A 112,508-nucleotide genomic window follows, 5' to 3' on the forward strand; every position below is an offset into this window, starting at 1 on the left:
CTGGACGCGGCGAAGGCGGCGCGGAACGACCCGGACGCGTCGGCGGTCGAGAAGAAGTCCCTGGAGACCCTGCTCGCCGCCAAGGAGTCGAACCGTCAGGAGGCGGCGGCGCAGATGCGGAAGCTGGCGCAGTCGTACGCACTGTCGGCCTCGCAGTTGGACTCCCTGGAGAAGCCGGCGTTCCCGCCTCCGCCGGGGGCGATTGTGCCGCCTGAGGAGGGCACGAGGTACGGGAGTGCCGGGCGTGAGTTCGGGGCCCCGCCTGTGGGTGGCGGAGCGCCGACGTATGCGACGGCAACTGGGCCGGGCGGACGTACGGTGGAGGTTGCAGCCGCACCGCCGGGACACACCGGTTCCGCGCCCATTCATCCGGAGAGTGCCTCTGTGCCAGAGGCTGTCGAAATGGAAATCGCCGGAGCCACTGCGTTGCCAGATGCTCCGTCGAACCCCTCGGCGATTCCTCCCAGCGCGAGTAGCGGTAGGAGTGAAGTCGGTCTGCCGTCGACAGCGCACGTCGTAGCGCCCGGCCTGGGTGGAGGCCGCTTCGCCGTCTCACCGGTGACAGGTGGTGGCAGGCCAGTTGGAAGCACACGTCCGCCTGTTCCGACCTCCAGTTGGGGAAATTCTGGCGTCGGAGGGAGTAATCGGCCTCCACGTGACAGCGGAATCGTAGGCGGCCGCCCTGCCGTGCAGGCCCCCGTCCGAGACGGTCTCCCTCGTGGCACCGTGGTCGGTGGAGAAGGGGCGCATGCCGGTCGCGCGCCGATGGGGCAGGGCGCAGGAACGGGAGGTGCCGGAGGCGCACGGGGTGGCAACGTCGGGGGCCGCCGCCTCACAGGCGAGTCCGGTGGAGTGGTGGGCGGTCGTCCCCAGCAGACGGGGCGCGCATCCGGTCGCCCTTTCACCTCAGGGGGCACCGGCTTGGTGCGCGGCGCGGCGCCTGCAGAAGGTGTTCGGGCTGGCCAGGCAGGACGTGGGGGCGCCATTACCCCTCAGAGGCCGGGACAGCCGCGTCGCGATGAGGGCGAACGGCCGGACTATCTCGTTGAGGATGAGGAAACGTGGCTCCGGGGCCGTCCGCGGGGTGTTCCGCCAATCATCGACTGAGCTGCAGGAAACGGCAAAGGAATCGGATGCTTACTAGCATTAGTGATGTGGGAGTTACCCGGCGAGTCATTGTCCCTGCGGTGATGGGGATTCTGCTGACCGGGGGGATCGCGACACCCGCGCATTCTGATTCGGCCCGTTCCGAGCAGTGGCACCTGGATGCGATGAAGGCCGAGAAGATGTGGGAAACGAGTGCTGGCGCAGGTGTCACCGTTGCCGTTATCGACACAGGCGTGGATGCAACGAATCCTGACCTTGACGGACAGGTGCTCAAGGGGCTGAATCTGGAGCACGATGCGCCTGGAAGCGAGCTTGAGGATTACAGCGGTCACGGGACGGGGATCGCTGGCATTATCGCTGGAACAGGAAAGGCCGGAGGGGGTTATGGGGCTTTCGGGTTGGCGCCCGAGGCGAAAATTCTCCCCATCCGCATTCCTGACGCCACCAGGGCTGCGAATCAAGATTCCGCCGACGAGCGGTTCCATGCGAATATCCCAAAAGCTATTCGATATGCCGTTGACCACGGCGCCAAGGTTGTCAACATTTCACTGGGAGTGACGACCAATTCGCGGCAGTTGGAAGATGCTGTCAGCTATGCCCTGGGTGCGGGTGCGCTCGTTTTTGCGGCTGTTGGAAATAGTGGTGATGCTGCGAACGTGACCGAATACCCGGCTGGCACGCCTGGCGTAGTGGGGGTGGGTGCCATTGGGCGGGACCTTAAGAGGACAGAGGAATCTCAGTACGGTCCGCAGGTAGATCTCACGGCACCTGGCGAGGAAATGATTCATGCCTGTGGCGGACCATCAGGATTCTGCGAGTCGCACGGGACCAGTGATGCGTCCGCCCTGGCTTCCGCCTCCGCCGCGCTTATCTGGTCCAAGTACCCGGACTGGACCAACAACCAGGTCCTTCGGGTACTGCTCAATACGGCCGGTGGCCCCACGACCGGTGAGGAGCGTGCGGATGACATCGGTTACGGCATCGTCCGCCCCCGGATTGCGCTGAAGACCCCTGGCGACCCGGGCCCCGCAGATGAGTACCCGCTCCCGGATCTCGCTGCGGCCGAGTCCCCGACGCCCTCCGCAGAGCCGTCCCAGGCCGCTGGTGGTCCCGAGGATTCCGAAGAGAGCGGCAAGCCGGCGGCTGCACCCGCGCCCGACGACAGCAGTAGCAACACCGCCCTCTGGGTCGGCCTGGGCATCGGTGCGGCCGCCCTCATCGGCGCTGCAGTGGCAGTCATGGTCGTCCGCTCCCGCCGTCGAAGCGCCACCCGCACTGTCTCGCACCCGTACCAGCCGCCGCACGGCTATCAGCAGCAACCGCAGCCCCCGTACCCGTCGTACGGGCCCCCTCCCGGTGCTTCCGGACCCGGCGCACCGTACGGCGGCCCTCCAGGCCAAGGTCCCACCGTCTGAATCCGCAAGGGCGACAGCCCTTCAGGCTTTGTACCCGGGAAGCCTGAGGCCGCGACTGTCGGCGACGCGGAGGGCATCGGTCAAGCACTCCGCGAGCCGCTGACTTACGTAGAACAGCTCATCCGCCGTGGGGCGTTCGAGCCTTCGGATCATGGTGCGGGAGAGACGGAGGACCTCCCTTCCCGTGTCGAGTTGCGTAGTTTCGATGCTGTCGGCCAGGCGTGAAAGGTGGCTATGCGCGGCAGGAGGGCCGGTTGTCCGTCCGCCCCGCACCAGGGCAGCAGTCGCGGGCGACTGGTCTGGGTCACGTCATAGCTCCTCAGTAGGTGGATGCCATGTCCCCGGGCCGTCACGCCCTTGGCGCAGGTAAATGCCGACGGCGACATTGACACGGGGGATGCTCGAAGGGCAGTGAGGATCGGATCCGGGGCGCAGGGGATCCTGGATCAGGCCCGCGCGGACCAGATCGAGGCGACGAACCTCAAGACCCACGAGGATTACGAGAAAGCGGCAGAAAAGCGTGCTGGATGGATGGAGTTCGGTAGCACCGCGGCCCTCGGCGCCGGAGTGGCGACAGCTGCATTCTTCCTGCCCGCCGCCCCGGTCATCGGCGCTGGCGCACTCCTGGTACCCATTTTCACCGACACGGCAACTGGAGCCGTCGAGCAGGTCATGGGAGATGTGCTGGGGGGCATGGGCGAGAAAGTGATCGACGAGAACAAAGAGAAGATGGACGATCTCAACGACACAGAAAAATATGCCGTGTACACCGCTGGAGAGGTCTACACGGAGACGCCGGTCGAAGATTTCGTGTCGCGTCACAAAGAAGAGATCGACAAGTTGGAAGCCAGGACGAAGGGCTCGTTGGTCGAGGACCTGCATGTATCCAGGCTCGTCGGATATCAAGACGGGAACCTTCGTGCGCGGGCCCAAGGCGCCGGGCCCGAGGCCTGATCTGTGCGTACGGCCCCGTCGGGGGCAACGGATGGTGGTGAGCGGACGGATGGGGATGAACCGAACTCGAGACAAGAGAAGTGAGTGCGAGAGGGTCCGGCGATTGCTGACAGCCGTGGGAGCGGTCTTGGCGTTGGGGGCTGGAGGCGTGGCATGCGGCTCCGGCGAGGAGGAGCACCCGCAGTTCGTCGGGGCCGATGAGGTGTGCGGCGGTCTGTTCGCCGGCCCACTGGCGGAGATGCTCGAAAAGGTGACGGGGAAGACGGTCTTCGCCTGGGCGAACGGAAAGGGCATGGAGAAGGTCGTGGCGGCCCTCAAGGAGGGTTATGCGTCCGGACGTTCGTGGGCTGGCGGAGCACACCTGTGTGAACCCGATCCGAAGGGAGGGGGCCTGGGTGATGAAGCGGGCATCTTGTTCTCCATGTACGCCCCGCAGGATGTGGAGGACGAGCGTCTTCCGGCCGGTGGCGAGCTGTACACCATGGGTTTGCAGTCTTCGGTGAGGCGGGGGGGGGTGCATCGCTTTACTTCGAATGCGTAAGCCCTCAGTTGGACGGGTCGGACAAGACGCCGTTGCGGATCCAGGGCGGTTTCGGGCGGGGGAAGAGCGATGCGCCCGATACGCGTGAGTACCGCAATATGAACATGCAGATTCTGCATGCGATGACGCTCAAGCTGGTGAAGGAACTCGACTGCGAGAACAACGGCGGGCTGCCGGAGATCCCCGTACTCACGCCGAAATAGCGTCCTGGGTACAAGGGAACGGCCGCCCCCGCGCCATGGGGTGGCCGTACCCTTTCGGGTCCTCCGCTGGAGGCCGTGACCGGATTCGAACCGGTGTAACTCGAGTTGCAGTCGAGCCCCTGAACCACTCGGGCACACGGCCGTGCGTTTCTTGATCTGCTGTCGACCGTACGGGGCAGCTGCGACCCGGCTCAAGGGCCGCGCGCGCGGCGCAATACGACTGCCATACCGCGTTCACGTTCACCGTCCGGGCGAGCCGTGGTCCTACGACCAAGGGACCGGCCCGATACCGCCCACCGACAGGGGTCACCCGCTGCGACGACCCTTACGCTGGGGCTCATGACTGCCCTGGAACCCCATGACGCCGAGGTCACCGCCGCCCTCGTCGAGACCACTGCCGTCGAACCGGCGGAAGGCGTTCTCGGGCGGACCCACCGGGCGCTCAGCATCGGCATCGTCTCCGTCGTCCTGCTCATCGCCTTCGAGGCCACCGCCGTCGGCACCGCGATGCCGGTCGCGGCCAGGGAACTGCACGGCATCCCGCTCTACGCGTTCGCCTTCTCCGCGTACTTCACCACCAGCCTCTTCGCCATGGTGCTGTCCGGGCAGTGGGCCGACCGGCGCGGGCCGCTCGCTCCGCTCGCGACGGGGATCGGGGCGTTCGGGGTGGGGCTGCTGCTCTCCGGGACCGCAGGGAACATGTGGACGTTCATCCTGGGGCGGGCCGTCCAGGGCGTCGGCGGCGGGCTCGTGATCGTGGCGCTGTACGTGGTCATCGGGCGGGCCTACCCGGAGCGGATCCGGCCGAGCATCATGGCGGCGTTCTCGGCGGCCTGGATCGTCCCGTCCGTCGTCGGGCCACTCGCCTCGGGGACTGTGACGGAACACCTCGGGTGGCGCTGGGTCTTCGTCGGCATCCCGGTCCTCATCCTCCTGCCGCTGGGCCTCGCGCTGCCCGCGATCCGGCGGATGGCGGGCGGGCCGGCGGACGCGCGGGCGGCGGCGGAGCCGTTCGACGGGCGCCGCATCCGGCTCGCGCTCGGGATCTCGGCGGGTGCCGGGCTGCTCCAGTACGCCGGGCAGGAGCTGCGGTGGCTCTCGCTGGTCCCGGCGCTGGCCGGTGCCGCGCTGCTCGTCCCCGCCGTGCGCGGACTGCTGCCCCCCGGGACCGTACGGGCCGCGCGGGGGCTGCCCGCGGTGATCCTGCTGCGGGGGATATCGGCCGGCTCCTTCATCGTCGCCGAGTCCTTCGTCCCCCTGATGCTCGTGACCCAGCGCGGTCTGTCCCCGACGATGGCCGGCCTGTCCCTGGCCGCCGGCGGGCTGACCTGGGCGCTCGGATCGTACGTACTGGCCCGGCCCCGGCTGGAGCCGCACCGGGGTGCGCTGATGACGGCGGGCATGGTGCTGGTGACCCTGTCGATCGTCGCCGCCCCGAGCGTGCTGATCGAGGCGGTACCGGTGTGGACCCTGGCCGTGGTCTGGGGGGTCGGCTGCTTCGGCATGGGCATGGTGATCGCCTCGACGAGCGTGCTGCTGCTGAAGCTGTCGGCACCGGAGGAGGCGGGGGCGAACTCGGCCGCGCTCCAGATCTCGGACGGGCTGTCCAACGCGCTGCTGCTCGCCGCGGGTGGTGCGGCGTTCGCCGCGCTCGGCGGCGGCGCGGTGGGCGCGGCGGCCCACGGGGCTGTGGGCGGCGGCGCGGTTGCAGCACATCCGGGGGCCTTCACCGTGGTCTTCCTGCCGATGGCGGCGGTCGCGCTGGTGGGCGTGTGGGTGGCCACGCGGGTACGGACGGACGTGTAGCACCGCGTGGGCGGTGTGCCAAGGTGCGCTGGACATGACCAAGATCGCGGAGCGGTTGCCCGGGTTCGCGAAGTAACTGCCTCCTGTGAAGCGGGTCTCAGCAGTGCCGAGGCACGGCGGATTCGTACGGGGTTCCGTCCCGCCCGCCGGTAGGGTGGCCCGGTTGTCGTATCGCGTACGGACTGCTTCCAGCCCGTACGGACAGGCCCCACGTACCCGAGTGCCCCGAACCGGAGACCGTGACTACTACCGCCTCCCACCACCTCTCACCCGCCTTTCCCGGCCGCGCCCCCTGGGGGACCGCCGGGAAGCTGCGCGCCTGGCAGCAGGGTGCGATGGAGAGATACATCCAGGACCAGCCGCGCGACTTCCTCGCGGTCGCGACGCCCGGCGCCGGGAAGACCACCTTCGCGCTGACCCTCGCCTCATGGCTGCTGCACCACCACGTGGTGCAGCAGATCACCGTCGTGGCGCCCACCGAGCACCTCAAGAAGCAGTGGGCGGAGGCCGCCGCCCGCATAGGCATCAAGCTCGACCCCGAGTACAGCGCCGGACCGGTGAGCAAGGAGTACCACGGGGTCGCGATCACGTACGCCGGTGTCGGCGTGCGCCCGATGCTGCACCGCAACCGGTGCGAGCAGCGCAAGACCCTCGTGATCCTCGACGAGATCCACCACGCCGGCGACTCGAAGTCCTGGGGCGAGGCATGCCAGGAGGCGTTCGACCCGGCGACGCGGCGGCTCGCGCTCACCGGTACGCCGTTCCGGTCCGACACCAACCCGATCCCGTTCGTGGCGTACGAGGAGGGCAACGACGGCATCCGCCGTTCCTCGGCCGACTACACCTACGGCTACGGCAACGCGCTCGCCGACGGGGTCGTCCGGCCCGTGATCTTCCTCAGCTACAGCGGCAACATGCGCTGGCGCACCAAGGCCGGGGACGAGATCGCGGCCCGGCTCGGGGAGCCGATGACGAAGGACGCCATCGGCCAGGCCTGGCGCACCGCGCTGTCGCCCACGGGCGACTGGATCCCCAACGTGCTGTCCGCCGCCGACAAGCGGCTGACCGAGGTCCGTAAGGGCATTCCGGACGCGGGTGGGCTCGTCATCGCGACGGACCAGGAGTCGGCGCGCGCGTACGCCAAGATCCTCAAGTCGGTCACCGGTGAGAAGCCGACGGTGGTCCTCTCCGACGAGAAGGCCGCGTCCAAGAACATCGACAAGTTCAGCCAGGACGGTTCGCGCTGGATGGTCGCGGTCCGGATGGTCTCGGAGGGCGTCGACGTACCCCGGCTCGCGGTCGGCGTGTACGCGACGACCATCTCGACGCCGCTCTTCTTCGCCCAGGCCGTCGGCCGTTTCGTACGGTCGAGGCGCCGGGGTGAGACGGCCTCCGTCTTCGTGCCGACCATCCCGATGCTGCTCGACTTCGCGAACGAGATGGAGGTCGAGCGCGACCACGTTCTCGACAAGCCGAAGAAGGGCAGCGACGAGGAGAACCCCTTCGCCGAGGAGGACCAGCTCCTCGCCGACGCGGAGAAGCTCGAGGACGAGGAGACCGAGGACCAGCTGCCCTTCGAGGCACTGGAGTCCGACGCGGTCTTCGACCGGGTGCTCTACGACGGTGCCGAATTCGGTATGCAGGCACACCCGGGGAGCGAGGAGGAGCAGGACTACCTGGGCATCCCGGGCCTCCTGGAGCCCGACCAGGTGCAGCTGCTGCTCCAGAAGCGGCAGACCCGGCAGATCGCGCACAGCCGCCAGAAGCCGGCCGCGGAGGCCGACCTACTGGAGAAGGCCGCGGAGGAGCGGCCGGTCGTCACGCACAAGAAGCTGCTGGAGCTGCGCAAGCAGCTCAACACGATGGTGTCGGCGTACACGCACCAGAGCGGCAAGCCGCACGGGGTGATCCACACCGAACTGCGGAGGGTGTGCGGCGGCCCGCCGAGTGCGGAGGCCACGGCCGGGCAGATCCAGGACCGGATCAAGAAGGTCCAGGAGTGGGCCACGCGGATGCGCTGAGCCGGGCGCCCTGGAGGCCCTGGTGCGCGGACGGCGCGATCCGTCCGTGCACCGGGGCCTCGCTGTCATCCAGTCAGGGCGTCCGGAACCTCGGAGGGCAGCTTCGCCTGCGTGGCGCAGCCGAGCTCCTCGGCCATGGCGCGAGACACGGCAGTGAGCACGGCGATTTGGTCCTTGTCCGTACTGTCAGGCGCGACCTGGCCCTTTGTCACGGTGAGTCTTGCCCTTACATACGGAGTGCTTCCCTCTCCGTCTCCCTTCGTGGAGCAGGAGAAGACCAGAGTGGCACCGCCGCCTCGATGAGTGACCGCGAATCGGCCCAGGGGATAGACCGACAGATCGTCCGTGGACACCTTCGTCGGATCTGAATGGCTGTCCCTCGCCTCGAAGTCGATGGTGAGCACCGGGAAGTCCCTGTCGACCTTGTACGGCTGGCACTGGTTGCGGTCACTCAGGTCGTCATGGAGACGCTTTGCGGCGAGTGGCAGGGAGAATGCATTCGGATCGCCGTTCCCGTTGGAGCCGTCGAGTTCCGTGAAACGGTCCGTCCCGCTGATGCGTTCCAGCGCGGGTGCACCCACGGGCCCCAGGGCCCCGTCGCAGATCTGGGACGGGGAGAGCCCCTTCGGCTGCTCAGGTCCGGCGTTGCTGCATCCGGAGACCACGATGACGACCAGTGCTCCGGTCAGAGCCAGGCGAGCCGTCGACCCCATCGAGTCGGACTCCTTCACCTTCATGACCCTTCGTCGCATGATCAGCCCTTGTACGGGGCACGCCCGCGGTAGTCGTTCTGACTTGATCCCAGGTCGTAGCCGTTCTCGATGTCCTGTGTCCAGTCCCGGAAATCTGTCGAATCTCCCAGCTTGGGATTCTCCTTCAGGTATGCCTCGTAGGTGCTGCCGAGTTGCTCGGTCCCCTTGTTGTAGAACTCCTGGCTTGTCATCTGCGACTTCTCGGTGGCGTCCTGCTCCGCGTCGTCGATGCTTTTGTCGACCTCGTGGCCGATGAACGTGTTCACCATGTCGCCGACAGTGTCGGCTGCCATGGGGGCGACCACGAGTGCGGCGGCAGTGGAACCGGGCAGGGGGATGGCTGCGATTCCGCCTCCGACGACCACTCCGGCGCCCAGCTTGACCCAGTCCCCGGAGCGCCCGAGAGACTTGTTGGCCTGTTCGGCGTCATCCTTGTACGTCGTTTCGGCCTGCTGCACGCGCGAGTGGTCCAGGATCCCCCGTGCCTCGGCACCCGTTGTCATGGCGTCGTGAGCGTTGTCGATGTTCGCTTCGCTGGTTGCCGGGAACGCGTCCAGCGCGCTGAGGGTGTAAAGGTGCTGCGCCGCTGAGACGACTCCGTGGGACGTCTCGTTCTGGCCCAGCACGCTGAGGAAGTTGACGGCACCCTCATTACCGAAGTTCGCCCGCCCCGCGTACTTCGCGGGGAAGGCGCCGTCGTCCTTGGCATGGTCTCCGATCCCCGACAGGCTGTAGTCGATGTCGTCGATGTACGCCGCGCCCATCTTGCCCAGGCTGTCCGCGAGCTCCGACTGCTTGTGCAGCATCTCGGGGCCCTTCTCGCTCCCGTACAGGTACGCCACCTGCTCCATGACCCCTGCCGTCGCCGCCGTGCGGTGGTCCCCGCTGCCGGGGTGCAGGGGGTCCTTGCCGGTCATCGGGTCGGAGTCGTACGCGTAACCGGTGGTGGCGGACTCCAGCGCGTGGCCCAGCGAGTCCTTGCCGGCGTTGATCTTGCTGTTGCCGTCGAGCGTCGGGTCCGCGAGCCAGATGCGGTCCTGGGTGAGGTACTTGAGGTGCTCGTTGATCTCACCGTCCTTGTCGACCGCTTTCCCTGCGCCCTCGGGCTGTGCGAAGAACTGGGTGGAGGCGTCAGGGTTGTGGCCCAGGGCCTCCATGAAGCCCGTCATCGGGTCGCGGCCACGATCGTGCTTGCCGTAGAAGTTGAGGTCGCCGCTGTTCCAGTTGTTGACCCAGGGGCTCATGTCCTCGACGTTGCGTTCCTTGTCGTACGCGATGAGCTTGTCGCCGTAGGAGTTGAGGAACTGGTCGTCGTAGTCGCCGAATCGCATGAGGTTGCTCATGACTCCGAAGCCCGTGGGGTCGCCGGCGTCGTCGATGCCGAGCCTGCCCGGGCCCAGCTTCACCATCTTCTCCTCCCAGCCCTGCATCTTGGCGCTGTCGGAGAGCGTGGCCGTGCCCAGCGTGATGCCGAGGTTCTTCTGGAGCTTCTTCGCCTGTTCGTGGAACTTGGGGTCCCTCCCCATGCCCTGGTACGGGTCGGCAACTCCTGCGTAGAACTCGAGGAGTTTCTTCGGTTCCACCTGAGTGGCGAAGCGCTCGGCGAAGAGCGGGTCGTTCTTGTAGGCGGCCAGGGTGGTGTTGACGCTGTTCAGCTCGGTCAGCGTGACGTCGTGCGGATCCTTCTTGAGGATCTCGGCGATCTCCTCCGCCTCCGCCACAGCCTTGGCCGCCGAGTCCCGGTCCGCGTAGCTGGCGTCGGAGAAGCCGTGCTTGGCCTGGTCAACCAGGAGCGTGAGCACCTTTGCCGCCGAGGTGTCGCTCTCCGTGGCCTTTTTCATGATGTTCTGGATTTCGTTCCGGAACACATCGACGTCCTGCTGGGTGGGCTCGGGTGCCGTGCCGGCCTTTGCCGCCGAATCAGGGCGGGCACTTACGGTGAAGGAGCCCTCGCCCGTGTCACGCACGATGAGGCTGTTCTTCAGACCGCGTTCGATGGCCGTGTTCAGCTGGGTGCGATAGGCGACCAGTTCGCCACGGGTGTCCGAGACGATTTTCTTGATCGTTTCAGCCTGGGTGTGGGCATCGGCGAACTCGCCTGCTGTCTTGTCCACGAAAGCGCGGGTGACTGTTGCGTTTTCGCCGGCCCAGTCCGCTTTGCCGGCCTTGACTGCGAGGTCGTCCTTCGCGTCGCCCTGGAGAACCTTGAGCCTGGCGGCCATCTGTTCCCAGTCAGTGATCGCGGCGTCCAGGTCGGAGAAGTTCGCGAAGCGCAAGGAGTCGAGATCCATCAGCTGCCGGACCTTTCGTCGAAGCCCTTGTCCAGGGTGTCGATGTTGCTGACCACCGTGGCGATGTAGACCTCGTCGCCGGCGTGGGCGCCCTTGGTGTAGTCGAGGTGGTTGGAGATGTGGGCGCAGGCATCCATCAAGGATCGGACCTGGTCGATCCAGCGAGAGGCCACGTGGTCAAGGGCCCCACCCAGGGCGAACGTCTGCGTCTTCAGGGTTCCTGCGGCCTTCTGAGTTGAGGCGCGGGCGTGGTCGCCGGCCTTCTCCAGATCGCCGTACAGCCTGTACGCGGAATTGCCGATGGCGGCCAGGTCCTGCTGGTTGACCTTCAGGTCACCTTGAGGCTGTGGCCCTCCGCCCGCTTCAGGTGGCAGCTGGTTCAACTGCATCTGTGCGGGACCCCTCCCCGCCGCCTCGGATTTCAGCTGTTCCCATTCGTCCCACGCCATTTGTGGTGATCCTCCCCGTGGTTGTCCACCATTCCCCATGCCCTCGTGTTGCGGGCAACTGGCAACCCAACCTACCTATTGGGTCCGGCAGTTGCCGTGGGAGTTGACCACGGACCGGAATGATCAATCGAAGGTGGTGCATGGAAGAACTGCAGCGCCGGTGATGGAAGCGGGTGAGAGCGCGAAGCCCCGAGAGGGCTTCCGTCACGGCGAGTGACGCCCGACTGTCGTGCGTCGGCCCTGGCTCCCCTCTTCTGCCCCGGGCTGCGCCCGACTCCGGTCAGGTGGGGGCGCGCGCAGGCGTGGCGGGCGCCGGGGAGGGGTGAACTTTCGGCACTTTATTTTACGGTGAGTTAACAATCGTTCACGTCTCATGCACAGAGCGTCGTTGCCGCGTCACCCGACCTGGACGCGCGTAGATGTTCGCGTTCCGGACGGTCCGCCTCTGACCGGCGGTTATGCCGGGCCGTCCTGGAGGGCGACCGGATTCTGGACGAGGTCTTCCGCTGAGCGGACCCGCTCGCTAATCTCCCGGAAACAATGAACGCCCCGTGGCAGTGTGGCCGCGGAGCGCAGCCGGTGCCATGGCCAGTCGGCGGCCTCTCGGTGCGTCGCCGCGGGACCGGCGTCGGTATCCCGGAGACAACCGCCCCGCTCACCACGAGGGAGAGGGCGTCGTGACCGCGGAGACTTCGCAGACGCTCGACCGGGGACTGCGCGTCCTCAAACTGCTCGCCGATACCGATCACGGCCTGACCGTCACCGAGTTGTCGAACAAACTCGGCGTCAACCGCACCGTGGTCTACCGACTGCTCGCCACCCTGGAACAGCACGCGCTCGTCCGGCGTGACCTGGGGGGCCGGGCCAGGGTGGGGCTGGGCGTACTGCGTCTGGGTCGCCAGGTGCACCCGCTCGTCAGGGAGGCGGCACTGCCCGCGCTGCGGTCCCTGGCCGAGGACATAGGGGCCACCGCCCACCTCACGCTCGTCGACGGTTCGGACGCGCTCGCGGTGGCCGTGGTGGAGCCGACCTGGACCGATTACCACGTGGCTTACCGGGCCGGCTTCCGCCACTCCCTGGACAGGGGCGCGGCGGGCCGGGCGATCCTCACCGCCCGGCAGAAGACGGTCGACCATCCCGGCTACACCCTCACCCAGGGTGAGCTCGAAGCCGGTGCCTGCGGGGCTGCGGCACCGCTGGTCGGCGTGTCCGGTGTGGAGGGCAGTGTGGGCGTGGTGATGCTCGCGGACGCCGTACCGGAGCGGGTCGGTCCGCGGGTCCTCGACGCAGCCCGTGAGGTCGCCGACGCGCTGCGTTAGGCCCGGCCGCACCGGTGACCCCGTGGTGCCGGGGCGGTCGGATCCGGCGCCTGGTGGCGGATAGATTGGGTGGGTGGCCATTCGTCTCTCCCGTCCCCGCGCTCTCGCCCTCTGCGCGCTGCCCGTCCTCGCGCTGTTCGGCACGGCGGCCTTCGCGCCGCTGCCGTTCACCGTGGCGCAGCCCGGCACCACCGCCGACGTCCTGGGGGACAGCCAGGGGAAGCAGGTCATCACCATCAAGGGCACGCCCACCCGCACCACCGACGGTGAGCTGCGGATGACGACGATCCTCGCGACCGCGCCCACGGCCGACGTCGGCCTTGGCGACGTGGTGGACAGCTGGTTCAGGACGGACCGAGCGGTCATGCCGCGCGACTCCGTCTATCCGACCGGCGGCTCGGAGAAGGAGATCGAACAGCACAACCTCCAGGACATGGAGAAGTCGCAGAACGTAGCCGTCGACGCTGCCCTGAACTACCTCGACAAGAAGCCCGGTTCGGTGGACATCACCCTCCACCTCGCCGACGTCGGCGGTCCCAGCGCGGGCCTCTTCTTCTCGCTCGGCATCATCGACAAACTGGCCGGCAACGGCTCCGGCGGCGATCTGACCGGTGGCCGCACCGTCGCCGGTACAGGGACGATCGAGGCCGACGGCGCCGTCGGCGCCGTCGGAGGGGTCTCCCTCAAGACACAGGCCGCCCGGCGCGACGGTGCCACCGTCTTCCTCGTCCCGAAGGCCGAGTGCAACCAGGCGCAGGCCGAGCGGCCCGACGGCCTGCGGCTGATCCCCGTCACGACGCTGACGAGCGCTGTGTCCTCGCTGCGGGCCCTGGACCAGGGTGGCAAGATCCCGAGCTGCTGACCCGCGGCTCCGGTCCCTCCATCCCGCGCCACGCGGGGAAGACCAGTGGACTCAGCGTGGCCAGGAAGTACACGCCGCCCATCGCCAGCAGTGCCCCCGTCGCGCCCATGCCCTCGACCAGCAGGCCTGCGGCCAGCCCGCCCACGGGCATGGCGAGCTCGCAGCCCGCGGTGAGCGCCCCCGACACCCTGCTGCGCAGTTCCTCGGGGACGCGTTCGTACGTCACCGTCGTCAGGATCGGGTTGAGCATGCCGCCGGCGATTCCGCCCAGCACCATCGTGACCGCGAGCGGCAGCGTCGTGCCGGTCAGTGCGGCGACCACGAATCTCGGCGCGCCGCACAGCACCACACACACCGCGAACACCGTCCGACGTGAGAAGCGGTGGCCCACGGAGCCGTACAGCAGTGCGCCCGTCAGCCCGCCCGCGCCGAACAGCGCGGTGAGGAGGCCGAGATCGGTGGAACCGCCAAGCTCCCCCTCGGCGTGCACGGGCAGCAGGACCGCGTTCCAGCCCTGGTCCGTGCCGTTCATGAACATCACCATGACGACGACGGCGAGCAGTAGCCGGTTGCCCAGCAAGTAGGCGTAGCCCTCCTTGAGTTCGGCGCGGTAGGTGCGCAGTGAGACCGGGGCCGCGGTCTTGCGGGGCTCGGCCGCGCGGACCCCGCGTACGCCTGCCGCCACCAGCAGGGCGGAGAGTGCGAAGGTGGCGGCGTCCAGCAGGAGCACGGTCTCGGCGCCCGCCACGGCGATCAGTACGCCCGCCAGCGCGGCGCCGACCATGCGGGCGCCGCGTGACACCGCGTCGAACAGGCTGGCGGCACGGGCGAGGGTGGTGCCCGCGTGCTCGGCGAGGTCGGGCACCAGGACGTAGCGCGCGGTGTTGCCGGGGGTGTGAGCCAGGCCGTTCAGCGCCATCAGCGCGCACAGCATCCAGAACTCGAGTGCGCCCGCGTACTGCAGCAGGGGAACGGCGGCGACGGTCGCGCCGCAGACCGCGTCCGAGGCGACGGCGACGCGCCGCCGCCCCAGCCGGTCGATGACGGGTCCGCCGACCAGGGCGGCGACGACGATGGGCAGGGTCGCGCAGAAAGCGACCACACCGGCCCGCCCCGCGCTCCCCGTGGTCTCCAGGACGAACCACGGTACGCCGATGAGGGTCAGTGAAGTGCCTGCGGTTGAGATCGAGTTGGCCGTCAGAACGGCCGCGAGCGGTGTGCGCCGCGCCGGCGGTCTCCCTTCGTCCACCGTCAGGCCGTTCGCGCAGCGCCGGTGGGGGTCGGCCCGGTCTGCGCGAGCCGCAGGCCCAGCTCGATCATCGTCCAGCCTGCGCGTCGGCGGAGGTCGGTCGCCGTCCAGCCCGTGCGGCGGCGCGGTGCGGTGCGGGCGAGGGCGAACTCCGCAGCTTCACGGCGGAGTTCGGCGGCGCGGCAGGCGTGGAGCAGGTGATGGTTGTCGCTGTGCACGAGGTGATCCCCTCTAGTCGGTGGGGCGCGGGAAGATGTGCAGATGGGTGCGGACGACCGCCGAACCCTCGGTGTCGTCGGGGACGCGGCCCCGGTAGCTGTTCACCAGGTCGTGGATCTTCTCCGCGAGCTCCAGGGAGAGCTCGGGGGTGAGGCGCACCTTGAAATCGCTGACGTCCCAGCTGCGCAGCCACTCCTCGGGCCATTCGCGCATCGTCCCGAGCCAGGTGTTCAGCTCCTGGGCGTGCGTGGTCGCGAGTTCGTGGAGGACGACCCCGATGGCGCCGCGCACCTCGGGATCCGCGTGCTGCATGAAGCCCGTCATGTCGTCCCCGAAGGCCGTGCCCGAGTGGCGCGCCTTCCACCACCGCTCGCGCCCTTTGCCGCGTTCCGGGTCGTCCTCGACGAAGCCGAACGCCGCGAGCTGGCGCAGGTGGTAGCTGGTCGCTCCGCTGGACTCACCGAGCCGGTCGGCGAGCCCGGAGGCGGTGGCGGGGCCGAACTCCCGCAGGGCGTTCAGGAGCCGCATGCGCAAGGGGTGTGCGAGTCCGCGGAGGCTGCGGGCGTCGATGTGGCGGATCCGCGGGTCGTCCGCGTAGGGAGTGGGCCGGTCCTCGGGCTCGTTCGGTGACATGCCCCGACTGTAAAGTTGCAAAGACTGCTTTGCAACATGTTCTTTGCATAAATTTCTTTGTACACAAGGGGGGCATGTGGCGGCGGTCAGGCCGCACACGCCGACGCCTGGGCCTCTGCCGCGACTCGCGGCAGAGGCCCAGGCGTCGGATGGGTTGCGGTGCTCCCGCTCAGCCCTCCTTGATGAATCCTTCCTCCACCAGCCAGTCCTTCGCCACCTCGTGCGGGTCCTGGCCGTCGACGTCCACCTTGGAATTCAGCTCCTGCGCGAGCTGCGTCGTCAGCTTCTCGGTGACCGGGGCCAGCAGTTCGGCGATCTCGGGATACTTGTCGAGGGTCGCCGTGTGGACGGCGGGTGCCGCGTTGTAGTTGGGGAAGAACTGCTTGTCGTCCTCCATGACGTCCAGGTTCATGGCCTTGATCCGGCCGTCGGTGGTGTACACCTCACCCAGCAGGCAGGAGTTGGAATCCGAGACCTGGGTGTAGATGATTCCGGCGTCCATCTTCTGGATGTTCGAGGCAGGCAGATTCATCCCGTACTTCTTCTGCATGCCCGGCAGTCCGTCGTCGCGCGAGGCGAACTCGTTCTCCACGCAGACCGTGACGGCCTTGGGGTCCTTCTTGGCGAGCGCCGCCACGTCCGAGAGCGTCTTCAGGTTGTACTTGGCGTTGTTCTTCTTGCTGATCGCCAGGGCGTACGTGTTGTCGAGGGTGGCCGGCGGAAGCCAGGTCACCCCGTTGCCCAGGTCCTCGTCGCGGACCGCCTTCCACTGCTTCTGCGGGTCGACGATCGGTTCGGCGTGGCCGAGGTAGGTGATCCAGGCCGTGCCGGTGTAGTCGTACAGCGCGTCGGCCTCGCCCTGGGCGACCGCTTCGCGGGCGCTGATCGACCCCGGCAGGTTCGTGCGGTCCAGGACCTCGGCGCCGGCCGCCTTGAACACCAGGCCCATCACATGGCCGAGGATGATGTTCTCGCTGAAGTTCTTCGAGGTCACCGTCAGGGAAGCGCCCTTGAGCGGCTGCCCCTGTCCGATCGATCCCGGTTCCACCTCGTCCACCAGCGGCGATCCGCTCTTCAGCCCGCACCCCGTGAGCAGGAGGGCGAGCGCGGCCGCCGATGCCAGGCCCGTACGTACCCTCACGCTTCCTCCAGTCCGCGCGGCGTCAGCCACAGTTCGACCAGCGAGGCCAGCCAGTCCACGAGCAGTGCCAGCACCACGGTCAGTACGGATCCGAGGATCAGCACGGGCATGCGCTGCGTCTGGATCCCCGAGGTGATCAGGTCGCCGAGTCCGCCGCCGCCCCCGAAGGTGGCGAGGGTCGCCGTGCCGACGTTGAGTACCAGTGCCGTGCGCACACCCGCCAGGATCAGCGGGACCGCGAGCGGCAGTTCCACCTTGGTGAGGGTGCCCATCGCCGACATGCCGATGCCCCGTGAGGCCTCGACGAGGGTCGGCTCGATGGCGTTCAGCCCCGCCACCGTGTTGGAGAACACCGGCAGCACCGCGTAGATCACCATTCCGATGATCGCGGTCGACGGCCCGATGCCCAGCCAGATCACCAGCAGGGCCAGCAGCCCGATGGCGGGTGTGGCCTGCCCGATGTTCGCGAGGGCCGTCACCCCGGGTGCGGCCCTCTTCAGCCCGCGCCGGGTCATCGCGATGCCGAGCGGGATCGCGATGATCAGCACCCAGAAGGTGGAGATCGCGGTCAGCCTCACGTGCTGCCACCAGCGGACTTCGACGATGTCCCCGGCCAGCGAGTTCTTCGCGATCGAGTCGAGTTCGACGTTGGAGATCCACAGATAGGTCGCGACCAGGACGACCGCGAGGACGGCCGGCACCAGGACGAGCTTCTGCCAGGTGATCCGCCGCGCCGGACCCGACGGCGATACCGAGGGCTCCGCCTCCTCGTCACGGAAGGCGTGCCCGCCGACGTCGTGCTCTCCGGGCGGTCGTGCTCCCTTGGGGGGAGCCTGATGACTGGGGGTCATAGCCCGCTGCCACCGCCCTCCTGCTCCTGCTCCGTCCGGTGGACGCGCAGCTCCTCCAGGTCGTGCTCGTGCTCCATGGCGGCGAGGCGGTCGGCCTCCAGGAGCTCCTGGACGGAGTTCATCAGGGTGTGCATGTCGACGACGCCGATGAACTCACCGCGCCGCCCCGTCACGGCGACCCGCCCGCCGCTGTCCGTGAGCACCGCCTCCAGCGCGTCGTGCAGCGTCGCGTCTCGGGTCACGGTGTCGTGCACCAGCTGTCCGGCCCTGGCGAGCGAACCCTTGGCCCGCATCAGGTCGCCGCGGCGCAGCCACTTGTAGGGGCGGTTGCGGCGGTCCAGCATCAGCAGCTCGTTGTGCCGGCCGTCCCGCAGCTTGTCGAAGATCGACTGGAGCGGGTCCTCGACGGTCACCGTGGGGAAGTCGGCGATCCCCACGTCCCGCACACGGGTCAGGTTGAGCCGCTTCAGCGCGGCGCCCGCGCCCACGAAGCCTGAGACGAAGTCGTCCGTCGGGTTGGTGAGGATGGCCTCGGGGGTGTCGAACTGCGCGATGTGCGAACGCTCCCGGAGCACCGCGATCCGGTCGCCCAGCTTGATGGCCTCGTCGAAGTCGTGGGTGACGAAGACGATCGTCTTGTGCAGCTCGTGCTGGAGCCGGATCAGCTCGTCCTGGAGGTGGTCGCGCGTGATCGGGTCGACCGCCCCGAACGGCTCGTCCATCAGCAGTACCGGCGGGTCCGCGGCCAGGGCCCGCGCCACCCCCACGCGCTGCTGCTGGCCGCCGGACAGCTGGCGCGGATACCGCCCGTGGAACTCCCGGGGGTCCAGCCCGACGAGGTCGAGCATCTCCTCGACCCGGTCCTTCACCCCGGACTTCGACCAGCCCGTCATCTTCGGTACGAGGGCGATGTTCTCCGCGACCGTCATGTGCGGGAAGAGACCGGAGGACTGGATGGCGTAACCGATCTTGCGGCGCAGCTTCACCGGGTCCATGTCGGTGACGTCCTCGTCGTTGATCCTGATCCGCCCGGACGTCGGCTCGATCAGGCGGTTGATCATCTTGAGGGTGGTGGACTTCCCGCAGCCCGAGGGGCCCACGAGGATCACCGTCTCGCCGGCCTTGATGTCCATGGACACCTCGTCCACGGCCGGGGTGGGGCTGCCGGGGTAGGACTTGCTGAGGTTCTCCAGCTGGATGGTGGCACCGGAGGTGCTCGCGGGGCGGGGCGGGGCCGACTCCGTCGACCCGGTGACGGTCTCAGGCACGGATCCCCCTAGGGATGGTGAGCCGTCCGAGAAGCACGTAGGCGGCGTCGAAGAGCAGAGCGAGGATGACGATGCCGATCGTGCCGGCGAGGACCTTGTTGATGGCGTTTGCGCTTCCCAGTGAGGCGAGGCCACCGAAGATCTCGTTGCCGAGTCCGGGGCCCGAGGCGTAGGCGGCGATGGCGGCGATGCCCATCAGCATCTGGGTGGAGACCCGGATGCCGGTGAGGATGGGCGGCCATGCGAGGGGCAGTTCGACCTTGAGGAGCCGTCGTGTCCGCGACATCCCGATGCCCTTGGCGGCGTCGACGAGCGACGGGTCGACCCCGCGCAGCCCGACGATGCAGTTACGGACGACGGGCAGCAGCCCGTACAGCGTCAGGATGATCACGGTGGGCGGGACTCCCAGGCCGACCAGGGGGATCAGCAGACCGATCGCGGCGAGCGAAGGGATGGTGAGGATCGCCGAGGTGGACGTGATGGCCAGGGAGCCGCCCCAACTGCTCCGATAGCTGACGACACCGATCAGTACGCCGAGGAGCGTGGCGATGACCATGCACTGGAAGACGGCGCTGGCGTGCTGATACGTGTCGGTGAGAAGTTGCTGGTGGCGGGTGCCCACATACTCCCAGAAGTTCACATGTTGCTCCGTAGGCTCAGTCGGTGTCCTCTGCAGCCTGCTCAACCAGCGGGATAATACGCAGCGGCACCGGGTTTTCCATGACGATCGCCGTGGAGGCCCGGACGATGCCATCAAAGCCGACCACGCGGTCGATCACCCGCTGGAGGTCGGCGTTCGAGCGGGCGACGAGCCGGCAGAACATGTCCCCGTGCCCGGTCGTCGTGTGCAGCTCCAGGACTTCCGGTACGCCACTCAAGTGGGCCCGCACGTCGGCGCCTTGCCCCTGCTTGATCTCCAGCGTCGCGAACGCGGTGACGGGATAGCCCAGGGCGGCGGGGTCCACGTCCGGGCCGAACCCCCGGATGACGCCATTCGACTGAAGCCGGTCCAGCCGGGCCTGCACGGTCCCGCGCGCCACTCCGAGCCGCCGCGACGCCTCGAGTACGCCGATGCGGGGCTCGCGGGCCAGCAGCAGGATGAGCCGGCCGTCCAGATGATCGATCGCCATGATCCGTCTCCCGGTGGTCAGGCTGTACAGATAGCCCGCCCATCCTTGCCGCAGGCTGCACAGATTGCCCAGTGGATACGCGAACTGTTGCGCACCTTGCGAAGCGTCGGGAACCTTCGGACATGACTGAGACTGTGCACACCACCCCCGACACCGCCCGGCAGGCCGATCCCTTCCCGGTCAAGGGAATGGACGCGGTGGTCTTCGCGGTGGGCAACGCCAAGCAGGCGGCGCACTACTACTCGACCGCCTTCGGCATGAAGCTCGTCGCCTACTCCGGACCGGAGAACGGCAGCCGCGAGACCGCGAGTTACGTCCTGACCAACGGCTCGGCCCGCTTCGTCCTCACCTCCGTCATCAAGGCGTCCACCGAGTGGGGCACCTTCCTCGCCGACCACGTGCACGCCCACGGCGACGGTGTGGTCGACCTCGCCATCGAGGTCCCCGACGCCCGCGCGGCGTACGCCTACGCCGTCGAGCACGGCGCTACGGGCATCACGGAGCCCTACGAGGTCAAGGACGAGCACGGCACGGTCGTCCTCGCCGCCATCGCCACGTACGGGAAGACCCGGCACACCCTGGTCGAGCGCTCCGGCTACGACGGCCCCTACCTCCCCGGATACGTGGCCGCGGACCCGATCGTGGAGCCGGCCGCCAAGAGGACCTTCCAGGCCATCGACCACTGCGTGGGCAACGTCGAGCTCGGCCGGATGAACGAGTGGGTGACCTTCTACAACAAGGTCATGGGCTTCACCAACATGAAGGAGTTCGTCGGCGACGACATCGCCACCGAGTACTCCGCCCTCATGTCGAAGGTCGTCGCGGACGGCACGCTGAAGGTGAAGTTCCCCATCAACGAGCCGGCGATCGCGAAGAAGAAGTCGCAGATCGACGAGTACCTGGAGTTCTACGGCGGCGCCGGCGTCCAGCACATCGCGCTCGCCACGAACGACATCGTCGCCTCCGTGAAGGCGATGCGTGCGGCCGGCGTGCGGTTCCTGGACACCCCGGACTCGTACTACGACACCCTGGGGGAGTGGGCGGGCGAGACCCGCGTGCCCGTGGAGACGCTGCGCGAGCTGAAGATCCTCGTCGACCGTGACGAGGACGGCTACCTGCTGCAGATCTTCACCAAGCCGGTCCAGGACCGCCCGACGGTCTTCTTCGAGATGATCGAGCGGCACGGCTCGATGGGCTTCGGCAAGGGCAACTTCAAGGCCCTGTTCGAGGCGATCGAGCGGGAGCAGGAGAAGCGCGGCAACCTGTAGCCACCACGACGAAGGGGTCCTTCTCCCGGGTGGGAGAAGGACCCCTTCAGCGTGCGGTCACGGAGTGGGGGTGGCGCTCGGCCTCGCCTGCGGCGACGGGGCCGCCGACTGCCCGGACCGGAGCTCCCCGGGTGCCTGCGAGGGTGTCCGTGAGGGCTGCTGCGCGGGCTCCGGCGAGGCGTCCGCCCCGGAATCCCGCGACGGCGACGGCGAAGGTTCCGGCTCGGTGGAGGGCTCCGGAGCCGGCGGCTGCATGAACTCCGGGCCGCCCGCCGCCGGCTCACCCAGGGCGTCCAGGGCCTCCTGGGCCGACGGAGCGGCGAGCGGCGAGAAGTCCGGGTTCGTCCGGAGGGCCTCCTCCAGATGGCCGCGGGCCGGACCGTCCTGGCCGAGAGAGCTCTCGATCATTCCCAGGTGATAGGCGTACGAGGCGTTCCGCACGCCGGACTCCACGGCCTTCTCCGCGTACTGCATGCCCTCCTCGCTCCGGCCCGCCCGGTGCAGTGACCAGGCCAGCGTGTCCGCCACCGCAGAGCTGCGGCGCTGCGCCTGCCACTCGGTGCGCATCAGCTCCACCGCCGCCTCCGGGTCGCCGTGGTCGGCCTCGAAGCGGGCCTCGGTCAGCGACTCGTTGACCCCGGAGGTCCCGGCCCGCGTCAGGAGGTCGCGGAGCTTCGCGTACTGGGTGCGGGAGTCGCCGTCCAGGTCCAGCGACTCGTACAGCTCGCCCAGTTCGAGCACGTACTCGGGGCGTGGCAGCTTCGTCGTCACCGTCCGGTAGTCCGCCAGCGCCTCGTCCGTGCGGCCGAGGGCCGCCAGCGCGCGGGCCCGGCCCCCCAGGGAGGCGAGGTGACCGCGGTCGGTACGCAGGGCCGCGTCGTACTGTGCGAGAGCCTCCGCCGGCTCGCCGCGCTCCGCGGCGAGTTCCCCCAGACGGTGCAGGGACGCCGCCTTCTCGGCCGGCGTGGCGGCGCGGTCCGCCGCCTCCTGGGCGGTGGCCAGGGCGTCCTCACGCCAGCCCTGGTTGCGGTACATGTCCGACGTCCTGGCCAGGCCGGGGGCGCCCTTGCGCAGAGCGCCGAACTTCTCCGTCGCCCTGGCCGCCGCCGCGTACTCGCCGAGGCCGTTGTAGGCGTCGATCAGCACCGGGTACGCGGTCCAGTTCTTCGGCTGCCGCGTCCGCACGGTCTCGCCCCACTTCTTGGCGGCGAGGAAGTCGTTCCGGGCGTTGGCGAGAGACCCGAGGCCCACCCACGCCGCCGTGTTCCCGCGCTCACCCGGCTGCGCCGCCAGCGAGCGCTGGAGGGCCTGTTCGGCCCGGGTGAAGTAGGCGGCGTCCGCGGAACGGCGCCCCCACTCCACGTACGCCGAGCCGAGCACCGCCCAGGACGGGGCGTCGGCGGGATGCGTCTCCACCCATTTCTGCCGGTCACCGATGAGGGCCGTCAGATCGGACAGCGACGCCGGGGAGCCCGCGGCGGCCGCGGCCTCGGCCCGTGCCACGGGCCCCTGCGGGCGGTCCGCGCCGTCCCCGGAGTCGTCCGGGACGGCGATCACCGCACCGGCCACGAGCACGGCACCGGCCACCGCGCCGAACGCCGCCCTGCGCAGCGTCGTGCGCATCGGCGCGGGAGGCGGTGGGACGGACGTCGCACCCTGGGGCGGCAGGGTGGAGGGGAGCGGCTCCGGGTTCTGCTGCGGCTTGGCATCCATGGTCATCACTCTGCGTCAGTACGAAGATCACATCGCGCTCCGTGAAGGCTGACGCAGACGGGTTCACACCATTGGCCCCGGGTGTCACGCTCGGATCATGGACGCACTCCTCGAACGACTGCGCGCGGGTCTTCCGGCCGAGGCACTGATCACGGACCCGGACATCACTGCCTCGTACGCCCACGACATGGCGAGCTTCTGCGACGCCGGCACTCCCGCCGTCGTGGTGCTCCCGCGCACGGTCGAGGAGGTCCAGCACGTCATGCGGACCGCCACCGCCCTGCGGGTCCCCGTCGTCCCCCAGGGTGCGAGGACCGGGCTCTCGGGCGCGGCCAACGCCTCCGACGGCTGCATCGTGCTCTCCCTGGTGAAGATGGACCGGATCCTGGAGATCAGCCCGGTCGACCGGATCGCGGTCGTCGAACCGGGAGTCGTCAACGCCACGCTGTCCCGCGCCGTCAACGAACACGGCCTGTACTACCCGCCGGACCCGTCGAGCTGGGAGATGTGCACGATCGGCGGCAACATCGGGACCGCGTCCGGCGGGCTGTGCTGCGTCAAGTACGGCGTCACCGCCGAGTACGTCCTCGGCCTGGAGGTCGTCCTGGCCGACGGCAGGCTGCTGAACACCGGGCGGCGTACCGCGAAGGGCGTCGCCGGATACGACCTCACCCGGCTCTTCGTCGGCTCGGAGGGCAGCCTCGGTATCGTCGTCAGGGCCGTCCTCGCGCTGCGGCCCATGCCACCGCGGCAGCTCGTGCTCGCCGCCGAATTCCCCTCCGCGGCCGCGGCCTGCGACGCGGTGTGCCGGATCATGGAGCGAGGGCACACACCGTCACTCCTCGAACTGATGGACCGGACGACCGTGCGTGCCGTCAACGCGATGGCCTCCATGGGCCTCCCCGAATCCACCGAGGCCCTCCTGCTCTGTGCCTTCGACACGCCCGACCCGACGGCCGACCTCACCGCCGTCGGGGAACTCTGCAAGGCGTCCGGGGCCACCGAGGTCGTGCCCGCCGACGACGTCGCCGAGTCCGAACTCCTGCTGCAGGCACGCCGGACGGCCCTCCCAGCCCTGGAGACCGTCAAGTCGGCCACGATGATCGACGACGTGTGCGTGCCGCGCTCCCGGCTGGGCGCGATGATCGAGGGAACCGCCGCGATCGCCGAGAAGTTCGGGCTGACCATCGGTGTCTGCGCCCACGCGGGCGACGGCAACACCCACCCCGTCGTCTGCTTCGACCACACGGACGCCGACGAGTCCCGCAGGGCTCGCGAGTCCTTCGACGAGATCATGGCGCTGGGCCTCGAACTGGGCGGCACCATCACCGGCGAACACGGCGTCGGCGTACTGAAGAAGGAATGGCTGGCCCGCGAACTCGGCGAGGTGGGCCTTGAGTTGCAGCGCGGGATCAAGGCAGCCTTCGACCCGCTCGGGCTGCTCAACCCCGGCAAGCTGTTCTGACGCCCGCGCACCGCCGCTCAGGCCTCGCCGTCCTGCGGCTCGTCCTGCGACCAGGGATCGCTCAGCCACAGGTCGTCGGCGGGCAGCGGGGTGAGCAGTTCGGCGAGGGCCCCGTCGAGTCCCAGCAGCCCGCTCTCGGTCCCCGGAGGCACCACCCGCAGGGTGCGCTCCACCCAGGCGGAGACGGCGGCGGACGGCACCTCCAGGAGGGCGTTGCCATCGGGTGAGGTGAGCGCGACACAGACGACACCCCGGTCCGCGACCTTCGTCGGCCAGATCCGTACGTCCCCGTGTCCGCAGGGCCGGAACACCCCCTCCACCAGCAGCTCACGGGCGAACGTCCAGTGCACGGGCGACTCGGAGCCGACGTGGAAGGTGATGTGCACGGCGTACGGGTCGTCGGTGAAGTAGGACAGCCGCGCGGGCACGGGGACCGACCGCTCGGGCGACAGGACCAGCTTCACTTCCAGTTCGCGTTCCACGGCGTTCTGCATGAGGTGTACGACCTTCCGATGCTCGTAGGGGCCGGTTCCGTGACCGGTCCGCACAAGGAGAGACCGCCCTCCCCGACGTCTATGACGCGACTTCCCAGAAAAACTTCCCCCGACCCTGAAAGTGGTCCAAACACCAGGACAGGCACGGGGGTGCTCGGAGGTCTGATAGATGTGGACCCTTGTATTGAGGCCTCGAAGAGATACGGGACCACGGTGATGAGCGCCCCAACCCCGGCACCCGGTGACGAAAGCCCCCGCGAGGGGTACTACCCAGACCCGTCCATTCCCGGATACGTCCGGTACTGGAACGGCGCTTCATGGGTCCCCGGCACCAGCCGGCCCGCACCGCCGGGCGGGACGGCGTCCGCGCCGGCTCCCGCCCCCACGGCCGACGCCGCCCCGCGGCCTCCGGCCCAGGTGGACGAGACCGGGCCGATGTACCTCGACGAGGTCGAGGGTGCGGCCCCTGCCGGAGGAGACGGCGGGGCGGACGCCGACGCGGCCCCCGGCCGGCCCCTGCCGGCGTCCGCCTGGCAGGCCGACACCTCCCGGCAGTCCGGCTTCGGCGGCGAACGCGACCACCGGGTCTCGTGGGGCGGCCCCGACCCGCGTACGCCGGGGGCGGACGGCACCGATCCGCGAACTCCCGGGGCAGGCACTCCCGGTCCGCGAACCCCCGGCGCGGGCACGCCCGAAGCCGCGACGCCGCACTCCACGCCACCCACCGCTGCCACCCCCACGGACGGCGAGTCCGCCGGCCCCCGGCGGCCCGGTACCCCCGACCCGACGCGTGGCCCCGTGCCCGGCATGCGGGACGGCGGTGACGCGGTGTCCGAGGGCACCGTCACCCTCCGCGCCGACCGGCCCGGCAGGAGTGCCGGCACCGGCACCGGCAGCCGCCCGCCGACAGACGGCACGGTCACCATCCGCGCGGTGGGCCCCGGCACCGCCGCCCGCCCCTCGCGTCCGCGCGACGACGCCCAGGCCGAGGGCACGATGACGATCCGCGCGGTGCCGCCCGGCGGCACCCCGCGGCCCCCGGCCCCCGCTCCGTCGCCCACCCCGCCGCAGGCAGCGGCCCCGGGGCTGAACGCGCCCCTGACACAGGGCCCCGATGGCGGGTCCGCGTCCTGGCCGCAGCAGGCCCACCAGTTCGCCCGGCCCGAGCAGACGGCACGCCCGCAGCAGCCCGCGCCCCAGCCGCTGAGCCCGATGCCCGCGCAGGGTGTCGGTCCCGATCAGCAGCAGCCCGTCGTGCCCTGGAAGCCCCCGGTGGACGACCCCTTCCAGCAGCTCGTCCGGTCCCAGGCCTCCGTCAGGCCCGCCGCCCTCGGCAAGCGGCTGGCCGCCCGGATCCTCGACACCGTCGTCCTCGGTGTGCTGGCCGGGGCGGCCGGATTCCCCCTGGTCACCCGGGCGATGGACCACATCGACCGGAAGATCGAAGCGGCGAAGATGTCCGGCGAGACGGTCACGGTCTGGCTCCTGGACTCCACCACGGCCGGACTGTTCGGTGGGGTCCTCGCCGCCTTCCTCGTCCTCGGCTGCGTCCTGGAGGCCGTACCCACCGCCAAGTGGGGCCGCACGCTGGGCAAGAAGCTGTGCGGTCTCGAGGTACGGGACATCGAGTCCCACGACGCGCCGGGCCTGGGCGCCGCGCTGCGCCGCTGGCTGGTGTACGGGGTGCTGGGCCTGGTCGCCGTCGGCGTGCTCAACGTGCTCTGGTGCCTGATCGACCGCCCGTGGCGCCAGTGCTGGCACGACAAGGCGGCCCGTACCTTCGTCGCCGGCCGGTAGGGGCCCCGTACGCCCGTGTGCTGACGCCCCGTCCCCCGAAGGGACCTCAGCCGTTGCGGGCCTTCACTGGCCGGGGTGCACTGCCCCCATGAGCAACGAACCACCGCCTCCGCCGCCCGACGACGACCCCTTCTCGAAGAGGCCGCCGCAGGGGCCCCCGACCCCGCCGGGCGGTTCGCCCTACGGCGGCGGGCCGCCCCCGCCTCCGCCGCCCCAGGACCCGTACGGCGGCGGTGGCCCCTACGGCGGTGCGGATCCGCTGGCCGGCATGCCGCCGCTCGCGGAACCGGGCAAGCGGATCCTCGCGCGGCTGATCGACCTGCTCATCATCTCGATCCCGCTGTACCTGATCTCGCTGCCCTTCGGCGGGGCGGTCGACGTCACGTCGGACGACGGCAACGACGACTTCGGCAACGCGGTGGGCAACGCCTATTCGGGTCATCAGCTGGTGTGGTCGCTGATCGGCCTGGTGGTCTACGTCGCCTACGACACGTACTTCACCCACAAGGACGGCCGGACCCTCGGCAAGCGGCTGCTCAAGATGCGCGTCGCGATGCTCAACGACGGCTCGGTGCCCGACACGAACTCCTCGCTGATGCGGGCCGTCGTGCTCTGGCTCCCGGCGCTGCTGTGCTGCCCCTGCCTGTGGTGGCTCATCAACATCGTGCTGATGTTCACGGACAAGCCCTACCGGCAGGGCCTTCAGGACAAGGCGGGCAAGACCGTGGTCGTCACCGTCCCCTGAGCCGGGAGGGGTCAGTGGCGCAGTGAGTGCTCGCCGACGTGCTCCCGCCGCGCCGTGGCGATCTCGATGTCCTCGATCGTGCGGTGCGTACGGGTGGCGGTGGGCGCCGCCGTCACCTTCCGGACCGTCGTCGTGCGGGCGGGCAGGGCCATCGCCACCAGGAGGCCCAGGGCCAGCGCCGCGGTGCCGACGAGGGCGACACCGATGCCCGATTCCGTACGGAAGAGCAGCAGCATGGCGAGGGCGGAGAAGACGACGGTGGCCGAACCGTAGGAGAACTGTGCGGCTGTCGGACGCGGCATGGCGGTATCCGTCCTCGGGGCGTCGGATAGGGGCAGTCTCTCGACACGTTCGCACTGTCAATCGACTCTACGACGGTGGATGCCCGTGAAGAACGGGTAGTAAGCGTGACCTAACCCACGGTGCCGGTGCACAGGGGGCGCACGGAGTCACACCGCCGTCGGCGGGAGCCGACGGCGCGCCGGTCGGGTCGAGCGGCAGGGACCGGTGTACCTCCGATGTACGTCCGGATAACGGAAGAGGTCTCCCGCATAGTGCACTTGGTATGTCCAAGTCAAGATCTGTCTTTTCTCTCATAACTCCGATCGAATGTCGTCACTTGTGACGCGTTGAACGCGCGCGGCCCGTTTTCAACCCCCTGGCCGCGGCTGCGAACGCCGGGGAGGACTGCATCAAGTGACCACTCAGAGACGAGCGCTGCGCGCCACCGCCACCGCCGTGGCCGTGTGCCTGGCCGCCACCGCTGCGACGGCGTCCGCCTTCGCCACGGCGCAGGCGGACGACAAGGTGTCGGATTCCGGCGCCTCCATCGTGGACCGGCGCGATCCCGCGCCGGCCAAGGCGCACGAGCACGACCTGGAAGGGCCCTTCAGCAAGGAGCAGGACGCACAGCGTCAGGCCGCGCTGGAGCAGGTCCTGTCCGGTGACAAGAAGGTGACCGCCAAGGGCGGCTCCAAGGTCGTCAAGCTCGGCAAGAGCAAGTACGTCGAGCTCGGCCGGGAGAAGACCGACAAGATCTTCACCATCCTCGTGGAGTTCGGCGACAAGGTCGACGACACCACGATGTTCGACCCCGACGGCGACGGCCCGAAGCCGCCCGTCAAGAAGTACGGCGGCACGCCGGGCCCGCTGCACAACGAGATATCCGAGCCGGACCCGGCGAAGGACAACAGCACCGCCTGGCAGGCCGACTACGACCAGTCCCACTTCCAGGACCTCTACTTCGGTGAGGGCAAGGGGAAGGACAAGGGCAAGGAATCGCTGAAGACGTACTACGAGAAGACGTCCTCCGGGCGCTACTCGGTCGACGGCGAGGTCTCGGACTGGGTCAAGGTCCCGTACAACGAGGCCCGTTACGGCTCGAACTACTGCGGCTCCACCAACTGCGCCAACGTCTGGGACACGGTCCGCGACGGCGTCAACGCCTGGGTCACCGACCAGAAGGCCAAGGGCCGCACCCTGGACGAGATCAAGGCGGACCTCGCGCAGTACGACGAGTGGGACCGTTACGACTTCGACGGTGACGGCGACTTCAACGAGCCCGACGGATACATCGACCACTTCCAGCTGGTCCACGCCGGCGAGGACGAGTCCGCGGGCGGCGGGGCGCAGGGCACCGACGCCCTCTGGGCGCACCGCTGGTACGCCTACGGCACCAACGCCGGTGCGACGGGTCCCGCGGGCAACAAGGCCGGTGGCGCCGAGATCGGCGACACGGGCATCTGGGTCGGCGACTACACCGCGCAGCCCGAGAACGGCGGACTGGGCGTCTTCGCCCACGAGTACGCCCACGACCTCGGCCTGCCGGACCTGTACGACACCTCCGGCGGCGGCGAGAACTCGGTCGGCTTCTGGTCCCTGATGTCGGCGGGCTCCTGGCTCGGCACCGGTGACGGCGAGATCGGCAACCTGCCCGGCGACATGACCGCCTGGGACAAGCTCCAGCTCGGCTGGCTCGACTACGACACGGCCAAGGCCGCCACGAAGTCGACGCACAAGCTCGGTGTGGCGGAGTACAACACCAAGGACAAGCAGGCGCTCGTCGTCGAGCTGCCCGAGAAGGAAGTCACCACCACCGTCACGAAGCCCGCCGAGGGCTCGAAGCAGTGGTGGAGCGACATGGGCGACGACCTGTCGAACACCCTGACCCGCTCGGTCGACCTCACCGGCAAGACGTCCGCCTCGCTGGATCTGTCCGGCTGGTACGACATCGAGGCCGACTACGACTACCTCTACACCGAGGTCTCCGACAACGGCGGCACCAGCTGGACCGCGCTCGACGGCACGGCGGACGGCAAGGCCATCCCGCGTGACGCCAGCGACAAGCCGGCCCTGACCGACGTGTCGGGCGCCGTCAAGAAGCTCTCGTACCCGCTGGACGCCTACGCCGGCAAGAAGATCGACCTGCGCTTCCGCTACCAGACGGACGGCGGCGCGGGCGGCAAGGGCTTCACGGCCGACGCCATCACGGTCACAGCCGACGGCGCCGCGCTCTTCACGGACAACGCCGAGGGCGACGACAACGGCTGGACCGCCAAGGGCTTCTCGCGGATCGGTGAGTCGTTCACCAACGACTACCCGCAGTACTACATCGCCGAGAACCGCCAGTACGTCTCGTACGACAAGACCCTCGAGGTCGGCCCGTACAACTTCGGCTTCTCCACCACCCGCCCGGACTGGGTCGAGCACTACGCCTACCAGAACGGCCTGATGGTGTGGCTCTGGGACACCTCCCAGAAGGACAACAACACCTCGCAGCACGAGGGCCAGGGTCTGATCCTTCCGGTGGACTCGCACGCCAAGCCGCTGAAGTGGACGAACGGCTCGCTCCTGCGCAACAAGATCCAGCCCTTCGACGCACCGTTCAGCTGGTACCCGAACAAGGGCTTCACGCTGCACAACGCGGACGTGCCGCTGAAGATCAAGCCGTCGCTGGGCGTCCCGGTCTTCGACGACCGCAAGGGCACCTACTGGTACGCGGAGAACCCGACCGGAAGTGTCAAGGTCTCTGACACCAACACCCGGATCACCATCGTGAACGAGCCGCTCAGCGGCTCCACGATGACCGTGAAGGTCGGGCCCTCGGGTAAGTAGTCGACATAACCGCAGGTCAAAGCGTGATCGGCCGTCGCCCTCTAGCGGGCGGCGGCCGATCGTGTTTAGGTGCGTCCTACGAATCCTTATTGACACGAAGTCTTACGGGGGAGCGCGAAGCATGGCAGGCGGAGGTTTCTGCAGGTTGCCCAACGGCACCGTGGTGGTGGCACTGACCCTGAACGGTCCGGCCGGCGGATCCGGCCCCGGGGAGCCGGTACGGGTGCTGGTGCACGCGGTGAACCGGGCGCGCGCCCTGACCAGGGTGCGCAATCTCGGGCTGCGCGCCGTCTACCTCAGGGGCAACGCGCAGCCGCCCACCCCGGACGAGGTCACGGCGGTCCTGCACCACCCGGACGGACTCCTGTGGCGTACGGCGCCCCAGACCGGCCAGGAGCTCTGGCACCCCATACGGGCTCTGCTGGGATCCTCCGGATACGCGGGCCCGGCCCGTCCGGCGGCCTGAGCGCGCGCCGGACGGGGTCAGACGACCGGCTTGCCCGACAGCTCCACGCCGGCGGTCCGCAGCTCGCCCAGGGCCCGCTCCGTGGTCGCCTCGGCGACCCCGGCGGTCAGGTCCAGCAGGACGTGCGTGACGAAGCCCTCCCGGGCTGCGTCCAGGGCGGTGGCCCGCACACAGTGGTCCGTGGCGATGCCGACGACGTCGACGGCGGTGACGGACCGGTCCCGCAGCCACTGGGCGAGCCCCGTCCCGTTCTCGTCGACACCCTCGAAACCGCTGTACGCCGCGGTGTACGCCCCCTTGTCGAAGACGGTGTCGATCGCGCCGGAGGCCACGGCTGGGGCGAAATTGGGGTGGAAGCCCACACCCTCCGTGCCGGCGACGCAGTGCGGCGGCCAGGAGTGCTCGAAGTCGGGCGTGGCGGAGAAGTGGTCACCGGGATCGACGTGGTGGTCCCGGGTGGCCACGACGTGGCTGTAACCGGGCCTGGCCTCGCCGATCAGGTCGGTGATGGCGGCGGCGACCTCGGCGCCGCCCGCCACCGCGAGGCTGCCGCCCTCGCAGAAGTCGTTCTGAACGTCGACGACGATCAAGGCGCGATGCATGGCGGTTGTCCTTCGGTGGGGTTCGGGCGGTCGTGCGGATGCGGACGGTGGGGATGCCACCGAGCCTAGAGACTCCGGGCAGCCTGCGGGAGGGGGTGCGCACCCCGCTCTCGCGGCCGGGCCCGCCCCGCGGCCGAGGGGGCCGGGGTGTGCCTCACAGGTACTCGGTGGGCAGCACCGGCTCACCCCGGGACAGCTGCATCGCCGACATCGGCAGCCCCGCCCGTGCCGCGACGTGCCGCTCCCGCGCGGCCTCCAGCGGCTCCCGGCCGACGACCTCACCGCCCTTGACCAGCTCCACCTGTACCTGCCGGTCCACCAGCTCCGGCGGGACCTCCCCGCTGCCGATCACCTCGGCCTCGGCGATCCCGGCATCGTCCAGCCTGCGCGCCGCCCACTTGCGGCCGCCCCTCGACGACTTCGCGCCCAGCGACTTCTTCACCACCGGCAGCAGCGGGTCTGCCGGATCGGCGGTCCGCGCACGTGCCACCAGCTTGTACACCATGGAGCACGTCGGGTGCCCGCTGCCGGTGACCAGCTGCGTACCCACCCCGTAGGCGTCGACGGGCGCGGCGGCCAGCGAGGCGATCGCGTACTCGTCCAGGTCGGACGTGACCACGATCTTCGTCTCCGTGGCACCCAGCTCGTCCAGCTGCTGCCGGACCCGGTGCGCGACGAGCAGCAGGTCCCCGGAGTCGATCCGTACGGCGCCGAGCTCCGGCCCCGCGACCTCCACGGCCGTACGGACGGCCTCGGTCACGTCGTAGGTGTCGACCAGCAGCGACGTCCCCCGGCCCAGCGAGTCCACCTGGGCCCGGAAGGCGTCCCGCTCGCTGTCGTGCAGGAGCGTGAAGGCGTGCGCACTCGTCCCGACGGTCGGGATGTTGTAGCGGAAACCGGCCGCCAGGTCCGAGGTGGTGTGGAAGCCGCCGATGTACGCCGCGCGCGCCGACGCCACCGCCGACAGCTCGTGCGTGCGCCGCGCGCCCATCTCGATGAGCCGTCGCCCGCCCGCCGCGGCCGACATCCGGGACGCGGCGGCGGCGATCGCCGAGTCGTGGTTCAGGATCGACAGGATCACGGTCTCCAGCAGCACGCACTCGGCGAAGGAACCCTCGACCCGCAGGAGCGGCGAGCCCGGGAAGTACACCTCGCCCTCCGGGTAGCCCCAGATGTCGCCGCTGAAGCGGTAGTCCGCCAGCCAGTCGACCGTGGGCGCGTCCACGACCCGCTGGTCGCGCAGGAAGGCGAGCATCTCGTCGTCGAAGTGGAAGTTCTCCACCGCGTCCAGCACCCGCCCGACGCCGGCGACGACGCCGTAGCGCCGTCCCTCGGGCAGGCGCCGGGTGAAGGCCTCGAAGACGGAGCGCCGGTCCGCGGTGCCGGCCTTCAGTGCGGCCTGCACCATCGTGAGCTCGTACTGGTCGGTGAAGAGTGCGGTCGACGGCACACCGACCCGTCGTCCAAGGTCCGCTGAGTTCATGCCGGGGATGCTACTCCCTATTCGTCAAAGTGACGAGATGGGGGCGTCGTTTGTGCGCCTGACCCTCTCTGGTGGCAGCATGGGGTAGGTGAGCGTTGCTGCCCCCGTAGAGATCGAACGTCCCGAATCGGCCGAGGAGACCTTCGCCGTCCCTGAGCCCGACGTCCCCTGGGTGACGCTGGTGCACAACGACCCGGTCAACCTCATGAGCTATGTGACGTATGTCTTCCAGGCCTACTTCGGCTATTCCAAGGACAAGGCGCACAAGCTCATGCTCGACGTCCACCAGAAGGGCCGCGCCGTCGTCTCCAGCGGCAGCCGCGAGGAGATGGAACGCGACGTCCAGGCCATGCACGGCTACGGGCTCTGGGCCACCCTGACCCAGGACCGCAACTGACCCGTCGCAGCCCCTTCCGCCCTCCGCCCGACCCACCATCGGAGAATTCATGGCCGGCCACTTCGAGGCCACCCCAGGCGGCGGCGCGTCCGTCGCCCTCGACGAGGTCGAGGTCGCCATCCTGCGCTCCCTCGCCGTCCAGCTGCTCGAACTGATCGGCCCCGGCGACGAACCCGCCGAAGGGGAGGACCCGCTCACCGCCCTGTTCGCCGAAGGCCCCAGCGAGCCGCCCTCCGACCCTGCCCTGGCCCGCCTCTTCCCCGAGGCGTACGGGGACCGGGACAAGGAACTGCGCGAGGCGTCCGCCGAGTTCCGCCGCTTCACCGAGAACGACCTGCGCACCCGCAAGCGCGACGACGCCCTCGCTGTCGTGCGGTCGCTCGACGCGCTCTCGCCCGTGGCGGACAGCGGCGCGGTGCTCAGGCTCACCGCCGAGGAGTGCCACCACTGGCTCGGCTCCCTCAACGACCTCCGGCTCACGATCGGCACGCGCCTGGAGGTCTCCGACGAGGACGAGGGTCAGGGCGGTTCGCTCTACCGGCTTCCCGACGACGATCCGCGCAAACCGATGGTCATGGCCTATCTCTGGCTCGGCGCACTCCAGGAGACGCTCGTCGAAACGCTGATGCCGTAACGCCGGTGGCGTGGGCGTGGTGGTTCCACGCCCGTTCGCTCAACGGACGCTCAAATTCGCATAACGATACAGTCGCCGTTCCGGGAGAGTGGCCCGAAACGGCGGTTTGGTCCCCTATCTGCGTGACGCGTGCCACACGGGCATCAGGGAGCGATGTGGTACTACTTCACAACTCATTTTTCGGCACCACCCCCCCGCCGGACCGGATGAGACCTGGCCGATCGCCGGGTGCAGCTCCGGGCAGAGGCAGGTCCGCGTCCACGGACCCCGCCGGCCCCACACGCCGAACGGACACCGGCGCTCACTCCGAGTCCGCCCGCGCTCTCCGTGCCCCACGCCCGGACAGCCCCGCGCCACTGAGGTAGCCAGATGTCACTTGACTCCATGACCAGAAGTGTCGATGAAGCCGTCAGCGGATTCTTCGAACCCATTGCCGAATGGCTGGGCAAAGTTGTTTTCTACGAGGTGTCCGTATTCGGCACCGGCCTTCCACTCATCGTCGCCTGGCTCGTGGTGGCCGGCCTGGTGTTCACCTGTTGGTTCGGCTTCATCCAGATCCGCAAATTCCGGCTGGCCGTCGACGTCGTGCGCGGCCGCTTCGACGAGAAGGGCGCGCCGGGGGAGGTCAACCACTTCCAGGCGCTGACCGCTGCGGTCTCCGGAACGGTCGGGCTCGGCAACATCGCCGGTGTGGCGGTCGCCGTGACCATCGGTGGACCCGGCGCGACGTTCTGGATGATCCTCTGCGGCCTGCTCGGTATGGCCACGAAGTTCGTCGAGGTCACGCTCGGCGTGAAGTACCGGGAGGTGCACGCGGACGGAACCGTCTCCGGTGGACCCATGCACTACCTGCCCAAGGGGCTCGCCGAACGGTTCGGCAACCGGGGCAAGCAGTTCGGCAAGGTTCTCGCCGTCCTCGCCTCCGTCATGATCCTCTTCTTCGGGCTCTTCGGCGGCAACCTCTTCCAGGTCAACCAGAGCTACGCCCAGCTCGTCTCGGTCACCGGAGGCGAGGGCGGGGCCGTCGGTTCCTCCGGGGGTGCGCTTCTCTTCGGACTGCTGATCGCCGCGATCGTCGGCGTGGTGCTCCTCGGCGGCATCCGCTCCATCGCGTCCGTCACGAGCCGGCTCGTCCCCGCGATGGCCGGGCTCTACGTCCTCGCCTGTCTCACCGTCCTCGTCGTCAACGTCGCCCACCTGCCTGCCGCGATCGGCGCGATCATCGACGGCGCGTTCAACCCCAAGGGCGTCGCGGGCGGTCTGCTCGGCGCACTGATCATCGGCTTCAAGCGAGCGGCGTTCTCCAACGAGGCAGGCCTGGGATCGGCTCCGATCGCCCACTCCGCGGTGAAGACCAAGCATCCCGCGAGCGAAGGCCTGGTCGCACTGCTCGAGCCGTTCATCGACACCGTCCTCGTCTGCACCATGACCGCGCTGACCATCGTCGTCGCCAACCCGGCCAGCTGGGCCGAGGCCCGTGCCGGAGAGGACATCGGAGGTGTCACCATCACCTCCGACGCGTTCGCCACCGTCCTGCCGTGGTTCCCCCACATCCTGACGATCGCCGTCATGCTGTTCGCGATCTCCACGGTGCTGACCTGGGGCTACTACGGCCTCAAGGCGTGGACGTACCTCTTCGGCCGGAGCAGGGCGAGCGAGGTCATCTTCAAGGTCATCTACACGGTCTTCGCGGTCGCCGGCTCCCTTCTCACCCTGCAGACCCTCATCGACATGGCGGACGCGGTGCTCTTCACCCTCGCCGTGATCAACATCATCGGTCTCTACCTGCTGGCGCCCGTGGTCAAGCGCGAACTGAACACCTTCCTCGAGTACGTCCGCCGGCACAAGGCCGGCGAAGCGGGCCCGGTCGGCCCTGTCGAGGACGACGGGCTGGAGAACGCGCCGGTGAACGCCGGCTGATCCTCCGGCCGGCCCGGCGGTCGCCGGCCCGGCGTTCCAGCATCCGGACGGGTCCGTACCTCACGCGGTACGGGCCCGTCCGGCGTGCATATCCTGGCGCCATGCTGACCCTCACCCAAACGCTGTACGACCAGATCGTCGCCCACTCCCGGGCCGACCACCCCGACGAGGCATGCGGAGTGGTCGCAGGCCCGGCCGGAACGGGCCGCCCCGAACGCTTCGTCCCCATGCTCAACGCCGCACGCTCGCCCACGTTCTACGAGTTCGACTCCGCGGACCTGCTCACGCTGTACCGCGACATGGACGACCGTGACGAGGAGCCGGTGATCGTCTACCACTCCCACACCGCTACCGAGGCCTACCCCTCCCGCACCGACGTCACGTACGCCAACGAGCCCGGCGCCCACTACGTGCTGGTCTCCACCGCGGACACCGACGGAGCGGGCCCCTTTCAGTTCCGCTCGTACCGCATCGTGGACGGCGAGATCACCGAGGAAGAGGTCCAGATCGTCGAGGCGTACCCCCCGGCCGCCTGACGCCGACGGGCCGTCCCCGGCAGCACCAGCCAGACCCGCGTCCCACATGGCGAACGCTCACCATCCGACATGTGGGATCACACTCCGGATCCCGGGTGGGGAATCGATACGATGACCACATGGTTCCCCATGACGTGAGCGAAAAGACGCCGGGCATGCTGCTCGTCGCGCGGCTGCACGTCGACCTGTGCAGGCTCAGCAGCGCGATGTGTCCGGCTTCCGCCTGCCCGTGAACCGCACGGCCTGAGCCGCGGTCCGAGCGCACCACGTACGCACCAACCCCCCGCGCGGGGCCACAGACGCGCGCCCCACGCCACCTCCCCGCATTCGACAGGAGCCCACGCCATGGCCATCGAGGTCCGCATCCCGACCATCCTCCGCACCTACACCGACGGCGCCAAGGCCGTCGAAGGCAACGGGGAGACCCTCGCCGACCTCTTCGCCGACCTCGAGAGCCGCCACAACGGCATCCGTGAGCGCATCGTCGACGGCGACAAGCTGCGCCGCTTCGTGAACGTCTACCTCAACGACGAGGACGTCCGCTTCCTCGACGGCATCTCCACCAAGCTCACCGACGGCGACAACGTCACCATCCTCCCGGCCGTCGCCGGCGGCATGCGCTGATGCGGTACGACTCCCCACTGGCGACCGTGGGCAACACACCCCTGGTCCGCCTCCCACGGCTGTCCCCGTCCGAGGACGTCCGCATCTGGGCCAAGCTGGAGGACCGCAACCCCACCGGCTCGATCAAGGACCGCCCCGCGCTCCACATGGTCGAGCAGGCGGAGAAGGACGGCCGCCTCACACCCGGCTGCACCATCCTCGAACCCACCAGCGGCAACACCGGCATCTCCCTCGCCATGGCCGCCAGGCTCAAGGGCTACCGCATCGTCTGCGTCATGCCCGAGAACACCTCGCAGGAACGGCGCGACCTGCTCACGATGTGGGGAGCCGAGATCATCTCGTCCCCCGCCGCGGGCGGCTCCAACACCGCCGTACGCGTGGCCAAGGAGCTCTCCGCCGAGCACCCCGACTGGGTCATGCTCTACCAGTACGGCAACCCGGACAACGCCGGCGCCCACTACGCCACCACCGGCCCGGAGATCCTCACCGACCTCCCGTCCATCACCCACTTCGTCGCAGGCCTCGGCACCACCGGAACCCTCATGGGCGTCGGCCGCTACCTCCGCGAGAACAAGCCCGACGTCACCGTCGTCGCCGCCGAACCGCGCTACGACGACCTCGTCTACGGCCTGCGCAACCTCGACGAAGGCTTCGTCCCCGAGCTCTACGACGCCTCCGTGCTCACCACCCGCTTCTCCGTCGGCTCCGCCGACGCCGTCACCCGCACCCGCGAGCTCCTCCAGCAGGAGGGCATCTTCGCCGGCGTCTCCACCGGCGCCGCGCTCCACGCCGCCATCGGCGTCGGCCACAAGGCCGTCAAGGCGGGCGAGTCCGCGGACATCGTCTTCGTCGTCGCGGACGGCGGATGGAAGTACCTGTCGACCGGCGTCTACACCGCACCCACGACAGAAGCCGCCATCGAAACCCTGCACGGCCAGCTCTGGGCCTGACGGCCCCTCGGCCGCCCGGCGGCCACGCGCACCGAAGGCGCGGGACGGGAGAACACCCCGCCCCGCGCCTCCCGCACGTTCACCCCAGATCCCGAACCCGCCCCCACACCCCCGGATCCAGCTCGCCCGCCTTCCGCCGGAACCCCGCCAGCGCGACCTCCCGCAGCTCGTCCGTCTCCAGGTAGCTCTGCCGCCCCCGCGCGTCCCCCACCGAACCCGCGGGCAGCGCGATCACCCCGGGCCGCTCCTCATGGTGCTTGCTGGTGATCTTGGCCACCACCGCCGTGCCGCCCCGCACCGACAGGACCAGACACGGCCGGTCCTTCGACCCCGGCCCGTCCTCGAACGGCACGTCCGCCCACCAGATCTCCCCCGGCCGCGGCCCCCCGTGCGGCCTGCCCTTCTTCTTCCTCTCCGGAGCACGCCCCGGCGGACGCGTCCGCCCACCCGGACGCCGCGGACCACGCCCGCCCCGGCCCCGCGCATCGGAGACCGTCGCCACGAGCGCCAGCAGGACAACGACGGCCAGTGCCGCCCACCACCACGAGTTCATGCACCGACCGTACCGGCGCGCCGCACGGCACCCGGCCTTCCATCGAACCGGTGACACCACAGGTGAGTTCCCCCACAACGGCAGGCCGTGGAGGAGCGACCAGTGGTTTCGCGCCTTACGCTCGACGGACCGCACGAACCCTCCCCGTTCCCACGCCTCGGAGGTTCACGCTCCATGAAGCTCACCGTCGTCGGCTGCTCCGGCTCGTTCCCGTCACCGGGTTCGGCATGCTCGAGCTACCTCGTAGAGGCCGACGGCTTCCGGCTGCTCCTCGACATGGGCAACGGCGCCCTGGGCGAGCTGCAGCGCCACGTAGGTCTCTACGACCTCGACGCCATCTTCCTCAGCCACCTCCATGCCGATCACTGCATCGACATGTGCGCGTACTTCGTCGTCCGGTACTACCGCTTCGACGGCGGACGCCCCGAGGCCATCCCCGTGTACGGCCCGGAGGGCACCGAGCAGCGGCTCACCACCGCCCACGCCGACACCCCGTCCGACCACGCCATGGGTGAGGTCTTCGACTTCCACACGCTGAAGTCCGGATCCTTCGAGATCGGCCCCTTCTCGGTCCGCACGGAGAAGCTCCGCCACCCCGTCGACACCTTCGGCATCAGGATCGAGCACGACGGGCGCACCCTCACGTACTCCGGCGACACCGGCACCTGCGATGCGCTGGCCGAACTCGCCGAGGGATCGGACCTGTTCCTCTGCGAAGCATCGTTCGTCCACGGCAAGGAGGACATCCCGGACCTCCACCTCAACGGCCGCGAAGCAGGCGAGTACGCCGCCCGCGCCGGAGCCGGACGTCTCGTCCTCACCCACATCCCGCCGTGGACGGACGCCGAACGCAACCTCGCCGACGCCCGCGAGGTCTACGACGGCCCGGTGGAGCTGGCCGCGCCCGGCGCGGTGTACGAGATCTAGGAACCGGCGAAGCCCCGTTCCCTCCACGCGGAGGGAACGGGGCTTCGCCGTGCTGTGACAGGGGCCGGACTACTTGGCCTCGGCCTTCTGGAGCTCGGCGAGCTCCTCGTCGGACTCGCGGCCCGGAGTCGGAAGGTTGAACTTCGTGATCGCGAAGCGGAAGACCACGTAGTAGACCACCGCGAAGCAGAGGCCGACCAGCACCAGCAGCCAGGGCTTCGACGCGATGCCCAGGTTCAGCAGGAAGTCGACCAGACCGGCCGAGAAGCCGAAGCCGTCCTTCATGCCGAGCGCCCAGGTCAGTGCCATCGAGACACCGGTCAGCACCGCGTGGATCGCGTAGAGCACCGGGGCGATGAACATGAACGTGAACTCGATCGGCTCGGTCACACCGGTGACGAACGAGGTCAGGGCCAGGGAGAACATCATGCCGCCGACGACCTTGCGGCGCTCCGGACGGGCACAGTGGACGATCGCGAGGCAGGCGGCCGGAAGGGCGAACATCATGATCGGGAAGAAGCCGGTCATGAACTGCCCGGCGTTCGGGTCGCCGGCCAGGAAGCGGGCGATGTCACCGTGGGCGCCGTTGTACTCGCCGGCCTGGAACCACGGGAAGGAGTTCAGCAGGTGGTGCATGCCGACCGGGATCAGCGCACGGTTGGCGACACCGAAGATGCCCGCACCGACCGCGCCGGAACCGACCAGCCACTCACCGAAGTTGTGCAGGCCCGTGCCGAGCACCGGCCAGATGACGCCGAAGACGATACCGATGACCAGACCCGCGAAGGCGGAGAGGATCGGAACCAGACGACGGCCGCTGAAGAAGCCCGCCCAGTCCGGCAGCTTCGTCCGGTAGAACTTCTGGTAGAGCAGGGCCACGACTATGCCCATCACGACACCGCCGAGCACACCCGCGTTGACCGGGGCGTCGCTCATCACGATCTTGCCGTCGGCGACGCTCGCGACCTGCGGGAGGTTGCTGTCGGTGAAGGTGGCGAGCACCTTCTGGAAGACCAGGTAGCCGGTCACCGCGGCGAGAGCCGTCGAGCCGTCCGACTTCTTGGCGAAGCCGATGGCGATGCCGACGGCGAACAGCAGCGCCATGTTGTCGAGAATGGCACCACCGCCGGCCGCCATGTAGCCGGCCAGCTTGGTGATGACGGTGGGGAACGACTCGCGGCCGAGCATGTCGGCATTGCCGAGCCGGACCAGCAGCGCGGCCGCGGGCAGGACCGCGACGGGCAGCATGAGGCTGCGGCCGATGCGCTGCATGACAGCCATCACGCCGGCGCCCCGCTTCTTCGCGGGGGCCGCCGGAGCGGTGTCCGTACTCATCAACTTCCTCCAGTAGGCAAGGCGCCGCCGGGGACAGTTGGTGGGGGGCGGCGACTCGAGGAACGCGGCGGCAGAGACGGCCGCGTGGTCTGGACCACTGAGTGGTGTAGACCAGTTTTAGCACGGTGAGGGTTGGATAAGGAACCTTCCATATGCCCCGTAGTGCCCCCAGTACCCTCGGTGACGCCGAGGAGCCCCCGGACCTCGCGGTCCGGGGGCTCCACCGAGAGCCTGGGAGGCCCTACTTCGTGAGGTCCTCCTCGATCTTCTCCTCCTCCTCGACGGGCTCGCGCCCCGGGGTCTGGAGATCGAACTTCGTGATCGCGAACCGGAAGATCGCGTAGTAGACCACCGCGAAGCACAGCCCGATCGGGATGATCAGCCACGGCTTCGTGTCCAGGTGCCAGTTGACGACGTAGTCGATCAGCCCGGCCGAGAAACTGAACCCCGCGTGCACGCCCAACGCCCAGGTGACCCCCATCGAGACCCCGGTGAGGATCGCGTGCACCCCGTAGAGCAGTGGGGCGACGAAGAGGAACGAGAACTCCAGCGGCTCCGTCACGCCCGTCACGAACGACGTCAGCGCCACGGACAGCATTAGCCCGGACACCTCCTTGCGCCGCTCCGGACGCGCGGTGTGGGCGATCGCCAGCGCGGCGGCCGGCAGGCCGAACATCATGATCGGGAAGAACCCCGAGGTGAACTGCCCGGCCGACGGGTCCCCGGCGAAGAAGCGGGAGATGTCGCCCTGGACGGTCCCGCCGTCCCCGCCCGTAAACTCGCCCGCCTGGAACCAGAAGAACGTGTTCAGGAACTGGTGCATGCCGATCGGGATCAGCAGCCGGTTCGCGAAACCGAAGATCGCCGAACCCCAGGCGCCCAGATCGATCAGCTGCTTGGCGAACCACGTCAGCGCGTCACCCACCGGCTGCCACAGCAGGCCGAACAGCACGCCCAGGATCACGCACAGGAACGCCATCAGGATCGGCACCAGGCGCCGACCGTTGAAGAAGCCGAGCCAGTCGACCAGCTTCGTGCGGTGGTAGCGCTGCCAGACCACGGCGGTCAGCAGGCCGATGATGATGCCGCCCAGGACCCCGGGGTTCTGCGGCACCCCGTCGGGCGTCGCCTCGGTCATCGTGCCGTCCACCGGGAAGGCCGCCAGTACCCCGCGGTACACGAGGAAGCCGACGACGGCGGCCAGCGCCGTCGAGCCGTCCGCCTTCTTCGCGAAGCCGATCGCGACACCGATGCAGAAGAGCAGGGGCAGGCCCACCTCGCCGTCGAGGATCGCCGTGCCGCCGTTGAGGAGGACCTTCGCGAACTTGTCCCAGAAGGCGCCGTGCAACGAGGAGTCGAAGAGATTGCCGAGGCTGACGAGGAGCCCCGCCGCGGGCAGTACGGCCACCGGCAGCTGCAGGCTCCGGCCGACCTTCTGGAGTCCCTGGACCGGCCCGTTCCACCACTTGCGCTGCGGTTGCACAGCCGCGTTCGAACTCATCGGCATCCTCCCGGAACACGCCTGGCTTGGCGGTCGTTGCAAACTGGTGTAGACCAGTCGCCGTACGGTGCGGGGCCCTGCCGGAAGGCGTGGCGCCGGTGATCGTCATCATTGGGGACAGCGCGGTTACCTGCCCGTGAAGTTGGGCCAACCGTGCGTTACCGTGACGAAACGGACCCATGGTGGGGCCGCCCCACGCATGCACAGACCAGGGAGAAGGACATGGCCAGCAAGGCTGAGAAGATCGTCGCCGGGCTCGGCGGTATCGAGAACATCGACGAGATCGAAGGCTGCATCACCCGCCTCCGCACCGAGGTCCACGACCCCAGCAAGGTCGACGAAGTCGCGCTCAAGGCCGCCGGAGCCCACGGCGTCGTCAAGATGGGCACCGCGATCCAGGTCGTCATCGGCACCGACGCCGACCCCATCGCCGCCGACATCGAAGACATGATGTGACCGGCTGACCCGCCGGCCCACCACGGTCCCACGCGCAGGCCCCGCTCCGCCCCCGACCGGCCCGGAGCGGGGCCTGCCGTGCACCCGAACGGACCCGGCCCCTCAGCCGATAGGCTCGACGCCATGTCTCGTATCGACGGCCGCACCCCCGAACAGCTCCGCCCCGTCACCATCGAACGCGGATGGAGCAAGCACGCCGAAGGCTCCGTACTCATCTCCTTCGGAGACACCAAGGTCTTCTGCACCGCCTCCGTCACCGAAGGCGTCCCCCGCTGGCGCAAGGGCAGCGGCGAAGGCTGGGTCACCGCCGAGTACTCCATGCTGCCCCGCTCCACCAACACCCGTGGTGACCGCGAATCCGTACGCGGCAAGATCGGCGGCCGCACCCACGAGATCAGCCGCCTCATCGGCCGCTCGCTCCGCGCCGTCATCGACTACAAGGCCCTCGGCGAGAACACCATCGTCCTCGACTGCGACGTCCTCCAGGCCGACGGCGGCACCCGCACCGCCGCCATCACCGGCGCCTACGTCGCCCTCGCCGACGCCATCGCCTGGGCCCAGGGCAAGAAGATCATCAAGCACGGCCGCAAGCCCCTCACCGGCACCGTCGCCGCGATCAGCGTCGGCATCGTCGACGGCGTCCCCCTCCTCGACCTCTGCTACGAGGAGGACGTCCGCGCCGACACCGACATGAACGTCGTCTGCACCGGCGACGGACGCTTCGTCGAGGTCCAGGGCACCGCCGAGGCCGAACCCTTCGACCGCGACGAGCTCAACGCACTCCTCGATCTCGCCACCGCCGGCTGCACCGACCTCGCCAAGGTCCAGGAAGAGGCACTCGCCCGCACACTCGGCGAGTAAAGGCGGGTAAAGAAGCAACCAAATCCGCAGCACACAGCGTCGTAACGGATACGGGCGCACGGGTCGAACCGTGCGTCCGTCCACGTATCCGCCCCCGGGGAGGGACCGCACCATGGCTTCGCGCCGCCACCAACGCACCGCACTCGCCGTCACGGCCACCCTGCTGACGCTCACAGCCGCGGTCGGCTGCGGAGCCGTCGACAAGGCCCTGGACTGCGTCCGTACCGCCGACGCCATCGCGACCAGCGTCAACAACCTCCAGCAGGCCGTGTCCAGCGCCTCCGACGACCCGACCCAGGCCACCGAAGCCCTGGACCAGATCGACAAGGAACTCAAGGACCTCGGCGACACCACGGACAACGCCGACCTCAACAAGGCCGTCGACGACCTGCAGTCCGGGGTCACCAACGTCCGCGACTCCATCGAGAAGGGCGACGCCACCCCGGACATCAGCCCCGTCACGGACGCCGCCACCGAGATCGGCAAGGTCTGCACCACGTGACCGTGCGGCGATAATCGACGCATGACGCGCCTGATCCTCGCCACCCGCAACGCCGGGAAAATCACCGAACTCCACGCGATCCTCGCCGACGCGGGCCTGAGCCACGACCTCGTCGGCGCGGACGCGTACCCCGACGTCCCCGACGTCAAGGAGACCGGCGTCACCTTCGCCGAGAACGCCCTCCTCAAGGCCCACGCCCTGGCCCGCGCCACCGGTCACCCGGCCGTCGCCGACGACAGCGGCCTCTGCGTCGACGTCCTCGGCGGAGCCCCCGGCATCTTCTCGGCCCGCTGGGCGGGCGCCCACGGCAACGACAGGGCCAACCTGGAGCTGCTCCTCGCCCAGCTCGCCGACATCGACGGCCCGCACCGCGGCGCCTACTTCGCCTGCGCCGCGGCCCTGGCCCTCCCCGACGGCACGGAGCGCGTGGTGGAGGGCCGCCTCACGGGCACCCTGCGCACCGCCCCGGCCGGAGCCTACGGCTTCGGCTACGACCCGATCCTCCAGCCGGACGGAGAGACCCGTACCTGCGCGGAGCTCACCCCCGACGAGAAGAACGCGATCAGCCACCGGGGGAAGGCGTTCCGGGCGCTGGTGCCGGTGGTGCGGGAACTGGTGGGGTGACGGAAATGAGGCCTTCACCTTCGATGTGAAGGTAAAGGCCTCATTTGACCTGTGGGCCCGGTGGGATTTGAACCCACGACACACCGGTTCTAAGCCGGCGCCCTCTAGCCTGCTGGGGTACGGGCCCGCGTTTCACTACTGTACTGGGTGGACCTTCGCCGCTTTGAGAAGGTTGCGGTCTGGCTGTGGCATGACGGACACAAGTAGCGCAGGTTCTCCCGGCAATTGTCCAGATGGTCACCGTTGATGTGATCGATCTCCAGTACCAGACGCTTGCCCTGCCAGGTGTCCCCGATGCCACACGCGGAACACACGCGCGGGCGTCCGATCTCATCGAGTGCACGGCGCAGGAGTGTGGTTCGGGTCCGTGCGGCGCCGGACTCCCGGCGCTGAAGGATCTCGGATGCAGCCTTGCGGTGAGGAGAGCTGGAGCCTCTGGTGTGTCCCTGCCCAGTGAAGTGGGCGGTTGAGAGGCCGTGTTCGGCGAGACTCCGTTTTAGGCGGGCGCGAGCCGGCCGGCCAGCTCCTTGGCCTTCCGGTTGACCAGATGCAGCACACACCGGTATGGATGACGCCTTCTACCTACCCCAAGTAGCGGCGCAGACGCTTTCGTTGGGTTCTTCCTGTGTGCCTGTTGTGCTCGGGGATGGCATTCGAGACTATGGGATCGACGCGCCGATTTACACCTTCTTTCCTTATGATTCACAAGGGAATGCGCGTCAGCTTAATATTCGAGAGGAGCGTTTTCTGTGGGGAAATCGAACCGGTCTTCGCCGTCGTATGGATTTCGGGCAGACACCCGCTGAGCGCGGTTTGCGCTGGTTTGATCACAGTATGTTCTTCCCGAAGCGTTACGCCGCCCCGTTTGGTTTGGCTTTTCCGTTTGTGTCAACTCACAATCATTTCGTATTGGATCGCGGCGGCAAAGTCTTCAAGCAGACCGCACCGGTGATCAAGTTGCGGGAGGGGGCGAGTGAGGAGGAGCACCTGCAATTGCTTGGCCTGCTCAACAGCTCTACGGCTGGTTTCTGGCTCCGGCCCGATTCCTTCCGAATTTCCCTTGAGGCTCGGAACCGCTCTAGACAGCCTTGCGCAGGAGCTAGCTGCGACTAGCCCCTCCTCCATCGCCGCCATCGGTGCGCCTACTGCGATTGCGCTACGTGAGGGGCGTGAGAAGTGGGAGGCTGCCCGTGGCCGCATGATTGCCACCCAAGAGGAACTGGATTGGCAGGTGTATGCTCTCTATGGTCTCCTTGAGCGGGAGATCATCGCGTCCTCTGACGACGTTCCTTTGCTTTCCCCTGCCGAACGAGCCTTTGCGATCGTGCTTGCCCGAAAGAGGGAACGCGGCGAGGTCAGCACCTCGTGGTTTGGTCATCACAATCACAATTTCGAGCCCATCACCGAAATGCCCGCCCACTGGCCCGCCCCCTACCGGGAAATTGTCCAGAAGCGCATCGATGCGATCGAGTCGATCCGTGCCATCGGCATGGTCGAGCGCCCCGAGTACAAGCGCCGCTGGGCCACCGAAGGCTGGGATGCTCTCCAGGAGAAGGCCCTCCGCTCCTGGCTGCTCGACCGGATGGAGAACCGCGATCACTGGTTCGACGAGAACGGCCAGCCCGCTATCCTCACCCTGGCCCGCCTCACCGACGCCCTCTCCCGCGACGAGGACTTCGTCTCCGTCGCCAAGCTCTACGCGCCCCGCAAGGAACTCGCCAAGGTCGTCGCCGAGTTGATCACCGACGAGCACGTGCCGTTCCTCTCCGTCCTGCGCTATAAGCCCTCCGGCCTGAAGAAGCGCGCCGACTGGGAAGATGTGTGGGACTGCCAGCGCAAGGAGGACGCCACCCAGGACGAGCAGGAGAAGCGGAAGATCCGGGACTCCATCCCCGTACCGCCGAAGTACACCTCGGCCGACTTCCTCCGCACCTCCTACTGGAGGGCGCGTGGCAAGCTTGACGTGCCCAAGGAGCGGTTCATCTCCTACGGGCAGACCAACGCCGTCACCCCGGAGCTGTACGGCTGGGCCGGCTGGGACCACAAGGAGCAGGCGCAGGCCCTCGCCACGTACTTCACCAACACCGCGCTGACCGCCGAGGAGATCACCCCGTTCCTCGCCGGCCTGCTGGAAATCCAGCCGTGGCTGTCCCAGTGGCACAACGAGTTCGACATGCTCTACAGCGGCTCCCCGGCGGACTTCTTCGCCGGTTACCGCCAGCAGAAGCAGGGCGAGCACGGTCTCACGGACGATGACCTCCGTGGCTGGCGTCCTCCGGCCGCAACCCGAGGTCGTCGCGCAGCAGTGAAGCAGTAACCAGGAGTAGATCGACATCCGTCGGTTCAGGGGCCACCCGGTGCGTGAGCGGGTGGCCCTTTGCCCGTACGTGCAGCTCCGCCCACACGGTCTTGCCCGGGGCGGCCCGGCGAGGACTGACGCCCCAGCCGTCCGACAGGGCGGCGACCAGAAGCAGGCCCCGGCCGGACTCGGACAGCGAGTCGGTCGCCTGGGGACTGGCCGGAGGCTGCTTCTCGACGCGGGTGTCGGTCACCTCGATGCGGAAGGTGTTCTCGGCCAGAGTGAGTTGGACGTGAAAGTCTCGGCCGGGGACGTGGCCGTGGCGTACGGCGTTGGCGGTGAGTTCCGCCGTGATGAGGGTGAGCGTCTCGTTGACCGGGGTCGTATAGGGGTGGCCCCAGTCGTCCAGGCGGTGCGAGACGAGTCGGCGGGCGAGGCGGGCGCCGCGCGGGGTTGAGGTGAAGCGCATGCTGAACTCGCGGTCGGGTGCGGGACGCTGCGGCATATGCCCGTTCGGGGGAGTATCTGGCTTCATAGGGTCAACGGTGTCGGACGCTGCGTAGCGTTGACCAGGAGCGATGCGCTGACGGGCACGGGCTGTACACGCGGTCGGTGCGCTTGTACGTGCTGTTGGGCGTGACCGTTTTCCAGGCCCCGAGTTGGCTGACTGGGCGGTCGTACGAGAGGAGTTGCGGCGTGGACGACGAGGTTCAGCAGCCGGAGGAGTACGAGGTCGGGACGGGCATGCTGTGGGTGTTCGGGCGGCAGTTGAAGCTGTTCCGGGAGCGGGCGGGCCTGGACCGCGCGACGCTCGGGTCCCTGACCGGGTACTCCGCCTCGACGATCGCGTCGTTCGAGCAGGGGAGACGTATTCCGCCGCCGAAGTTCATCGACCGGGCGGACGAAGCGCTTGAAGCGACTGGGGTGTTGATCGCGAGCAAAGAGGAGGTTGCTCGGGCTCAGTATCCGGCGTTCTTCCGGGATGCGGCCAAGTTGGAGGCCGAGGCGGTTGAGCTTCATGTGTATGCAAACCAGGCGGTGCCTGGACTCTTGCAGACGGAAGAGTACGCGCGGGCAGTGTTCACCAACTGGCGACCCCTGCTACACGAGGACGTAGTCGAGCAAAGGGTGACGGCGCGCCTGGCTCGGCACGAGATCTTCTGTCGGACACAGTTGCCGACCATCAGCTTCGTCATCGAGGAGTCGGTTCTGCGTAGGCCACTGGGTGGGTGGAACGTCATGCACGGGCAACTGGAGCACATCCTGCTTCATGGCCAGCGGCGTAACGTGGAGATTCAGGTGCTGTCGACCGAACGGGACGAGCACGCCGGATTGGCTGGTCCGTTCACCTTGATCGAGACGAAGGAAGGGCGGAGGATCGCGTATGTGGAGGCTCAGCAGGACAGCCGCCTCTACACGGCGCGGAAGCCAGTCCGGGAGCTCGAGGAGCAGTGCGGCATCCTTCGGGCCCAAGCGCTCACTCCGCGCGAGTCGCTGGCCCTCGTCGAAAAGTTGCTTGGAGAGAGATGAACGTCGAACAGTCTGTTCCTGAGTCGGCCTGGTTCAAGAGCAGTTACAGCAGCGGAGCGGGCGGCGAATGCGTCGAGGTCGCCACCCTCCCCGCCAGGGTCCACGTCCGAGACTCGAAGGACACAACCCGCGCCGCTCTCGCCGTGGAAACCACGGCATGGGCCACCTTCGTCGAGTTCGCGGCTCGCTGACAGAGGTAGCGCCGATCGCAGGGCCTTCCGGCGGCCGTTTGTTCGCCGGGAGGCCCTACGCATCCCGCATCCACGGCGCACCCCCACCAGCCCCGGCGCATCTCTCACCGGACGCCGCGTCGGCGTAGGCCGCCACGGCAGTCACGTCCGCCCACAGGCGCCCGTCTCGCGACGGCGGTCGCCTTACCGGGTGGCCGTCGGCATGGTGTTGGAGTCGGCCTTCACGCCACGGTCACTCTCGTTACGAGGTCTCAACAAAGCTTCTACATCATGGCCCTTGCGGCTCGGAGGTGCTGTAAGTTCCTGCCATGAAGCAGGGTAAAGAGGTCGAGAATCCCGAGTCGCGTTTCTTCACGGTGCTGCTGGCAGCGGCGAAGCTGCCGGGCGTGCGTATCCACAGGGAGTCGTACCTCCGCAGTGCGCTGGCTCGGCACTGCTCCGAGGACGAGATCCGACGAGCGATAGAAGAGACTCCCGCTGCCGCGGGCATCACTGTCGAGCTCCTCGACAAGGTCGCCAACGACTCCATTCGCTACGAGACCGCCAAAGTCAGCGCGCTCTCGGCCGCCGCCGGGATACCCGGCATCCTCGCCCTTCCCGCCACGGTGCCTGCCGACCTGGCCCAGTACGTCGGCCACATGCTGCGTATCTCGCAGAAGCTGGCCTACCTCTACGGCTGGCCCGATCTGTTCTCCGACGAGGGCGATCAGGCCGACGACGCGACCATGGGGGTGCTCACGCTGTTCTTCGGCGTGATGTTCGGCACCCAGTCGGCGAATGTTGCCGTGGGGAAAGTCGCCGGGATGATGTCGAAGCAGGTCGCGAAGAAGCTGCCCCAGAAGGCGCTCACCAAGGGTGTCATCTACCCGCTCGTGAAGAAGTCCGCGGCTTACCTCGGCGTTCAGATGACCAAGCAGTCCTTCGCGAAGGGCGTCTCCAAGGCCATCCCTATCGTCGGGGCCTTGGTGTCCGGCGGGCTCACCTTTGCCACCTACCTTCCGATGGCCAAGAGGCTCAAGAAGCACCTCGCGGGCCTGCCACTGGCGGACCCGTCGCACCAAGTGGTGGATGCGGACGTCGTGGACGGCGAAGTCGTGGAAGACCACGAGTGCTTCGCCTCAGCACCCACTGAACAGCACAACGCGGACACCACCGCCGTCAAGCTGGAGGAACCCATCCCCTGACGCCGCGAGTGTCCGCCTGGCAGCCCAGGGAGCGGCCTTCCATCTTCGATGGAGGCGCCGACTCGGGTCCACCGGTGCCACACCTGCTGGTGATGCGTTCCGTACCGCACGTACGCCGCTCGCAACGCCATCACCGCGAGTTCAGGGATCGGCGGGCAGAGCTGATGAGGTTGTGGGCATCGGTGCCGGACACCGCCGACTCACTGAGGGTCTTCCAGACCTTCTTGTACAAGGCGATGTTGTCGGCGTCGTCCAGCAACTGTTCGGCGTGCCAGTCCTCGGCGCCGACCAGTCGGTCGACGGGCACCCGGAAGCCGCTGGCGGGCACGATCTTGACGGAGGCTGTGAAGGGATGGCACCCGGCTCGACCGTGTCCACACCGATCATGCCGTTGAGGCGGCCGAGTTGGCTTGCCAGGCGTCGTCGACGCCGAAACCGACACCATGCGGTTCCGGATCTACCGCCCGCCGGCCTCGACGCCCACGCAGGCCGCCGGCACCTCCGCCTCGTCCCGGCTGGCCCTGGGCGGCCGCCTTCATCCTGGCCTGGCAGCGCCTGACCGCCGTCACCTGTCGAGCAAGTCCCGCCCCGACGAAGGCCGGGAAGGAGAGCCCAGCACCACCCCCGGGACCGTGAAACCCGGCGCAGCCGTACACGCGGAGGCCCTGACCGCGAACGGGTGGCACAAACAGGGCGAAACGATCCTCTATGCGGCAACGATCACCCCTAGAATGATCGAGGTCAATGCGAACAGCTGGCATAGACACCCTGATGGTCACCGGTTCATGCCTGTGCTGTTGCCACGTCAACTCCTGCCGGGCACGGACGATCTGTGCGATTCCGGAATCTGCAACCGCCCTGAGGTCACGGAGCTTGCTTTTCTCCTCCACGCTCCGTTTAGATCTGAAATCAGTAAACCTCCGAGATGATCGAACCTCGACTCAGAGCCTTTACCGATTCCCCGGAAAGAAAGACCCTGGCCGTGCCGGGAGGGTCAAAAAAGTCGACATTATTTCTGTATCGCTCGATTGCCTTGAGAGTGATGAGCGAGTCGGTGGAAACTTCTCCAGCGCCATCTGGCCCGAACGTCTGGCCGACACGGGCGACGCCGCTGATGCATCTTGCGGTGCATACGCCCTCTTGTTCGCTGGAACGCTCAACCTCGTAAATTTGCAGCCTGCTAGGTTCGGCCATACTTGTACGCCTCCGCGACGAATTGCGATATCTGGTCCGGTGAAAGCTTCGGCACGTCCCATTCCAGAGCGTCAGTTATGCCGCCGATGCTTCGCACCTTGGGGACATGTATTCCCATCTCTGCGAGAATACTCGACGCTACCCCCGAGGGGAGCTCGACACTCGCGAGCTTGGCGAGCTGCGATGCGGGCAGCCCCACCGCGACTTCTGCTTCGGCTCGAATGACGCCTCGCTCCAGCGGCACCCCCTCCAGGGCGCTTCGTGGGAAGAGCTGAACGATTCCTTCGCCGAATTGATCTGAATGCCTGGCGAATAGGGTGGCAACGCCAGGATCTGTTGATGTAGGGGTGTAACCCGATGCTTGAGTCCCCTCGCTGGCATCGTATCCGCGAGTGGTGCCACGGAAGAGATGCTCCTCCTCCGGGCAGCCGAAAAGTCCATAAGGGTCGATCCATGAGTGAGGATTCGCAACGTAAGCCACTGGATTGGGTGCCGGTGCGAGCCCGAGCGGGTCGGGGGTTAGGTATCGGGCGGTTTCCGGATCGTAATAGCGGTGGAAATTGTAATGGAGGAATGTCTCTGGATCAAAATATTGCCCAGGGAAACGGAGTGGCGTGTAAGCGGAGCTATCGATTGGCCAAGAAGTCACACCCCAGAGACTGCTGCGCGCTTGCCAGGCTTGGACTCCTGCTTCATCTACCAGCTCGCTCGGACCGCCGACCAGGTCGGTGACAATCGCAAAAAATCGCTCGCCAATAACTTTCTGTGACTGGCCCGGTGCGAGAATGCGTTCCTCTTGGCTCATCGGGCGCAAGCCATCGTGGGACCAGGTCAGTGCAACCGAATTGGACAGGGCGTCAGTCTCGGTGGTCTGCTCACAGAGAGTGGCGCCATCCCAAGTGAAGGTGGTCTGCTCCAGGACGCTGTGCCCGTCCTCGCCCATACGCTGTTTGGCTGTCCGACGGCCCAGAGCGTCGTACCGGTACCTCCATGTGACGCGGTCGGGTGTGGTCGCCGAGCGCATGCGGTTCTCGGCATCCCACTTGAAGCGCCACGTCTGAGGTTTGCGCGAGATTCGAGCCTTACGTCGGACAGTGATGCGACCGAGCACATCGTGTTCGTAGTGGACATTTCCTGCGCGAGCGATTGCGGTGCCGGAGTACGCGCGCGAACCTGCCGCATCCTGGCCCGGATGTATGGTCGGCCAGGACGCCTCGGTCTGGTTGCCGGCCTCGTCGTAGGCATAGCGCTCCGTCCAGTCCGCAGCCTGAGCGGAGGTGACGCGGCCGGCCGCGTCAAGGGTGAACGTCCTGGTGCCGGATAGTTGGTCGGCAAGCCCCGTCAGGTGCCCGTCGGCACGGTAGGTGTAGTCGCGGCGTTGGATGCTCCGGCCGGCTCCGGTGACCTGCTGGGTGGTGAGGCGGCCCATGCAGTCGTACTGGTTGGCCAGGGTGAGGGCATCGCCGATATGCCGGGCGGTCTCCTGGCCCGCTTCGTCGTGTTCGAAGGTGAGGACGCGGCCCGAAGTGGTGAGTGAGGTGCGTCGTCCTGCCGCGTCATATGTCCAGGTGCTGACCGCACCGCTGGGGGTTGTGCGGCCGGTGCGGCGTCCGAGCCGGTCGTACTCGTATGTCATCGTCCGACCGTTGACGGTCTCGGAGACGAGGCGCCCGTGCCGGTCGCGCAGGTAGGTGAGGGCGGTGTCCGCGTTGACGGCCTCGGCGAGTTGGTCGGAGAGGTCATAGGCGAAGGTGGTGACGGCCCCTGCGGCGTCCTTGGAGACGATCCGGTCCAATTCGTCCCGCTCGTAGCGGATGGTCTGGCCGAGGGCATCGGTGCGTGCGGTGAGGCGGCCTGCGATGTCGCGGTCGTAGGCCACAGTGCGGTTGTCGAAGTCTGTCTCGGAGACGAGGTGCCCGGCAGCGTCGTAGCTGTAGTTCCACGTCAGTCCCTGCGGATTGAGGACCTGAGTGAGGCGGAGTTCGTGGTCGTGGGTGAATTCGTAGCGCACGCCGTCAGGGCCGGTGCGGGCGGTCATGAGGTCGAAGTGGGTGTACTCGAAGCGGGAGGCAGCGCCCAAGGCGTCGGTGTGGGTGAGACAGTTTCCCTCGCCGTCGTATGTCCACGCCTGCGTGGTGCCGTCCGCATCGGTACGGCGGGACAGTTTGCCCTCGACGGTCCATTCGAGGAGGGTGACGGCTCCGAGCGGATCGGTGAGGGCGACCGGACGGCCGAACGCGTCCCGGGCGACCCGGGTGGTGGCGCCGAGCGGGTCGGTCACCTGGAGCGGCAGACCGGCCTGGTTGCTGAGGATGTGGGTCGTGTTGCCCAGTGCGTCCGTCACGGAGGTCGCGTGGCCGGCCTCGTTGTAGGCGGTGCGTGTCACGGCGCCGGAAGGGTCAGTGACAGTGAGACGGTTGCCGCGCTCGTCGTAGTCCTGGCGGACCACGGTCCGGTCCGGGTTGGTGACGCGGACCGGCAGTCGGAGATCGTTGTACTCCGCGGACAATTCCCGGCCGTCCGGACGGACCGCACAGGTCAGCTGTCCTGACTCGTCGTACGCGAAGCGGGTGGTGCGGCCGAGCGGGTCCGTGCGCAACAGGACGTGGTTGTAGCGGTCGCGCTCGAAGCGGGTGACCGCGCCCAGCGGGTCGATCTCGGCGACCACCTGATGGTCGTCGTTGACGACGTAGCGGTGGACGGCTCCGTTGCCGCTGGTGACGGTGGTGACACGCATCCCACTTTCGGGATCAACGCCGTCGTAGTCCAGGCTCAGGGCCATGTGACCTGCTGCGCCGCCTTCGGCTATGCACCGGTCCTGGTCGTCGTAGGCGTACTCGTACCGGCTGTCGTTGGTGTCGGTCCAGGAGGTGACCCGGCCCCGGTCGTCGTAGGCGAACCGGAGCGGGAGCCCGGAGGAGTTGATGACTTCGGTGAGGTGCCCATCGGCGTAGCCGTAGCGGAGGATCTCCTGGTCCGAACCGTCCGGGGCCGCTCCTGCGAGGTGGAGTGCGGTGATCCGGCCTTCGCTCGTGGTGAGCTTCAGGTGATAGCCGGCACCATGGACGATTCCGGCCGGCGCTCCTGTCTCGTCGTACTCGAACTGGATCCAGTTGCCATTGCGGTCGTCGATCTGCACCAGGAGTGCGACGTCCCCAGCAGAGCGCGGACTGAAATGCCGTATTCGGCCGCTGGCCGGATCGGTGATCGCGTAGTCCCCCGAAGTGTCCAGATCGAGGGGCCAGCGCGGGCCATGACTCGGCATGACCGGCACACCCGGCGCGGGGTGCGGATAGGACAGCAGCAGGCCGTCCTCGCACACGAAAACGATGCCCTGGGAGTCGATCTCCAGCCGCTGGTCGGCCGTGGAGGACCACGAGGGCCCGAACCAGCGCCCCGCACGGTAGTCGGAGGCAACCCGGCGGCGAAAGACGAGCGGGAACGTCCCCGGCAGGGCGATGTCCGTCTGCGGCAGGTACATCGTTCCGGTGGCCAGATCGACTGGGTCGGTAGGGTCCGTCTCCACCCCCTTGTCGGGCTTCGAGGCCTTTGCCGGATCGTCGACAGCCTTGCGAGCCGCGCTCTCGGCCCCGTCCTTGAGCCCGTGGCGGGCAAGCCCCTTGACCAGTCCGCCGCCCTTGGTGCCGATCAGCTCCGGGAGGAGTCGGCCGATGAATTCGGAGGGGTCGCCCTTGGCTGCGTCCCAGGCGTTCTTGAGCGCGCGGTCGGGGTTGGCGGCGGTGGAGACGAGGCCGGCGAGCGTCATGTTGACGCCCTTGTAGTACTCGGCCGGGTGCGTCAGGTTGTACGGGTCCTGTGGGTTGACCGACCGGACGAAGTTCACCAGCCCCGCGGAGGCCTTGATGACACCGCCTCCGACGTGTGCCAGCTCGATGCCCTGGCCGACCCCGTAGTCGATCAGCTCCTGCTCGGCCCGGTCCAGGCCGGTGGGCTCCTTCGGAGCGTGCGCCAATGCGGCGGTGATCGCACCCTTGGCCGCCTCGGCCGCGTCGTCACGTGCCCGGCGAGCGCGCTGAAGGATCTCCTGTGCGTGCCGGCGCTTGGCCGCGCCCGGGTCAGTGAACGTTCCCGGATGGGGGAGCGGGTGGTCGGTGTTGCGGACCGCGTTGTACGCCTCCGCCTTCTCCTTGTACGTGGCCGCCGCGGTTTCGTAGTCCTGCTTGCCCTCCTTGTAGAGCGCTATCGCCTCAGCGGCCTTGGCCTGGGCGCTGATGACCGTCCCTGCGTACGTCTCCAATGCCTTGGCCGCGTCCTCGAACGCATCCGCCGCGCGCAGCCAATCGGTGGGCAGAGTATGGAACTTGGCGCGGAAGGCGTCGGCGGCCTCGCCCTTCCAGTGGCCGGAGTCGAGCTTCTTCATCCCACCGCCGACGAGGTCGAACGCCTTCTGGAAGTCGCGGAGGTTCTTCACCGCCGCACTGATCTTCTCCGGCCGGCCATGAATCAGCTCATCCGCTTCCTCGGTCTGACCGAGTTGCTGCTCCCCGACGTGCGCGCCCAGCGAGGAGGCGGTCTCATCGCCCCAGTCCTCGACCTTGTCGGCCCACTCATCGGCACCGACCTTCTCCAGGCCCGACCCGAGCACATCGGTGCCCGTGTCGATCCCGGTGCCGACGATTTCCTTGCCCTTGTCGACCAGATCGCCGGCGCCGTCGTAAAGGGCGTCGCCCCACTTCCCCCAGTCCGGCATCAGCGACTGTCCCCCCACCGCGGCTGCTCAGCTTGATCGATCGTCTCCTGCGACGGATCGAGCTGATCCCTGAGCCGTTCGTCCGCAGCGTCCCGTACCTCCGGGGCCAGCAGCCCGTTGCGCTCCATCGAGTCGAGCGCGGCGTCCTCCACGTCGTAGGCGGTGTCCTTCCAGGTCTGCTTCACCTCTGCGTGTGCCGCATCCCAGGACTCTTGGCTGTAGTCCGGGTTGTCCCAGGCGGACTGCGTGCTGATCGTGTCCCAGCTCATGCCCTTGATCTCGTCCTCGGACGCATGCGGGTTCCCGTTCAGGGAGTTCACACCGATCTTGATCGAGTCCTTGACGTACTGCTCCTGCTCCGCATAAGAGCCCGCCGACAACCCCACGCCGAGAGCGAAGCCGTTCCCCTTCTGCGTCAGGGCCCGCACACCCCACTCCCAGCGGTTGCAGAACGTCTCGAACTCCGACGTCAGCCCGACATGCCCCAACTCGAGTCCCGACAAGGCAAGATCCGAAAACCCCCGGCCCGTCGACGCTTCCCCGATCATGCCGAGCTCCTTCAGCTCCGCATGCGCCAGATCGATCCCCTTCGCGATCTCCGCCAACGCCTCCGGCGGCACCTGAAGATCAGCGTTCTCGCCGCTCACCGCGTCCCCCCGAGATCCACCGCGACCGCATCCGGCACAATGCCCGCCACCGGCGGGAACAACATCCCGCCGTCCACACTGCCCGCGTCCAGCGCAACCCCCGCAGGGCCCGGCAGCAAAGGCACCATCACATCAAGCAACCTGGCACCCAGAACGGCCTGATACGTCCACTCCCGCCCGGACTCACCACGAGCCAGCGCGAACCGGGCCAATGCCTCCTCATCCGAGAAGGCACAGATCCACCGCACACCGTTCTGCTCCGCCGACCACAGGTCACCGGCCTCGTCCAGCGGCACCAACGCCGCCGTTCGCCGGAACTCACCCAGCAGCACAGCAAACTCATGTCGAGCCGCCGCCATCGGATCATCTTCCGGTGGTGCGGCAGGGGCCGGTACCGGTGCCTCATACGGTGCGAGTGGCGCCTCCGGAGCAGGCCAGTCGACCAAGTCGGCGATCTTGGAGCGCCGGGCGGGCGGCTCCCCTACATCAACCCCGTTATCGAACACGCGTCGAATGCTGTCACGGCATGCTTCCCAGGAGCAACGAACAAAAGCAGACAGGCAATCACGGTGCCACTCCGGCCCAGCTCCAGGCCACTCGGCAACAGCCCGCAAGTGCAGTCCGCGGCGGACAGGCCTGCACGCGCGCGTCCTCGCGGCACAGATACCGGATGTCCTCGCCGAAGGCGGCTTTGTGCCGGGCGTAGTCGAACAGGCACAGCTGTTCCGTGGTGGGTGGGCCGCTGGCGATGCGTACCCGGCCGACCGTCTTGCCGACGTCCGTCTGGGCCTTGATGGTGACGAACCAGGGCTCGTCGGGGGCGTAGGGCGACGAGCCTTTGGTCAGGAAGGCCTGGAAGTCGGGGTCCTGCCGGGTCCGACGCGTAGCCGCGCCGCGTCTCCAGCCGCCAGGCGGTGTGCTCGAAGGTCTCGAACAGACGGCGGAAGGTGACCCGGTCCACGGGTTCCGGCACCCGCTCCATCTCCTTCGGCCCTCAGTTCACGAGCAGCTCGCGCGGCACAGCCGCAGCTGCCTCGCCGGCGCCACGAGTGACCTGTCGGCCGCCGGGTCGGTGGGCGACCGGGCCACGTTCGCGTCATCACCATCGGGTGCGGTGGCCTGTCGGCATAAGGGCTCGCCCGTCACCCGGTGTCCCTGATCACCGCTACCCGCGAAATCCCGTTGAAGTACCGGCCCCACGCGGCGGGGCCAGGGGAGCGATCTCCCGGTCGAAGAAGTCGTGGAATCCCTCGCCCTGCTCGTACAGCGCATCGAACCCGGCGTTCGTTTCCCGGATCAGCGAGCTGTCCGTGTAGCGGTTGGCGCCCGCCGCGTTTCCGTCCTCGTCGTACACGACCTCGTACAGGACCACGTCGCCGAGAATCACCACCTCTGGAACCAGGTGATTCCGCTCGATGCCGGCAATGTCGCGAGCGTCGACAACCCTGATCGCGTCGCCCACGTCCACACGCACGCGCAGGACGCACAACTCCCATTGCACATACGGCGTGACGGGGAATTCCACCACCCGGAGCCGGCGGTGTGCGATGCCCAGGTCCGACGCCCGCCGAACTTCCTGCGCGTACTCCTCGCGCCTCTCGGCGGCGAGGGTCAACGCCTCCTCCCAGTCGCCGGCTGCGAAGGCCTCCCAGCTCGCGAAGCCGCGCTCCTGGAAGTGCTGGCCACGCTCCAGCTTGTTGAGGAATCCGACCCCGCCACCGGTATAGATCCGGCCCAGGTCGGCATGGTATGTGGGGCGGTCCAGGCGGTCGGAGACGCCGTCCGGGAAGGAGTCAAACACCGGGGATGTCCGGCTTCGCCGCGATGAGCATGTTCCTGGGGATGACCACGAGGCGTTCGTCCGATCCGATCGAGACCCCGTCGGGCAGGTTCTTGCCGAGTGACTCGGTGAGGTCCCGGCCGATGACGGCGATGTCGCCGTTGGCGAGTTCCCAGATGTCCGGGCAGTCGGGAGTTCCGGTGGTGTTGCCGAGTTCCTGGGGAGATCTTCCCAGCCGTCGCTTGAAACGCGTGGCCGGATCCGCTTCCCATGGCCTGGACATCTTCATCGTCCCCTCGATCGGTCGGGATGCGTGACTGTAGCGTGCAGAGCGAGGACCTGACCAGGTGTCAACTCTGGTCCGTAAGGGTATTGGCCAGGACTGATCCTTCCCTGCCCCATGATGCTCAGGGAGGGAATGAAAAGCGGCCGCAATGGTGATCGCATCACCGTCTGACGAGTGACACTTTCAGTTCCGCTGTCTGGAAATCGGGTGAATGGAGGGGCGGCTGTGGACGAAGAAGTGGCCTTGCTCGCACAGAGCGCGGGGAGCACCCTGGTCGCGTTGATGGCGACCGACGCCTGGCAGCACATGCGGGACGGGATCACACGGCTCTGGCGCCGGACGCAGCCCGAGCGCGCCGACACGGTGGCCGGCGAGTTGGAGGCCGGACGCGAGGACGTCCTGGCCGCCACGGCGGCCGACGATCAGCAGACCCTCGACGAACTGCGCCTCCAGTGGCAGGGGGCGGTCCGGCGGCTGCTGGTCGCCCGGCCCGACGCCGTCCAGGAACTACGGGTACTGCTGGACCAACTCGGCCCGGAAGGCTCGATCACGCGGTGCATCACCCAGCACGCCACCGCGTCCGGTCAGGGCAGGGTCTACCAAGCGGGACGTGACCAGCACATCACCGAGCGATGACGGGTGGCACGGACGGCCACGCCGAGGACCAGGGGCGCGTCTACCAGTCGCGGGGCGACCAGCACATCAGCGAGCACCACCATTACGGCGGTGTCGGGCCGGAGCACGGTGGGCCGGACTCGGTGCGGCGCCCGGCGGTCGGCCGGTGTCCCGTCGCGCTGCGCGACCGCAACGAGGTGATGGAGCGCCTGCGGGAGAGCGTCCGGGCCGAGCACGGCGGCCAGGTCTACGTGCTGTACGGCATGGGCGGCTCGGGCAAGACGGCGGTCGCCTGCGCCCTGTTCGACGAGGTCACCCGGGACCAGGGCCGGGTGGGCCTGTGGGTCAACGCAGCCGACCGTGCGAGTCTGCGCGCCGGCATGCTCGCCGTCGCCGCCGACCGAGGAGCGGGCGACGGCGAACTGCTCGCCGCGCGCAACGGACTCAGACCTGCCGCCGATCTCGTCTGGAGATACCTCGACCGTTCCGCCGAACCCTGGTTGCTGGTCCTTGACAACACCGACGAACCGGAGATCCTGCGGGACGGCGACTGGCTGCGCACCAGCCCGCGCGGCACCGTCCTGGTGACCACACGGCGTGCCGCGGCCCGTTGGTGGCCCGGAGCCGAGCTGCAGCACATCGGCGTACTGCCCCGCGAGGACGCCGCGCTCGTCCTGCGCGATCTCGCACCGCACAGCGGGACGAAGGAACAGGCGGCACGGGTCGCCGACCGGCTCGGGCTGCTGCCCCTCGCCCTCACCCTGGCGGGGGGCTTCCTCTCCCACCAGATCATCGATCCGTGGACCATGGACGCCTACGGGGACCGGCTCGACGCGTTCGAAGCGCGCGGGCTGCCCGAAGCGGCGGTCCTGCTCAGACTGCTGGCCCGGTTCGCCGCCGAGCCGCTGCCGCTGACCCTGCTGAACCACGCCGGCATCGAGGCCGTACTGCCGCGTGCCCGCACGGAGACGGCTCTTCGGGCCCTCCTCGACCAGTCGCTGTCCGAGCTGGTCGACGTTGCGGGCACGCGCTGCGTGCAGAGTCACGGCATCCTCCTCGACAGCGTCTCGACGGCCACCGCCGCAGACCTCGTGTCCGTCCTCGACACCACCGCCGTCCGCATGCTCGATGCGGCCGTGCCCGTCGTACCCGACGCGGGGCCGCACGATCCGAGGCTGCGTCTGCTGGTTCCTCACGCGCTGGCGCTGCTGCGGCACGTCGGCGCGCCGTCCGCCGCCGGCGCGCTGGCCGTCGCGACCCGGCTGGCGGTCGCCCTGCACCGGACCGGTGACTACCTCTCCGCCTGGGAGACCACCCGCACCGCAGCGGACCTCGGGCAGCGGTACCTCGGGGCAGAGCACCGCACGGTCCTCGCCGCCCGCTCCCGGGAGGGACGGGCACTGTTCCGGCTGGGCAGGTATGCGGAGGCCGAAGCGGCACTCCGCGCGGTCCGGGACGTCCAGGAGCGACTGCGTCGAACCCGCTGATGGCGGGGGCGTCGCGAAATGGATGGGCGGCGGCATCGCCGGGCTTTCCTACGCGCTGACACGTGCCATGCGCGAGGTACTGCTGGGAGCGGACCCACCCGTCGCTCTCACCCGACGTGCCGAAGCCTGTCTGGCCGAACAGCGCGAGACCGACGCGCCCGACACGGTGCACCCGGACGGCACCGTGATTACGCGCGTCGGCAACGACGTGCGCTGGTGGACCTGGGCCGGCTACCGGGCCAATGCCACCCTGGCGGCGACCGTCCCCTCAGTCGCCGACCCCGTGCAACGCCCCACCGACTGCTGGCTACGCTTGCGGGAGAACCTGACTCGCGCCGACTGGCGCACGGCCCGGGAGCACGTCGGTGAAAACCTCGTGCTGCCCGACGTCGACCCCCGCGCAGTACGCGGCCTGAAGTTCTCCGCCGCCCTGCCGGAACGCCTCGCCGTCGCCACGGTGGCGGCCCGTCTGGCCGACTTCGAAGGCGCCCGGGCTGTGCTGGGCGCGCCGGTGCGTTTCCAGCACAGCACCTGACGGCCCCCCAGAGGAATCACCATGGCGCCCCGCTTCGAGACAGCCCGCTTCCACTCCGAGTCCGGGCCGGCTTCCCTGTTCACCCGCGTGCGCCACATCCTGCGCGAGCCGGTACGGCTGAAGGCCCACGGTGCTCACGTGATCGAGCGTCTCCAGCAGCGCAACGCGCCCGTCGAGGAGCTGACGGCGTTCGACCCGGATCATTGGGACCTGGTCTCGGCCGACGTACGCACAGATACCGGCAAGTGGGTCAAGTCGACCTGGCGGGTCCATGCGGATGGCCGGGACTGGTGGGTGGTGATCGGGCTGGGCAACGCACTGGTCACTGTGATCGAGGTGGATCCTTGGAGGCGCGGCCAGGGCGAGCGTGTTGTCACCGAGGGGCCGCTGCACGCACACGTCGAACGTGTCAATCAGGACCTCATGCGCGGCTGAGAGCCGCAGGCGCCGGAGGGAAGCCCTGCCGTCCGGGTACTCCCCGGTACGGCCCTCCGGCGCCGAGCGTGCGTCAGAACTTCGGTTCCGGGCTCTGCGCGTGGACCAGGTCCGCCGCTTCCTCCGCCGTCTCCACCGAGGGCGGGGAGCCGGCCAGGGGCTGGTTGGCGGTCTCCTTCATGCAGGCCACCGCGATCACGCCGACCAGGGCGGCCGCCATCGCGTAGTACGCGGGCATGAGGTTCGAGCCGGTCCAGCTGATCAGGGCCGTGATCACCAGCGGGGTCGTGCCGCCGAAGATCGAGGCCGAGAGGTTGTAGCCGACCGACAGGGAGCCGTAGCGGACGTTCGTCGGGAACAGGGCCGGGAGGGCGGCGGACATCGTGCCCAGCAGGCAGACCAGGGAGAGGCCCAGCATCAGCATGCCGATGATGATCGCCGGGATGCTTCCCTGGCGGATCAGGAGGAAGGCCGGCAGCGACAGGAACAGGAAGCCGAGCATGCCGGTCATCAGGAGCGGCTTGCGGCCGAAGCGGTCCGAGAGCTTGCCGAACTGGCTGATGATCAGCATGAGGAAGACCATGACGCCGAGCAGGATCAGCAGGCCGTGGGTCTCGCTGTAGCCGAGCTCGTCGGAGAGGTACGTCGGCATGTACGACAGCAGCATGTAGTCGGTGATGTTGTACGCGCCGACCAGGGCGATGCAGAGGATCAGCGTCGGCCAGTACTGGCGGAAGATCTTCGCGAGGTCGCCCTTGGCGGTGGTCTCGACGTGGTCGGCGGCCTCCGTGGCGTGGGTGGTGCCGCCTTCCAGCTTCTGGAAGGCGGGTGTCTCGTCGAGGCGGAGTCGCAGGTAGAGGCCTACGAGGCCGAGGGGGCCGGCGACGAGGAACGGGATGCGCCAGCCCCAGGACTCCATCTGGCCGGTGTCCAGGACGGCGTACAGGAGGGTGACGAGCCCGGCGGCGCCGACGTACCCGGCGAGCGTGCCGAATTCCAGGAAGCTGCCGAAGAAGCCGCGGCGCTTGTCGGGGGCGTACTCGGCGATGAAGGTCGAGGCACCGCCGTACTCACCGCCGGTGGAGAAGCCCTGGAGCATCCGGAAGGCGATGAGGAGGACCGCCGCCCAGACGCCGATTGTGTCGTGGGAGGGGATGAGGCCGATCGCGAAGGTGCCGACCGCCATCAGGATCATGGTGAGGGCCAGGACCTTCTTGCGGCCGATCTTGTCGCCCATGGGGCCGAAGAACATTCCGCCGAGGGGCCGGACGAGGAAGGCCACGGCGAAGGTCGCGAAGGACGAGAGGAGCTGGGTGGTGTCGTTCCCGGAGGGGAAGAACACGTGCCCGATGGTGACGGCCAGGTAGGAGTAGATGCCGAAGTCGAACCACTCCATGGCGTTACCGAGCGACGCCGCCTTCACCGCGCGCTTGACCGCCTGGTCGTCGGTGACGGTGATGTCCGTCCGACGGAGCCGGGGGTTCTGGCGCTTCCGGATGGCCCGGAAGAGCGCGGGGTGGCGTTTGACCGCATCAGGGTCGGCCGCCTGGTGGGGGTCGGAGGCCGCCATGGCCGGTTCCTTTCGTCGAACGGTGTTCCAGGAAAGGCTTCTGCGCAGTCATGGCGGTTGCAAACCGAATCCGCGGCTATTTGCGATCTCAGTCACATCTTCTGGGCAGGGATCGTCCCGGACCAGGGTCAGATCCCGAGGTCCTTGATGATCTTGGCGACGTGTCCGGTCGCTTTGACGTTGTAAAGGGCCTTCTCCACCTTGCCCTCTTCGTCCACCACGACCGTGGAGCGGATCACTCCCGTCACCACTTTGCCGTAGAGCTTCTTCTCGCCGAACGCGCCGTAGGCCTCCAGGGTCTCCTTGGAGGGGTCTCCGACCAGTGTGACCTTGAGGTTCTCCTTCTCGCGGAACTTCGCGAGCTTCTCCGGCTTGTCGGGCGACACGCCGATGACGTCGTAGCCGGCGCCGGTGAGGAGGTCCAGGTTGTCCGTGAAGTCGCAGGCCTGCTTGGTGCATCCGGGGGTAAGTGCGGCGGGGTAGAAGTAGACGATGACCTTGCGGCCCTTGTGGTCCGCGAGCGAGACGTCGTTGCCGTCGGCGTCCGGAAGGGTGAAGGCGGGGGCGGTGTCGCCGGTCTGGAGTCGCTCGCTCATGTTTCTCCTCGAGTGGCACGCGTGCTGTGTGGCACCGAGCGTAATAGGGGGTGCCGCCGGGTGTAGGGGCGGCCGAGCTGACAGACTGTCGATGAAGGTTTACCCGACGACGACCACGGAGGCGGCGCAGTGTCGGACACGAGGAGCCCTGCGCAGATCGAGGCGGACATCATCAGCAGGCGCGAGCAGCTCGCGGTGGTGCTGGACGAGATCGGGGTGCGGGTGCACCCGAAGACGATGATCGGTGACGCGAAGGCGAAGGTCGCGTCGACGGTGGACCGGACGGCCGGGCGTGCGTTCGTCGCCGTGAACCGTTCGGTCTCGGACGTGAGGGCGCAGTTCGTGGCCGAGGACGGATCACCGCGGCTGGAGCGAGTGATTCCGGCGGCACTGGTGGTGGCTGGTGCGGTGGCGTTGCTGACGTTGTCGGTGCGGCGCGACAGGCGCTGAGGGGCGGTCGTACGTGGCTCGAGAGGCGCTGAGGGCCGTTTTCGTGCGGCGTATGAGGCGCTGAGGCCGCTGCTGCGTGGGCCTGGGGCGTGTGGAGTGGCTGGAGGCAGGTAGGTTTCGGGGCGTGAGCGACAACGGCATGAGTACCACCGACGACAAGCTGCCGATCCGGATGCTGCACGACCGGGTGCTGGTCCGGTCCGACTCGCCCGAGGGTGAGCGGCGGTCGGGCGGCGGCATCCTGATCCCGGCGACGGCGGCGGTGGGCCGGCGTCTCGCGTGGGCCGCGGTGGTCGCGGTCGGCCAGAACGTGCGGACCGTGGAGCCGGGGGACCGGGTGCTGTACGACCCCGAGGACCGTGCCGAGGTCGAGGTGCGGGGTGTGGCGTACGTGCTGATGCGTGAGCGGGATCTGCACGCGGTGGCGGCCGACCGGTTCGAGGGCTCGGTGGATTCGACCGGGTTGTATCTGTAGGCAGGTGTGGTGAGTGGGCCTGGTGACCGTGGTCACCGGGCCTTTCGGCTGTTTGTTGCTACGGTTGTGTGACCCCGACGAGACGCGCCGTACCGGGTTTCCGCAAAGACGACGCACCCGTGTTGTTCGCGTGTTTCGTCGTGGAGGTGCCGTCGTGGCGTGGGTTCTGTTGGTCGTCGCCGGTCTGCTGGAAGTGGGCTGGTCGATCGGGATGAAGTACACCGAGGGGTTCACCCGGCTGTGGCCGAGTGTGTTCACGGGGCTGGGGATCGTGGCCAGCATGGTGCTGTTGTCACATGCGGCGAAGACGCTGCCGATCGGTACGGCGTACGGCGTGTGGGTGGGGATCGGTGCGGCCGGTGCTGCGGTTCTGGGCATGGTGGTGCTGCATGAGCCGGTGACCGCCGCCCGGATCTTCTTCGTCTGTCTGCTGCTGGTGGCGGTGGTGGGGTTGAAGGCGACGTCGGGGCACTGAGTGTTCAGGGGCGGGCGGGGCCGTGGTGGTCCTGACCGCTCCTTTCCTGCCCGCTCCTGTCGCGGTGGTCGGCCTCGGGGCCGGCGGGTGCCCGGTCGGAGGCGTCCCGGTCCGTAGCGTCCCGGCCGGAGGGGGCGCGGGACGGTGCGTCGGCGGGGGTGGCGGGGCCGGGTTCCCGGGGGGCGCGGGAGCGTTCTGAGGGTGAGTCCGGTGTGCGTGTGCCGTCCTGTTCCTCGCGGGATTCCCCGGTGCCGGGTTCCTCGGTGTCCTCGTCGGCCTCGCCGTCCCTCGGTTTCTCGGTGCGCCCGGGTTTCTCGGTGTCCTCCTCCTCCTCCTCCGCGCTCTCGTCCGGGTCGGGCTCTTCGGGGCCTTCGTCGGCCTCCAATTCGAAGTCCTGTACGTCGCTGCCCTCCAGTGCGGCCCGGGTGTAGGCGGCCCACGTCTCGGCGGGTGCGCCGCCGCCGTTCATGCGGGCGAGGCCGAGGGCGCCGTAGAGGGGTTTCTGGACGCCGGTCTCGGGGTCCTGGCCCATGACGGCGATGACGGTGGCGAGGTCGGGGGTGTAGCCGGCGAACCAGGCGGCCTTGTCCTCCTCGGCGGTGCCCGTCTTGCCCGCGGCGGGGCGGCCCGCGCCCTGGGCGGCCGTGCCGGTGCCGCCGTCGACGACGCTGCGCAGGACGGAGGTGGTGGTGTCGGCGGCTTCTCGGCTGATGGCGCGCCGGGTGTTCCTGGCGGGGAGGTCGAGCTCGGTGGCGTTCTTGCTGATCTTGGCGACGAGGGTGTGGGGGCGCTGCTTCCCGTGGTCGGCGAGGGTGGCGTAGGCGGAGGCCATGTCGACGACGCTGGCGGTGGCGGGGCCGAGTGCGATGGAAGGGGAGGCGGTGAGGTCGGGCGTGTCCCGGGGGATGCCGAGGGCGACCGCTGTGTCCTTGACCTCCTGGGGGCCGACGTCCTGGGCCATCTGGGCATAGACGGCGTTGACTGATTTGTCGGTGGCTTCGCGGACGGTGATGGAGCCGTAGTCGACGTCGTCCTCGTTGGCGGGGGAGTAGCCGGTGGAGCCGGTCGCGCTGAGGACGGTGCGTTCGTTGGTGCCGTCGTAGCGGGTGTTGGGGGTGATCGCGCGGTCCTTGCGGGTGGTGGACCCGTTGGCGAGGGCGGCGGCGAGGACGAACGGCTTGAAGGTGGATCCGACCTGGTAGTCGCGGCGGGTCGCGTTGTTGACGAACTGTTCGGTGTAGTCGATACCACCGTAGAGGGCGACGACGTGGCCGGTGGCAGGGTCGACGGAGGCGCCGCCGGCACGGACGTTGCGGTCCGCTTCGCGTTCGTCGCTCGTCTTGGACAGGACGTTGTCCTGGACGGCTTGGACGAGGGCGTCCTGCTTCTTCTTCTGGAGCGTGGTGGTGATGCGGTAGCCGCCGGTGGCGAGGGTGCTCTCGTCGAGGATCTTGTTGGCGGCGAGGTAGCGCTCGACCGCCTGGACGATGTAGCCGCGCTGCCCGGAGAGCGCGGTGGCGGGCTTGGCCTCGCCGGGGACGGGGAAGGTCATGGCGTCGCGGTCTGCGGGGGTGAGCCAGTGGTGCTTGACCATGCCGTCGAGTACGTAGTCCCAGCGGGCGAGTGCGGCCTTCTTGTTCTCGGGGTGGGAGATGACGTCGTTGGAGCTGGGGGCGTTGAGCAGGGAGGCGAGGTAGGCGCCTTCGCCGGGGCCGAGGTCTTCGACGTCCTTGCCGTAGTAGGCGTGGGAGGCGGCCTGGATGCCGTAGGCGTTGCGGCCGAAGTAGCTGGTGTTGAGGTAGCCCTCGAGGATCTCGTCCTTGCTCTGTTCGCGGTCGAGCTTGATGGAGATGAAGAACTCCTTGGCCTTGCGGACGACGGTCTGTTCCTGGCCGAGGTAGTAGTTCTTGACGTACTGCTGGGTGATGGTGGAACCGCCCTGTCTGCCCTTGCCGGTGACGGTGTTCCAGCCGGCCCGGAGGGTGGCTTTGACGTCGATGGCGTCCTCGGAGTAGAAGTCCCGGTCCTCTGCGGCGAGTACGGCGTGCTGGACGGTGCGGGGGACGCGGCGGAGGGGGATGTTCTCGCGGTTGATCTTGCCGTCGCGGGCGATGACGGTGCCGTCCTCGTACAGGTAGACGTTGGACTGGGCGGTTGCGCTGGCGTTGGCGGCAGGGATGTCGACGAGTTGGTAGCCGGCGATGAATCCGCCGACGAGGAGCAGCGCGAGGAGGAGTACGCCGCCGAGGACCATGCGCCACGTGGGAACGGCGCGGCGCCAGCCGGTGCGCTTGGGCCGCTTGGGGCGTTTTGTGCGCCCCTTGGAGTCCTTTGCGCCGTTCGGGTGCTGGGGGTCGGCGGTGGGGGCCGCGGCCGAGGGGTCTCGGGGGGCCCAGCCCTGGGAGCCCTGCTGACCAGGGTCTCCGCCGTGCTGCGGTGGCTCGTGGCTCATGACTGTGAGGCTCCTCGACTGCGGATGATTTTCCTATAGTGCACTTTTCGGGCGGATATCCCTCGGACCCCTTCAACGGAAATAGGGTCGCGGCGGCCGAGCCCCCTCGGCTAACGTCGTGCGCTTTGGCGAAAGAGGGGGAGTGAGGTGCGGCTCTATGCCGTGGTGGCGGCCGGCGGGTTCCGGCGGTATGCCACCTATCGGGTGGCGACGGTCGCGGGGATGTTCACCAACACCGTCTTCGGATTCATCATGGCGTACACCTACATCGCGCTGTGGGACGAGCGTCCGCACCTCGGCGGCTACGACATGTCGCAGGCCCTGACCTATGTGTGGCTCGGTCAGGCCCTGCTGATGACCTGCGCGATGATGGGCGGCGGCTTCGAGGACGAGCTGATGGAGCGGATCCGTACGGGTGACATCGCGGTCGACCTGTACCGGCCCGCCGATCTGCAGCTGTGGTGGCTGGCGGGGGACCTGGGCCGGGCGGCGTTCCACCTGCTGGGGCGCGGGATCGTGCCGATGGTGCTGGGGGCCCTGGCGTTCGATCTGGCGCTGCCGGGGTCGCCGTGGACGTGGGCCGCGTTCCTGGTGTCGGTCGCGCTGGGGGTGGTGGTGAGCTTCGGGGTGCGTTTCCTGGTGGCGTTGTCGGCCTTCTGGCTGATGGACGGCGCGGGCGCGATGCAGATCGCCTGGCTGGCCGGGTTGTTCTTCTCCGGCATGCTGCTGCCGTTGAATCTGTTCCCCGGGGTGCTGGGTGACGTGGCGCGTGCCCTGCCGTGGTCGTCGCTGCTGCAGGTGCCGGCCGATGTGTTCCTCGGCAGGTACGCGGGCTGGGATCTGGCGGGGGCGTACGCCTTCCAGGCCGGCTGGGCGGTGGCGCTGCTGCTCGCGGGGCGGCTCCTGCAGTCGGTGGCGACCAGGAGGGTGGTGGTCCAGGGTGGCTGAGGTCCGGGAGGAGCGTGTCGTCGCGGTGGGCCCGCGGACCGCGTTCGGCGAGCGTTCGCGGGTGGTCGAGGGGGTGCGGGCGTACGGGCTGATCGTGGCGATGTGGCTGCGCTCGACGATGGCCTACCGTGCGTCGTTCGTGATGACGGCCGTCGGGAACTTCGTGGCGACGGGCTTCGACTTCGTCACGATCATGCTGATGTTCTCGCACGTCGATGTGCTGGGCGGCTTCACGCTGCAGGAGGTCGCGCTGCTGTACGGGACGTCGGCGACCGCGTTCGGGCTCGCCGACCTGGTTCTGGGGTCGATGGACCGGCTGGGGCGGCGGGTGCGGGACGGGACGCTGGACACGCTGCTGGTGCGGCCGGTGCCGGTGCTGGCTCAGGTGGCGGCCGACCGGTTCGCGCTGCGCAGGCTGGGGCGGATCACGCAGGGGCTGCTGGTGCTGGGCTATGCGCTGGCGGCGCTGGACATCGCGTGGACGCCGCTGAAGGTGGTGATGCTGCCGCTGATGGTGCTGAGTGGGGCGGCCATCTTCGGCGCGGTGTTCGTGGTGGGCGCGGCGTTCCAGTTCTACGCCCAGGACGCCTCGGAGGTGCAGAACGCGTTCACCTACGGGGGGACGACGCTGCTGCAGTACCCGCCGTCGGTGTTCGCGAAGGACCTGGTGCGCGGGGTGACGTTCGTGGTGCCGCTGGCGTTCGTGAGCTGGCTGCCGGCCCTGTACGTGCTGGGCCGGGACTATCCGCTGGACCTGCCCCGGTGGGTGGCGTTCCTGCCTCCGGTGGTGGCGGTGGGGTGCTGGGTGATCGCGGGGCTGGCGTGGCGCATGGGGCTGCGGGCGTACCGCAGTACGGGAAGCTGAGGAGTGGGCGTGGACGACATGGACTTCATCGAGCTCGACGGCGTCGAGAAGGTCTTCGACGTGCGCCGCAGGACGGGCTTCATGCGCCGGGAGCGGCGCGAGGTGCGGGCGGTGGACGGCATCAGCTTCCGCGTGCCGCGCGGTGAGATGGTCGGCTACATCGGTCCGAACGGGGCCGGTAAGTCGACGACGATCAAGATGCTGACGGGCATCCTGACGCCGAGCGGTGGCCGGCTGCGGGTCGCGGGGGTCGATCCCTCCCGGGAGCGTACGAGGCTGGCGCACCGGATCGGTGTGGTGTTCGGGCAGCGTACGACGTTGTGGTGGGACCTTCCGTTGCGCGATTCGTACCGGCTGATGCACCGGATGTACCGGATCCCGGACAGCCGGTTCCGGGAGAACATGGACCGGTGCGTCGAACTCCTGGATCTGGGAGCGTTGTTGGATGTCCCGGTGCGGCAGTTGTCGCTGGGGCAGCGGATGCGGGGCGACATCGCCGCGGCGTTGCTGCACGATCCGGAGGTGCTGTACCTGGACGAGCCCACGATCGGGCTCGACGTGGTGTCGAAGGCCAAGGTGCGCGGGTTCCTGCGGGACTTGAACGAGGAGCGGTCGACGACCGTGCTGCTCACCACGCACGACCTGACCGACATCGAGCAGCTGTGCAAGCGGGTGATGGTGATCGACCACGGTCGTCTGGTGTACGACGGCGCGCTCGCCGGGCTGCACGAGGTGGGGAAGAGCGAGCGCACGCTGGTCGTGGACCTGGAGCGGGAGCTGCCGCCGATCGAGCTGGGGTCGGAGCCGTCGGTGCGGGTGGTGAAGGCCGAAGGCCCCCGGCAGTGGCTGGCGTTTCCGGCGGCGGCGTCCGCCGCGCCGCTGGTGGCGCGTATCGCGGCGGACTATCCGCTGGTGGACCTGTCGGTGCGGGAGCCGGACATCGAGTCCGTCATCGCGAGGATGTACGCGTCGGATCCTGCTCTCTGAGGGTCGTCCCGTGATTTCGGCGGGGGTACGGCGGGGAATCGCTGGGCAGCCCTTGGGCCCGTTCCCCGATTGCTCTATAGGGTGCGCGGTATGACAAGTGAGAGCCCTGACATGCGTGCCTCCGACGCGGAACGTGAGCGGGTCGCCGAGACCCTGCGGGAGGCCGTGGCCGAGGGCCGGCTGGAGATGGACGAGTTCGAGCAGCGGCTCGAAGCGGCGTTCAAGGCGCGTACGCACGGGGAGTTGGTTCCGCTCGTGCGTGATCTGCCGGTGCCGGGCGGGATCGTCCCGCCGGTGACCGGGGCGGTGGCGGGGCGCAAGGGGTCGTCCGCGGGCTGGCCGGCCAGGATCGGGGGCGAGCCCACTTCGTCGGGGGCGTTCGCCTTCTGGGGCGGGTTCAGCCGCAAGGGCCGCTGGACGGTGGGCCGGCAGTTCACGGCGTTCGCGATGTGGGGCGGGGGCGAGATCGATCTGCGGGAGGCGCGCTTCGCGGAGCGCGACGTCGTGATCCGCTGCTTCACGATCATGGGCGGTATGCAGGTGACGGTACCGCCGGACCTCAACGTGCAGGTCCGGGGCTTCGGGATCATGGGCGGTTTCGGTGAGCATTCCAAGCTCGACGAGGAGCCGGAGCCCGATCCGGACAGCCCGCGGGTGAAGGTCACCGGGTTCGCCCTGATGGGCGGGGTCGGTGTGGAGTGGAAGCGGAGCAGGGCGGAGAAGCGGCGGCTGAAGGAGCAGGAGCAGGAGCGGTTGCGGCTGGAGAAGCCGGATGCGGGGGACGGGCGCAAGGAGCTCGGTTGAGCCCGGTGGTCCAGGGGCGGCCGTGGGTTCGCCTCGGCCGCCCTTCTCCGGCGCTGTGCCCGCCGGCGGACGGGGTCAGAAGGCGTCGGCCTTCGGGGTGCCGTCCACCGCGCCGAGTTCGATCGACTGTCCCAGGGCGCGGTAGCCGGCGTCGTTGAAGTGCAGCCGGTCGCCCGAGTCGTACTCGGGCAGGATCCGGTTGGGTGCGTAGGGGTCGCGTACGGCCCGGTCGAAGTCGACGAACGCGTCGAAGATCCGGCCGGAGCGGATCTCCTCGTTGACCGCGAGGCGCACCGTGTTGCTCCCGGGTGTCCAGGTGGTGCTGCCCTGGAAGGGCGTCAGCGTCGCTCCGACGACCCGGAGCCCCTGGGCGTGCGCACGCTCGGTGAGGGCCCGGAGCCCGGCGATGATGCGCTGGGGGTCCGGCTCCTGGGGGATCTGCTGCACGTCGTTGATGCCGAGCGCGATGATCACGGTCTTCGCCCCGGCGACGGACAGGACGTCGCGCTCGAAGCGGTGGGCGCCGCTCGGGCCGCCCAGATTCTGCACGCCGTTCAGGGTGAGGGGGCTGTCGAGCAGGAGGCGGTTGCCTGCTATGCCCTGGTTGGCGATGCCGTGGGTGTGCCGCAGCCGGTCGGAGAGGACGTCCGTCCAGCGGCTGTTGGCGTCCGTGGTGGAGCCGCTGCCGGCGGTGAGGGAGTCGCCGATCACGACGATCGCACCGGGCGAGGTCTTGTTGCGCACGTCGACGGCCGTGAGGTAGCGCCACCGGGTGGTGCTCCAGGTGCCGTCGTCGTCGGCCAGGAAGGACGTCTGGTGGGTGTTGGGGTGCTGGGTGACGGGCCCGGTGGCGTACGGGGTGCGGAGGGTGACCTCCAGGTCGGCGTCGGGGGCGACGGGCACCACGACGGGGTCGCTGACGACCTGTCGGCCCGCGGCGACGGTGACGGTCGGCCGGCCCCGGAAGGTGACCGGCCGGGTGTTGACGGTGGCCTGGTCGATGACGAGTGGGGCCGTGCCGAAGAGGTTGGACAGCGTGATGCGGGCGGCGTCACCACCGACGCTGGTGTGCACGATGTTGCGGATGGTGCTGCCGGGGTAGCCCTGCCCGGCGTTCGGCTCCGCGCTGACGGGGGCCGCGGTCCATGTGGCCACCCAGGTGCCGGTCGAGGTGGCCGGAGCGGCGGGATTGCGGGCCGCCGTGTGGCTCTGGGACCCGCTGAGCGGTGCCTGCCGCTCGTCGGTGGTCAGCGACGACGTGCCGAACGCGACGGCGCCGGCGAGCACGGCGGTGCCTGTCACGAGGGCGATGGGCAGGGCGTATCCCTGGCGCCTGGGCATCTGCGGTGTGTCTCCTTGCGGTGTACGGCCCGGTGTTCGGGTTGCTCTCATGATGCGACAGGCCTCGGGGAACTCGACGTGCGCCCCGGGAGTAGGTGAGGTAGGGACAATGCGTACGGCACGGCGTGACGCGTGAGCGGACGGGTGGAGCGGATGGAACAGGACGCGGGACAGGGAACGGTATCCGGGCCGGACGACCACGAGCCCGGGAGGGCCGGGGCCGCGCGGCCAGGCATTCCGCCCGGGCCCGCGGGGCGGACGGACGCGGGTGCCGGAGAGGCGGGGGCCGCTGCGTCCGGGGCTCCCGGCAGGCGGCCGGGGCCGAAGCCGTCGGGGTTCGCGTACACCGCCGCCGATGAGGAGAAGCGGCGCGGTGTGCGCCGTATGAAGACCACCGCCACAGGTCTGCTCCTGCTCGTCGCGCTCGTGTACGTCCTCGCCACCTGGGCGGAGAACGCGGGTGTGGGCGGCTGGCCGGGCTACGTCGCAGCGGCCGCCGAGGCGGGAATGGTCGGTGCGCTGGCGGACTGGTTCGCCGTCACGGCGCTCTTCCGGCGCCCGCTCGGCCTGCCCATCCCCCACACCGCCATCATTCCCACCAAGAAGGACCAGTTGGGGGAGTCACTCGGTTCCTTCGTCGGCGAGAATTTTCTCTCCGGAGACGTCGTTCGTGACCGAATTCACGCTCTCGGGGTCGGTTCGCGGCTCGGGACCTGGCTGGCGGAGCCCGAACACGCGGACCGGGTCACCGCCGAGCTGGCGACCGCGCTGCGCGGTGCGCTGACCGTGCTGCGGGACTCCGACGTCCAGGCGGTGGTCGGGGAGGCGATCACCCGGCGGGCGGACGCGGCGGAAGTCGGCCCGGGTATAGGCAAGATGCTGGAGAAGATCGTCTCGGACGGCGGCCACCGCAGGGTCGTCGACCTCGTGTGCGTACGGGCGCACGACTGGCTGGTCCTGCACGGGGACTCCGTCATGGACGCGGTGCAGGGCGGCGCCCCGGGCTGGACGCCGCGGTTCGTCGACAAGCGGGTGGGGGAGCGGGTCTACAAGGAGTTGCTGCGCTTCGTCACGGAGATGCGCGACATGCCGGGCCACCCGGCGCGCGGCTCGATCGACACGTTCCTGACGGACTTCGCCGCCGACCTCCAGACGGACACGGACACCCGGGCCCGGGTGGAGCGGCTGAAGTCGGAGATCCTGGGGCGCGGTGAGGTCCAGGACGTCATCGCCTCGGCGTGGTCCTCGGTACGCGCGATGATCATCTCGGCGGCCGAGGACGAGCGGAGCGAGCTGCGGATGCGGGCACGCGCCTCGCTGATGTCCCTGGGCGCCAGGCTGTCCACGGACGAGCGGCTGCAGGGCAAGCTGGAGGGCTGGCTGGAGGACGCGGCGGCGTACGTCGTCACGACGTACCGCGCGGAGATCACCTCGCTGATCAGTGACACGGTCGCGGGCTGGGACGCGGACCAGACGTCGAAGAAGATCGAGGCGCACATCGGCCGTGACCTGCAGTTCATCCGGATCAACGGCACCGTGGTGGGTGCGCTGGCCGGTCTGGCGATCTATGCGGTGTCACACGCGCTGGGGGGCTGACCGCAGGCGTGCCCGTCCTGTCGTACGGGCACGCCCCGGGTCACGCGGGGAGTTGCTCTCCAGTACGCACCCGGCGGCGCCGGTGTTCAACCCCCAGGCCGGACTTTCCCGGATGAGGTGGGGTGCGCCGGAGTGCCGCGGCGGGCCTATCGCGTGCTGCGCCGGGTGACCGCCCATGACGCCGCGGCGATCCCGCCCGCGACGGTGAACACCGCGGGCCACGCGCCGACCTTCTTGGCCAGGGGATGCGAGCCGGCGAAGGCGGCGACGTAGGCGACGGTCAGCCCGGTGGCCGCGAGGGGCCCGGCCCGGCGCTTCCACTCGTACGCCGCCGCCGACCCGGCGGCGGCCAGCGCGACGCCGCCGAGCGGGCGCCTGCCCGTCCAGCGGGCGATCCCGTATCCGCCGACGAGACCGCCCGCCGCCACTGCCGCTGCCGGTACCTTCGCCACTGCCGCCACCTTCGCTTTCTGCGCGTTCAGCGGCGCATCCGCCGCTGAACCGAGGATAGGGGCCCGCGCCGGCCGGCTGGTCGGCCGGTCCGCGCGGGCCCCTGTCCTCGGTAGGGACGTCCGTCAGTCGGTGCCGAACTCCATCGCGGCGCGGTCCAGCAGCTCGTCGTCGCCCGAGACCTCGCCGCGCGAGGCGATCGCCTGGGCGCCGCCTTCCGGCATGGCGCCGATCAGACCGGTCGCCGCCGCCTGCGCGGCTCCGATCAGCGAGGGCTGGGCCGTGCCGACGAGGCCGAGACCGGCGAACTGCTCGAGCCTGGCGCGTGAGTCGGCGATGTCGAGGTTGCGCATGGTGAGCTGGCCGATGCGGTCCACCGGGCCGAACGCCGAGTCCTCGGTGCGCTCCATCGACAGCTTGTCCGGGTGGTAGCTGAACGCGGGGCCGGTGGTGTTCAGGATCGAGTAGTCCTCACCGCGCCGCAGCCGCAGTGTCACCTCGCCGGTGACGGCCGAGCCGACCCAGCGCTGCAGCGACTCGCGGACCATCAGCGCCTGCGGGTCCAGCCAACGGCCCTCGTACATCAGCCGCCCGAGGCGGCGGCCCTCGTTGTGGTAGTGGGCGAGGGTGTCCTCGTTGTGGATCGCGTTGACGAGGCGCTCGTACGCGGCGTGCAGGAGCGCCAGGCCCGGCGCCTCGTAGATGCCGCGGCTCTTCGCCTCGATGATGCGGTTCTCGATCTGGTCCGACATGCCCAGGCCGTGGCGGCCGCCGATCGCGTTGGCCTCCATCACCAGGTCGACCGGGGTGTCGAACGGCTTGCCGTTGATCGTCACGGGGCGGCCCTGGTCGAAGCCGATGGTGACGTCCTCGGGGGCGATCTCGACCGACGGGTCCCAGAACCGGACGCCCATGATCGGGTCGACGGTCTCCACGCCCGTGTCGAGGTGCTCCAGGGTCTTCGCCTCGTGGGTGGCGCCCCAGATGTTGGCGTCGGTGGAGTACGCCTTCTCGGTGCTGTCGCGGTAGGGCAGCCCGTGGGCCACCAGCCACTCCGACATCTCCTTGCGGCCGCCCAGCTCGGTGACGAAGTCGGCGTCGAGCCACGGCTTGTAGATGCGCAGGTGGGGGTTGGCGAGGAGGCCGTAGCGGTAGAACCGCTCGATGTCGTTGCCCTTGAACGTGGAGCCGTCGCCCCAGATCTGCACGTTGTCCTCGAGCATCGCCCGGACCAGCAGCGTGCCGGTGACCGCGCGGCCGAGCGGCGTGGTGTTGAAGTAGGCACGGCCGCCCGAGCGGATGTGGAACGCGCCGCAGGCGAGCGCGGCCAGGCCCTCCTCGACCAGTGCCGCCCGGCAGTCGACCAGACGCGCGATCTCGGCGCCGTAGGCCTTCGCGCGACCGGGCACCGAGGCGATGTCGGGCTCGTCGTACTGGCCGATGTCGGCGGTGTAGGTGCACGGGACGGCACCCTTGTCGCGCATCCACGCGACCGCGACCGAGGTGTCGAGTCCGCCGGAGAAGGCGATGCCGACGCGCTCGCCGGAGGGCAGGGAGGTGAGAACCTTAGACATAGGAAGAGTATGCATTCTCTCGCATGTATATGCAAATGCTCTCCGGGGTGCCTGCGGACCGCAGTGAGTGTTTCGGGCCTGCCCGCCGGTGGCGATATGGTCTGGGCCTGACGACGAGGGGGGCCTCATGTTGATCCGTACCGGCCTGCGTGCCGCGATGCCGGCCGTGGTTCTGGGAGCGTTCCTGGTGGGCTGCGGCGCGGCGACCACCACCGACGGTCCCGGCGGTGACGTCCCGCAGGTGGATCCGTCCGCGGCCGTGGAGGCTGCCGACAAGGCGTCCCTGATGCCGACGCCGTCACCGACGCCCACGCTCGTCATCCAGGAGGACCCGGACGCGCCGGAACTGGTCCGCGACGCCTTCGCGGGGCTCCAGGCGACGCTGGACGACAACTGCACCCCCGGGGACGGGAACTGCGCCTACTTCCTGGGCCGGGTCGACGACGAACTGAACCGGCTGGACGAGGCGATGAAGGCGGACAAGAAGGGCCCAGCCCACTTCAAGGAGCCCATCGCCTGGATCGGCACGCTGCGCACGACGCTGGGCGGCGACGTCTCCACGCCCAACCTGGAGAAGCACCGGACCGAGCTGATCGGCACCCGGGACCGCATCAACACCTGGATGCAGGACCACCCGGAGGACTACCGCTGACCGGCGGCCCGGTTCACACCCGCAGGACGTCGATCCCCAGAGCGGTGAACTCCTCGACGACGTCCTCGGGTGCGTCCTTGTCCGTGACGAGGACCGACACCGCGCCGGTCTCGCAGACCTGGGCGAAGGCCCGGCGGCCGAGCTTGGAGGAGTCGGCCACCACGACGACCGTGCCGGCGCACTCGGCGAGGGCACGGTTGGCGCCGGCCTCGGACTCGTCGTGCGTGGCCGCACCGAAGCGCGGGTGCACGGCGTCCACGCCGAGGATCGTGTAGTCCAGGGCGAGGGTGCGCAGGACGGAGTCGACCAGGGGGCCGACGAGTTCGTACGAGTTCGGCCTGGCGACCCCGCCGGTGACGACGATCTTCACCTGGGGGCGGACCGCCAGCTCGTTGGCGATGTTGATCGCGTTGGTCACCACGGTCAGCGCCACTCCGCCGCCCGAGGGCTCCGGCCGCAGCGCGAGCTCCCTGGCCACCTCGGAGGTCGTCGTGCCGCCGTTGAGCCCGACGGTGGAACCCGCCGGAATCAGTTCGGCCGCGGCCTTCGCGATGCGCTGCTTCTCGTCGGCCCGGCGGGCCGCCTTGTAGCGGAGCGGCAGGTCGTAGGCGACGGCGCTCACCACCGCGCCGCCCCGGGTGCGGGTCAGCAGGTTCTGCCGGGCGAGTTCGTCCAGGTCGCGGCGGACGGTGGCGGCGGAACAGCCGAGCCGCTCGGCGGCGTCGAGTACGTCGAGGTGCCCCTGGTCGCTGAGTATCTCCAGCAGCCTGGTCCATCGTGTGTGTGCCGCCACCCGGCCCTCCTTGCTTCGCGGGGAAACCCTATCGCCCGGACCCGGCCAGGACGCCCAGCAGGCGCGCCACCTCGGCGGACACCGCGTCGCGGGCCGGTCCGAGGTAGGCGCGCGGGTCGGCGGCGTCGGCGTGGGTGTCCAGGTAGGTGCGGACGGCTCCGGTGAACAGCTTGTTCAGGTGCGTGGAGATGTTGACCTTCGTCATGCCGGCGCCGACCGCCGCCGCGAGACCGGCGTCGCCGACGCCCGAGGAGCCGTGCAGGACGAGCGGGACGCCCACGGCGTCACGCAGCCGGGAGATGAGTGCGAAGTCGAGGACGGCGTCGCGGGTCAGCATCGCGTGCGAGCTGCCGACGGCCACCGCGAGCGCGTCGACCGCCGTGGCCTCGACGAACGCGCGCGCCTCGTCGGGATCGGTGCGCACCCCCGGGGCGTGCGCACCGTCCTTGCCGCCGATCTCGCCGAGTTCCGCCTCCACCCAGACCCCTTGGCTGTGGCAGTAGGCGGTGATCTCGCGGGTCGCGGCGACGTTGTCGGCGTAGGGGAGCGCCGACGCGTCGAACATCACGGAGGTGAAGCCGAGGCGGACGGCCTCCCGGACCAGGTCCGCCGACTCGGCGTGGTCGAGGTGCACGGCCGCCGGCACACCCGCCGCCCGCGCCACGGCGAGTGAGGCGAGTCCGATGGGTTCGAGGCCGCCGTGATAGCGGGCGGTGTTCTCGCTGACCTGCAGGATCACCGGCAGCCCGGCGGCTTCCGCCCCGCTCGCGATGGCCTGTGCGTGTTCTATCTGCACGACGTTGAAGGCACCGACGCCGGTCGCGTCGGTCCGGGCACCGTGCGTGATGTCACCGGTGGGTATGAGCGGCATGGGCGTCCTTCGCGGGTGCGGGTTGCGTGAACCCAGGCGAGAAGTGCTCGAAGTTGCTCATTTATAGCTTGCTTGAAGCATTTTGGAAAAGGCCAGCCGCCTCCGGCGAGGGCCGGAGGCGGCTGGTGAGGTGGTGGCCGGGGGTGGTGGGGCCACTCGCAGGTCACTCCGTCGCCCTCCCGGTCCAGGTGTGCGGCGTTACCGGGGTCGCCGCGCCGGACGGGGCCCCCGCTGCCCGTGCGGCGTCGCAGTTGGCGTAGGACGCGGAGTGTTCGGCGGGCTTCGTGGCCTTCGACGGAGGCGGAATCGTGATGACCGGCGAGATGAGTGAGGACGAGGTGGTCGGCGAGATGGACCTGCCGCGCGGGTGATCATGGCCCGGTGATCCACATGCGGTCCGTGGACTGGGGCGCGAGGATCGTGGGTACGGGCGGTGGCCCGGCCGCGCCTCGGCCCCTCTCGGGCCGGTTCTCCCTTCCAGGCGCTCCGGTCCGCCTCCCGGCCAAGCCACCTGGAAGGTTCTGGAGGTACCGGATGCCGCGGCCGCTGTGGGCAGGAGCGATCAGCTTCGGGCTGGTCACGATCCCGGTCAAGGTGGTGTCCGCCACCGAGGACCACGCGGTGTCCTTCCACCAGTACCACCGGGAGGACATGGGCCGGATCCGCACCCGCAAGGTGTGCGAGCTCGACGGCCAAGTCCTCTCCCAGGGCGAGATCGGCAAGGGCTACGAGGTCGCCAAGGACCGAACCGTGCCCGTCACGGACGAGGAACTCGACAGGATGCCGCTGCCGACGGCGAAGGCCATCGAGATCGTCGCGTTCGTCGAAGGCGACAGCGTCGACCCCGTACGGATCAGCGACAGCTACTACCTCGCGGTCGACGGCCAGGTCGCGGCGAAGCCGTACACCCTGCTGCGGAAGGCGCTGGAGCGCAGCGACAAGGTCGCCGTGGCGAAGTTCGCCTGGCACAACCGCGAGCGGCTGGGCCTCCTGCGGGTGCGGGAGGACGCGATCGTGCTGCACTCGATGCGCTGGCCGGACGAGGTCCGCAGCCCCGAGTCCCTCGCCCCCCGGGAGACCGAGCTGGACGAGGACGAGATCGAACGCGCCGTGCAACTCACCGAAAGCATGGCCCTGGACGGTATCTCCGGCTTCCGCGACCGCTACCGGGAGGCCCTGGAGGAGCTGCTCGCGGCCAAGTCCCAGGGCAAGGAACCTCCGGTGGCGGCCGGCGGCGAGGAGGAGCCGGGCAAGGTCATGGACCTGATGGCCGCGCTGAACGCGTCGGTGAAGGCGGCCAAGGAGACGCGGGGCGAGGACGCGACGGTGCACGAGATGACGCCGGGCAAGCCCCGCACCCGGAAGAAGTCCGCCCCGGCCGCGAAGAAGACGGCCTCCGGGAAGACCGCCCGCGGGAAGACCGCCTCCGGGAAGTCGGCCTCGGGGAGGGCGAAAACCGGGTCGGGCGCGTCGACGGGGACGGCCTCCAAGCGGGCCGCGGCCAAGAAGCAGTCGCCCGGGAAGACCGCCGCCAGGAAGCGGACCGCCTCCTGACCGTCGCCCCCACCCGACCGCGGCCCCACCCGCCCCCCGCTTCACCCGATGTCGTCAGGGGCGAGGTCGGGCCGCAGCCGGTGCCAGGAGGGCTGGCGCAGCCGCCCCGCCTTCGTCCGCGTCGAGTACCGCACCTCACCGACCAGCCGCGGCAGTACCCAGCGGGCGCCGGCGACCGGTGGCGTCTCGTCGAAGGGGCACGTGTCGACCGCTGCGACGCGGAGCAGTTCGGCGAGCCTGCCGCGCTCGGCGTCGCTCCACCCCGTGCCGACGCTGCCCGCGTAACGCAGGCCGCCGCCCGGGTCCCGCTCGCCGACCAGCAGCGCACCGGGCAGGCCGCCCAGCCGGCCGCGGCCGGGCACCCAGCCGCCGACGATCACGTCCACCGTGTGCGCGTGGCGGATCTTGATCCATGCGCGGGAGCGGACCCCGGGCTCGTACACCGAGGTCAGCCGCTTGGCGATCAGGCCCTCCAGCCCCGCCTCCCGTGTCATGGCCAGGGCCTCCTCGCCGTGTCCCACGACCACCGCGGGCGTCGACCAGCGCGGCCCGTTCAGCCCGAGCCCTTCCAGCGCCGCCCGCCGCTCCGTGTAGGGAAGCCCTACGAGGCTCCGGTCGCGCAGGAACACGGCGTCGAACAGCACCAGGTGGGCCGGTACCCGCTCCGCCACGCGGGCGGCCTTCGCGGGTGATCCGCTGAGCCCCATCCGCGACTGCAACCGCTCGAAGTCACTGCGCCCCTGCTCGTCCAGGGCGACGATCTCGCCGTCCAGCACCGCCGGCACGCCCCCGAGTGCGGGCCCGAGCGCCGCCAGGTCCGGGTAGGCCGGGGTGATGACGGCACCGGACCTGGCCAGCAGCCGGATCGAGCCGTCCCCCGGCAGATAGGCCATGGCGCGCTGGCCGTCCTGCTTCACCTCGTACGCCCACTGCTCGTCGGCGGCGGCCGGAGGCAGGTGGCCGGGGGTCGCGAGCATGGGGGCGATCTGGGGCAGAGAAGCCATGACGGCAGCCTCTCAGCAGAGGCGCCGCCGGGCCCGCGGACACACGTCTACGCCTGGCCGGCCGCACGGTAGGTGCACACGTGGACGCCCGTGCCGCTGATCACCGTCGACACCAGTTCGAGAGGGCGCAGCGCACCGTCGCCGGGGAAGATCGTCTTACCGCCGCCGACGATCACCGGCATGATCATCAGCCGCAGTTCATCGGCCAGGCCCTCGCGCAGCAGGGTCCGGGCGAGCGTGGGGCTCCCCATGACGAGCAGGTCGCGGCCCTCGGCCGCGCGCAGCTCCCGGATGCGGTCGACGGCCGTGGCGCCCGGGATGCGGGTGGTGTGGGACCAGGTCAGTTCGTCGTCCCCCAGGGTGCTGGAGACGACGTGCTTCGGGATGGAGTTCATGCGGTCGGCGAAGGGGTCACCCGCCCGCCCGGGCCACGCCCCGGCCATCGTCTGCCACGTACGTCGTCCGAACAGCAGGGCATCGGCATCCTTCAGGGCCGCGTCGAAGGCGCCGCCCACCACGTCGTCGAAGAACGGGTGTGACCAGCCGCCCTGCGTGAATCCGCCCTCGGTGTCCTCCTCGGGGCCGCCGGGTGCCTGGACGACGCCGTCCAGACTCATGAACTCACTGATGACGATGCGCACGCTCTCGCTCCTCTTCCGTTCACGGGTGTACGGCCAAGAGACTGCCGTACGCCGGAGAAGTAATCGGTACTTCGCGCGAATGAGTCGGGGCTCCACGCCAGCGGCTCGTGCCCGCTGTTCACAGTCCGCCCGCAATGACCGTCCGGATCGTCGTACCGGTGTCACCCAGGTGCTGCCAGTCGCGGTTCATGCCTGCGTCCCGGTGTCGCCCGTCCGGCGCGTGGACCCTCCCGGCGGGGCGTCCGCGGCGAGCAGGGCCTCGATGACGTGCTCGCAGTCCTGCCGGGCGTCCGGGTGGCGCCGGATCCGCTCGTTCGCGAGGTCCAGGGCCTTGGCCGACGGGTCAGCGCCCCGACGGAGTAGTTGACGCACCATGTCCACCTGTCCGAACCACACGGCCCACTCCAGGGTGGTGAGATCCCTCAGCCGCTGGGTGATGTCGGCCCCCCGGTCCAGCAACAGGTCGACGATCTCCGGACAGTTCGGGGCGGGGGTGGTGGACGTGGCGGCGAACAGGAGCGGGAACCCGATCCGGCACCGAGCGTCCGGATGCGCGCCGGCGTCGAGCAGGACGCGCGCGATCTCCGTCCTGCTGTGCATCGCCGCCTCGGTCAGGGGAGTCAGCTCCCCGTACTCGCCCGACTGTTGCCCGGGATCGGCGCCGGCATCCAGGAGCAAGCGGACCAGATCGTCGTGGCCGTGGCGCACCGCCAGGTCGAGGGCCGTGCGTCCGCCTCCGCAGGTGTCGACCGGAACACCTTCGCCCAGCAGCCGGGCCACCACGCCCGCGTCGCCCGCCTCGGCCGCCCTGGCCAGCTGTTCCGCCTTGCTGTCGGTCTGCATTCGGTGATCATGACGGACCGCCGGGGACGGGGGAAGGGGCGTCCGCAGGCCGGTGGAGGCAGTTGCCTCTGCCCGGCCTGCGGAACGGGCCGGGATCAGGCCGTCGTGCAGGTGTTGCCGCTGAGCGTGAAGGCGGTCGGGGGCGTGTTGGTCGCGCCCTTGGTGCCGGTGAAGCCGACCGTGACGGTGCCGTTCGCGGCGATCGCCGCCGTGTACGCGGCCGGCGCGACGCTGACGGTGGCGCCGCTCTGCGTGGCGGTGCCGCCCCACATGTTGGACACCGTCTGGCCGTTGGCGAAGGCGAAGCCGAGGTTCCAGCCGTTGATGGCGGTGGTTCCGGTGTTACGGATGGTGATCTCGCCCTGGAACCCGCCGGGCCAGTCGCCGACCACCCGGTAGCCCACGGAGCAACCGACGCCCGGTGTGGGCCCGCTCTCGTCGGTGGTGACGCTCACCGTGGCGGACCGGGCCGAGCGGTTGCCGGCGGCGTCACGGGCGTAGACGGCGAATACGTACGCCGTGTCCGCGGTGAGGGCGGTCAGGGTGACGCTGCTGGTGGTGGAGGAGGCGACGGTGGTCTCGGTGCCGCCGTTGACGCGGACGACGTCGTAACCGGCGATGGCAACGTTGTCGGTCGCCGCGGTCCAGGACAGGGTGGCGGAGGTGGCCGTCACCGCGGAGGCGGTCGGGGTGCCGGGGGCGGTCGGGGCCTGCGTGTCGTCCGGATTGCCGCCACCGCCGAAGACCGTGGCCTCCTTGGAGGTCTGGGCGATGCCGTTCGCTCCGTGGAAGACGCGCTCGCCCCAGGAGCTCAGCCGGCTCGGGTCGAAGTCGATGGCCAGGTCGAGGATCGGGTCGGTGTTGCCGCTCCAGGACCAGGCCAGGTAGCCGAGGTCGAGCTGCTCGGCGGCGGCCATCATGGTGTCCTCGTCCGGGTCGCCCCACTGGTCGGCGGGCCCGCCGAACTCGCCGATGAGGAGTGGCAGTCCGGCGTCGACGAAGGCGTTCAGGTAGTCGGTGACCGCCTGGGCGGTGTTGTAGACGCTGTACATGTGGATCGAGAAGATCAGGTTGCCCGTGGTGTCGGCGTCGTACACGGCCTGGGCGTTGGCGCGCATGACGCCCTGCCAGTCCTGGCCCCAGTTGGGCGCGTCCACCATGATCGTGTGGGCGAATCCCGCGCCACGCAGCTTCTGTACGGCGGCGGTCGTCGGCGCGGTCCAGCCCGCGGGGTCGGTGTTGCCCCAGGGCTCGTTGCCGATGTTGATGATGACGTAGTCCTCCTGGCCTGCGAGGACGTCCTTGAGGCTGATCCAGTAGTCGGCCGCGTGGTCGAGTGTGCCCGCTGCCGCGTCCTCGCCGTAGCCGGTGGTGTCGTGCACCTCCAGCACACAGATCAGCCGGTTGGTCTTGCAGTCGTCGATGATGCCCGCGACCTCGTCGGGGCCGTTCCGTGTCCAGCGGTGGCCGTCGGAGAGGACGACGCGGACGGTGTTCGCGCCGAATGCCTTGATGTCGGCCAGCGACTGTGTCTCGCCCGGGTACCAGGTGTGCGCGTGGTTGACGCCCCGCATGACGAAGTCGCTGCCGTCGGCCTCCAGCAGGCGGCCGTCGCTGATGTGCAGACCGGTCGCCGCGGCCTCCGCCTGCGCGGGCCGGGCCTGGGCGGCGGCCGGACCGAGCGCGCCCAGCAGGACGACGCCGAGGAGGGCGGCCAGACCCTTCATCAGAACGGTCAAGGGGCTCTTTCGTGCCGTACTCGTTGCTGATCTCACTGCGACTCCAGGAGGTGGGGGCCGGGATGCGTATGCGCGTACAGAGATGTGGGAGCGCTCCCATAAAGCCATCTCGCCAGGGGCACGTCAAGGCATCGCACACACTTCGGCTCTCGGTCCGGGAGGGGATCCGCGGGACCCCGCCGCAACCCGAGTCGGGGAGTACCGGCCGACGGAGGGAACGGCGCCGAAGGGGCGGGCGGGGCTGCCGCGCCCGCCCCCGCGGTGCGGGCCCCGCCTCCGCCTCGTCAGGCCTTGCTGGTGCAGATCGCGTTGTACGGACGGCCGGGGCTCGGGAAGAGCTCGATGGGGTTGTCCGCCTTCGCCGGGCACTCCTCGGCGGTCTTGGTCAGGGCGAGGACCTTGTTCCCGCCGCTCGCGCAGGCCACTTCCTTCGCCTGGTCGTCCACGCAGTCGCCCACGACGAGCTGGCCGCCGCCCGCGCCCGCGTCGCCGGGGTGGTCGTCCGAGAGGTTACGACCACAGACGGTCTTGCTGGGGATGCCGGCGCTGGACGCGTTCCCGCCGAAGGACACCTTGACCGAGATGATCATGTCGGTCCCGGCCGGGCACTCGACGGCACCGGCGAAGATCTCGCCGTCCTTGACCTCGAGCGCCTTGATCGTGGCCTTCGGGTCGTCGCAGTCGAGGGCCTGGTAGCCGTCCTTCGACTCGCTCGTGTCCGGTCCGGCGCAGTCGCCGACCTTCCAGTCCTTGGCCTGCTGGCCGCCACCGCCGTTCGAGGAGCCGCCGCGGCTCTTCGACGAACCGCTGCCGCTGTCCGAGAACGGCCCGCACGCCGTCGTCGCCCCGAGCGCGAGGGTGAGCAGCAGGACGCCCTTCGCGCAGTTCCGGAGAACCGTCCGAGCGCCGCGCGGCGACGGGGAGTCGGTGCTGCCGGGGTGGCTGTTCCGGGGTCTGGTGCTGCCGGTGACGGTCATGCTGCTCCTTGGATACACGGTGTGTCCCGCACGGCGCCCGCTGTATCCGTACGGTGGTTCGGGCGTGAGGACGGCCGAAGCGTGCGACGCGGTTCCCGGAGTCTGTGGAATGTCTGTGACCGCGGCACGGCCTCCGGCGGTCGCGTGCGGAGGATGTCCCGCTCGTGGGCTCCGGGTTCCGGCAGTGCCCGCAGGCCGTTCCACCGGAAGCGCTCGGCCTGGGTGTCCACCGCGGCCACGGACGCCGCACGGCCACGTGGTGGCGGTCGGCCCCCGGTGGCGGTGGTCCCGGTGAACGGGCACTCCGGCGACGGCACGTCACCGGGCCGGTGGTCATGGCTCGTGGACGCATTCTGCGGGGCTCCACCGACAGGTGGACGTGGACGCACTCCGCGAGGCTCCACCGACATGTGACCGCGCGGGCGTCCGGCGCCCCGGGGCCCGGTCCCCGCGCGGTTGAGGCGGTCCGGGAAGTCCCGCGACCGGGCCGCCGACCGCCTGACCGCCTGCCGCGCGAGCGGTAGCGTCGCCCGCATGGACGAACCACGCCCGGATCACGCCGCCTTGCTCGCCCGTGCCGACGGTCCCGTCACCCGGAGCCGGCTCGTCCGCGACCTGCGCGCGCTCGGTCTCGCCGAGGGCGACACCGTGATGTTCCATACGCGGATGTCCGCCCTCGGATACGTGGTCGGAGGCCCCCCGGCCCTCATCGGCGCCCTGCGCGAGGCCGTGGGGGAGCGGGGGACCTTGATGGTGACCTGCGGCTGGAACGACGCCCTGCCGTACGACTTCTCCGACTGGCCGCGCGCCTGGCAGGACGCCGTACGGGCCGAACCCTTCGTGTACGACCCGGTGCTGAGCGAGGCGGACCACGACAACGGCCGTCTCCCGGAGGCGTTGCGCCGGTGGCCGGGCGCCGTCCGCAGCCGGCACCCCGACGTCAGCGTGGCCGCGCTGGGTGCGGTGGCCACCGAGCTGACGGCCGACCACCCTTGGGACGACCCGCACGGCCCCGGCAGCCCGCTGGCCCGGCTGGTCGCCCTGGGCGGCAGGGTCTTGATGCTGGGCGCACCGCTGGAGACCCTCACCCTGCTGCACCACGCCGAAGCGCTGTCCGACGTACCGGGCAAGCGTTTCGTGGAGTACGAGCAGCCGGTCCTGGAGAACGGACGACGTCTCTGGCGCCGCTTCCGTGACATCGACTCGTCGCAGGGGGCCTACGACTACTCCTCCGTCACGCCCGCCGGGCAGGACCCGTTCGAGACGATCGTCCGGGACATGCTGGCCACCGGCGCCGGCCGTCGGGGCAGGGTCGGCGCCGCCGACAGCCGGCTCTTCGAGGCCGGTGAGGTCGTGGAGTTCGGCCTCACCTGGATCAGGGAGAAGCTGGGCGGCGCCGGGTAGCCCCGGACCGGCGCCTCTCAGGCGGCGGACCGCTCCACCGGGATCCACAGCTCCGCGTCCGCCCGCGTCCCGTCCTCGGACAGCCGGACGCTGAGGATCTCGGGCCCCGGTCTGCTTCCGTACGGGTTCGACGGGAACCACTGCGTGAACACGTCCCGCCACAGGTGCTGGAGCGTCTGCGGGAACGGGCCCGAGCTCTCGAAGACGGCCCACGTGCCCGGCGGGACGTCCAGGGCGTCCATGTCCTCGGGCACCTCGGCGCCGGTCACCACCCCGTGGTAGTAGTCGAGTTCGGTCCCTTCGGCCCGGCTCGGGTCGAGCTGGTCGCTGACGCCGACGATCCCGGCCGGATCCTGGTCGGCGAGCGCGGTGACGCGGCGCATCACGTCCGGGTCGATGGCCCGGATGAACCCGGCGATCGCCGGGTTCGCCCCTTCATGGACGAGCGGTACGCGGGCCTTCCTGCCGACCACGCGGAAACCGGCCTTGTCCACGATCCTGTATCGCATGCTGCTGGTCCCTTCGACGATGAGGCGGAAGGACATCCGTTGCTGGGAGCTCAGCGCCGCACCCGTGCGCCTGGCCTCGCCCGGACCCACGCCGTGCACGGCGCGGAACGCTCGGGCGAACGCCTCGCCCGAGCCGTAGCCGTAGCGCGTGGCGATGTCGAGCAGCGTCCGTTCGCCGGCGAGCACCTCGGCGCCCGCCACGGTCAGCCGTCTGCGCCGGACGTACTCCGACAGCGGGAGGCCCGCCAGTGCGGAGAACATGCGCCGGAAGTGGTACTCCGACGTCATCGCGATGCGCGCGAGACCGGCCACGTCGAGCGGCTGATCGAGATGGGACTCGATGTGCTCCATGGCCTGGTTCAGCCGTTCCAGCATCCCGGACTCCTTCCTCTTGCCTTCCTCACGTTAGGAAGGCCCCACCCTGCCGGACCCGACATCCTGTGCCCGATGCGGTGGGGTGGGCGGGGACCTCCGGCAGGTCCCGGTCCGTGGCCCGGCCGGCCCGCACTCGCGCCCGTGCGCGGGTGTCCGCCACTGCGGTGCGGGCGGTGCTGACGGTGCGGGCGACGGCGGGCAGGTCGACCTCGTGCACCTGCGCACCCCTCCGGACTCCTTCTTCGGGAGGAGGGTGCGGCACGGCTCGTGCGGGCGCACCAGGCGGAAGTGACGGTAGGCGCACGACGCCGGAGGAGCCCCTTTTCGCGAGTCTTGAGCGGTACCCCACATCGGATGCGGAGATCTCAGACTCGTGGCTACCTTCCTGTATCGCATGGGCCGCGCAGCCTTCCGGCGGCGCTGGCTCGTGGTCCTGCTGTGGGCGGTGGTCCTCGGCGCGGTCGGGGCCGGTGCCGCCAAGGCGCCCGGCGCCGGTGACGAGGGCACCTCCTTCATGCCGGGCATCGAGGCGCAGAAGGCCTTCGACCTCATCGAGGAGCGTTTCCCGGGCGCGGACGCCGACGGCGCGAGCGCACGGATCGTGTTCATCGCCCCCGACGGGCAGAAGGTGACTGCGGCCGACCACCGGGCCGCCATCGACTCGCTGGTCGAGGAGGCCGCCGGACAACCCCAGGTCGCCGGCGCCGTCGGCCCGTTCGAGGCCGGCGCGGTGAGCGAGGACGCCTCGACGGCGTACGCCACCGTCAGCTACGAGGTCGCGGCGGAGGACCTCACCGACGCGGACAAGCAGGCCCTGGAGAACGTCATCGGTGAGGCCCGCGACGCCGGCCTCACCGTGGAGGCGGGCGGCACCGCGCTCGCCACACAGCCGGCCGCCGGCGGGGCCGGGGAGGCCATCGGCATCGGGCTCGCCGCCGTCGTCCTGCTGATCACCTTCGGTTCCGTCGCGGCTGCCGGGCTGCCCCTGCTCACCGCCGTCATCGGCGTCGGGATCAGCATGTGCGCGATCCTCGCCCTCGGCAGCACCCTCGGGCTGTCCATGACCACCGGCACGCTCGCCTCGATGCTCGGCCTCGCCGTCGGCATCGACTACGCCCTGCTCGTGGTCTCCCGCTACCGGGAGGAGCGGGCGGGCGGCCACGCGCCCGGGGAGGCCGCGGGACTCGCCGTCGGCAAGGCGGGCTCGGCCGTGGTCTTCGCCGGCCTCACGGTCGTCATCGCGCTGGCAGGGCTGTCCGTGATCGGTGTACCGATGCTGACGAAGATGGGCCTCAGCGCCGCGGGGGCCGTCGTCCTCGGGGTCCTGGTCGCGCTGACGCTGGTGCCCGCGCTGCTCGGGATGTGGCCGGACGCCGTCCTGGCCCGGAAGGAACGGCGGCGTGACGCACGGGCCGATGCCGGGCAGCACGTCGGGGCCAGGGGCAACGGCGGCACGCGCTGGGCCCGGTTCGTGCTGCGCCGCCCGGTGGCGGTGCTGCTGGCCTGCGTCGCCGGCCTGGGTGTGCTCGCCCTGCCCGCCGCCGACCTGCAGCTGGGAATGCCGGGCGACGAGGCCAAGCCGGTCTCATCGACGGAGCGGCGCGCCTACGACGCGCTGGCCGACGGCTTCGGCGCGGGCTTCAACGGGCCGCTCACGATCGTCTCCGACCTCGGTGGGGCGGCCGACCCGAAGGCCGCCGCCGCCACGATCGCCGAGCGGATCAAGGGCACGGACGGTGTCGTGTCCGTCTCCCCGCCGCGGTTCAACGCGGAGGGCGACACCGCGCTCTTCTCCGCCGTGCCCTCCACCGGACCGAGCGAGGGGACCACCAAGGACCTCGTACACACCATCCGTGGGGAGCGGTCCGGTCTGGAGGAGTCGACCGGTGCGACCTTCGAGGTCACCGGCTCCACCGCTATGAACATCGACGTCGCCCAGTCACTGCAGGACGCCCTCGTGCCCTACCTGATCGTGATCGTGCTGCTGTCCCTGGTGCTGTTGATGGTCGTCTTCCGCTCCGTGCTGGTGCCCGTCAAGGCTGCCTTCGGGTTCCTGCTGTCGGTGCTCGCGTCGCTCGGAGCGGTCGTCGCCGTCTTCCAGTGGGGCTGGGGCGCCGAGCTGCTGGGGGTGGAGCAGACCGGGCCGGTCATGAGCCTGATGCCGATCTTCCTGGTGGGCATCGTGTTCGGTCTGGCCATGGACTACGAGGTGTTCCTCGTGGCCCGGATGCGGGAGGCGTACGTCCACGGGGAGCGCCCCGCGCAAGCGGTGGTCACCGGCTTCCGGCACAGCGCCCGCGTGGTCGCCGCAGCGGCGGTGATCATGATCGCGGTCTTCTCCGGGTTCGTCGGATCCGGCGAGTCCATGATCAAGACGATCGGCTTCGGCCTCGCCGTCGCCGTGCTGTTCGACGCGTTCGTCGTCCGCATGGCCTTCGTGCCCGCCGTCCTCGCCCTGCTGGGGCACAGGGCCTGGTGGCTGCCCCGATGGCTCGACAGGATCCTGCCTCACGTCGATGTGGAAGGCGCGAGCCTCACCGCACGGCCCGCCGGGCCCACCGGTGCCACGGGCGGCGGCGCGCGTGAGCGGGAGCCCGTGCGCACCTGACGCGGACCTTCGGCCGGGTGCGAGCCGCGGCGCCGTGTACGACGGCGTCGCGGTCCCGTCTGTCACCATGGCCTCAGCCATCCCTACCTGGGAGAACGCGCGATGAGAAGCAGCCGGCAGCGCCTGACGGCACGGCGTCCCTCCGTCACCGAGGGTGTGACGCTCGGCCTGCTGTTCGCGGTCGCCGTCGGCGGTTGTCTCCTCTCCTACTGGGTGACGCCGGGGCCGCCCCCGCTGTGGCCCGCCCTCCTGCTGTGCGCCCTGGCCTGCGGGGCGCTGCCCTGGAGGCGCAGCCATCCCCTTCTTGTGCTGGCGCCGGCCACGCTGAGCATGGTGGCCGTGTCCGCCCTCGGCCATCTCGTGACGGCCCTGGTGATGGCCCCGCTGATGGCCGCGCAGTACTCCGTGAGCCTGCGCGTCCACCGCGGGGCGGCCTGGAGCGCAGCACTGGTGGCGACGGCGGCCATGGTCTTCTCCGGGCTGTTCCACGGCGGCTTCCAGCACGAGTGGGTCATCAGCCTCGTCAATCCGGCGTCCTGGGTCCTGCTCTCCGCGGCTCTCGGGAGTTACGTACGGGTCCGCCGCCAGTACGCCGCCGCGCGCACCGAGCACGCGGCCCGCGAACGCGAGGAGGAGGCGCGGAGCCGCGTCGTCCAGGAACGCATGCGCATCGCGCGGGAACTCCATGACGTCGTCGCCCACCACCTCGCCCTGGCCAACGCGCAGGCGGGTACCGCCGCCCACCTGGCGCGGACCGACCCCGACCAGGCGTACGAGATGCTGGGCAGGCTCTCGGGGACGACGGCCGCCGCCCTGCGCGAACTGAAGGCCACGGTCGGCCTGTTGCGCCAGGACACCGACACCGACGACGGCCTGGCCCCCGCACCCGGCCTCGACCGACTGCCCGACCTGCTCGCCGCCTGCGCGACGGCCGGTCTCGAGGTGACGGTCTCCGTGGACGGACAGCCGCAACCCCTGTCGCCGGGGCTCGACCTGACGGCGTACAGGATCGTCCAGGAAGCCCTGACCAACGTCACCAAGCACGCCGCCACCCGCACGGCGCGGGTCCGGCTGGAGTACGCCCCGCACTTCCTCACGCTCACGGTCGACAACGCCGGCGACGGCGGTACGGCGGCCCTCCGTACGGCGGACCCGCCCGGACCCGGCCACGGTTTCGGTCTCCTCGGCATGCGGGAGCGTGCCCTCGCCACCGGTGGCACCTTCCGGGCGGGTCCCCGCCCCGGAGGAGGATTCGAAGTCGCCTGCACCCTTCCCCTGGACAGCCACGACGAAAGCACCGCCCCATGACCATCCGCGTCCTGCTCGCCGACGACCAGGCCCTGCTGCGGGCCACCTTCCGCATCCTCATCGAGTCGGACCCCGGCATGACCGTGGTCGCCGAGGCCGCCGACGGCCGGGAGGCGATCGAGCTGACCTGCGAGCACGGGCCGGACGTGGTCCTCATGGACATCCGCATGCCCGGCACCGACGGTCTGACCGCCACCACCGAGATCTGCTCCCGGCCGGAGCTGGCGGCCACCCGCGTCCTGATCCTCACCACCTTCGAGGACGACCAGAACGTCGCCCGGGCCCTGCGCGCGGGTGCCAGCGGGTTCCTCGGCAAGGACGTCGGAGCGGAGGTCCTCCTGAACGGCATCCGCACCGTGGCCGCGGGCGAGTCCCTGCTCTCTCCCACGGCGACCCGTGCGCTCATCACCCGCTTCCTCGCCGCCCCCGACGACACGCCGCTCGCCCCGCCCGAAGGCCTGGCAGCGCTCACGGACCGCGAACGCGAGGTCATGGCCCTGGCGGCTCACGGCAGGTCCAACGCCGACATCGCCGACCTGCTCGTGGTCAGCCCGCTGACCGTCCGCAGCCACATCCAGCGCGCCATGAACAAGCTGCATGCCCGCGACCGTGCCCAGCTCGTCGTCATCGCCTACCAGAGCGGGCTGGTCCACCCGCGCTCGTACGGCGGCTGACAGGGCCTCGGGCGCGGTGTCCGGACCGGGCGCGCGGCATGGGCCGGCGGTCAGGAACTCCTGCGCGGCGCCGTTCGGTTCAGGCCTTCGGGCTCTCCGCCAGCCGGGTCGGGTCCGTGAGGAGGGCCTGTAGCTCGTTGACGAGGCGTACGTCGGGTGTGAGTAGTTGCGGTACAGAAAGTGCCGCTGAGATTGATCTTGCTGGAGTTGGCCTACCTCGTCGGCGCTTCGAGCTGACGGGGTACGGCGCCAGCGCGCAGCTCGCGCAGGTCCGGGATGTGGTTGTAGAGGGTGCCCAGGGAGACGCCCAGCAGCTTGGCGATGGAGGTGATCGAGCGACCGGGGTCGGGCAGTAGATCGCGAGCGGCGCGGATGACTTCCTCGGTGGCGACGCTCGGGCGCCCGCCGACCCGGCCGCGCTCGCGGGCGGCGGCCAGGCCCTCGTTGGTGCCGATGACGATGAGTTCGCGGATGAACTCGGCGAGCGCGGCGAAGACGTGGAAGACGAGCCGGCCGCCGGGGGTGGTGGTGTCCAGGTTCTCGTGCAGCGAGGTGAAGCCGATCCCGCGCTCGCGTAGTTCGGCGACCATGTTGATGAGGTCCTGAAGGCTGCGGCCGTAGCGGTCCAGACTCGGGACGACGAGGGTGTCCCCGGGGTCGAGGAAGGCGTGGCACGCCTTCAGTTCGGGGCGGAGCGCGTTTTTGCCGGACTTCTTGTCCGCGAAGATCTTCCGGCACCCGGCGGCGGCAAGCGCGTCGAGCTGCCGCTCCAGCTTCTGCCCGCTGGTCGAGACTCGCGCGTACCCGATCTTGATCTCGGTGCGGACGAGTGGTTCGGCGACGAGGAGGCCCGGTTCGGCCGGTTCGAGAGCGGTCATGGCCCCGGATCATGTCAGAAAACGGTGGTTCGGGGTTACTGAATGACCCAGGTTTTTGAAGGGGTTTTTGAAGGCCCTGCGGGGTCCAGGCGGTCTCGCAAAGCCATCTTCAGAAAACGAAGGTTTGTTGAAGGTCATGATGTGCGCCCCGGTGACGCGGGCCGAAGGCACTGGTAGTTGTCAACCCTGACGATCGTCAAGGTCCGGTGTTGCCGTTCGGCCCGGGTTATCGACTGTTCCCAGTTCTACGTTCAGGCTCATGGAACGAGAACCGCGAAAGAAGATCCCGGCCGGTCGGCTGCTCGGTGCGCTGGGCGTCCTGGCAGTGGGGGCAGGCGTTGTCACGTGGCTGGCCCCCGGTGGACTGGGCGAGGTCGGCGCAGTGGAGGTCACGGGTGGAGCTTCGGCGTCCGCGTATCGCTCGGTGACCGGGGCGGTGGCGGACGCACCGTCGTGGCTGGGCCCTCTCCTGGAAGTCGCCACCGAGGGCACGCTCGTGATCCTCGGGATGCTGCTGGTCTGGATGTGGTGGACAGCGGTCCGTCGCGACGACATACGAGGGGTCGCCGGATCCGTGCTGACCGGCCTCGGCACCGTCGCGGCTTATGCAGTGAGCGAAGCGGTGAAGCTGGTGGTGGACGAGGAGCGGCCTTGCCGTGCGTTACGCACAGGGGCCGACCTTGTCGCGGAATGCCCCGCAGCGGGGGACTGGTCGTTCCCGAGCAACCACTCCACCTTGGCCGCCGGGTTGGCGGTCGGTCTGGCCGTGCTGTGGCCCCGCCTCGTCGCGATCACGCTGCCGCTGGCCGGGGCCGCTGCGCTCCTGCGCGTGCTGGTGGGGGTCCATTACCCGCACGATGTGCTCGCCGGCGCGATGCTCGGTGGCACGGTGGTGGTAGCCGTACTGCTCGCTTTCATGCCCCTTGCCCAGGGGGCGGTATCACGGCTGGGGAGGCTGCGGAGGAACGATTCCGGCCTCGTGAGCCACGACCGCGGCAGCAGCCCGGTTGTCCACTCCCAGCCTCGCCAGGATGGAACTCACGTGGGCTTTGACCGTTCCCTCCACCACCTTCAGCCGCCGGGCGATCTGTCCGTTGGAGAGGCCACTCCCGAGGAAGGTCAGTACCTCCCGCTCCCGGGCCGTGAGGGAGGCGACCCGGTCACGGGCGGCGGAGCGCCGACCGGCCAGGGTGCCCGCACCCGTCGCGGCGAGGTGCGCGACGACCCGGGCCGCGACTTTCGGTGACAGGTAGGCGGCGCCTTCGGCCACCGCACGGACTCCGGCGATCAGTTCTTCGGGCTCGCCCGACTTAATCAGGAAGCCTGCTGCACCACCGCCGAGTGCCTGAAGGATGTAGTCGTCCTCACCGAAGGTCGTCAGCATGACGATCCTTGTGGTCGGCACCGCGCTGCGGATCTCCGCCGCCGCCTCGATGCCGTTGATCCCCGGCATGCGGATATCGAGTACGGCCACTGCGGGGCGGTGGCGCCGGACCAGTTCCACGGCATCGTGCCCGTCGACGGCCTCGGCAACGACTTCGATGCCCGGATCCGTGGCAAGAACGGCTCGCACGCCTGCGCGGATCATCGGCTCGTCGTCGGCGATCAGCACCCGGATCATCGAGCACTCACGGGGTGAGCGTGTCCAGGGACACCAGGGTGTCCTCCCGGAAGCAGAGCCGGTAGGCGTCCCCGGAGCGGTCGTCGAACCTGTCGGCCGTCATCGCGTAGTACTCGCACGTTATGCCGTCTCCTGTCGGCTTGGCAGTCAGCGGTCGGTAGTTCGTCTGCCGGTCCGGCAGGAAACGCGTCACCTCGGAACGATCTTGCCCTACGTGCAGGCGGGCGTAGTCGCCCGGGTCCAGGACCGACCGTGATGCCGACAGCATCTCCCAGCCCATGAGCGCTCCGCTCAGCAACGCTCCCGTCACCAGGGGCACCATGACCGCAGCCACCAGAGCCCGGCTGACGCGGCGCCGCGCACGGCGGTGTTCCTGCGGCAACTCGCAACCGCGAGAGGCCGCGGGCGCGAACGGCGGTGGCGGGGGAGTGTGCGGGATCCGTGCGACGACTTCGTAGCCACCGTTGCGCGGGCCGTGGTCGAACGAACCGCCGGCCACCCGCATACGTTCTTCGAGACCGATCAGGCCACGCCCCCCGCCCCGGGGCCGGGGCCGCAGGTAGGCCGCAGGCGATGGCGGGCCGTTCTCCACCACGACACGTGTTTCTGTTGCCGTATGCGTCACGTGGACAGTCGCTGTTGCGCCAGGTGCGTGCTTGGCAACGTTGGTCAGCGCTTCCTGCACGACCCGGTGAGCCGACCGTTTGACCACCGACGGCAGCTCGTCCGAGGTGCCATTGGTGCGCAAATCCACCGCGAGCCCGGCCGCGGACGCCTCGGAGATCAGGCCCGTGAGGCTGGAGCCGCTGGGGTCCATCGGCGTGGCGTCGGTCTCCTCGCGCAGGACGCCGATCACCTCGCCGAGACGATCCACAGCGGCCGCAGCTCTGGTCCTGATGTCGCCTGCGGCCCTTCGATGGTGTTCTTCAAGGCCCGGCGCGAGTTTGAGGGCGCCGGCCGACAGGGCAATCAGGCTGAGGTCGTGGCCGAGTACGTCATGCATGTCCTGGGCGATCCGTGTCCGCTCGCGCAGTCGGGCGTGATCAGCGATCAGCTGCTGCTCGCGTTGCAGTTGCTCGGCACGCTCCCACCCGCCCTGGACAAGCTGCTGGTACTGGCGCCAGAACCGGCCCGCGAACCAGGGCAGCATCGTGGCGACAACCAGCACTGCCACAAGCCGGCTGGCCAGGGGGAGCCAAGCAGGCACGGCGGACAACGTCACCACGCTGGCCGCGAGAATCGCGAGCAGCGCGAGCGCTGTCGGCGCGGTCTTTCCCGGCCTCCATCCTGCCAGGAACGCTGCGACGGCAGCCGGGACTGCCCACCACAGGTTCACCATGCTCAGGCCGGCGGCCACCGCGACGGCCGCTGTCAGGATGATCCCTGGATTATGTGCCCGCCGCGAAACAGCGGTCCCGGTCGCAATCTCACTGTTGATCGTCGTGCTGTCCACCAAGGCGACGGTACGGACATGGGGAGTCTGCCGACACTGCCGAAAGTTCAATCTGCGCCGGTGGTCGGCGAGCAATGTGCACTCGGAACATCCCCACTTGGTGCGATTCGCCAGCTCACCGACCGCCGTGGACATGCGGATTCGGCATCGCAGGCGAGGGACAGTCCTCTCGTTCTGGTCCTATTCTTCGTCGTCCACGTGCTCGATTGCGTCCGGGTCGCGCAGTGGGCGCAGGCCGCTGTCCGGCGCGCTGGCCTTGTGTTGAACAGGTAGCGGCCCAGGAAGTTGATGTGCCGGTCCTTGAGTGGGGAGAGGCGGGCGACGTCCTCGTCCTTGATATCGTGGCCTGCGGCGCGGAGCTGGGCGACGGCGGCGTCCAGGTAGCGGGTGTTCCACAGCACCACGGCGTTGAGAACCAGGCCAAGGGCGGCGAGCTGGTCCTCCTGGCCCTCGCGGTACGCCTGGCGGATCTGGCCCCGGCCGCCGTGGCAGATCGCGCGCGCGAGCCGGTGGCGGGACTCCTGGACGGTGAGCTGTCGGTTCATCAGCCGCCGGTAGGTGTCGTCCATCGGGTCGACCAGGGCGAGCAGGTGCATGGTCTTGTCGATCCGCCCGTACTCGGCGAACGCGGCGCCCAGCGGGGTGGGGTGGCCCTCGCGGCCGAACATCCGCAGCAGGTCGTACGCCCGGACCTGGTTGGTGATGAGCGACCCGGCCACCCGGAGCATGGCCGGCCAGTGTGTGGCGATCCGCTCCAGATTGACCTTGTTGCAGGCCACGTCCTCCAGCGGCCCGTACCCGGCGGCTGGCTCCTCGCCGTCGGTCAGGTCGGCCCGCCAGAACCGCTGGTCGGCAAGGTCGCGGAAGCGCGGGGCGAACCGGAAGCCGAGCATCTTGTACAGGCCGAAGGCCATGTCGCTGTACGAGGCGTTGTCGGTCGCCACCATCTCCGGCTTCACGCCGCCGTCGAGGTTCAGCAGGGTGTCCAGGGTGTAGAGGCTGTCGCGCGGGGTGCCGCGCACGACCATCGCGCCGATCCCCGCGACCTGGTCATTGACGGCGTTGAGCCAGGTCACGCCGCGTTTGTAGCCGTAGTACTTTGGCGAGGGCCCGGTGTTGATGCTCTTGACGGGTACGACGAAGCGCAGGCCGTCGACGGAGGCGAGCAGCCCGCCGCCCCACATCTGGGCCAGCTCGATGCGGGACTGGGCGGCGATCAGGGCGGCGTTCGCCGCAGCGAGGGTGTCGGCGCGCACGTAGTTCTGGTCGACATGGGACAGCCGCGAGCGGGTCAGCGCCTTGCTCTCCGGGTCGATGACCGGGGTCAGGCCGATGTTGCAGCTCTGCGAGACCAGCAGCGCGACCAGGGAGACGAGCAGGCCCTCCATGCGGGTCCGCCGGTCCGAGACGTGCCCGAAGGAGTCGAGGAACCCGGTCCAGGAGTGCACCTCGAAGAGCAGGTCCGGCAGGTCGATCCGGGGAAGCATCGCCTCCGTGGTGGTCTTCAGCCAGGTCAGCGACTCCGGCTCGCCCACCGCGCCGATCTTGTCCACCGACAGGCGGGCACGGCCGCCTCCCTCGGGGACGACGACCTCCACCTTCGCGTCATCGCCGGCCTCGGCGAGCCGGTCGGCCATCTGCCGCCACGCCGCGTCCAGCCCGCGCGTGAGCTGGGCCAGATGCTCGGCCGCGTCCTCGGTCAGGGACAGACCTGCCAGCACGTCCGCGCGCATCGCCTCCCACCGGGGGCCGTCCAGCAGCCGGGCGCGTGGGTCCGCCCACCGGTTCGACGGGGCGGCGAACACGTCGCGCCGGTTCAGCGCGCGGTGCAGCTGCTCCAGCACGCACACCACGTACGCGTCACGGTCGACCGCGCCCTGGGGCAGCTTGGTGTTGGAGAACACCGGCCGCTTCCACATGGCGGGCACCAACTCGGCGTCGACCTCACGGGGCAGCAGCGGCCGGTCCTTGACCCTCCGGCGCGAGAGCGCGGGCAGGCGGCGCACCGCCTTCAACAGGCGCCGCCCGGCCGGTGCGGCGCCCAGCGCATCAGACTCGCCCAGCAGGGCCAGGAAAGGGCGCACGGTGTTGTAGCGCAGGGCCAGCTTCTCGCGCATCGCCGCCTCGGCCGACCCGTCGTCCTCGGGCACCAGGGCCTCGACGGTCGCCATCGCGCCAGCCACCGCCGTACGCGGCACGGCCTCCTCCACCGCCGCCCACAGCGCGGCGACGTCCAGGTCCGCGTCGTGCTCGGCGACCAAGTCCAGTTCCTCAGTGAGGATCTTCGACGCCTTCGCCAGGATGCGGGCCGCCTTCTCCAGCTGCGGCAGCATCGCCAGGCGCTCCCGCTCCGAGGCCCGCCGCGCTGGGCTGATCAGCCGGTTCGCCATCAGCACCGCAAACAAATCCAGCGCGTCGTCGACCGCCTGCGCCTCCAGCTGACGCACCACCGCCGTCAGCAGCGCGGTCCGCCGCGGCTCGGGCGCCCGCTCGATCGTCTGCGCCTTGCTCACTGCCCGTACCGGGCCAGCGTGGACAGCCGGTTCACTTGTACCCGCGACAGGTTCACCCGGCCCAGCGCGAACGCGGAGATCTCCTCCATCCGCTCCATGGCCCGCACCATCGCGGTGCCTGTCGACTTCGTCGGCGGCGTCCGCAGTCGCTCCAGCTCCGAGACCCGCTTGCCCTCCGGCACCACCAGTAGTTCGGCCAGCGCCGGCGCGAGCGAGGGGTCGGCCCGGTGCGCGGCGCGGGCCACCGCCTCGTACACGCGCCGCTCGGCCACCGCGCGGGCCTCCGACACCTGCCGGGCCAGTACGCTCACCCCGGGCAGCAGCACCCGGTTCTTGCGTAGCCACGTCACCGCGTGGTTGAACAGCGCCACTGGCCCCTCGGCGTGCGTCCACGCCCGCCCGTACAGAAAGCCGCGGAACTCCCGCCCCCACTTCCGGTCGGTGAAGTCCCGGTACTTGAACCGCTCCTGGATCTCCGCCGCGTGCTCGTACGGTGTCCTGCGCCGCTCCGGGTACCGCTTCACGCACGAGGCGTCCGCGATGCCGAGCTGCCCGGCCAGGTACTCCACGACCTCCCACGGCACCGCGAGCGGGTCCTCACCCAGAAACCGGCCGACGTAGCGGACCGTGCAGATCTGCACCGCCATCCCCAGCCGGTGCGCGTCCGTACGCCGCAGCGCGATCAGATCACTGTCGTCGTCATCGAGGAAGAAGAACCGCTCCAGCTCCGGGCGCGTGGGCACCTCGGTGAACGTCCCGTACGCCTCAGCCTGCTCATCAGTCAGAAATTCCACCGGCACGACCGGACCGTAGCCAGCACCGACGGCCGCCCGACGATCTTTCCGAGAACCTCGGCGGCACTCCCGGGAGGTGTGCTAGCCGACCATGATCGATCTCAGCGGCACTTTCTGTACCGCAACTACTCACACCCGTACGTGCACGGAACGAGCGGTCGGTTCCGTACATGCCCCCGGGGGTCCCGCCGTGTCCGGGTCAAGGGTCCTCCGGCCCGGTAGGGGACCCAATCCGAGGTAGGGGGGTGAGCCCGCGGTGGGCCCTGGCCGGGCCCAACGGCCCTTGTAGGGGCGGCAGTCGGGGCCGGATCCTTGCACTCCTCCGCCCCCGACGGGGTGCGGAGTCCGGTGCTCGTGACAGACGAACGGAGACTCGTATGGGCGGGATGAAGAGGGTTCTGCGCCGCGTGGCGGTAGGGGCGAGCGCGTTGCTGACCGCGGTGGGCATCACGATCACGGGGGCGTCCCCGGCGGCTGCCGTGGACTACTACTACGAGCTGCCGTACCCGGCGGGGGAGGCCTACACGGTCACCCAGGGGCCGGAGGGGACGTACTCGCACACCGGCCCCTACAACGAGTACGCCTGGGACTTCGGGCTCCCGGCCAACTACGAGGTGTCCGCCGCGCAGGGAGGAACCATCGTCATCTCGAACTGGTCGCCGTACTGGGAGAACGGCATCGAGGTGATCATCAGGCACTCGAACGGGCAGTGCACCCACTACGCGCACCTGAACCAGTCGTTCTACGAGCCGGGTGACTGGGTCCCGCAGGGCCGGATCGTCGGCTACTCGGGCAGCACCGGCAACTCGACCGCCCCGCACCTGCACTTCCAGGTGATCGACTGCAACAGTCGCGTGGGCCTGCCCGCCACGCTCCAGGGGTGGACGCCGTACACCGGGACACGCCCCGTCAGCGTGAACTCCTACGCCTGACCCGGCGGGGCAGTGAAGTCCCCCTGATCAGGGGGACTTGAGCAGGTCCCTGAGACCGGCGGCGAGCGTACGGACATCCCGCTCGCCGGGCAGGCCGAGGGGTGTCCCGGGTGCGGCACCCTCCGCAGGCTGTCGGCACGGTCGGCACAGGCCGTCGGGCAGGGCCTCCGGGCGACCCGGGGTGCCGCATCCGGTGCACTCCAGCATCACGCGGTGCACCGGCGCGCCCGGCGCGGGCGGTGTCGGGGCGGTGGGTACGTGCGGCGGGATCTTGTCGGTGAGCCGGCGGCGTACGAAGCCGACGGGGGAGTCGACCCGGGCGGGGAGTCCGGCGGTGAGCGCCTGGGTGAGGTAGTCCGTGTCCACCCCGCGCGCGAGCCATGCGGCGGCCAGGGGCTCCAGGGCCGCGCAGTCGGCGGCGGACAGGGGCAGTCTGGAGTCGACGCGGCCGAGCTGCGCCAACGCGAGGTAGGCGGGGGAGGCGGCGTCGGGGGCCGGAGTCCGCTGCTGGGGCACGACGGGCATGACCGGCACGACCGGCACGGGCGCGACGGGTACGACCGGCACGGGCGCGACAGGTACGACCGGCACGGGCGCGACGGGTGTGGCCGCTGCCGGGGGCGCCGGAGGTGCTGCGGGTGAGGGTGCGGAGGGCTCCGGAGGCATGGGCGGGGCAGCGGCCTCCGTGCGGCCGGGGGGCTGCACGGAGGCCGCCGCCGGGGTGGCTCCGGTGTCGGCCGCCGGGGCGATCTCGGCGGCCGCCCACCACTCGTTGTCGCGGGCCGTACGCGACCAGAACGTCCGCGAGACCCAGCGGACCTGCCCCAGCTCGCCGACGAGGCACCGTACGCGGCGCAGATATCCGGCGGTGGCCAGCGCCCTCAAGGCCGAGCCGACGGCCTGCTGGCCGTACAGCGGCAGCTGCTTGGCGAGGCTCTTGACGTCCATCGAGGCACCGTCGGGGAGTTGGTCGATGAACCCGGCGATGTGCCGCTCGCGGGCAGGCAGCAAGGAGAAGTCGTCGGCGCCGCGCCGGAGTTGTCCGGGCATGGAGCGCTTGCCGTAACCCGGCCTGGCCATCGGGTACGAGGGCGAGGATGCGGGGGCGCTTCGGGCGGAGCTAGTGTGTGGGATATCCACGGGATCGGTCCTTCGATCTTGCGGTCAGACCCCGGCCTGGTGCTTGAACACCGCGTCGGGGTCGTTCAGTTCTCGCACCGTAGACATGCGCCACTCTCCGCCGCAAGTCGGTCACGAATAGTCATACTTGCTGGCCGTGACGGGTCAGGGAGGGTGGGGAGGTTTTCCCCAACCCCCTTCTTTTCCTACCGGATGAAGACATCGCTCGACCCTTGGCCCTCGGATCCCGACGCCCGGATCCCGAAGCTCGAGCTTCGGGCGGAAGCGCTGATTCCGGGCCCCGAAAGAGTGAACAGACCCGTCCCGACGCTCGAATCCCGAGCCCCGAGCCCCGAGCTCCGGGTGCCGAACGTCGAGCCGGGGAGAGGACCTGGCGTCCCGACCACGCATGGGGCCACCGCTGCGACTGATCGCCGACCCTGTCCGCCCCGCACCGGCAGGTGCGGGACGGGCCATGGTCCCGGGCCGCTCAGCGCAGTGAGGCGGGAAGCTCCTCCCGGTGCACGATGCCCAGGCGCTGCGTGGCACGGGTCAGCGCCACGTACAGGTCACTCGCTCCGAAGCGCCCGGGTTCCACGACCAGGACGTGGTCGAACTCCAGCCCCTTGGCCTCACGCGGGCCGAGCAGCACCACGGGACGGGTGAGGTCGGGTTCGGCGCCCGCCGTGACCCCGTCGAGCGGAGCGGCGATCTCCTCGTGCAGCTCCCGCGGCGCGATCACCGCGAGACGCCCCTCCTCGGGCGTCAGCTCCTCCACGGCCCGAGCCACCGCGCCCGCCAGATCGGCGCCGCCGTCCCGCGTCCACGGGACCTCGCCGGTGGACCGCACCGATCCGGGCGGCTCGAACGACGGGTCCTGGGCCCGCACGACCTTCGCCGCCAGGTCCATGATCTCGGCGGGCGTACGGTAGTTGACGCCCAGCCGCACATGCTCGAAGCGGTCGCCGACGTACGGCTCCAGGATCTTCTCCCAGGAGCCGACACCAGCCTCCTCGGACGTCTGCGCCGGGTCCCCGACGAGGGTCAGCGAGCGGGTCGGCGACCGGCGCATCAGCAGGCGCCAGGCCATCGGTGACAGCTCCTGCGCCTCGTCGACGATGATGTGCCCGAACGCCCACGTCCGGTCGGCGGCCGCACGCTCGGCTGCGCTGCGGTGGTCGGCCTCCTCCTGGCGCTCCGCCATCCGCTCGGCGTCGATGATGTCGTGGGCGGCCAGGAACTCGGACTCCTCGTCCTCGAACTCGTACGACTCGGATCCCCGGGACAGCTCCAGAACACCCTGCGCATAGGCGACCCGCTCCTGCCGCTCGGCCTCGGCGGCGGCCCGCTCGGCGCTGTCGTCGGACCCGAGCAGCTCGGCCGCCTCGTCGAGGAGCGGCACGTCCGCCGGTGTCCACTCCCCGTCACCGGGAGCGCGCCTGACGGCGTCGGCGTCCTGCTCCGGCAGGTACACCGGCTCCGCCAGGTAGTCGGTGAGGAAGTCCTCCGGGGTGAGCACCGGCCACAGGTCCCCGACGGCGGCGTGCACCTCCTCGCTCGCCGCGACGCCCTTGCCGAGCTGCGCGACGTCGTCGGGGCCCAGGAAGTTGGGGCCGCCGTACGGGTCCGCGCCGATGCGCTCGGTGAGCTGCCGGGTGAGGGCGTCGATGACGTGGAAGGTGAAGTACGGGCGGGCGAGGTTGTGCGGAAGACGGGTCTCGCGGGCCGCCTGCCGGGCCTCGTAGGCGATCTCCCAGTCCAGGACGAGGTCACCGTCGTCGTGCGGGACGACCACCGGTGCTCCGGGCTCGGGCAGCTGCTGCCGGTCGCGTACGGCGAGGGCGAGCGCCTCGGCCATCTCCGCGCCGCCCTTGGCGGCCGCCGCACGGGGGGTGTCCGTGCCGCGCGCGTGGACGCCCGGGAAGAGCTCGGCCTGGGTGGCGAGCATGACGCCGGTCTCGCCGAGGGCGGGCAGCACCTCGCCGATGTAACGGAGGAAGGCCGGATTGGGGCCCACGACCAGGACCGCGCGCTTGGCCAGGAGCTCTCGGTGCTCGTACAGGAGGAACGCCGCCCGGTGCAGGGCGACGGCGGTCTTGCCGGTGCCGGGACCGCCCTCGACGACGAGGACGCCACGGTGCGGCGCACGGATGATCCGGTCCTGTTCCGCCTGGATGGTGCGCACGATGTCGCCCATGCGGCCGGTGCGCGCGGAGCTCAGGGCCGCGAGCAGCACGGCGTCACCGCTCGGGTCCTCGAAACCGCTGCGTTCGTCGTCCCCCAGGTCGAGGATCTCGTCGTGCAGCTCGGTCACCGTGCGGCCCTCGGTGGTGAGGTGTCTGCGCCGGCGAAGCCCCATCGGCGTATGCCCGGTGGCGAGATAGAAGGGCCGTGCGACGGGCGCCCGCCAGTCGATCAGAAGGGGTGTGTGTTCGGTGTCGTCCTCACGAATTCCGATACGGCCGATATGGTGCGCGGCGCCGTCACGGAGATCGATACGGCCGAAGCACAGCGAGCCGTCCACCGCGTTCAGGGACGCCAGCAGACCGGAGCGCTCGGCGACGAGCACATCGCGCTCGTGACGGGCCTGCAGGCCGTTCCCCACCGGCGTCAACGCGTCCTCGACGTGCTGCGCGGTGACCCCGCGCAGCTCGTCGACACGGTCGTAGAGCCGGTCGATGAATTCCTGCTCCTTCTGCAATTCGACGTTTTCGCGAGTTGACAAAATCGCTCCCTGCCGGATATGGTGTTTCTAGTGGCCCCCTTTGAGGGGCCTTTTCTGTGGGCACACAGAAACACTCAATATACGTGAGGAAATCCCCGGTCCGCAATTTCGGACCGGGGATTTCCTGCGTTCCGGGCCGGTGGCCGGTGGCCGGTGGCCGGTGGCCGGTGGCCGTGCGGTCTGTCATGCGCCCGCATGACAGCCGTCATATGAAGGCGATGACACACCGCACTGCCACCGGCGCCGTATCGCCGGGAGTGTGGAGCCCATGAACACAGTCATCGAAACCGTCGGACTGAAACGGAGCTACCAGGGCTTCGACGCCGTACGCGGCATCGACTTCACCGTCGCCCGCGGGGAGCTCTTCGCCCTGCTGGGCACCAACGGCGCCGGCAAGACCTCCACCCTGGAACTCCTGGAAGGCCAGGCCACCCCCACCGGAGGGACCGTCCGGGTGCTCGGCCACGACCCGTTCCGCGACCGGGCGTCCGTACGGCACCGGATGGGGGTGATGCTCCAGGAGGGCGGCCTCCCGCCGGAGTTGACGGTGCTCGAGACCGTGAGGATGTGGGCGGGCTGCACGACCGGCGCCCGCCCCCTGGACGAGGCCCTCGCACTGACCAACCTGTCCGACCGGGGCGCCGTCAGGGTCAAGCAGCTCTCGGGCGGCGAACGCCGGCGCCTCGATCTGGCGCTGGCCCTGCTGGGGCGGCCGGAGGTGCTGTTCCTCGACGAGCCGACGACCGGCCTGGACGCGCAGTCCCGCCAGGACACCTGGGAGCTGATCCGGGAGCTGAAGCAGCAGGGCACGACCGTGCTGCTGACCACGCACTACCTGGAGGAGGCCGAACAGCTCGCCGACCGGCTGGCGATCATGCACCAGGGGTTGATCGCCACCACCGGGCGCGTGGCCGACGTGGTGGCCGAACGGCCCGCCCGGATCAGCTTCCGGCTGCCCCAGGACCGCCTTCTCGGTGAGCTCCCCCCGCTCCCGGCCATGGGAGTGACCCGCCACGAGACCGTGGGCGGGACGGTCCGCCTGGAGACCGGGGACCTCCAGCGCACGGCCACCGAACTGCTCACCTGGGCCCACCACACCGGCGTCACGCTGCACGGCCTCGACGCCCGGTCCGCATCACTGGAAGAGGCCTTCATGGAGATCGCCAAGGGCCTGGACCACGAGGAGACACGATGACGACGACCGCGCCCTCCCGCCCCGTGGACACGGCCCCGCCCGTGCGACGCGGTTCCGCGTCCCGCATGGCCGCGCTCGGCCGCGCCGAACTGACCCTGCTCCTGCGCAGCCGGGCGGCGCTGATCACCGCGCTCCTCGTACCGGCCATCACGACCTTCTCGATGCGAGGCGTGGTCAACGGCCTGGACCTGGACGGCACCGGCCTGTCGATGGCCACCGTCCTCCTGCCCGGATCGCTCGGCCTGGCGCTGATCTTCTCCGTGTACACGAACCTCGTCGGTGTCTACGTCACCCGCCGCGAGAGCCTCGTGCTCAAGCGGCTTCGCACGGGCGAGGTGCGCGACTGGGAGATCTTCACCGGCGGAGCACTCCCCGCCCTGCTGCTGGCGTACGTACAGTGCGCGCTGCTGGTCATCGGCCTGACGGTCGTCCTGGACGCACCCGCACCGGCCGCCCCGCACCTGGTGGTCCTCGGACTGCTCATCGGCGGCGCGATGCTCGTGGCGGCGGGCGCGCTGACCGCCGCGGTCACCCGGACGGCGGAGAGCGCGCAGCTGACGTTCCTGCCGTTCTGGCTGCTGAGCATGGTCGGCTCCGGAATGTTCGTACCGCGCGAGGTGCTGCCCGGCGTGGTGGGCGACATCAGCGCCTGGCTGCCCTTCTCCCCGGTGACGGACCTCCTGCGGGGCGGCTGGACGGGCGACCTCGGCGCCGCGGACCAGGGCCGCGCGCTGCTCCTCGCCCTGGCCTGGACGGGCCTGGCGGCCCTCGGCGTGCGGCGGTGGTTCCGCTGGGGACCGCGCGGCTGACTCCGGCGGAACCGCCGGGGCCGGTGCGGACGACCCCGCGCCCGGTGCGACCCACCTGGTGCGACGGCCACCGGACGGGGAAGTCGGAGATCATGAGCGTGAGCATGGAGGACTGGGTGGAACGGCTCGGCGGCCGGGACGGCCCCGAGCGGTACCGACGGTACGCGGTGGGCAGCGTCGGATTTCTCGCCCTCACCGAGGTGGGTCTCTGGACGATCTGGATGTTCCGGTCGGACGGCGACGCCCCCGTACTGGCGACCGTGTCCGTGCTGGGCGCCGTGCACGCCGTCGTCCAGTTCCTGCTGTGGCGCTCCGCCCTGCGCCACTACCTGACCGCCGGCCCGCGGCCGACCCTGCTCGTGGCGGTGTACACGGCCCTGACCCTGGTCATGGCCGCAGCGGGATGCGTACTGCTGTCGTCCGGACGTATCGACGCCGGCGACCTGACGTCCTACATGGTGTGGCTGCTGATGTTCTGGGCCGGACCTCCCGCCCTCGCCCTGTCGCCCCGTCGGGGAGCTGCCCTGGTGGCGGTCGTCGCGGTCGCCGCACTCGTGGGGGCCGGCGTGGCGGGGCTGCCCGGACCGTCCCTGGCACTCGCCGTCAGTGCCAGCGCGTTCATGGTGCCGTTCATGGCCGCCGCGTCCCGGGCCTCCGGCTGGAGCGTCCGGCTGATCGAGCAACTGGCCGCCGCACGTGAGACCCAGTCCCGCCTGGCCGTGGCCGAGGAACGCCTGCGCTTCGGCCGTGACCTGCACGACGTGCTGGGCCGCAACCTCGCGGTGGTGGCGCTCACGAGCGAACTCGCGGCGCAGCTGGCGCGGCGCGGCCGTCCTGAGGCGGTCGAGCACATGGAGGAGGTGCAGCGCATCGCGCAGGAGTCGCAGCGGGAGATCCGGTCGGTGGTCCGCGGATACCGCACCGCGGACCTGCACACCGAACTGGCCGGAGCGCGCTCGGTGCTGGAGGCAGCGGGCATCGACTGCCGCATCGAGTACGGCCCCGCGGACCGCCTGCCCCCCGACGTGCAGTCCGCCCTCGGCTGGGTGGTGCGCGAGGGCACGACGAACGTCCTGCGCCACGCACAGGCCGCGACCCGCTGCACGATGGCACTGCGCCCCGCGGGCCCGACCACGGCGCTGCTGGTGATGGAGAACGACGGCGCGCCCGACACCCCGTCCGGTGGCGGCACGGGCCTGGCGGGGCTGCGGGAACGCCTGACCGGCCCGGGTGGCACGCTGACCACCGAACAGCAACCCGGCGGCATCTTCCGCCTCACCGCACGCATCCCCTGGGAAGAAGACGCATGATCACGGTCCTGCTCGCGGACGACGAGCACCTCATCCGGGGCGCGCTCGCCTCGCTCCTCACCCTGGAGGACGACATCACCGTCGTCGCGCAGGCCGGAACCGGAGACGAGGCACTGGCCATGGCCGTCGCGCACCGCCCCGACGTCGCCGTGCTCGACCTCCAGATGCCGGGCCTCGACGGCATCGGGGTCGCCACGCGACTGCGCGAATCCGTGCCCGGCTGCGCCTCCATGATCGTCACCAGCCACGCCAGGGCAGGGGCCCTGAAACGAGCCCTGAGCGTCGGCGTGCGCGGATTCGTACCCAAGACGGTGTCCGCGCACCAGCTGGCCCAGATCATCCGCACCGTCCACACGGGTGGCCGCTACGTCGACCAGGAACTCGCGGCCGACGCCATCGCCGCAGGCGAATCACCCCTGACGCCCCGCGAGGCGGAACTCCTGTCGTACGCCGAGGACGGCGCCCCGGTCGCGGACATCGCAGCCCGCGCCTCACTGTCCAGCGGGACGGTCCGCAACTACCTCTCGTCCGCCGCGATGAAGCTCGGCGCGGAGAACCGGCACGTGGCCGCGCGTATGGCCCGGGAGCGGGGGTGGCTCTAGGCGCGGTCGGTCAGATGTCACGTGTTCCTGCCCCCTCCCGATGCGGCCGGCAGTCGTCGGCGTTGTCATAGCCACCTGGCACCATGATCGGTGTGACTGAGACAACTGGTAGCGACGAGGGCGCAGTTGCCGCTGCTCCGACCACGCCGCAGCAGTGGCGTGGCTTTCTGGAGCGGTACGGCGAGCGGTACGCGATGAACCATCCCGACGACGACAAGCTGCTCGATCTGCTGGATGGGGATCAGCTGGACGCGCTGGACCGGGAGGAACGGGTCGAAGTCTGGTTGGGCGAGGCGCCGGCTGGCGAAGAGGCCCTGGTGGCGTCCGAGAAGCGGCTCGGGGTGCGGTTCCCACCGAGCCTGCGGGGATTCTTCCTGGCGAGCGACGGCTGGACGAGCGTGAACGGCTGGGTGGACGGTGTTCATCCGTGCGGTCGCGTCTCGTGGATGCGGGACGGCGATGCCGGCATGCGGGTGACCGAGATCTACGACTCGATACCCGGCAACGAGGACGATGTGCAGCTGTTCCGCCGGTCCGTCGAGATCGCCCGGGGAGAGGACTTCTGGCTGCTCGATCCGACCGACGTCGGGCCGGACGGCGAGTGGGCCGCCTACGAGTTCGCGCCGAAGTACGGCAACCCGACGAAGTACCCCAGCTTCTCCGCGCTGTTCCACTCCGGGTACGAGGACATGGACTGAGTACGGCCGTCACGTCTCCCGCCCACGTCGGAAGTGAACCTGATCACGACCCGACGCGTGGCCTGTGACGTGCTCGAGACGCTGGTCTCCGCCGTGCGACCGCCTTCCGGAGACGGGGACGGCCGGGCCGAGTCACCGCATCGCCGCCTGCCTGCGGTAGTCGCCGGGTGGCACACCCAGAACCCTCTTGAAGGCGACGCTCAGGGCGCTCTCCGAGCCGTACCCGACGGAGCGCGCGATGGCGGCCAGCGTGTCCCCGCCGTCGCGCAGTTGCCGGGCCGCGAGCTCGATGCGCCAGTGGGTGAGGTACTCCAGCGGGCCCTGGCCGACCGTCGTCCTGAAGCGGGCGGCCAGAGTGGAGCGGGACACCGCGACACCGTTCGCGAGTTCGGCCACGGTCCACGCGTGTGCGGGGTCGCGGTGCAGGAAGGTCAGGGCCTCGGCGATCACGGGGTCGCCGAGACCGGCCAGCCGGCCGGACACCGCGTGCGGATCGCGCGCCAGTTGCAGGCGCAGCACATGGACGAGCATGACGACGGCGAGTTGTTCGGTCACCAGCGTGGCGGCCATGGGCCTGTCCTTCAGCTCCTGGTCGATCGTGTTCAGCGCCCATCGCACCGTCTCCGCGTGTCGGGTGTCGGCCGGGACGTGGACGACCAACGGCAGTTGGTCGAGCAGCAGTTCCTGGGCGCGGGCACCGAAGGAGAAGGCGCCGCCGATGAAGAACACGTCGTCGCCGTCCCCGAACCGCGCGACGCCGTCCTCGGCCGCGGCGAACACCGGGCCGGCGTCGACGGGGACGGCCTCCGGGTCGCTGCGGAGGGTGAAGGCGCGCGGACGTGTGAGGAGGTAGCAGTCGCCTTCCGCCAGGCCGATCGGCTCGTCGAGACCGTCGACCTCCAGCAGGCAGGAGCCGCGCCGGACCGCGTTGAACTTCACGGCCTCGGGGGCCTCGAACCGTACGGCCCAGCGTCCTCCCGCCACCATGCTCGCGGACAGACGGCCGCGCGTATCCAGCAGGGCCAGCACATCCTCGAGAGGATCCACGACACCTCCAGTTTGGACGATCGCTAAAGAAATGAGGACTCTCGATCATAGGACATCCAATTCGCTCGTCGTAGCGTGGAGCCATGACAACGAACCACTCCCAACCCGGCAGCCCCGCACACGACGACCCCACCCTCCTGACGACCCCCTTCGGCTCGCACGCCTCGGCCGGCGAGGTGATCGACGGCGTGGACCTCACCGGCCGCCGTGCCGTGGTCACCGGAGGCGCCTCCGGGATCGGTGCCGAGACCGTCCGCGCGCTGGCCGCCGCAGGCGCGGAGGTCACCGTCGCCACCCGCCGCCCGGAGTCCGCCGAACCACTGGTCAGGGAGTTCGCCGCGACCGGCGGCGCGGGCCTGGTGCGCACGGAGGCCCTTGACCTGTCCGACCTGACCTCGGTCGCCGCTTTCACGCGGGCGTGGCGTGGGCCGCTCGACATCCTCGTCGCGAACGCCGGGATCATGGCCCTTCCCACACGCACCCTCACCGCGGGCGGCTGGGAGGCGCAACTCGCCACCAACTACCTCGGCCACTTCGCACTGGCCACCGGCCTCCACCCGGCCCTGCGCGATGCCGGATCCGCCCGGATCGTGGTCGTCAGCTCCGGCGCCCACCAGGAGGTGCCCTTCGACTTCGAGGACCCCCACTTCGAGCGCAGGCCCTACGACCCCTGGGTGGCCTACGGCCAGTCCAAGACCGCCGACGTCCTGTTCGCGGCCGGCGTCCGCCGCTGGGCGGCCGACGGCATCACGGCCAACGCGCTGAACCCCGGCTACATCCTCACGCGCCTCCAGCGGCACCTCGACGACGACACCATGCGCGCGTTCGGCGTGATGGACGACGCGGGCAACCTGGAGCCGCTGCCGTACTACAAGACTCCCGAGCAGGGCGCCGCGACCTCGGTCCTCCTTGCGGCCTCACCTCTGCTGAAGGGCGTCACCGGCCGCTACTTCGAGGACAACCAGGAGGCGCGGACCGTCCGGGGCGACGACGACCGGCCCGGCGGCGTCGGCGCCCACGCACTCGACCCGGAGGCGGCGAACCGGCTCTGGGAGTACGGCACCGAGGCCCTCGGCGGAGCCTGACCCGCTCTCCCCGCAGTCACGCAGGCCCTGTGGCCACGCGGCCCGACCCCTCAGGTAGGGCCGCCCGGCCGGCCTCCCGGCCCGCGACGGCTGCGCTTCCCCGGCCGCCTGTTCACCGGTCTGTCTCAGGAAGGCCCGCCCGAGGCGTGTCCCTGGGCACGAACCCCGGATGCGCGCCGGGGGCGGCCGGCTTCCGCCCCTCGCGCCTGTCCAGTGCCGCGAGTGTCAGGGTCACGGTGACCGACGCGGCCGCCATCAGCGTCATCGCGTGTGCCGGGGACGTCAGTTGGGCCAGCGTGCCAGCGAGGACGGTGCCGAGGCCCTGCATGGCGGTCATGCCGGTGGCGTGGAGGCCCAGGGCCTGGCCCGTGAGGTCGTCGGGTGTGAGGGCCAGCAGGCGCTCCTGCAGCACCAGACTGGCGGCGAAGCCGACGGACGCGGCTGTGACGGCAACGGCCGACAGGGCCACTCCCGGCTGCAGGACGAAGAACAGATACGGCACCGCCAACAGCAGGCGCAGCGGGGTGGCGAGGCGGGGACGTACCGCGGGCGGCACCAGCCGGCCCACCGCCATGTCGCCCACGAACATGCCCAGCGCCCCGCACGCGTAGAGCATGCCGGCGGCATCGGGCGCGTACGAGACGTAGAGCGAATCACTGCCGACGATCAGGCCGTTGGGCACACACAGGCCCAGATACGCCAGACGGCGAGGGCGTGAGGACCACAGCAGGGCGTTGCTGCGCCAGGTCGCCGAGACCGACGGGCGGCCGGAGGAGCGCGCCGGGCGGGCCGTGAGACCCACGCGGGTGACGAGGGCCGCCACCAGGTACAGCGCCGCCGCGAGGAGCAGACAGGTCCCCGGGGTCAGGAGCGTCAGCAGGACGCCGCCCGTCGCGAAACCGGCCATCTGTGTCAGGCCCCAGAGCATGTTGTACACCGAACGCCCGAGGACGTAGCCGTCCTTGGTCAGGATCTCGTTCAACAGCCCTCCGCGCACTCCGCCACCCAGCGACGCGACGAGACCCTGCAGGAGGACGACGCCGAAGACCGCCCGGACCGGCAGACCGGGCAGAGCCAGCACGGCCGTGCAGGCAGCGAAGGCGAGGGCCAGGCAGGTCAG

The 112,508-nt window shown here is 69.6% G+C and carries 100 protein-coding genes, 2 tRNA genes, 7 pseudogenes and 1 riboswitch (1 of these 110 running past the window's edge); of the genes and pseudogenes, 56 read left to right on the top strand and 53 right to left on the bottom strand.

Annotation, left to right across the window (positions count from 1 at the left end):
- Positions 1-1,190 precede the first annotated feature (1,190 nt).
- From mycP to JOC24_RS33125, 3 genes are all read left to right on the top strand, one after another.
- Positions 1,191-2,522 (top strand): type VII secretion-associated serine protease mycosin, encoded by a 1,332-nt coding sequence (gene mycP / locus JOC24_RS10940; RefSeq protein ID WP_239580331.1) that lies wholly within the window; start codon positions 1,191-1,193, stop codon positions 2,520-2,522.
- A 411-nt stretch (positions 2,523-2,933) separates the two neighbouring features.
- On the top strand, positions 2,934-3,476 hold the full coding sequence (locus JOC24_RS10945) for a hypothetical protein (RefSeq protein ID WP_205020032.1): 543 nt from the start codon (positions 2,934-2,936) through the stop codon (positions 3,474-3,476).
- 148 nt (positions 3,477-3,624) lie between these two features.
- Positions 3,625-4,017 carry a polysaccharide deacetylase family protein gene (locus tag JOC24_RS33125; protein WP_239580302.1) on the top strand — a complete coding sequence of 131 codons (393 nt, stop codon included), beginning with the start codon at positions 3,625-3,627 and terminating at the stop codon, positions 4,015-4,017.
- 270 nt (positions 4,018-4,287) lie between these two features.
- Here JOC24_RS33125 and JOC24_RS10955 read toward each other — a convergent pair.
- Positions 4,288-4,362, bottom strand: a tRNA-Cys gene (locus JOC24_RS10955).
- A 197-nt stretch (positions 4,363-4,559) separates the two neighbouring features.
- On the opposite strand from JOC24_RS10955, the gene JOC24_RS10960 reads away from it, so the two are divergent.
- Together JOC24_RS10960 and JOC24_RS10965 are read left to right on the top strand one after the other, a co-directional pair.
- Positions 4,560-6,026, top strand: a complete 1,467-nt coding sequence (locus JOC24_RS10960; RefSeq protein ID WP_205020033.1) for an MFS transporter — start codon at positions 4,560-4,562, stop codon at positions 6,024-6,026.
- A gap of 239 nt (positions 6,027-6,265) precedes the next feature.
- Positions 6,266-8,047, top strand: coding sequence for a DEAD/DEAH box helicase (locus JOC24_RS10965; protein WP_205020034.1), 1,782 nt, complete (start codon positions 6,266-6,268; stop codon positions 8,045-8,047).
- A gap of 65 nt (positions 8,048-8,112) precedes the next feature.
- On the opposite strand, the gene JOC24_RS10970 is transcribed toward JOC24_RS10965, so the two are convergent.
- The 3 genes from JOC24_RS10970 to JOC24_RS10980 are packed head-to-tail and all read right to left on the bottom strand — an operon-like array spanning position 8,113 to position 11,539.
- On the bottom strand, positions 8,113-8,799 hold the full coding sequence (locus JOC24_RS10970) for a hypothetical protein (protein ID WP_205020035.1): 687 nt from the start codon (positions 8,797-8,799) through the stop codon (positions 8,113-8,115).
- A gap of 2 nt (positions 8,800-8,801) precedes the next feature.
- Positions 8,802-11,090 (bottom strand): hypothetical protein, encoded by a 2,289-nt coding sequence (locus tag JOC24_RS10975; RefSeq protein ID WP_205020036.1) that lies wholly within the window; start codon positions 11,088-11,090, stop codon positions 8,802-8,804.
- Positions 11,090-11,539 (bottom strand): hypothetical protein, encoded by a 450-nt coding sequence (locus tag JOC24_RS10980; protein ID WP_205020037.1) that lies wholly within the window; start codon positions 11,537-11,539, stop codon positions 11,090-11,092. Before JOC24_RS10980 ends, JOC24_RS10975 begins: the two co-directional genes overlap by 1 nt.
- Positions 11,540-12,216: 677 nt before the next feature.
- On the opposite strand from JOC24_RS10980, the gene JOC24_RS10985 reads away from it, so the two are divergent.
- On the top strand, positions 12,217-12,858 hold the full coding sequence (locus JOC24_RS10985; protein ID WP_109881333.1) for an IclR family transcriptional regulator: 642 nt from the start codon (positions 12,217-12,219) through the stop codon (positions 12,856-12,858).
- Positions 12,859-12,931: 73 nt separating this feature from the next.
- Complete coding sequence (locus tag JOC24_RS10990) at positions 12,932-13,720, top strand: S16 family serine protease (protein WP_205020038.1); 789 nt, start codon at positions 12,932-12,934, stop codon at positions 13,718-13,720.
- Here JOC24_RS10990 and JOC24_RS10995 read toward each other — a convergent pair.
- From JOC24_RS10995 to JOC24_RS11030, 8 genes are all read right to left on the bottom strand, one after another.
- On the bottom strand, positions 13,650-14,969 hold the full coding sequence (locus JOC24_RS10995) for an MFS transporter (protein WP_205020039.1): 1,320 nt from the start codon (positions 14,967-14,969) through the stop codon (positions 13,650-13,652). The genes JOC24_RS10990 and JOC24_RS10995 overlap by 71 nt on opposite strands.
- A gap of 2 nt (positions 14,970-14,971) precedes the next feature.
- A complete protein-coding gene (locus JOC24_RS11000; RefSeq protein ID WP_205020040.1) occupies positions 14,972-15,187 on the bottom strand; it encodes a hypothetical protein in 216 nt (71 codons plus the stop codon).
- 13 nt (positions 15,188-15,200) lie between these two features.
- Positions 15,201-15,821, bottom strand: coding sequence for an ArsR/SmtB family transcription factor (locus JOC24_RS11005; protein ID WP_205020041.1), 621 nt, complete (start codon positions 15,819-15,821; stop codon positions 15,201-15,203).
- A 169-nt stretch (positions 15,822-15,990) separates the two neighbouring features.
- A complete protein-coding gene (locus JOC24_RS11010) occupies positions 15,991-16,962 on the bottom strand; it encodes a glycine betaine ABC transporter substrate-binding protein (protein WP_205020042.1) in 972 nt (323 codons plus the stop codon).
- Complete coding sequence (locus tag JOC24_RS11015; RefSeq protein ID WP_205020043.1) at positions 16,959-17,813, bottom strand: ABC transporter permease; 855 nt, start codon at positions 17,811-17,813, stop codon at positions 16,959-16,961. The genes JOC24_RS11010 and JOC24_RS11015 overlap by 4 nt, the downstream gene beginning before the upstream one ends.
- A complete protein-coding gene (locus JOC24_RS11020) occupies positions 17,810-19,081 on the bottom strand; it encodes a betaine/proline/choline family ABC transporter ATP-binding protein (protein ID WP_205020044.1) in 1,272 nt (423 codons plus the stop codon). The genes JOC24_RS11015 and JOC24_RS11020 overlap by 4 nt, the downstream gene beginning before the upstream one ends.
- Complete coding sequence (locus tag JOC24_RS11025; protein WP_205020045.1) at positions 19,074-19,721, bottom strand: ABC transporter permease; 648 nt, start codon at positions 19,719-19,721, stop codon at positions 19,074-19,076. Before JOC24_RS11025 ends, JOC24_RS11020 begins: the two co-directional genes overlap by 8 nt.
- Before the next feature lie 16 nt (positions 19,722-19,737).
- Entirely contained in the window at positions 19,738-20,211 is a 474-nt protein-coding gene (locus JOC24_RS11030) for an Lrp/AsnC family transcriptional regulator (RefSeq protein WP_205020046.1), read from the bottom strand.
- A gap of 122 nt (positions 20,212-20,333) precedes the next feature.
- Here JOC24_RS11030 and hppD point away from each other — a divergent pair, with 122 nt between their 5' ends.
- The gene (gene hppD / locus JOC24_RS11035) at positions 20,334-21,479 is read left to right on the top strand and encodes a 4-hydroxyphenylpyruvate dioxygenase (protein ID WP_205020047.1); all 1,146 of its coding nucleotides are present in this window, start codon (positions 20,334-20,336) and stop codon (positions 21,477-21,479) included.
- A 57-nt stretch (positions 21,480-21,536) separates the two neighbouring features.
- Here the strand turns inward: hppD and JOC24_RS11040 are convergent, their stop codons facing one another.
- Positions 21,537-23,192, bottom strand: coding sequence for a tetratricopeptide repeat protein (locus JOC24_RS11040; protein ID WP_205020048.1), 1,656 nt, complete (start codon positions 23,190-23,192; stop codon positions 21,537-21,539).
- A 97-nt stretch (positions 23,193-23,289) separates the two neighbouring features.
- Between JOC24_RS11040 and JOC24_RS11045 the strand changes: the two genes are divergently transcribed.
- Positions 23,290-24,657 carry an FAD-binding oxidoreductase gene (locus tag JOC24_RS11045; protein WP_205020049.1) on the top strand — a complete coding sequence of 456 codons (1,368 nt, stop codon included), beginning with the start codon at positions 23,290-23,292 and terminating at the stop codon, positions 24,655-24,657.
- Positions 24,658-24,674: 17 nt separating this feature from the next.
- On the opposite strand, the gene JOC24_RS11050 is transcribed toward JOC24_RS11045, so the two are convergent.
- Entirely contained in the window at positions 24,675-25,151 is a 477-nt protein-coding gene (locus tag JOC24_RS11050) for an SsgA family sporulation/cell division regulator (RefSeq protein ID WP_205020050.1), read from the bottom strand.
- A gap of 216 nt (positions 25,152-25,367) precedes the next feature.
- On the opposite strand from JOC24_RS11050, the gene JOC24_RS11055 reads away from it, so the two are divergent.
- Both JOC24_RS11055 and JOC24_RS11060 read left to right on the top strand, forming a co-directional pair.
- On the top strand, positions 25,368-26,948 hold the full coding sequence (locus JOC24_RS11055) for an RDD family protein (RefSeq protein ID WP_205020051.1): 1,581 nt from the start codon (positions 25,368-25,370) through the stop codon (positions 26,946-26,948).
- Between the two features lie 88 nt (positions 26,949-27,036).
- Positions 27,037-27,693: an RDD family protein gene (locus JOC24_RS11060; RefSeq protein WP_205020052.1), complete on the top strand. Its 657-nt coding sequence runs from the start codon at positions 27,037-27,039 to the stop codon at positions 27,691-27,693.
- A gap of 11 nt (positions 27,694-27,704) precedes the next feature.
- Here the strand turns inward: JOC24_RS11060 and JOC24_RS11065 are convergent, their stop codons facing one another.
- Entirely contained in the window at positions 27,705-27,995 is a 291-nt protein-coding gene (locus JOC24_RS11065) for a hypothetical protein (protein ID WP_205020053.1), read from the bottom strand.
- Between the two features lie 394 nt (positions 27,996-28,389).
- Between JOC24_RS11065 and JOC24_RS11070 the strand changes: the two genes are divergently transcribed.
- Entirely contained in the window at positions 28,390-30,807 is a 2,418-nt protein-coding gene (locus tag JOC24_RS11070; protein ID WP_205020054.1) for an immune inhibitor A domain-containing protein, read from the top strand.
- A gap of 121 nt (positions 30,808-30,928) precedes the next feature.
- Positions 30,929-31,273, top strand: a complete 345-nt coding sequence (locus JOC24_RS11075) for a hypothetical protein (RefSeq protein ID WP_205020055.1) — start codon at positions 30,929-30,931, stop codon at positions 31,271-31,273.
- A 17-nt stretch (positions 31,274-31,290) separates the two neighbouring features.
- On the opposite strand, the gene JOC24_RS11080 is transcribed toward JOC24_RS11075, so the two are convergent.
- Together JOC24_RS11080 and JOC24_RS11085 are read right to left on the bottom strand one after the other, a co-directional pair.
- The gene (locus JOC24_RS11080; protein WP_205020056.1) at positions 31,291-31,875 is read right to left on the bottom strand and encodes an isochorismatase family protein; all 585 of its coding nucleotides are present in this window, start codon (positions 31,873-31,875) and stop codon (positions 31,291-31,293) included.
- Between the two features lie 154 nt (positions 31,876-32,029).
- Positions 32,030-33,358 carry a nicotinate phosphoribosyltransferase gene (locus tag JOC24_RS11085; protein ID WP_205020057.1) on the bottom strand — a complete coding sequence of 443 codons (1,329 nt, stop codon included), beginning with the start codon at positions 33,356-33,358 and terminating at the stop codon, positions 32,030-32,032.
- Positions 33,359-33,446: 88 nt separating this feature from the next.
- On the opposite strand from JOC24_RS11085, the gene clpS reads away from it, so the two are divergent.
- The 7 genes from clpS to JOC24_RS11115 all read left to right on the top strand — a co-directional run bounded on the left by clpS (position 33,447) and on the right by JOC24_RS11115 (position 38,419).
- Positions 33,447-33,755, top strand: coding sequence for an ATP-dependent Clp protease adapter ClpS (clpS, locus tag JOC24_RS11090; protein ID WP_031100168.1), 309 nt, complete (start codon positions 33,447-33,449; stop codon positions 33,753-33,755).
- A 49-nt stretch (positions 33,756-33,804) separates the two neighbouring features.
- Entirely contained in the window at positions 33,805-34,389 is a 585-nt protein-coding gene (locus JOC24_RS11095; protein WP_205020058.1) for a DUF2017 domain-containing protein, read from the top strand.
- A 369-nt stretch (positions 34,390-34,758) separates the two neighbouring features.
- Positions 34,759-36,309, top strand: coding sequence for an alanine/glycine:cation symporter family protein (locus JOC24_RS11100; protein ID WP_205020059.1), 1,551 nt, complete (start codon positions 34,759-34,761; stop codon positions 36,307-36,309).
- 101 nt (positions 36,310-36,410) lie between these two features.
- The gene (locus JOC24_RS11105) at positions 36,411-36,845 is read left to right on the top strand and encodes a M67 family metallopeptidase (protein ID WP_205020060.1); all 435 of its coding nucleotides are present in this window, start codon (positions 36,411-36,413) and stop codon (positions 36,843-36,845) included.
- 119 nt (positions 36,846-36,964) lie between these two features.
- Positions 36,965-37,078, top strand: a complete 114-nt coding sequence (locus tag JOC24_RS34160) for a putative leader peptide (RefSeq protein WP_324605446.1) — start codon at positions 36,965-36,967, stop codon at positions 37,076-37,078.
- 112 nt (positions 37,079-37,190) lie between these two features.
- The gene (locus JOC24_RS11110; protein WP_205020061.1) at positions 37,191-37,469 is read left to right on the top strand and encodes a MoaD/ThiS family protein; all 279 of its coding nucleotides are present in this window, start codon (positions 37,191-37,193) and stop codon (positions 37,467-37,469) included.
- Positions 37,469-38,419, top strand: coding sequence for a PLP-dependent cysteine synthase family protein (locus tag JOC24_RS11115; protein ID WP_205020062.1), 951 nt, complete (start codon positions 37,469-37,471; stop codon positions 38,417-38,419). The genes JOC24_RS11110 and JOC24_RS11115 overlap by 1 nt, the downstream gene beginning before the upstream one ends.
- A 79-nt stretch (positions 38,420-38,498) precedes the next feature.
- Here JOC24_RS11115 and JOC24_RS11120 read toward each other — a convergent pair whose 3' ends face one another.
- Positions 38,499-38,972, bottom strand: a complete 474-nt coding sequence (locus JOC24_RS11120; RefSeq protein ID WP_205020063.1) for a type II toxin-antitoxin system PemK/MazF family toxin — start codon at positions 38,970-38,972, stop codon at positions 38,499-38,501.
- Between the two features lie 174 nt (positions 38,973-39,146).
- On the opposite strand from JOC24_RS11120, the gene JOC24_RS11125 reads away from it, so the two are divergent.
- Positions 39,147-39,899: an MBL fold metallo-hydrolase gene (locus JOC24_RS11125; protein ID WP_205020064.1), complete on the top strand. Its 753-nt coding sequence runs from the start codon at positions 39,147-39,149 to the stop codon at positions 39,897-39,899.
- A gap of 69 nt (positions 39,900-39,968) precedes the next feature.
- Here the strand turns inward: JOC24_RS11125 and JOC24_RS11130 are convergent, their stop codons facing one another.
- Together JOC24_RS11130 and JOC24_RS11135 are read right to left on the bottom strand one after the other, a co-directional pair.
- Positions 39,969-41,234, bottom strand: coding sequence for a PTS transporter subunit EIIC (locus JOC24_RS11130; RefSeq protein WP_205020065.1), 1,266 nt, complete (start codon positions 41,232-41,234; stop codon positions 39,969-39,971).
- A gap of 241 nt (positions 41,235-41,475) precedes the next feature.
- Entirely contained in the window at positions 41,476-42,735 is a 1,260-nt protein-coding gene (locus tag JOC24_RS11135; RefSeq protein WP_205020066.1) for a PTS transporter subunit EIIC, read from the bottom strand.
- 222 nt (positions 42,736-42,957) lie between these two features.
- Between JOC24_RS11135 and JOC24_RS11140 the strand changes: the two genes are divergently transcribed.
- The 4 genes from JOC24_RS11140 (at position 42,958) to rdgB (ending at position 45,178) form a co-directional block, all read left to right on the top strand.
- Positions 42,958-43,191: a glucose PTS transporter subunit EIIB gene (locus JOC24_RS11140; RefSeq protein WP_205020067.1), complete on the top strand. Its 234-nt coding sequence runs from the start codon at positions 42,958-42,960 to the stop codon at positions 43,189-43,191.
- A gap of 123 nt (positions 43,192-43,314) precedes the next feature.
- Positions 43,315-44,052, top strand: a complete 738-nt coding sequence (gene rph / locus JOC24_RS11145; RefSeq protein ID WP_205020068.1) for a ribonuclease PH — start codon at positions 43,315-43,317, stop codon at positions 44,050-44,052.
- A 112-nt stretch (positions 44,053-44,164) separates the two neighbouring features.
- On the top strand, positions 44,165-44,554 hold the full coding sequence (locus JOC24_RS11150) for a hypothetical protein (protein WP_205020069.1): 390 nt from the start codon (positions 44,165-44,167) through the stop codon (positions 44,552-44,554).
- Between the two features lie 21 nt (positions 44,555-44,575).
- Entirely contained in the window at positions 44,576-45,178 is a 603-nt protein-coding gene (gene rdgB / locus JOC24_RS11155) for an RdgB/HAM1 family non-canonical purine NTP pyrophosphatase (protein WP_205020070.1), read from the top strand.
- Between the two features lie 52 nt (positions 45,179-45,230).
- Here rdgB and JOC24_RS11160 read toward each other — a convergent pair.
- Positions 45,231-45,305, bottom strand: a tRNA-Leu gene (locus JOC24_RS11160).
- Positions 45,283-45,693: pseudogene (locus JOC24_RS11165) on the bottom strand (HNH endonuclease); the annotation flags it as partial. The gene JOC24_RS11160 and the pseudogene JOC24_RS11165, both read right to left, overlap by 23 nt.
- A gap of 40 nt (positions 45,694-45,733) precedes the next feature.
- On the opposite strand from JOC24_RS11165, the pseudogene pglX reads away from it, so the two are divergent.
- A pseudogene (pglX, locus tag JOC24_RS11170) lies at positions 45,734-47,495 on the top strand (BREX-2 system adenine-specific DNA-methyltransferase PglX); the annotation flags it as partial.
- Here pglX and JOC24_RS11175 read toward each other — a convergent pair.
- On the bottom strand, positions 47,422-48,012 hold the full coding sequence (locus JOC24_RS11175; RefSeq protein ID WP_239580303.1) for an ATP-binding protein: 591 nt from the start codon (positions 48,010-48,012) through the stop codon (positions 47,422-47,424). The pseudogene pglX and the gene JOC24_RS11175 overlap by 74 nt on opposite strands.
- 161 nt (positions 48,013-48,173) lie before the next feature.
- Here JOC24_RS11175 and JOC24_RS11180 point away from each other — a divergent pair, with 161 nt between their 5' ends.
- From JOC24_RS11180 to JOC24_RS11190, 3 genes are all read left to right on the top strand, one after another.
- Positions 48,174-49,007: a helix-turn-helix domain-containing protein gene (locus JOC24_RS11180; RefSeq protein WP_205020072.1), complete on the top strand. Its 834-nt coding sequence runs from the start codon at positions 48,174-48,176 to the stop codon at positions 49,005-49,007.
- On the top strand, positions 49,004-49,198 hold the full coding sequence (locus JOC24_RS11185; RefSeq protein ID WP_205020073.1) for a DUF397 domain-containing protein: 195 nt from the start codon (positions 49,004-49,006) through the stop codon (positions 49,196-49,198). Before JOC24_RS11180 ends, JOC24_RS11185 begins: the two co-directional genes overlap by 4 nt.
- Before the next feature lie 308 nt (positions 49,199-49,506).
- Positions 49,507-50,382 carry a hypothetical protein gene (locus tag JOC24_RS11190; protein ID WP_205020074.1) on the top strand — a complete coding sequence of 292 codons (876 nt, stop codon included), beginning with the start codon at positions 49,507-49,509 and terminating at the stop codon, positions 50,380-50,382.
- Between the two features lie 130 nt (positions 50,383-50,512).
- Here JOC24_RS11190 and JOC24_RS11195 read toward each other — a convergent pair.
- A pseudogene (locus tag JOC24_RS11195) lies at positions 50,513-50,799 on the bottom strand (transcriptional regulator); the annotation flags it as partial.
- Here JOC24_RS11195 and JOC24_RS11200 point away from each other — a divergent pair.
- The gene (locus JOC24_RS11200) at positions 50,793-51,311 is read left to right on the top strand and encodes a hypothetical protein (RefSeq protein ID WP_205020478.1); all 519 of its coding nucleotides are present in this window, start codon (positions 50,793-50,795) and stop codon (positions 51,309-51,311) included. The pseudogene JOC24_RS11195 and the gene JOC24_RS11200 overlap by 7 nt on opposite strands.
- A 251-nt stretch (positions 51,312-51,562) precedes the next feature.
- On the opposite strand, the gene JOC24_RS33785 is transcribed toward JOC24_RS11200, so the two are convergent.
- The 6 genes from JOC24_RS33785 to JOC24_RS11225 form a co-directional block, all read right to left on the bottom strand.
- Positions 51,563-56,287 carry a putative T7SS-secreted protein gene (locus tag JOC24_RS33785; RefSeq protein WP_205020075.1) on the bottom strand — a complete coding sequence of 1,575 codons (4,725 nt, stop codon included), beginning with the start codon at positions 56,285-56,287 and terminating at the stop codon, positions 51,563-51,565.
- Positions 56,287-56,934 (bottom strand): hypothetical protein, encoded by a 648-nt coding sequence (locus JOC24_RS11210; RefSeq protein WP_205020076.1) that lies wholly within the window; start codon positions 56,932-56,934, stop codon positions 56,287-56,289. The genes JOC24_RS33785 and JOC24_RS11210 overlap by 1 nt, the downstream gene beginning before the upstream one ends.
- Complete coding sequence (locus JOC24_RS11215) at positions 56,931-57,440, bottom strand: SseB family protein (protein WP_205020077.1); 510 nt, start codon at positions 57,438-57,440, stop codon at positions 56,931-56,933. Before JOC24_RS11215 ends, JOC24_RS11210 begins: the two co-directional genes overlap by 4 nt.
- Before the next feature lie 58 nt (positions 57,441-57,498).
- Entirely contained in the window at positions 57,499-57,780 is a 282-nt protein-coding gene (locus JOC24_RS34165; protein WP_374104495.1) for a DUF6879 family protein, read from the bottom strand.
- 319 nt (positions 57,781-58,099) lie between these two features.
- Positions 58,100-58,735: a DUF6879 family protein gene (locus tag JOC24_RS11220; RefSeq protein WP_205020078.1), complete on the bottom strand. Its 636-nt coding sequence runs from the start codon at positions 58,733-58,735 to the stop codon at positions 58,100-58,102.
- Positions 58,728-58,997 (bottom strand): hypothetical protein, encoded by a 270-nt coding sequence (locus tag JOC24_RS11225; RefSeq protein ID WP_031100926.1) that lies wholly within the window; start codon positions 58,995-58,997, stop codon positions 58,728-58,730. Before JOC24_RS11225 ends, JOC24_RS11220 begins: the two co-directional genes overlap by 8 nt.
- Before the next feature lie 228 nt (positions 58,998-59,225).
- Here JOC24_RS11225 and JOC24_RS11230 point away from each other — a divergent pair, with 228 nt between their 5' ends.
- From JOC24_RS11230 to JOC24_RS33145, 4 genes and pseudogenes are all read left to right on the top strand, one after another.
- Positions 59,226-59,636, top strand: coding sequence for a hypothetical protein (locus JOC24_RS11230; protein WP_205020079.1), 411 nt, complete (start codon positions 59,226-59,228; stop codon positions 59,634-59,636).
- A pseudogene (locus JOC24_RS11235) lies at positions 59,633-61,087 on the top strand (NB-ARC domain-containing protein); the annotation flags it as partial. The gene JOC24_RS11230 and the pseudogene JOC24_RS11235, both read left to right, overlap by 4 nt.
- Before the next feature lies 1 nt (position 61,088).
- Positions 61,089-61,637, top strand: a pseudogene (locus JOC24_RS11240) (ATP-dependent helicase); the annotation flags it as partial.
- Positions 61,638-61,658: 21 nt separating this feature from the next.
- A complete protein-coding gene (locus JOC24_RS33145; RefSeq protein WP_239580304.1) occupies positions 61,659-62,072 on the top strand; it encodes a hypothetical protein in 414 nt (137 codons plus the stop codon).
- A 73-nt stretch (positions 62,073-62,145) separates the two neighbouring features.
- On the opposite strand, the gene proP is transcribed toward JOC24_RS33145, so the two are convergent.
- Positions 62,146-63,642 (bottom strand): glycine betaine/L-proline transporter ProP, encoded by a 1,497-nt coding sequence (gene proP / locus JOC24_RS11250; RefSeq protein WP_205020080.1) that lies wholly within the window; start codon positions 63,640-63,642, stop codon positions 62,146-62,148.
- 128 nt (positions 63,643-63,770) lie between these two features.
- Entirely contained in the window at positions 63,771-64,238 is a 468-nt protein-coding gene (bcp, locus tag JOC24_RS11255) for a thioredoxin-dependent thiol peroxidase (protein ID WP_205020081.1), read from the bottom strand.
- 129 nt (positions 64,239-64,367) lie between these two features.
- On the opposite strand from bcp, the gene JOC24_RS11260 reads away from it, so the two are divergent.
- From JOC24_RS11260 to JOC24_RS11270, 3 genes are all read left to right on the top strand, one after another.
- Complete coding sequence (locus JOC24_RS11260) at positions 64,368-64,688, top strand: DUF3618 domain-containing protein (RefSeq protein ID WP_205020082.1); 321 nt, start codon at positions 64,368-64,370, stop codon at positions 64,686-64,688.
- Between the two features lie 139 nt (positions 64,689-64,827).
- Positions 64,828-65,163, top strand: coding sequence for a GroES family chaperonin (locus JOC24_RS11265; protein WP_051834804.1), 336 nt, complete (start codon positions 64,828-64,830; stop codon positions 65,161-65,163).
- Positions 65,164-65,217: 54 nt separating this feature from the next.
- Positions 65,218-65,281: riboswitch (guanidine-III (ykkC-III) riboswitch) on the top strand.
- A 36-nt stretch (positions 65,282-65,317) separates the two neighbouring features.
- Positions 65,318-65,638: a DMT family transporter gene (locus JOC24_RS11270; RefSeq protein WP_205020441.1), complete on the top strand. Its 321-nt coding sequence runs from the start codon at positions 65,318-65,320 to the stop codon at positions 65,636-65,638.
- 4 nt (positions 65,639-65,642) lie between these two features.
- On the opposite strand, the gene JOC24_RS11275 is transcribed toward JOC24_RS11270, so the two are convergent.
- A complete protein-coding gene (locus JOC24_RS11275; protein WP_205020083.1) occupies positions 65,643-68,090 on the bottom strand; it encodes a transglycosylase domain-containing protein in 2,448 nt (815 codons plus the stop codon).
- A 147-nt stretch (positions 68,091-68,237) separates the two neighbouring features.
- Here JOC24_RS11275 and JOC24_RS11280 point away from each other — a divergent pair, with 147 nt between their 5' ends.
- From JOC24_RS11280 to JOC24_RS11295, 4 genes are all read left to right on the top strand, one after another.
- Complete coding sequence (locus tag JOC24_RS11280) at positions 68,238-69,038, top strand: ABC transporter permease (RefSeq protein ID WP_205020084.1); 801 nt, start codon at positions 68,238-68,240, stop codon at positions 69,036-69,038.
- Positions 69,031-69,903: an ABC transporter permease gene (locus JOC24_RS11285; RefSeq protein WP_307792666.1), complete on the top strand. Its 873-nt coding sequence runs from the start codon at positions 69,031-69,033 to the stop codon at positions 69,901-69,903. Before JOC24_RS11280 ends, JOC24_RS11285 begins: the two co-directional genes overlap by 8 nt.
- An 18-nt stretch (positions 69,904-69,921) precedes the next feature.
- Positions 69,922-70,890 (top strand): ABC transporter ATP-binding protein, encoded by a 969-nt coding sequence (locus JOC24_RS11290; RefSeq protein ID WP_205020443.1) that lies wholly within the window; start codon positions 69,922-69,924, stop codon positions 70,888-70,890.
- A gap of 111 nt (positions 70,891-71,001) precedes the next feature.
- Entirely contained in the window at positions 71,002-71,694 is a 693-nt protein-coding gene (locus tag JOC24_RS11295; RefSeq protein ID WP_205020444.1) for a DUF1707 SHOCT-like domain-containing protein, read from the top strand.
- Between the two features lie 75 nt (positions 71,695-71,769).
- Here the strand turns inward: JOC24_RS11295 and JOC24_RS11300 are convergent, their stop codons facing one another.
- A complete protein-coding gene (locus JOC24_RS11300) occupies positions 71,770-73,035 on the bottom strand; it encodes an SGNH/GDSL hydrolase family protein (protein WP_205020085.1) in 1,266 nt (421 codons plus the stop codon).
- A 153-nt stretch (positions 73,036-73,188) separates the two neighbouring features.
- On the opposite strand from JOC24_RS11300, the gene JOC24_RS11305 reads away from it, so the two are divergent.
- The gene (locus JOC24_RS11305; RefSeq protein ID WP_205020445.1) at positions 73,189-74,631 is read left to right on the top strand and encodes a DUF445 domain-containing protein; all 1,443 of its coding nucleotides are present in this window, start codon (positions 73,189-73,191) and stop codon (positions 74,629-74,631) included.
- A gap of 146 nt (positions 74,632-74,777) precedes the next feature.
- Here JOC24_RS11305 and JOC24_RS11310 read toward each other — a convergent pair whose 3' ends face one another.
- Positions 74,778-75,083, bottom strand: coding sequence for a hypothetical protein (locus tag JOC24_RS11310; protein ID WP_205020086.1), 306 nt, complete (start codon positions 75,081-75,083; stop codon positions 74,778-74,780).
- 123 nt (positions 75,084-75,206) lie between these two features.
- Positions 75,207-76,655 carry an argininosuccinate synthase gene (argG, locus tag JOC24_RS11315; protein WP_205020087.1) on the bottom strand — a complete coding sequence of 483 codons (1,449 nt, stop codon included), beginning with the start codon at positions 76,653-76,655 and terminating at the stop codon, positions 75,207-75,209.
- Positions 76,656-76,782: 127 nt separating this feature from the next.
- Between argG and JOC24_RS11320 the strand changes: the two genes are divergently transcribed.
- Positions 76,783-77,307 (top strand): hypothetical protein, encoded by a 525-nt coding sequence (locus JOC24_RS11320; protein ID WP_239580306.1) that lies wholly within the window; start codon positions 76,783-76,785, stop codon positions 77,305-77,307.
- 13 nt (positions 77,308-77,320) lie between these two features.
- Here the strand turns inward: JOC24_RS11320 and JOC24_RS11325 are convergent, their stop codons facing one another.
- From JOC24_RS11325 to JOC24_RS34170, 3 genes are read right to left on the bottom strand one after another with little or no spacing between them, the layout of a single operon-like run.
- A complete protein-coding gene (locus JOC24_RS11325; protein ID WP_205020088.1) occupies positions 77,321-78,100 on the bottom strand; it encodes a DeoR/GlpR family DNA-binding transcription regulator in 780 nt (259 codons plus the stop codon).
- A 28-nt stretch (positions 78,101-78,128) separates the two neighbouring features.
- Positions 78,129-78,971 (bottom strand): class II fructose-bisphosphate aldolase, encoded by an 843-nt coding sequence (locus JOC24_RS11330; protein WP_205020089.1) that lies wholly within the window; start codon positions 78,969-78,971, stop codon positions 78,129-78,131.
- Complete coding sequence (locus JOC24_RS34170) at positions 78,887-79,222, bottom strand: excalibur calcium-binding domain-containing protein (protein ID WP_374104496.1); 336 nt, start codon at positions 79,220-79,222, stop codon at positions 78,887-78,889. Before JOC24_RS34170 ends, JOC24_RS11330 begins: the two co-directional genes overlap by 85 nt.
- A 283-nt stretch (positions 79,223-79,505) precedes the next feature.
- Between JOC24_RS34170 and JOC24_RS11335 the strand changes: the two genes are divergently transcribed.
- On the top strand, positions 79,506-80,525 hold the full coding sequence (locus tag JOC24_RS11335; RefSeq protein WP_205020090.1) for a non-homologous end joining protein Ku: 1,020 nt from the start codon (positions 79,506-79,508) through the stop codon (positions 80,523-80,525).
- 41 nt (positions 80,526-80,566) lie between these two features.
- On the opposite strand, the gene JOC24_RS11340 is transcribed toward JOC24_RS11335, so the two are convergent.
- The 5 genes from JOC24_RS11340 to JOC24_RS11360 form a co-directional block, all read right to left on the bottom strand.
- Positions 80,567-81,529: an ATP-dependent DNA ligase gene (locus tag JOC24_RS11340; protein WP_205020091.1), complete on the bottom strand. Its 963-nt coding sequence runs from the start codon at positions 81,527-81,529 to the stop codon at positions 80,567-80,569.
- A 47-nt stretch (positions 81,530-81,576) separates the two neighbouring features.
- Entirely contained in the window at positions 81,577-82,170 is a 594-nt protein-coding gene (locus JOC24_RS11345; protein WP_205020092.1) for a dihydrofolate reductase family protein, read from the bottom strand.
- Between the two features lie 186 nt (positions 82,171-82,356).
- Positions 82,357-83,013, bottom strand: coding sequence for an ankyrin repeat domain-containing protein (locus JOC24_RS11350; RefSeq protein WP_205020093.1), 657 nt, complete (start codon positions 83,011-83,013; stop codon positions 82,357-82,359).
- Positions 83,014-83,108: 95 nt separating this feature from the next.
- Positions 83,109-84,788 (bottom strand): cellulase family glycosylhydrolase, encoded by a 1,680-nt coding sequence (locus JOC24_RS11355; protein ID WP_205020094.1) that lies wholly within the window; start codon positions 84,786-84,788, stop codon positions 83,109-83,111.
- 248 nt (positions 84,789-85,036) lie between these two features.
- Positions 85,037-85,729, bottom strand: coding sequence for a hypothetical protein (locus JOC24_RS11360; RefSeq protein ID WP_205020095.1), 693 nt, complete (start codon positions 85,727-85,729; stop codon positions 85,037-85,039).
- Between the two features lie 534 nt (positions 85,730-86,263).
- Here JOC24_RS11360 and aac(3) point away from each other — a divergent pair.
- A complete protein-coding gene (gene aac(3), locus JOC24_RS11365; protein ID WP_205020096.1) occupies positions 86,264-87,133 on the top strand; it encodes an aminoglycoside 3-N-acetyltransferase in 870 nt (289 codons plus the stop codon).
- A gap of 17 nt (positions 87,134-87,150) precedes the next feature.
- Here aac(3) and JOC24_RS11370 read toward each other — a convergent pair whose 3' ends face one another.
- Positions 87,151-88,017: an AraC family transcriptional regulator gene (locus JOC24_RS11370; RefSeq protein ID WP_205020097.1), complete on the bottom strand. Its 867-nt coding sequence runs from the start codon at positions 88,015-88,017 to the stop codon at positions 87,151-87,153.
- A gap of 373 nt (positions 88,018-88,390) precedes the next feature.
- On the opposite strand from JOC24_RS11370, the gene JOC24_RS11375 reads away from it, so the two are divergent.
- The 3 genes from JOC24_RS11375 to JOC24_RS11385 all read left to right on the top strand — a co-directional run bounded on the left by JOC24_RS11375 (position 88,391) and on the right by JOC24_RS11385 (position 92,607).
- Positions 88,391-90,625: an MMPL family transporter gene (locus JOC24_RS11375; protein ID WP_205020098.1), complete on the top strand. Its 2,235-nt coding sequence runs from the start codon at positions 88,391-88,393 to the stop codon at positions 90,623-90,625.
- Between the two features lie 102 nt (positions 90,626-90,727).
- A complete protein-coding gene (locus JOC24_RS11380; protein ID WP_205020099.1) occupies positions 90,728-91,933 on the top strand; it encodes a sensor histidine kinase in 1,206 nt (401 codons plus the stop codon).
- Entirely contained in the window at positions 91,930-92,607 is a 678-nt protein-coding gene (locus tag JOC24_RS11385) for a response regulator transcription factor (protein ID WP_205020100.1), read from the top strand. Before JOC24_RS11380 ends, JOC24_RS11385 begins: the two co-directional genes overlap by 4 nt.
- A gap of 212 nt (positions 92,608-92,819) precedes the next feature.
- On the opposite strand, the gene JOC24_RS11390 is transcribed toward JOC24_RS11385, so the two are convergent.
- A complete protein-coding gene (locus tag JOC24_RS11390; RefSeq protein WP_205020101.1) occupies positions 92,820-93,485 on the bottom strand; it encodes a recombinase family protein in 666 nt (221 codons plus the stop codon).
- A gap of 523 nt (positions 93,486-94,008) precedes the next feature.
- Here JOC24_RS11390 and JOC24_RS33150 point away from each other — a divergent pair.
- A pseudogene (locus JOC24_RS33150) lies at positions 94,009-94,386 on the top strand (phosphatase PAP2 family protein); the annotation flags it as partial.
- 39 nt (positions 94,387-94,425) lie between these two features.
- On the opposite strand, the gene JOC24_RS11400 reads toward JOC24_RS33150, so the two are convergent.
- The 3 genes and pseudogenes from JOC24_RS11400 to JOC24_RS11410 form a co-directional block, all read right to left on the bottom strand.
- Positions 94,426-95,106, bottom strand: coding sequence for a response regulator (locus JOC24_RS11400; protein ID WP_205020102.1), 681 nt, complete (start codon positions 95,104-95,106; stop codon positions 94,426-94,428).
- Between the two features lie 7 nt (positions 95,107-95,113).
- The gene (locus JOC24_RS11405; RefSeq protein WP_239580352.1) at positions 95,114-96,445 is read right to left on the bottom strand and encodes a sensor histidine kinase; all 1,332 of its coding nucleotides are present in this window, start codon (positions 96,443-96,445) and stop codon (positions 95,114-95,116) included.
- 294 nt (positions 96,446-96,739) lie between these two features.
- Positions 96,740-99,872 (bottom strand): annotated as a pseudogene (locus JOC24_RS11410) (Tn3 family transposase).
- A gap of 371 nt (positions 99,873-100,243) precedes the next feature.
- On the opposite strand from JOC24_RS11410, the gene JOC24_RS11415 reads away from it, so the two are divergent.
- Positions 100,244-100,798 (top strand): M23 family metallopeptidase, encoded by a 555-nt coding sequence (locus tag JOC24_RS11415; RefSeq protein WP_275588420.1) that lies wholly within the window; start codon positions 100,244-100,246, stop codon positions 100,796-100,798.
- 27 nt (positions 100,799-100,825) lie between these two features.
- On the opposite strand, the gene JOC24_RS11420 is transcribed toward JOC24_RS11415, so the two are convergent.
- Both JOC24_RS11420 and JOC24_RS11425 read right to left on the bottom strand, forming a co-directional pair.
- On the bottom strand, positions 100,826-101,878 hold the full coding sequence (locus JOC24_RS11420) for a MarR family transcriptional regulator (protein WP_205020448.1): 1,053 nt from the start codon (positions 101,876-101,878) through the stop codon (positions 100,826-100,828).
- Between the two features lie 529 nt (positions 101,879-102,407).
- A complete protein-coding gene (locus JOC24_RS11425; protein WP_205020449.1) occupies positions 102,408-104,618 on the bottom strand; it encodes a HelD family protein in 2,211 nt (736 codons plus the stop codon).
- Between the two features lie 292 nt (positions 104,619-104,910).
- Here JOC24_RS11425 and JOC24_RS11430 point away from each other — a divergent pair, with 292 nt between their 5' ends.
- The 5 genes from JOC24_RS11430 (at position 104,911) to JOC24_RS11450 (ending at position 109,256) form a co-directional block, all read left to right on the top strand.
- Positions 104,911-105,837 (top strand): ABC transporter ATP-binding protein, encoded by a 927-nt coding sequence (locus JOC24_RS11430; protein ID WP_205020104.1) that lies wholly within the window; start codon positions 104,911-104,913, stop codon positions 105,835-105,837.
- Entirely contained in the window at positions 105,834-106,646 is an 813-nt protein-coding gene (locus JOC24_RS11435; RefSeq protein ID WP_205020105.1) for an ABC transporter permease, read from the top strand. The genes JOC24_RS11430 and JOC24_RS11435 overlap by 4 nt, the downstream gene beginning before the upstream one ends.
- 92 nt (positions 106,647-106,738) lie before the next feature.
- Complete coding sequence (locus tag JOC24_RS11440) at positions 106,739-107,956, top strand: sensor histidine kinase (RefSeq protein ID WP_205020106.1); 1,218 nt, start codon at positions 106,739-106,741, stop codon at positions 107,954-107,956.
- Positions 107,953-108,558, top strand: a complete 606-nt coding sequence (locus JOC24_RS11445; RefSeq protein ID WP_205020107.1) for a response regulator transcription factor — start codon at positions 107,953-107,955, stop codon at positions 108,556-108,558. Before JOC24_RS11440 ends, JOC24_RS11445 begins: the two co-directional genes overlap by 4 nt.
- Positions 108,559-108,641: 83 nt before the next feature.
- Positions 108,642-109,256, top strand: a complete 615-nt coding sequence (locus tag JOC24_RS11450; RefSeq protein WP_205020108.1) for an SMI1/KNR4 family protein — start codon at positions 108,642-108,644, stop codon at positions 109,254-109,256.
- Positions 109,257-109,388: 132 nt separating this feature from the next.
- Here the strand turns inward: JOC24_RS11450 and JOC24_RS33975 are convergent, their stop codons facing one another.
- Positions 109,389-110,303 carry an AraC family transcriptional regulator gene (locus JOC24_RS33975; RefSeq protein WP_205020109.1) on the bottom strand — a complete coding sequence of 305 codons (915 nt, stop codon included), beginning with the start codon at positions 110,301-110,303 and terminating at the stop codon, positions 109,389-109,391.
- 83 nt (positions 110,304-110,386) lie between these two features.
- Here JOC24_RS33975 and JOC24_RS11460 point away from each other — a divergent pair, with 83 nt between their 5' ends.
- On the top strand, positions 110,387-111,388 hold the full coding sequence (locus JOC24_RS11460) for an SDR family NAD(P)-dependent oxidoreductase (RefSeq protein ID WP_205020110.1): 1,002 nt from the start codon (positions 110,387-110,389) through the stop codon (positions 111,386-111,388).
- A 112-nt stretch (positions 111,389-111,500) separates the two neighbouring features.
- Here the strand turns inward: JOC24_RS11460 and JOC24_RS11465 are convergent, their stop codons facing one another.
- Positions 111,501-112,508, bottom strand: the 3' portion of a protein-coding gene (locus JOC24_RS11465; protein WP_239580307.1) for an MFS transporter. The gene runs 234 nt beyond the window's last position; 1,008 of the gene's 1,242 nt are visible here — the last part of the coding sequence; its start codon lies beyond the right edge, outside the window; it ends in the stop codon at positions 111,501-111,503.

Source organism: Streptomyces sp. HB132, assembly GCF_016909575.1.
Taxonomy (GTDB): Bacteria; Actinomycetota; Actinomycetes; order Streptomycetales; family Streptomycetaceae; genus Streptomyces.

Excerpts from the sequence above, each read along its gene's own strand:
- mycP (WP_239580331.1), top strand. The coding sequence starts at position 1,191 with ATGGGGATTCTGCTGACCGGGGGGATCGCGACACCCGCGCATTCTGAT.
- JOC24_RS10960 (WP_205020033.1), top strand. The coding sequence starts at position 4,560 with ATGACTGCCCTGGAACCCCATGACGCCGAGGTCACCGCCGCCCTCGTC.
- JOC24_RS10970 (WP_205020035.1), bottom strand. The coding sequence starts at position 8,799 with ATGCGACGAAGGGTCATGAAGGTGAAGGAGTCCGACTCGATGGGGTCG.
- JOC24_RS10975 (WP_205020036.1), bottom strand. The coding sequence starts at position 11,090 with ATGGATCTCGACTCCTTGCGCTTCGCGAACTTCTCCGACCTGGACGCC.
- JOC24_RS10980 (WP_205020037.1), bottom strand. The coding sequence starts at position 11,539 with ATGGCGTGGGACGAATGGGAACAGCTGAAATCCGAGGCGGCGGGGAGG.
- JOC24_RS11005 (WP_205020041.1), bottom strand. The coding sequence starts at position 15,821 with ATGTCACCGAACGAGCCCGAGGACCGGCCCACTCCCTACGCGGACGAC.
- JOC24_RS11015 (WP_205020043.1), bottom strand. The coding sequence starts at position 17,813 with ATGACCCCCAGTCATCAGGCTCCCCCCAAGGGAGCACGACCGCCCGGA.
- JOC24_RS11030 (WP_205020046.1), bottom strand. The coding sequence starts at position 20,211 with ATGGCGATCGATCATCTGGACGGCCGGCTCATCCTGCTGCTGGCCCGC.
- hppD (WP_205020047.1), top strand. The coding sequence starts at position 20,334 with ATGACTGAGACTGTGCACACCACCCCCGACACCGCCCGGCAGGCCGAT.
- JOC24_RS11040 (WP_205020048.1), bottom strand. The coding sequence starts at position 23,192 with ATGGATGCCAAGCCGCAGCAGAACCCGGAGCCGCTCCCCTCCACCCTG.
- JOC24_RS11045 (WP_205020049.1), top strand. The coding sequence starts at position 23,290 with ATGGACGCACTCCTCGAACGACTGCGCGCGGGTCTTCCGGCCGAGGCA.
- JOC24_RS11050 (WP_205020050.1), bottom strand. The coding sequence starts at position 25,151 with ATGCAGAACGCCGTGGAACGCGAACTGGAAGTGAAGCTGGTCCTGTCG.
- JOC24_RS11055 (WP_205020051.1), top strand. The coding sequence starts at position 25,368 with ATGAGCGCCCCAACCCCGGCACCCGGTGACGAAAGCCCCCGCGAGGGG.
- JOC24_RS11060 (WP_205020052.1), top strand. The coding sequence starts at position 27,037 with ATGAGCAACGAACCACCGCCTCCGCCGCCCGACGACGACCCCTTCTCG.
- JOC24_RS11065 (WP_205020053.1), bottom strand. The coding sequence starts at position 27,995 with ATGCCGCGTCCGACAGCCGCACAGTTCTCCTACGGTTCGGCCACCGTC.
- JOC24_RS11075 (WP_205020055.1), top strand. The coding sequence starts at position 30,929 with ATGGCAGGCGGAGGTTTCTGCAGGTTGCCCAACGGCACCGTGGTGGTG.
- JOC24_RS11080 (WP_205020056.1), bottom strand. The coding sequence starts at position 31,875 with ATGCATCGCGCCTTGATCGTCGTCGACGTTCAGAACGACTTCTGCGAG.
- JOC24_RS11085 (WP_205020057.1), bottom strand. The coding sequence starts at position 33,358 with ATGAACTCAGCGGACCTTGGACGACGGGTCGGTGTGCCGTCGACCGCA.
- JOC24_RS11095 (WP_205020058.1), top strand. The coding sequence starts at position 33,805 with ATGGCCGGCCACTTCGAGGCCACCCCAGGCGGCGGCGCGTCCGTCGCC.
- JOC24_RS11100 (WP_205020059.1), top strand. The coding sequence starts at position 34,759 with ATGTCACTTGACTCCATGACCAGAAGTGTCGATGAAGCCGTCAGCGGA.
- JOC24_RS11105 (WP_205020060.1), top strand. The coding sequence starts at position 36,411 with ATGCTGACCCTCACCCAAACGCTGTACGACCAGATCGTCGCCCACTCC.
- JOC24_RS34160 (WP_324605446.1), top strand. The coding sequence starts at position 36,965 with ATGGTTCCCCATGACGTGAGCGAAAAGACGCCGGGCATGCTGCTCGTC.
- JOC24_RS11110 (WP_205020061.1), top strand. The coding sequence starts at position 37,191 with ATGGCCATCGAGGTCCGCATCCCGACCATCCTCCGCACCTACACCGAC.
- JOC24_RS11115 (WP_205020062.1), top strand. The coding sequence starts at position 37,469 with ATGCGGTACGACTCCCCACTGGCGACCGTGGGCAACACACCCCTGGTC.
- JOC24_RS11120 (WP_205020063.1), bottom strand. The coding sequence starts at position 38,972 with ATGAACTCGTGGTGGTGGGCGGCACTGGCCGTCGTTGTCCTGCTGGCG.
- JOC24_RS11125 (WP_205020064.1), top strand. The coding sequence starts at position 39,147 with ATGAAGCTCACCGTCGTCGGCTGCTCCGGCTCGTTCCCGTCACCGGGT.
- JOC24_RS11130 (WP_205020065.1), bottom strand. The coding sequence starts at position 41,234 with ATGAGTACGGACACCGCTCCGGCGGCCCCCGCGAAGAAGCGGGGCGCC.
- JOC24_RS11135 (WP_205020066.1), bottom strand. The coding sequence starts at position 42,735 with ATGAGTTCGAACGCGGCTGTGCAACCGCAGCGCAAGTGGTGGAACGGG.
- JOC24_RS11140 (WP_205020067.1), top strand. The coding sequence starts at position 42,958 with ATGGCCAGCAAGGCTGAGAAGATCGTCGCCGGGCTCGGCGGTATCGAG.
- rph (WP_205020068.1), top strand. The coding sequence starts at position 43,315 with ATGTCTCGTATCGACGGCCGCACCCCCGAACAGCTCCGCCCCGTCACC.
- JOC24_RS11150 (WP_205020069.1), top strand. The coding sequence starts at position 44,165 with ATGGCTTCGCGCCGCCACCAACGCACCGCACTCGCCGTCACGGCCACC.
- rdgB (WP_205020070.1), top strand. The coding sequence starts at position 44,576 with ATGACGCGCCTGATCCTCGCCACCCGCAACGCCGGGAAAATCACCGAA.
- JOC24_RS11175 (WP_239580303.1), bottom strand. The coding sequence starts at position 48,012 with ATGAAGCCAGATACTCCCCCGAACGGGCATATGCCGCAGCGTCCCGCA.
- JOC24_RS11185 (WP_205020073.1), top strand. The coding sequence starts at position 49,004 with ATGAACGTCGAACAGTCTGTTCCTGAGTCGGCCTGGTTCAAGAGCAGT.
- JOC24_RS11190 (WP_205020074.1), top strand. The coding sequence starts at position 49,507 with ATGAAGCAGGGTAAAGAGGTCGAGAATCCCGAGTCGCGTTTCTTCACG.
- JOC24_RS33785 (WP_205020075.1), bottom strand. The coding sequence starts at position 56,287 with ATGCCGGACTGGGGGAAGTGGGGCGACGCCCTTTACGACGGCGCCGGC.
- JOC24_RS11225 (WP_031100926.1), bottom strand. The coding sequence starts at position 58,997 with ATGTCCAGGCCATGGGAAGCGGATCCGGCCACGCGTTTCAAGCGACGG.
- JOC24_RS33145 (WP_239580304.1), top strand. The coding sequence starts at position 61,659 with ATGGCGCCCCGCTTCGAGACAGCCCGCTTCCACTCCGAGTCCGGGCCG.
- proP (WP_205020080.1), bottom strand. The coding sequence starts at position 63,642 with ATGGCGGCCTCCGACCCCCACCAGGCGGCCGACCCTGATGCGGTCAAA.
- bcp (WP_205020081.1), bottom strand. The coding sequence starts at position 64,238 with ATGAGCGAGCGACTCCAGACCGGCGACACCGCCCCCGCCTTCACCCTT.
- JOC24_RS11265 (WP_051834804.1), top strand. The coding sequence starts at position 64,828 with ATGAGTACCACCGACGACAAGCTGCCGATCCGGATGCTGCACGACCGG.
- JOC24_RS11275 (WP_205020083.1), bottom strand. The coding sequence starts at position 68,090 with ATGAGCCACGAGCCACCGCAGCACGGCGGAGACCCTGGTCAGCAGGGC.
- JOC24_RS11290 (WP_205020443.1), top strand. The coding sequence starts at position 69,922 with ATGGACTTCATCGAGCTCGACGGCGTCGAGAAGGTCTTCGACGTGCGC.
- JOC24_RS11295 (WP_205020444.1), top strand. The coding sequence starts at position 71,002 with ATGCGTGCCTCCGACGCGGAACGTGAGCGGGTCGCCGAGACCCTGCGG.
- JOC24_RS11300 (WP_205020085.1), bottom strand. The coding sequence starts at position 73,035 with ATGCCCAGGCGCCAGGGATACGCCCTGCCCATCGCCCTCGTGACAGGC.
- JOC24_RS11305 (WP_205020445.1), top strand. The coding sequence starts at position 73,189 with ATGGAACAGGACGCGGGACAGGGAACGGTATCCGGGCCGGACGACCAC.
- argG (WP_205020087.1), bottom strand. The coding sequence starts at position 76,655 with ATGTCTAAGGTTCTCACCTCCCTGCCCTCCGGCGAGCGCGTCGGCATC.
- JOC24_RS11320 (WP_239580306.1), top strand. The coding sequence starts at position 76,783 with ATGTTGATCCGTACCGGCCTGCGTGCCGCGATGCCGGCCGTGGTTCTG.
- JOC24_RS11330 (WP_205020089.1), bottom strand. The coding sequence starts at position 78,971 with ATGCCGCTCATACCCACCGGTGACATCACGCACGGTGCCCGGACCGAC.
- JOC24_RS11335 (WP_205020090.1), top strand. The coding sequence starts at position 79,506 with ATGCCGCGGCCGCTGTGGGCAGGAGCGATCAGCTTCGGGCTGGTCACG.
- JOC24_RS11340 (WP_205020091.1), bottom strand. The coding sequence starts at position 81,529 with ATGGCTTCTCTGCCCCAGATCGCCCCCATGCTCGCGACCCCCGGCCAC.
- JOC24_RS11350 (WP_205020093.1), bottom strand. The coding sequence starts at position 83,013 with ATGCAGACCGACAGCAAGGCGGAACAGCTGGCCAGGGCGGCCGAGGCG.
- JOC24_RS11360 (WP_205020095.1), bottom strand. The coding sequence starts at position 85,729 with ATGACCGTCACCGGCAGCACCAGACCCCGGAACAGCCACCCCGGCAGC.
- JOC24_RS11370 (WP_205020097.1), bottom strand. The coding sequence starts at position 88,017 with ATGCTGGAACGGCTGAACCAGGCCATGGAGCACATCGAGTCCCATCTC.
- JOC24_RS11380 (WP_205020099.1), top strand. The coding sequence starts at position 90,728 with ATGAGAAGCAGCCGGCAGCGCCTGACGGCACGGCGTCCCTCCGTCACC.
- JOC24_RS11385 (WP_205020100.1), top strand. The coding sequence starts at position 91,930 with ATGACCATCCGCGTCCTGCTCGCCGACGACCAGGCCCTGCTGCGGGCC.
- JOC24_RS11390 (WP_205020101.1), bottom strand. The coding sequence starts at position 93,485 with ATGACCGCTCTCGAACCGGCCGAACCGGGCCTCCTCGTCGCCGAACCA.
- JOC24_RS11400 (WP_205020102.1), bottom strand. The coding sequence starts at position 95,106 with ATGATCCGGGTGCTGATCGCCGACGACGAGCCGATGATCCGCGCAGGC.
- JOC24_RS11405 (WP_239580352.1), bottom strand. The coding sequence starts at position 96,445 with ATGGTGAACCTGTGGTGGGCAGTCCCGGCTGCCGTCGCAGCGTTCCTG.
- JOC24_RS11415 (WP_275588420.1), top strand. The coding sequence starts at position 100,244 with ATGGGCGGGATGAAGAGGGTTCTGCGCCGCGTGGCGGTAGGGGCGAGC.
- JOC24_RS11420 (WP_205020448.1), bottom strand. The coding sequence starts at position 101,878 with ATGGCCAGGCCGGGTTACGGCAAGCGCTCCATGCCCGGACAACTCCGG.
- JOC24_RS11430 (WP_205020104.1), top strand. The coding sequence starts at position 104,911 with ATGAACACAGTCATCGAAACCGTCGGACTGAAACGGAGCTACCAGGGC.
- JOC24_RS11435 (WP_205020105.1), top strand. The coding sequence starts at position 105,834 with ATGACGACGACCGCGCCCTCCCGCCCCGTGGACACGGCCCCGCCCGTG.
- JOC24_RS11440 (WP_205020106.1), top strand. The coding sequence starts at position 106,739 with ATGAGCGTGAGCATGGAGGACTGGGTGGAACGGCTCGGCGGCCGGGAC.
- JOC24_RS11445 (WP_205020107.1), top strand. The coding sequence starts at position 107,953 with ATGATCACGGTCCTGCTCGCGGACGACGAGCACCTCATCCGGGGCGCG.
- JOC24_RS11450 (WP_205020108.1), top strand. The coding sequence starts at position 108,642 with ATGATCGGTGTGACTGAGACAACTGGTAGCGACGAGGGCGCAGTTGCC.
- JOC24_RS11460 (WP_205020110.1), top strand. The coding sequence starts at position 110,387 with ATGACAACGAACCACTCCCAACCCGGCAGCCCCGCACACGACGACCCC.